Origin of the sequence: Micromonospora sp. ATCC 39149, assembly GCF_000158815.1 — a bacterium.
Taxonomy (GTDB): Bacteria; Actinomycetota; Actinomycetes; order Mycobacteriales; family Micromonosporaceae; genus Micromonospora.
Window position 1 is genome coordinate 4,464,785 of record NZ_GG657738.1, and the last position, 111,675, is coordinate 4,576,459.

The 111,675-nt window shown below is 73.4% G+C and carries 105 protein-coding genes, 2 tRNA genes and 3 pseudogenes (1 of these 110 running past the window's edge); 65 read left to right on the plus strand and 45 right to left on the minus strand.

The window, feature by feature from the left end:
- Positions 1-109 precede the first annotated feature (109 nt).
- The 9 genes from MCAG_RS35000 (at position 110) to MCAG_RS19355 (ending at position 8,169) form a co-directional block, all read left to right on the plus strand.
- Positions 110-787: a hypothetical protein gene (locus MCAG_RS35000; RefSeq protein WP_007074668.1), complete on the plus strand. Its 678-nt coding sequence runs from the start codon at positions 110-112 to the stop codon at positions 785-787.
- 218 nt (positions 788-1,005) lie between these two features.
- A complete protein-coding gene (locus MCAG_RS19320) occupies positions 1,006-1,692 on the plus strand; it encodes a dienelactone hydrolase family protein (RefSeq protein WP_007074669.1) in 687 nt (228 codons plus the stop codon).
- 19 nt (positions 1,693-1,711) lie between these two features.
- A complete protein-coding gene (locus tag MCAG_RS19325) occupies positions 1,712-2,425 on the plus strand; it encodes a uracil-DNA glycosylase (RefSeq protein ID WP_036374279.1) in 714 nt (237 codons plus the stop codon).
- 19 nt (positions 2,426-2,444) lie between these two features.
- Positions 2,445-3,182 carry a DUF4129 domain-containing protein gene (locus MCAG_RS19330; protein ID WP_036374282.1) on the plus strand — a complete coding sequence of 246 codons (738 nt, stop codon included), beginning with the start codon at positions 2,445-2,447 and terminating at the stop codon, positions 3,180-3,182.
- Positions 3,179-3,760 (plus strand): hypothetical protein, encoded by a 582-nt coding sequence (locus tag MCAG_RS19335; RefSeq protein WP_007074672.1) that lies wholly within the window; start codon positions 3,179-3,181, stop codon positions 3,758-3,760. The genes MCAG_RS19330 and MCAG_RS19335 overlap by 4 nt, the downstream gene beginning before the upstream one ends.
- Complete coding sequence (locus tag MCAG_RS19340) at positions 3,760-4,767, plus strand: MoxR family ATPase (protein WP_036374285.1); 1,008 nt, start codon at positions 3,760-3,762, stop codon at positions 4,765-4,767. The genes MCAG_RS19335 and MCAG_RS19340 overlap by 1 nt, the downstream gene beginning before the upstream one ends.
- Positions 4,764-6,137 (plus strand): DUF58 domain-containing protein, encoded by a 1,374-nt coding sequence (locus MCAG_RS19345; RefSeq protein WP_007074674.1) that lies wholly within the window; start codon positions 4,764-4,766, stop codon positions 6,135-6,137. Before MCAG_RS19340 ends, MCAG_RS19345 begins: the two co-directional genes overlap by 4 nt.
- 40 nt (positions 6,138-6,177) lie before the next feature.
- Positions 6,178-6,747, plus strand: coding sequence for a hypothetical protein (locus MCAG_RS19350; protein ID WP_007074675.1), 570 nt, complete (start codon positions 6,178-6,180; stop codon positions 6,745-6,747).
- Positions 6,748-6,849: 102 nt separating this feature from the next.
- On the plus strand, positions 6,850-8,169 hold the full coding sequence (locus MCAG_RS19355; RefSeq protein WP_036374291.1) for an NAD(P)/FAD-dependent oxidoreductase: 1,320 nt from the start codon (positions 6,850-6,852) through the stop codon (positions 8,167-8,169).
- A gap of 246 nt (positions 8,170-8,415) precedes the next feature.
- On the opposite strand, the gene MCAG_RS19360 is transcribed toward MCAG_RS19355, so the two are convergent.
- Entirely contained in the window at positions 8,416-10,332 is a 1,917-nt protein-coding gene (locus MCAG_RS19360; RefSeq protein WP_007074677.1) for a hypothetical protein, read from the minus strand.
- A 101-nt stretch (positions 10,333-10,433) separates the two neighbouring features.
- Between MCAG_RS19360 and MCAG_RS19365 the strand changes: the two genes are divergently transcribed.
- From MCAG_RS19365 to MCAG_RS19375, 3 genes are all read left to right on the plus strand, one after another.
- Positions 10,434-10,514: transfer RNA gene (locus tag MCAG_RS19365), tRNA-Leu, on the plus strand.
- Between the two features lie 120 nt (positions 10,515-10,634).
- Positions 10,635-11,450 (plus strand): Bax inhibitor-1/YccA family protein, encoded by an 816-nt coding sequence (locus MCAG_RS19370; RefSeq protein WP_036374294.1) that lies wholly within the window; start codon positions 10,635-10,637, stop codon positions 11,448-11,450.
- Between the two features lie 154 nt (positions 11,451-11,604).
- The gene (locus tag MCAG_RS19375) at positions 11,605-11,925 is read left to right on the plus strand and encodes a hypothetical protein (protein ID WP_007074679.1); all 321 of its coding nucleotides are present in this window, start codon (positions 11,605-11,607) and stop codon (positions 11,923-11,925) included.
- A gap of 92 nt (positions 11,926-12,017) precedes the next feature.
- Here MCAG_RS19375 and MCAG_RS19380 read toward each other — a convergent pair whose 3' ends face one another.
- The 3 genes from MCAG_RS19380 to MCAG_RS19390 form a co-directional block, all read right to left on the minus strand.
- Positions 12,018-13,280 carry an acetyl-CoA C-acetyltransferase gene (locus MCAG_RS19380; protein ID WP_007074680.1) on the minus strand — a complete coding sequence of 421 codons (1,263 nt, stop codon included), beginning with the start codon at positions 13,278-13,280 and terminating at the stop codon, positions 12,018-12,020.
- A gap of 103 nt (positions 13,281-13,383) precedes the next feature.
- On the minus strand, positions 13,384-14,130 hold the full coding sequence (locus MCAG_RS32715) for an SGNH/GDSL hydrolase family protein (RefSeq protein WP_050778209.1): 747 nt from the start codon (positions 14,128-14,130) through the stop codon (positions 13,384-13,386).
- An 80-nt stretch (positions 14,131-14,210) separates the two neighbouring features.
- The gene (locus MCAG_RS19390) at positions 14,211-15,299 is read right to left on the minus strand and encodes an SGNH/GDSL hydrolase family protein (protein WP_007074682.1); all 1,089 of its coding nucleotides are present in this window, start codon (positions 15,297-15,299) and stop codon (positions 14,211-14,213) included.
- A gap of 129 nt (positions 15,300-15,428) precedes the next feature.
- Between MCAG_RS19390 and MCAG_RS19395 the strand changes: the two genes are divergently transcribed.
- Complete coding sequence (locus MCAG_RS19395; protein WP_007074683.1) at positions 15,429-15,785, plus strand: YkvA family protein; 357 nt, start codon at positions 15,429-15,431, stop codon at positions 15,783-15,785.
- 75 nt (positions 15,786-15,860) lie between these two features.
- Positions 15,861-17,231, plus strand: coding sequence for a cystathionine beta-synthase (locus MCAG_RS19400; protein ID WP_007074684.1), 1,371 nt, complete (start codon positions 15,861-15,863; stop codon positions 17,229-17,231).
- A gap of 28 nt (positions 17,232-17,259) precedes the next feature.
- Here the strand turns inward: MCAG_RS19400 and MCAG_RS19405 are convergent, their stop codons facing one another.
- From MCAG_RS19405 to MCAG_RS19425, 5 genes are all read right to left on the minus strand, one after another.
- Complete coding sequence (locus MCAG_RS19405; protein ID WP_007074685.1) at positions 17,260-17,772, minus strand: GNAT family N-acetyltransferase; 513 nt, start codon at positions 17,770-17,772, stop codon at positions 17,260-17,262.
- Entirely contained in the window at positions 17,769-18,701 is a 933-nt protein-coding gene (locus MCAG_RS19410; RefSeq protein WP_036374297.1) for a ribonuclease Z, read from the minus strand. The genes MCAG_RS19405 and MCAG_RS19410 overlap by 4 nt, the downstream gene beginning before the upstream one ends.
- Positions 18,702-19,058: 357 nt before the next feature.
- Positions 19,059-20,246, minus strand: coding sequence for an osmoprotectant NAGGN system M42 family peptidase (locus MCAG_RS19415; RefSeq protein ID WP_007074687.1), 1,188 nt, complete (start codon positions 20,244-20,246; stop codon positions 19,059-19,061).
- Positions 20,243-22,084 (minus strand): N-acetylglutaminylglutamine synthetase, encoded by a 1,842-nt coding sequence (ngg, locus tag MCAG_RS19420; protein WP_036374301.1) that lies wholly within the window; start codon positions 22,082-22,084, stop codon positions 20,243-20,245. The genes MCAG_RS19415 and ngg overlap by 4 nt, the downstream gene beginning before the upstream one ends.
- Positions 22,085-22,086: 2 nt before the next feature.
- A complete protein-coding gene (locus tag MCAG_RS19425; RefSeq protein WP_007074689.1) occupies positions 22,087-23,871 on the minus strand; it encodes an N-acetylglutaminylglutamine amidotransferase in 1,785 nt (594 codons plus the stop codon).
- A 320-nt stretch (positions 23,872-24,191) separates the two neighbouring features.
- Here MCAG_RS19425 and MCAG_RS19430 point away from each other — a divergent pair, with 320 nt between their 5' ends.
- Entirely contained in the window at positions 24,192-25,859 is a 1,668-nt protein-coding gene (locus MCAG_RS19430) for a PKD domain-containing protein (protein ID WP_232290224.1), read from the plus strand.
- Between the two features lie 45 nt (positions 25,860-25,904).
- On the opposite strand, the gene msrA is transcribed toward MCAG_RS19430, so the two are convergent.
- Both msrA and MCAG_RS19440 read right to left on the minus strand, forming a co-directional pair.
- Complete coding sequence (gene msrA, locus MCAG_RS19435) at positions 25,905-26,564, minus strand: peptide-methionine (S)-S-oxide reductase MsrA (protein WP_007074691.1); 660 nt, start codon at positions 26,562-26,564, stop codon at positions 25,905-25,907.
- A gap of 99 nt (positions 26,565-26,663) precedes the next feature.
- Positions 26,664-27,077 (minus strand): HIT family protein, encoded by a 414-nt coding sequence (locus tag MCAG_RS19440; protein ID WP_007074692.1) that lies wholly within the window; start codon positions 27,075-27,077, stop codon positions 26,664-26,666.
- A gap of 33 nt (positions 27,078-27,110) precedes the next feature.
- Between MCAG_RS19440 and MCAG_RS19445 the strand changes: the two genes are divergently transcribed.
- From MCAG_RS19445 to ilvA, 3 genes and pseudogenes are all read left to right on the plus strand, one after another.
- Entirely contained in the window at positions 27,111-28,253 is a 1,143-nt protein-coding gene (locus MCAG_RS19445) for a cystathionine gamma-synthase (protein ID WP_007074693.1), read from the plus strand.
- A 16-nt stretch (positions 28,254-28,269) separates the two neighbouring features.
- Positions 28,270-29,680: pseudogene (locus MCAG_RS19450) on the plus strand (amidase).
- A gap of 89 nt (positions 29,681-29,769) precedes the next feature.
- Positions 29,770-30,990, plus strand: coding sequence for a threonine ammonia-lyase (ilvA, locus tag MCAG_RS19455; protein ID WP_007074695.1), 1,221 nt, complete (start codon positions 29,770-29,772; stop codon positions 30,988-30,990).
- A gap of 79 nt (positions 30,991-31,069) precedes the next feature.
- Here the strand turns inward: ilvA and greA are convergent, their stop codons facing one another.
- Together greA and MCAG_RS19465 are read right to left on the minus strand one after the other, a co-directional pair.
- On the minus strand, positions 31,070-31,570 hold the full coding sequence (greA, locus tag MCAG_RS19460; protein WP_007074696.1) for a transcription elongation factor GreA: 501 nt from the start codon (positions 31,568-31,570) through the stop codon (positions 31,070-31,072).
- 140 nt (positions 31,571-31,710) lie between these two features.
- Positions 31,711-32,145: a DUF4307 domain-containing protein gene (locus tag MCAG_RS19465; protein WP_007074697.1), complete on the minus strand. Its 435-nt coding sequence runs from the start codon at positions 32,143-32,145 to the stop codon at positions 31,711-31,713.
- Between the two features lie 180 nt (positions 32,146-32,325).
- On the opposite strand from MCAG_RS19465, the gene mca reads away from it, so the two are divergent.
- From mca to MCAG_RS19480, 3 genes are all read left to right on the plus strand, one after another.
- Positions 32,326-33,207: a mycothiol conjugate amidase Mca gene (gene mca / locus MCAG_RS19470; RefSeq protein ID WP_007074698.1), complete on the plus strand. Its 882-nt coding sequence runs from the start codon at positions 32,326-32,328 to the stop codon at positions 33,205-33,207.
- 66 nt (positions 33,208-33,273) lie between these two features.
- On the plus strand, positions 33,274-33,591 hold the full coding sequence (locus MCAG_RS19475) for a hypothetical protein (protein ID WP_007074699.1): 318 nt from the start codon (positions 33,274-33,276) through the stop codon (positions 33,589-33,591).
- A gap of 249 nt (positions 33,592-33,840) precedes the next feature.
- Positions 33,841-36,303, plus strand: coding sequence for a putative bifunctional diguanylate cyclase/phosphodiesterase (locus MCAG_RS19480; RefSeq protein WP_369751373.1), 2,463 nt, complete (start codon positions 33,841-33,843; stop codon positions 36,301-36,303).
- Positions 36,304-36,354: 51 nt separating this feature from the next.
- Here the strand turns inward: MCAG_RS19480 and MCAG_RS19485 are convergent, their stop codons facing one another.
- Entirely contained in the window at positions 36,355-37,386 is a 1,032-nt protein-coding gene (locus MCAG_RS19485; RefSeq protein ID WP_036374306.1) for a phosphatidylinositol-specific phospholipase C domain-containing protein, read from the minus strand.
- Positions 37,387-37,511: 125 nt separating this feature from the next.
- Here MCAG_RS19485 and MCAG_RS19490 point away from each other — a divergent pair, with 125 nt between their 5' ends.
- The 3 genes from MCAG_RS19490 (at position 37,512) to purE (ending at position 41,456) form a co-directional block, all read left to right on the plus strand.
- Positions 37,512-39,623 carry a thioredoxin domain-containing protein gene (locus MCAG_RS19490; protein WP_007074702.1) on the plus strand — a complete coding sequence of 704 codons (2,112 nt, stop codon included), beginning with the start codon at positions 37,512-37,514 and terminating at the stop codon, positions 39,621-39,623.
- Positions 39,624-39,804: 181 nt separating this feature from the next.
- Entirely contained in the window at positions 39,805-40,968 is a 1,164-nt protein-coding gene (locus MCAG_RS19495; RefSeq protein WP_036374309.1) for a 5-(carboxyamino)imidazole ribonucleotide synthase, read from the plus strand.
- On the plus strand, positions 40,965-41,456 hold the full coding sequence (gene purE, locus MCAG_RS19500) for a 5-(carboxyamino)imidazole ribonucleotide mutase (RefSeq protein ID WP_007074704.1): 492 nt from the start codon (positions 40,965-40,967) through the stop codon (positions 41,454-41,456). Before MCAG_RS19495 ends, purE begins: the two co-directional genes overlap by 4 nt.
- Positions 41,457-41,459: 3 nt before the next feature.
- On the opposite strand, the pseudogene MCAG_RS19505 reads toward purE, so the two are convergent.
- Together MCAG_RS19505 and MCAG_RS19510 are read right to left on the minus strand one after the other, a co-directional pair.
- Positions 41,460-46,493, minus strand: a pseudogene (locus MCAG_RS19505) (SCO7613 C-terminal domain-containing membrane protein).
- A gap of 164 nt (positions 46,494-46,657) precedes the next feature.
- Positions 46,658-48,085: a UDP-glucose/GDP-mannose dehydrogenase family protein gene (locus MCAG_RS19510; protein ID WP_036374312.1), complete on the minus strand. Its 1,428-nt coding sequence runs from the start codon at positions 48,083-48,085 to the stop codon at positions 46,658-46,660.
- 268 nt (positions 48,086-48,353) lie between these two features.
- On the opposite strand from MCAG_RS19510, the gene MCAG_RS19515 reads away from it, so the two are divergent.
- Complete coding sequence (locus tag MCAG_RS19515; protein ID WP_007074708.1) at positions 48,354-49,517, plus strand: acyl-CoA dehydrogenase family protein; 1,164 nt, start codon at positions 48,354-48,356, stop codon at positions 49,515-49,517.
- A gap of 106 nt (positions 49,518-49,623) precedes the next feature.
- Here MCAG_RS19515 and MCAG_RS19520 read toward each other — a convergent pair whose 3' ends face one another.
- Entirely contained in the window at positions 49,624-50,274 is a 651-nt protein-coding gene (locus MCAG_RS19520; protein WP_036374315.1) for a hypothetical protein, read from the minus strand.
- A 23-nt stretch (positions 50,275-50,297) separates the two neighbouring features.
- Here MCAG_RS19520 and MCAG_RS19525 point away from each other — a divergent pair, with 23 nt between their 5' ends.
- Both MCAG_RS19525 and MCAG_RS19530 read left to right on the plus strand, forming a co-directional pair.
- Complete coding sequence (locus MCAG_RS19525; protein WP_036374318.1) at positions 50,298-50,816, plus strand: acyl-CoA thioesterase; 519 nt, start codon at positions 50,298-50,300, stop codon at positions 50,814-50,816.
- 288 nt (positions 50,817-51,104) lie between these two features.
- A complete protein-coding gene (locus MCAG_RS19530) occupies positions 51,105-53,093 on the plus strand; it encodes an acetoacetate--CoA ligase (protein WP_007074711.1) in 1,989 nt (662 codons plus the stop codon).
- 6 nt (positions 53,094-53,099) lie between these two features.
- On the opposite strand, the gene MCAG_RS19535 is transcribed toward MCAG_RS19530, so the two are convergent.
- Entirely contained in the window at positions 53,100-53,789 is a 690-nt protein-coding gene (locus tag MCAG_RS19535; protein ID WP_007074712.1) for a TIGR03089 family protein, read from the minus strand.
- 151 nt (positions 53,790-53,940) lie between these two features.
- Between MCAG_RS19535 and MCAG_RS19540 the strand changes: the two genes are divergently transcribed.
- Positions 53,941-55,086 carry a glycosyltransferase family 1 protein gene (locus tag MCAG_RS19540; RefSeq protein ID WP_007074713.1) on the plus strand — a complete coding sequence of 382 codons (1,146 nt, stop codon included), beginning with the start codon at positions 53,941-53,943 and terminating at the stop codon, positions 55,084-55,086.
- 55 nt (positions 55,087-55,141) lie between these two features.
- Positions 55,142-56,233 carry a mannose-1-phosphate guanylyltransferase gene (locus tag MCAG_RS19545; RefSeq protein ID WP_036377550.1) on the plus strand — a complete coding sequence of 364 codons (1,092 nt, stop codon included), beginning with the start codon at positions 55,142-55,144 and terminating at the stop codon, positions 56,231-56,233.
- A 90-nt stretch (positions 56,234-56,323) separates the two neighbouring features.
- On the opposite strand, the gene MCAG_RS19550 is transcribed toward MCAG_RS19545, so the two are convergent.
- Positions 56,324-56,929: an NUDIX hydrolase gene (locus tag MCAG_RS19550; protein WP_007074715.1), complete on the minus strand. Its 606-nt coding sequence runs from the start codon at positions 56,927-56,929 to the stop codon at positions 56,324-56,326.
- Between the two features lie 42 nt (positions 56,930-56,971).
- Here MCAG_RS19550 and MCAG_RS19555 point away from each other — a divergent pair, with 42 nt between their 5' ends.
- Both MCAG_RS19555 and MCAG_RS19560 read left to right on the plus strand, forming a co-directional pair.
- Positions 56,972-58,006 (plus strand): hypothetical protein, encoded by a 1,035-nt coding sequence (locus MCAG_RS19555; protein ID WP_036377552.1) that lies wholly within the window; start codon positions 56,972-56,974, stop codon positions 58,004-58,006.
- 278 nt (positions 58,007-58,284) lie between these two features.
- On the plus strand, positions 58,285-59,289 hold the full coding sequence (locus tag MCAG_RS19560; protein ID WP_007074717.1) for a helix-turn-helix transcriptional regulator: 1,005 nt from the start codon (positions 58,285-58,287) through the stop codon (positions 59,287-59,289).
- A gap of 50 nt (positions 59,290-59,339) precedes the next feature.
- Here MCAG_RS19560 and MCAG_RS19565 read toward each other — a convergent pair whose 3' ends face one another.
- A complete protein-coding gene (locus tag MCAG_RS19565; RefSeq protein ID WP_036374321.1) occupies positions 59,340-60,428 on the minus strand; it encodes a coenzyme F420-0:L-glutamate ligase in 1,089 nt (362 codons plus the stop codon).
- On the minus strand, positions 60,425-61,378 hold the full coding sequence (gene cofD, locus MCAG_RS19570; RefSeq protein ID WP_036374323.1) for a 2-phospho-L-lactate transferase: 954 nt from the start codon (positions 61,376-61,378) through the stop codon (positions 60,425-60,427). Before cofD ends, MCAG_RS19565 begins: the two co-directional genes overlap by 4 nt.
- 100 nt (positions 61,379-61,478) lie before the next feature.
- Here cofD and MCAG_RS19575 point away from each other — a divergent pair.
- The 6 genes and pseudogenes from MCAG_RS19575 to MCAG_RS19600 all read left to right on the plus strand — a co-directional run bounded on the left by MCAG_RS19575 (position 61,479) and on the right by MCAG_RS19600 (position 68,310).
- Positions 61,479-62,497: pseudogene (locus MCAG_RS19575) on the plus strand (hypothetical protein).
- Positions 62,498-62,681: 184 nt separating this feature from the next.
- Entirely contained in the window at positions 62,682-65,288 is a 2,607-nt protein-coding gene (locus tag MCAG_RS19580; RefSeq protein WP_007074721.1) for a bifunctional FO biosynthesis protein CofGH, read from the plus strand.
- Positions 65,289-65,443: 155 nt separating this feature from the next.
- A complete protein-coding gene (locus MCAG_RS19585) occupies positions 65,444-65,719 on the plus strand; it encodes a hypothetical protein (RefSeq protein WP_007074722.1) in 276 nt (91 codons plus the stop codon).
- A gap of 95 nt (positions 65,720-65,814) precedes the next feature.
- The gene (locus tag MCAG_RS19590) at positions 65,815-67,209 is read left to right on the plus strand and encodes a DUF4331 domain-containing protein (RefSeq protein ID WP_007074723.1); all 1,395 of its coding nucleotides are present in this window, start codon (positions 65,815-65,817) and stop codon (positions 67,207-67,209) included.
- 18 nt (positions 67,210-67,227) lie between these two features.
- The gene (locus MCAG_RS19595; RefSeq protein WP_007074724.1) at positions 67,228-67,581 is read left to right on the plus strand and encodes a hypothetical protein; all 354 of its coding nucleotides are present in this window, start codon (positions 67,228-67,230) and stop codon (positions 67,579-67,581) included.
- A 471-nt stretch (positions 67,582-68,052) separates the two neighbouring features.
- Positions 68,053-68,310: a WhiB family transcriptional regulator gene (locus tag MCAG_RS19600; RefSeq protein ID WP_007074725.1), complete on the plus strand. Its 258-nt coding sequence runs from the start codon at positions 68,053-68,055 to the stop codon at positions 68,308-68,310.
- A 130-nt stretch (positions 68,311-68,440) separates the two neighbouring features.
- Here the strand turns inward: MCAG_RS19600 and MCAG_RS19605 are convergent, their stop codons facing one another.
- A complete protein-coding gene (locus MCAG_RS19605) occupies positions 68,441-68,890 on the minus strand; it encodes a metallopeptidase family protein (RefSeq protein ID WP_007074726.1) in 450 nt (149 codons plus the stop codon).
- Between the two features lie 177 nt (positions 68,891-69,067).
- Here MCAG_RS19605 and MCAG_RS19610 point away from each other — a divergent pair, with 177 nt between their 5' ends.
- Positions 69,068-69,445, plus strand: coding sequence for a DUF3499 domain-containing protein (locus MCAG_RS19610; protein ID WP_007074727.1), 378 nt, complete (start codon positions 69,068-69,070; stop codon positions 69,443-69,445).
- Between the two features lie 31 nt (positions 69,446-69,476).
- Here MCAG_RS19610 and MCAG_RS19615 read toward each other — a convergent pair whose 3' ends face one another.
- From MCAG_RS19615 to MCAG_RS19625, 3 genes are all read right to left on the minus strand, one after another.
- On the minus strand, positions 69,477-70,853 hold the full coding sequence (locus MCAG_RS19615) for an FAD-binding oxidoreductase (protein WP_007074728.1): 1,377 nt from the start codon (positions 70,851-70,853) through the stop codon (positions 69,477-69,479).
- 29 nt (positions 70,854-70,882) lie between these two features.
- Positions 70,883-72,229, minus strand: coding sequence for an aspartate aminotransferase family protein (locus tag MCAG_RS19620; protein WP_007074729.1), 1,347 nt, complete (start codon positions 72,227-72,229; stop codon positions 70,883-70,885).
- 659 nt (positions 72,230-72,888) lie between these two features.
- The gene (locus MCAG_RS19625; protein ID WP_036377554.1) at positions 72,889-73,401 is read right to left on the minus strand and encodes an Lrp/AsnC family transcriptional regulator; all 513 of its coding nucleotides are present in this window, start codon (positions 73,399-73,401) and stop codon (positions 72,889-72,891) included.
- Positions 73,402-73,611: 210 nt separating this feature from the next.
- Here MCAG_RS19625 and MCAG_RS19630 point away from each other — a divergent pair, with 210 nt between their 5' ends.
- From MCAG_RS19630 to MCAG_RS19670, 9 genes are all read left to right on the plus strand, one after another.
- Entirely contained in the window at positions 73,612-74,796 is a 1,185-nt protein-coding gene (locus tag MCAG_RS19630; RefSeq protein WP_007074731.1) for a spermidine/putrescine ABC transporter substrate-binding protein, read from the plus strand.
- Positions 74,797-74,800: 4 nt separating this feature from the next.
- On the plus strand, positions 74,801-75,967 hold the full coding sequence (locus MCAG_RS19635) for an ABC transporter ATP-binding protein (protein ID WP_007074732.1): 1,167 nt from the start codon (positions 74,801-74,803) through the stop codon (positions 75,965-75,967).
- Positions 75,964-76,878: an ABC transporter permease gene (locus MCAG_RS19640; RefSeq protein ID WP_007074733.1), complete on the plus strand. Its 915-nt coding sequence runs from the start codon at positions 75,964-75,966 to the stop codon at positions 76,876-76,878. Before MCAG_RS19635 ends, MCAG_RS19640 begins: the two co-directional genes overlap by 4 nt.
- Positions 76,875-77,717 (plus strand): ABC transporter permease, encoded by an 843-nt coding sequence (locus MCAG_RS19645; protein WP_036374326.1) that lies wholly within the window; start codon positions 76,875-76,877, stop codon positions 77,715-77,717. Before MCAG_RS19640 ends, MCAG_RS19645 begins: the two co-directional genes overlap by 4 nt.
- Entirely contained in the window at positions 77,714-79,135 is a 1,422-nt protein-coding gene (locus MCAG_RS19650; protein WP_007074735.1) for an FAD-binding oxidoreductase, read from the plus strand. Before MCAG_RS19645 ends, MCAG_RS19650 begins: the two co-directional genes overlap by 4 nt.
- Entirely contained in the window at positions 79,135-80,337 is a 1,203-nt protein-coding gene (locus MCAG_RS19655; protein WP_036374328.1) for a saccharopine dehydrogenase family protein, read from the plus strand. Before MCAG_RS19650 ends, MCAG_RS19655 begins: the two co-directional genes overlap by 1 nt.
- A gap of 55 nt (positions 80,338-80,392) precedes the next feature.
- Positions 80,393-81,412: an agmatinase gene (gene speB, locus MCAG_RS19660; protein WP_007074737.1), complete on the plus strand. Its 1,020-nt coding sequence runs from the start codon at positions 80,393-80,395 to the stop codon at positions 81,410-81,412.
- A 376-nt stretch (positions 81,413-81,788) separates the two neighbouring features.
- Positions 81,789-82,532, plus strand: coding sequence for a G5 domain-containing protein (locus MCAG_RS35940; protein WP_304412195.1), 744 nt, complete (start codon positions 81,789-81,791; stop codon positions 82,530-82,532).
- A 421-nt stretch (positions 82,533-82,953) separates the two neighbouring features.
- Complete coding sequence (locus MCAG_RS19670) at positions 82,954-83,649, plus strand: DUF559 domain-containing protein (RefSeq protein ID WP_232290225.1); 696 nt, start codon at positions 82,954-82,956, stop codon at positions 83,647-83,649.
- Between the two features lie 438 nt (positions 83,650-84,087).
- Here the strand turns inward: MCAG_RS19670 and gabT are convergent, their stop codons facing one another.
- Both gabT and MCAG_RS19680 read right to left on the minus strand, forming a co-directional pair.
- Positions 84,088-85,419, minus strand: coding sequence for a 4-aminobutyrate--2-oxoglutarate transaminase (gene gabT / locus MCAG_RS19675; RefSeq protein ID WP_007074740.1), 1,332 nt, complete (start codon positions 85,417-85,419; stop codon positions 84,088-84,090).
- Positions 85,420-85,422: 3 nt separating this feature from the next.
- Positions 85,423-86,859 (minus strand): gamma-aminobutyraldehyde dehydrogenase, encoded by a 1,437-nt coding sequence (locus MCAG_RS19680; RefSeq protein WP_007074741.1) that lies wholly within the window; start codon positions 86,857-86,859, stop codon positions 85,423-85,425.
- A gap of 143 nt (positions 86,860-87,002) precedes the next feature.
- Here MCAG_RS19680 and MCAG_RS19685 point away from each other — a divergent pair, with 143 nt between their 5' ends.
- The gene (locus MCAG_RS19685; protein ID WP_007074742.1) at positions 87,003-88,442 is read left to right on the plus strand and encodes an aldehyde dehydrogenase family protein; all 1,440 of its coding nucleotides are present in this window, start codon (positions 87,003-87,005) and stop codon (positions 88,440-88,442) included.
- Between the two features lie 16 nt (positions 88,443-88,458).
- Here the strand turns inward: MCAG_RS19685 and MCAG_RS19690 are convergent, their stop codons facing one another.
- Positions 88,459-89,688, minus strand: a complete 1,230-nt coding sequence (locus tag MCAG_RS19690) for an SUKH-3 domain-containing protein (RefSeq protein WP_036374333.1) — start codon at positions 89,686-89,688, stop codon at positions 88,459-88,461.
- Between the two features lie 79 nt (positions 89,689-89,767).
- On the opposite strand from MCAG_RS19690, the gene MCAG_RS19695 reads away from it, so the two are divergent.
- From MCAG_RS19695 to MCAG_RS19710, 5 genes are all read left to right on the plus strand, one after another.
- Entirely contained in the window at positions 89,768-90,190 is a 423-nt protein-coding gene (locus MCAG_RS19695; RefSeq protein WP_036377556.1) for a YbaB/EbfC family nucleoid-associated protein, read from the plus strand.
- On the plus strand, positions 90,187-90,531 hold the full coding sequence (locus MCAG_RS19700) for a hypothetical protein (protein ID WP_036374335.1): 345 nt from the start codon (positions 90,187-90,189) through the stop codon (positions 90,529-90,531). The genes MCAG_RS19695 and MCAG_RS19700 overlap by 4 nt, the downstream gene beginning before the upstream one ends.
- Positions 90,532-90,548: 17 nt before the next feature.
- Positions 90,549-93,692, plus strand: a complete 3,144-nt coding sequence (locus tag MCAG_RS19705; RefSeq protein WP_083802313.1) for a toxin glutamine deamidase domain-containing protein — start codon at positions 90,549-90,551, stop codon at positions 93,690-93,692.
- 105 nt (positions 93,693-93,797) lie between these two features.
- A complete protein-coding gene (locus MCAG_RS32720) occupies positions 93,798-94,088 on the plus strand; it encodes a hypothetical protein (protein ID WP_007074746.1) in 291 nt (96 codons plus the stop codon).
- 174 nt (positions 94,089-94,262) lie between these two features.
- Positions 94,263-94,331 (plus strand) — tRNA-Pro (locus tag MCAG_RS19710).
- Between the two features lie 82 nt (positions 94,332-94,413).
- Here MCAG_RS19710 and MCAG_RS19715 read toward each other — a convergent pair.
- The 3 genes from MCAG_RS19715 to MCAG_RS19725 form a co-directional block, all read right to left on the minus strand.
- Positions 94,414-94,839: a hypothetical protein gene (locus tag MCAG_RS19715; protein ID WP_157548137.1), complete on the minus strand. Its 426-nt coding sequence runs from the start codon at positions 94,837-94,839 to the stop codon at positions 94,414-94,416.
- Positions 94,840-95,205: 366 nt separating this feature from the next.
- On the minus strand, positions 95,206-95,616 hold the full coding sequence (locus MCAG_RS19720; RefSeq protein WP_050778014.1) for a winged helix-turn-helix domain-containing protein: 411 nt from the start codon (positions 95,614-95,616) through the stop codon (positions 95,206-95,208).
- A 66-nt stretch (positions 95,617-95,682) separates the two neighbouring features.
- Entirely contained in the window at positions 95,683-95,901 is a 219-nt protein-coding gene (locus MCAG_RS19725; protein ID WP_036374337.1) for a GntR family transcriptional regulator, read from the minus strand.
- 208 nt (positions 95,902-96,109) lie between these two features.
- On the opposite strand from MCAG_RS19725, the gene MCAG_RS19730 reads away from it, so the two are divergent.
- From MCAG_RS19730 to MCAG_RS19735, 3 genes are read left to right on the plus strand one after another with little or no spacing between them, the layout of a single operon-like run.
- Positions 96,110-96,316: a hypothetical protein gene (locus MCAG_RS19730; protein ID WP_007074750.1), complete on the plus strand. Its 207-nt coding sequence runs from the start codon at positions 96,110-96,112 to the stop codon at positions 96,314-96,316.
- Entirely contained in the window at positions 96,313-96,483 is a 171-nt protein-coding gene (locus MCAG_RS33775) for a hypothetical protein (protein WP_198141590.1), read from the plus strand. Before MCAG_RS19730 ends, MCAG_RS33775 begins: the two co-directional genes overlap by 4 nt.
- Positions 96,484-96,502: 19 nt before the next feature.
- Positions 96,503-96,997, plus strand: a complete 495-nt coding sequence (locus MCAG_RS19735; RefSeq protein WP_007074751.1) for a hypothetical protein — start codon at positions 96,503-96,505, stop codon at positions 96,995-96,997.
- Between the two features lie 55 nt (positions 96,998-97,052).
- Here MCAG_RS19735 and MCAG_RS19740 read toward each other — a convergent pair whose 3' ends face one another.
- Together MCAG_RS19740 and MCAG_RS19745 are read right to left on the minus strand one after the other, a co-directional pair.
- On the minus strand, positions 97,053-97,814 hold the full coding sequence (locus MCAG_RS19740; RefSeq protein WP_007074752.1) for a GntR family transcriptional regulator: 762 nt from the start codon (positions 97,812-97,814) through the stop codon (positions 97,053-97,055).
- A 4-nt stretch (positions 97,815-97,818) separates the two neighbouring features.
- Positions 97,819-98,361, minus strand: coding sequence for a GntR family transcriptional regulator (locus MCAG_RS19745; protein ID WP_007074753.1), 543 nt, complete (start codon positions 98,359-98,361; stop codon positions 97,819-97,821).
- Between the two features lie 117 nt (positions 98,362-98,478).
- On the opposite strand from MCAG_RS19745, the gene MCAG_RS29780 reads away from it, so the two are divergent.
- From MCAG_RS29780 to MCAG_RS19775, 6 genes are all read left to right on the plus strand, one after another.
- A complete protein-coding gene (locus MCAG_RS29780; RefSeq protein ID WP_007074754.1) occupies positions 98,479-99,657 on the plus strand; it encodes a hypothetical protein in 1,179 nt (392 codons plus the stop codon).
- A gap of 15 nt (positions 99,658-99,672) precedes the next feature.
- Positions 99,673-100,116, plus strand: a complete 444-nt coding sequence (locus tag MCAG_RS19755; RefSeq protein WP_007074755.1) for a hypothetical protein — start codon at positions 99,673-99,675, stop codon at positions 100,114-100,116.
- Positions 100,117-100,189: 73 nt separating this feature from the next.
- Positions 100,190-100,534, plus strand: a complete 345-nt coding sequence (locus MCAG_RS19760; RefSeq protein WP_036374340.1) for a hypothetical protein — start codon at positions 100,190-100,192, stop codon at positions 100,532-100,534.
- A complete protein-coding gene (locus tag MCAG_RS19765; protein ID WP_007074757.1) occupies positions 100,534-100,770 on the plus strand; it encodes a hypothetical protein in 237 nt (78 codons plus the stop codon). Before MCAG_RS19760 ends, MCAG_RS19765 begins: the two co-directional genes overlap by 1 nt.
- Positions 100,770-101,300, plus strand: a complete 531-nt coding sequence (locus MCAG_RS19770) for a hypothetical protein (protein ID WP_036374342.1) — start codon at positions 100,770-100,772, stop codon at positions 101,298-101,300. Before MCAG_RS19765 ends, MCAG_RS19770 begins: the two co-directional genes overlap by 1 nt.
- On the plus strand, positions 101,300-101,815 hold the full coding sequence (locus MCAG_RS19775) for a PqqD family protein (RefSeq protein ID WP_036374345.1): 516 nt from the start codon (positions 101,300-101,302) through the stop codon (positions 101,813-101,815). The genes MCAG_RS19770 and MCAG_RS19775 overlap by 1 nt, the downstream gene beginning before the upstream one ends.
- A 69-nt stretch (positions 101,816-101,884) precedes the next feature.
- Here MCAG_RS19775 and MCAG_RS19780 read toward each other — a convergent pair whose 3' ends face one another.
- Positions 101,885-102,082, minus strand: coding sequence for a hypothetical protein (locus MCAG_RS19780; RefSeq protein ID WP_036377570.1), 198 nt, complete (start codon positions 102,080-102,082; stop codon positions 101,885-101,887).
- A gap of 119 nt (positions 102,083-102,201) precedes the next feature.
- On the opposite strand from MCAG_RS19780, the gene MCAG_RS32725 reads away from it, so the two are divergent.
- Both MCAG_RS32725 and MCAG_RS19785 read left to right on the plus strand, forming a co-directional pair.
- The gene (locus MCAG_RS32725) at positions 102,202-102,354 is read left to right on the plus strand and encodes a hypothetical protein (protein ID WP_157548139.1); all 153 of its coding nucleotides are present in this window, start codon (positions 102,202-102,204) and stop codon (positions 102,352-102,354) included.
- Positions 102,355-102,470: 116 nt separating this feature from the next.
- Complete coding sequence (locus MCAG_RS19785; protein ID WP_007074762.1) at positions 102,471-102,707, plus strand: hypothetical protein; 237 nt, start codon at positions 102,471-102,473, stop codon at positions 102,705-102,707.
- A gap of 101 nt (positions 102,708-102,808) precedes the next feature.
- On the opposite strand, the gene MCAG_RS19790 is transcribed toward MCAG_RS19785, so the two are convergent.
- The 6 genes from MCAG_RS19790 to MCAG_RS19815 form a co-directional block, all read right to left on the minus strand.
- A complete protein-coding gene (locus tag MCAG_RS19790) occupies positions 102,809-103,171 on the minus strand; it encodes a hypothetical protein (RefSeq protein WP_036374347.1) in 363 nt (120 codons plus the stop codon).
- Between the two features lie 67 nt (positions 103,172-103,238).
- The gene (locus MCAG_RS19795; protein WP_007074764.1) at positions 103,239-103,529 is read right to left on the minus strand and encodes a hypothetical protein; all 291 of its coding nucleotides are present in this window, start codon (positions 103,527-103,529) and stop codon (positions 103,239-103,241) included.
- Positions 103,526-104,464 carry a hypothetical protein gene (locus tag MCAG_RS19800; RefSeq protein ID WP_036374349.1) on the minus strand — a complete coding sequence of 313 codons (939 nt, stop codon included), beginning with the start codon at positions 104,462-104,464 and terminating at the stop codon, positions 103,526-103,528. The genes MCAG_RS19795 and MCAG_RS19800 overlap by 4 nt, the downstream gene beginning before the upstream one ends.
- Complete coding sequence (locus MCAG_RS31855; RefSeq protein ID WP_050778015.1) at positions 104,461-105,021, minus strand: hypothetical protein; 561 nt, start codon at positions 105,019-105,021, stop codon at positions 104,461-104,463. The genes MCAG_RS19800 and MCAG_RS31855 overlap by 4 nt, the downstream gene beginning before the upstream one ends.
- 9 nt (positions 105,022-105,030) lie before the next feature.
- A complete protein-coding gene (locus MCAG_RS19810; protein ID WP_007074766.1) occupies positions 105,031-106,950 on the minus strand; it encodes a hypothetical protein in 1,920 nt (639 codons plus the stop codon).
- Positions 106,951-106,958: 8 nt separating this feature from the next.
- Positions 106,959-108,998, minus strand: a complete 2,040-nt coding sequence (locus MCAG_RS19815; protein ID WP_036374351.1) for a phage tail tape measure protein — start codon at positions 108,996-108,998, stop codon at positions 106,959-106,961.
- Positions 108,999-109,118: 120 nt separating this feature from the next.
- Here MCAG_RS19815 and MCAG_RS19820 point away from each other — a divergent pair, with 120 nt between their 5' ends.
- Complete coding sequence (locus MCAG_RS19820) at positions 109,119-109,511, plus strand: hypothetical protein (protein ID WP_157548141.1); 393 nt, start codon at positions 109,119-109,121, stop codon at positions 109,509-109,511.
- Here MCAG_RS19820 and MCAG_RS19825 read toward each other — a convergent pair.
- The 5 genes in view from MCAG_RS19825 to MCAG_RS19845 are tightly spaced (at most 18 nt apart) and all read right to left on the minus strand, a layout consistent with a single transcriptional unit that may run on beyond the window.
- Complete coding sequence (locus tag MCAG_RS19825; protein ID WP_036377576.1) at positions 109,505-109,708, minus strand: hypothetical protein; 204 nt, start codon at positions 109,706-109,708, stop codon at positions 109,505-109,507. The two genes, MCAG_RS19820 and MCAG_RS19825, sit on opposite strands and share 7 nt — an antisense overlap.
- Positions 109,702-110,253, minus strand: a complete 552-nt coding sequence (locus MCAG_RS36315) for a hypothetical protein (RefSeq protein WP_007074770.1) — start codon at positions 110,251-110,253, stop codon at positions 109,702-109,704. The genes MCAG_RS19825 and MCAG_RS36315 overlap by 7 nt, the downstream gene beginning before the upstream one ends.
- Positions 110,253-110,729 (minus strand): phage tail tube protein, encoded by a 477-nt coding sequence (locus MCAG_RS19835; RefSeq protein WP_007074771.1) that lies wholly within the window; start codon positions 110,727-110,729, stop codon positions 110,253-110,255. The genes MCAG_RS36315 and MCAG_RS19835 overlap by 1 nt, the downstream gene beginning before the upstream one ends.
- 18 nt (positions 110,730-110,747) lie before the next feature.
- Positions 110,748-111,251: a hypothetical protein gene (locus tag MCAG_RS19840; protein WP_157548143.1), complete on the minus strand. Its 504-nt coding sequence runs from the start codon at positions 111,249-111,251 to the stop codon at positions 110,748-110,750.
- Positions 111,252-111,268: 17 nt separating this feature from the next.
- Positions 111,269-111,675: the 3' portion of a minor capsid protein gene (locus MCAG_RS19845; protein WP_007074773.1), read on the minus strand. It continues 43 nt past the right edge of the window; only the last 407 of its 450 coding nucleotides appear in the window; its start codon lies off the right edge, out of view; the stop codon is at positions 111,269-111,271.

Sequence of the window (111,675 nt, forward strand, 5' to 3'; positions counted from 1 at the left end):
AGGGGCCCCTCCTTACAAATAGCTGAACGGACGAGTCGTGCGGGGCAGCGTTCCTCGATCTTGGTCGCTACGGTGTCGTCTGCTCGTCCATCCCTCGGAAGGAACCCCCGTGTCAGAGCCGGTCGCCCCGCACCCCGCCGCGCCGCCCGAGGACGCGCCGCGCCCCGTCGACCCGCCCGCCGACCGGGAGGCCGGGCAGCCTGCGGGGCCGCCGCCGCAGCGACCGGCGACGGAGCCGGCAGCGCAGCCAGCGACGGAGCCGGCAGCGGCGCAGGGCACGGGTGACGCCGGAGGGCCCGAGAAGGAGCAGCCCGAGGAGCAGCCGGAGAAGGAGCCGAGCGACGCGGAGCAGCCCGAGAAGGAGCAGAGCGACGCGGAGCAGCCGGAGGCGAAGCGGTCCGCCGCCCGCAGGGTGCTCGGCGTGGTCGCCGCCCTGCTCGCCATCGGGGTGGTGGCGGCGCTGAAGTTCGGCCTCGGCGGTGCTGTGGCCGCCGCGTTCGACTCCGACGGGACGGCGAAGGCGAAGGCCGGCGACTGCCTCGCCGAGCTGCCGGACGTGGCCGAGGGGGAGCGCAAGGACGTCCGTGGCGCGCAGGTGGTGGCCTGCACGTCGACCGAGGCGGTGTACACGGTGGTCGGTCGCCTCGACGGCCAGACCGAGGGGCAGGCGCGCACGGGCGAGGCGTGCGAGCCGTTCCTCCAGCCCGGGCAGGCCGGCTACTTCTTCTACAACATCAAGCCGGGCAGCACCGGCTACCTGCTCTGCCTCACCAGGAAGGCAGCCTGACCGGGCCGGCACGGCGGGCCCGGCCAGGACCCGAACGGGCCCGGCACCACCGGTGGTCGGACAGCAGTCGGCATACGAGGAGTCACCAGCAGCCGAACAGGAGGTGAATGCCACTGTCTCGGCGTCTTCCAACAGCGGGACAGGGCGTGGCAGGCTACCGGCACGTAGGAACACCCTGCGACCAGCCAACGATGACTGACCGCGAGGAGGACGGGCCGATGGGCGAGATGGTGAGCTTCGCCAGCAACGGGGGGACGAGCGAGGGGTATCTCGCGATACCCTCCGGCGGTGCGGCCAACCCGGCGGTCATCGTCATCCAGGAGTGGTGGGGGCTCGTACCCCACATCCGGTCGGTGGCGGACCGCTTCGCCGAGGCCGGCTTCGTGGCGCTCGCCCCGGACTTCTACCACGGCGAGTCGACCGGTGAGCCGGACGAGGCCCGGCGGCTGCTGATGGGCCTGCGGATGGACGAGGCGGCGAAGGACATCGCCGGCGCGGCGGAATACCTGGCGGCGCGGCCCGAGGTGGCGGGCAAGGTCGGCTGCGTCGGCTTCTGCGCCGGAGGCAGCCTGGCCCTGTGGTCGGCGACGCTGTCCGAGCGGATCGTCGCCACCGCCGGCTTCTACCCGATGCTGCCATGGGAGAAGATGCGCCCCGAGTGGGCCGACTACGCGGGCAAGTCGGCGATCATCCACTGCTCCGAAGAGGACGGCACCTCGGCCGCGCCGGGCGTGCGAACCGCCCGGTCCGCGATCGAGGCGGCCGGCGGTAGCTGCATCCTCTACGACTACCCGGGCAGCCGGCACGCGTTCTTCAACGACGACCGGCCGGAGGCGTTCGACCAGCGCGCCTCGGCCAGCGCCTGGGCTCGCACCCTCGAACTGTTCCGGGCGAAGCTTGGCTGAGGCCCGTATCCCCGACGAGGTGGTCGCCCGCGCCGCGCGGGCGACCGACCTGGTCGACCTCGACGGCGCGGTCAGCGACTGCTTCGCCTGCCCACGCCTGGTCGCCTGGCGGGAGGAGGTTGCCCGGACGAAGCGGGCCGCCTTCCGCGACCAGGCGTACTGGGGGCGGCCGGTGCCCGGCTTCGGCACCTCCGACGCCCGGATCGGCATTCTCGGCCTCGCCCCGGCCGCGCACGGCGGCAACCGCACCGGGCGCATCTTCACCGGCGACCGCTCCGGCGACGTGCTCTTCGCCGCCCTGCACCGCGCCGGCCTGGCCAACCAGCCGACGAGCGTCGCCGCCGACGACGGCCTGGCGCTGCGCGCCCTGCGGATCTTCGCCGCCGTGCGCTGCGCGCCGCCGGACAACAAGCCCACCCCGGCCGAGCGGGACACCTGCGCCCCGTGGCTGCACCGCGAGGTCGCGCTGATCCGGCCCACCCTGCGCGTCGTGGTCGCGCTGGGCGCGTTCGCGTGGGCCGCGTGGTGGCCGGCGCTCCGCGAGGTGTACGGCGTGCGCCCGCCCAGCCCGCGACCGGCGTTCGGCCATGGGGCACACTGGTCCGGCACGGCCGCACCGGCGCTGCTGGGGTGTTACCACGTCAGTCAGCAGAACACCTTCACCGGGCGGCTGACACCGGGAATGCTGGACGACGTGTTCGCCCGGGCGAAGCAGCTGGCCGGAGTGGACTGACGGGCGTGGGGCGGTGGCGATGGACCTCAGCGTGCTGCGCAGGTGGTGGCCGGTCGTCGCGGTGATGGCCCTGCTCGCCGCCGCCGCGCTGGCCGCCGGCCACTCGTCGCTCGGCGCGAGCCGCATCCCGCCCGCCGTCGACAACATCCCGTACGTGCCGGAGTACCCCTCGGCCCAGCCGCCGCCGTCGATTCCGGTCGAGCCGCGCGACGCCGGGGAGGCCACCCGCGCGCACATCCCAGAGTGGCTGGGCACCGTCGTGGTGGCCCTGCTCGGCCTGGCGATCGCCGTGGCCCTCGGCTACCTGGCCTGGACGCTGATCCGGGGGGCGGCCCGCCGTACCACCCGGGCGCTGCCGGTCGACCGGGCCCGGCGTACCGCCGAGGGCACCGCCCGCGAGGTGGTGGCCGCGCTCGACGCCGGCCTGGTCGAGCTGGACGACGCCGACGTGGACCCGCGCACCGCCGTGATCGCCTGCTGGGTGCGCCTGGAGGAGGCCGCCGACGCGGCCGGGGTGGCGCGGCTGACCGGCGACACCCCCACCGACCTGGTCACCCGCCTGCTGCGCGGCGACCCGGACGCGGGGGTGCCGGCGATCGTCAGCGCCGACGTGCTGGCCGAGTTCGCCCACGTCTACCGGGAGGCCCGGTACGCCACCCGGCCGGTCGACGAGCGCACCCGCGACCAGGCCCGGGCCGCGCTGCGCCGGCTGCGCGGCGAGCTGACGGCCGTCGCGGCCGGCGGGGGGCCGGAATGAGCACCAGCATCGACGACCTGCTCGGCTTCGAGGAGGAGCAGCCGGCGCAGGAGCGGGGCGCCCGGGGCGGCCGGGTCGGCGGCGCGCTGAGGACCCTCGCGGTGGCCGGGGCGCTGACCGCCGTGGTGGTGGCCGGGCTGCGTACGGTCGGGCTCCAGCTCTCGCTGTGGGTGGTCGTCGCCGGGGTCCTCGCCCTGCTCGCCGTCCGCCGGGTCACCGCCGCGCTCGCCCCGCCGCCCCCGCCCCGGTCCGGTGCCCGGATCGCCGCCGGCGAGGAGGACGGCCACTACCACTGGGCCGCCCGGGACGCGCTGCGCGCCGCGATCAACGGCTGGGAACGGCCGCTGGACTGGTCGGCGGGCAACCCGCAGCGGTTCGCCGAGCGGATCCTGCCCCGACTCGGCGAGCTGGCCGACGAGCGGCTGCGCCAGCGGCACGGCCTGACCCGCGAGTCCGATCCGGCCCGCGCCCGGGCTCTGATGGGCGACCGGCTCTCGGCGTTCCTCGACACCCCGCCCCGCCGCACCCCGTCGCCGCGCGACCTCGCGGCGATCGTCGCCGAACTGGAGAAGATCTGATGAAGGACGTGGACCGGACCGTGCCCGTCGCCGAGGTCGGCCGCTTGGCCCGGGCGGTGCTGGACGCGGTCGGCTCGGTCGTGGTCGGCAAGCGGGACGCCCTGGAGCTGGTCCTCGCCGGCATCCTGGCCGGCGGCCACGTGCTGCTGGAGGATCTGCCCGGCCTGGGCAAGACGCTGACCGCCCGCTCCTTCGCTCAGGCCCTCGGGCTGGACTTCCGCCGTCTCCAGTTCACCCCCGACCTGCTTCCCGCCGACGTCACCGGCTCCTTCCTGTACGACCAGCGCACCGGCGACTTCTCCTTCCGCGCCGGCCCGGTCTTCACCAATCTGCTGCTCGCCGACGAGATCAACCGGACGCCGCCGAAGACCCAGTCGGCACTGCTGGAGGCGATGCAGGAGAAGCAGGTCTCGGTGGAGGGCGTCACGTACCGGCTGGACGAGCCGTTCCACGTCCTGGCCACCGCCAACCCGATCGAGTACGAGGGGACCTACCCGCTGCCGGAGGCGCAGCTCGACCGGTTCCTGCTGCGGGTGTCGTTCGGCTACCCGGAGCGGGAGGAGGAGTGGGAGGTACTGCGCCGGCGGATGGGCCGCCGCCGCGAGGAGGCCGACATCGCCCCGGTCGTCGACGCCGCCACCCTGCGGGCCATGCAGGCCGCGCTGGAGGACGTGGTGGTGGAGGACTCCATCGGCCGGTACATCGTGGCGCTCACCGCGGCCACCCGGGAGCACCCGTCGGTGCTGGTCGGGGCTTCGCCGCGCGGCTCGCTGGCGCTGCTGCTGCTGGCCCGCGCCCGGGCGGTCTTCGCCGGCCGGGACTACGTGGTGCCCGAGGACGTAAAGGAGGTGGCCGCGCCGGCCCTGGCGCACCGGATCACGCTGCGCCCGGAGATGTGGCTGCGCCGCGTCGACCCGTCCTTCGTGGTCGGTGAGGTGCTCGACCAGACCCCGGCCCCGGCCAGCGGCGCGCTCCCGAGCTACGCCGCCGGCCGGCCGGGGCGCTGACGGCCGTGCCCACCCCCGAGGGGCAGCAGGTGGCGGGCTGGGTGCCCACCTGGGCGCTGGGCCGGGCGGTGCTGCTCGCCGGCCTGCTGCTGATCGCCGGGGTGCTGCTCGGCCGGGTCGACCTGGTCGTGCTGGCCGTGCCGTTCGCGCTCGGCACCGCGTACGCGCTACGCCGCCGGCCCACGGCGGGCCCGCAGCTGTGGATCACCGCCGACGAGGGGCACCTCGTCGAGGGCGGGGAGTTCGGCGGCACGGTCACCGTCGGCAACCCGGACACGGTCGGCTACGACGTGGCGGTGGTCCGCACCCGCGTCTCGCCGTGGCTGCTGGTGGAGCGGGCCGGCGTCGGCGGGGCCCGGGTGGACCTGTCCCGCAGCGGCGTGGACCGGCCCTTCGTCACCGTCGTCGACACCGGCACGGCGGTCGACCTGGAGCTGGCCGGGAAGGCCCGGCGCTGGGGCCGGCACCCGATCGGCCCGGCCGGCGCGCGGGTCGCCGCCGCCGGGGGCCTGCTGGTTTCCCGGGCGGCGATCACCGAGCCGGTCCGGTTCCGGGTGTACCCGAGGACGGAGCCGTTCGAGGCGGTGGAGGCGATGCCCCGGGCCGCCGGCCTGGTCGGCGCGCACCACTCCCGCCGCCCCGGCGAGGGCGGCGAGCTGGCCGGGGTGCGGGTCTTCGGCCCCGGCGACCGGCTGCGCCGCGTCGACTGGCGGGTGTCGCTGCGGGCCCGGCAGCTACACGTGGCCGCCACGCTGTCGGACCGGGACGCCGAGGTGGTCGTCCTGCTCGACGTGCTCGCCGAGGCCGGCCGCTCCGGTGGCGTCGGCGGGCCCGCGTCGGTGCTGGACACCACTGTCCGGGCCGCCGCCGCGATCGGCGAGCACTACCTGCACCGGGGCGACCGGGTGGCGATGCTGGAGTACGGGCCGGCGGCCCGCCGGCTGCGCCCCGCCACCGGCCGCCGGCAGTACCTGACGCTCTTGGAGTGGCTGCTCGACGTGCGCGCCGAGTCGTCACCGCACGAGCCGTACGACCAGGTCTTCGGCCCGCAGATCCTCTCCTCGGACGCGCTGGTGGTGGTGCTCACCCCGCTGCTGGACGAGCGGTCCGCCCAGATGCTGGCCCGGATGGCCCGGTCCGGGCGGTTCGTGGTGGCGGTGGACACGCTCCCGGCCGACCTGCCGCCGCCGGGCCGGCATGGCTGGTCCGAGGTGGCCTTCCGGCTGTGGCGGCTGGACCGGGACACCATGATCGGCCAGCTCCGCGAGCACGGCGTGCCGGTGGTCGGCTGGGCCGGGGCGGGCAGCCTCGACCAGGTCCTGCGCGACGTGGCCCGGCTCGCCACCGCCCCGAGGGTGGGCGGCCGGTGAGCGGGGGAGCACGGCCGACGAGCGAACAGGGGCGGAACCGGTGAACCCGGTCGAGGCGGTGACCGAGCGTGCCCGGGCGGTGCGCTCGGTGGTGAAGCGGGTCAGCGCGGCCCCGCTGCTGGTACGCGCCGGGGTCTTCGGCACGGCACTGGCGGGCCTGCTGCTGGCGTACCCGGTGCAGGTCCTCACCGGCCGCCCGCTGGCCGGCCTCGCGCTGGTGGCGCTGCTGCCGGCGGTCGGGCCGCGCCGGATCTGGCCGACGTTCGCCGCCCTGGTCACCGCAGGCGGCTGGCTGCTGGCCACCGAGGGGTACGGCCGCCCGGTCGCGCTCTGGCGGCTGCTCGCCGTGGCGGCGGCCCTGTACCTGGCCCACTCGCTCGCCGCGCTCGCGGCGCTGCTGCCGTACGACGCGGTGGTGGACCCGGAGCTGATCGTGCGCTGGCTCACCCGGGCTGGCGGGGTGCTGCTCGGCTCGGCGGTGCTGGGGGTGCTCCTCGTCCAGGTCGCCGACGTCGCCCCGGACCGGGGCCACCTCGCCGTGACGGTCGCCGGGTTGCTGGTGGCGGTCGTGTTGAGCGCGTTGCTGGGGTGGCTGCTGCGGCGCAGATGACGGAGCGCGGGTGCACGTTGTGCAGGTCACAGGTGTTGTGCTCCGTCACAAAGGGGGGTCTCGAAAGGGGTTAGCCGAGCCGGCGGGGGAAAGATGGTAGGCGTGAATCCGAAGCGGATCCTTGTCGTCGGTGCCGGGCACGTCGGTCTCTATGCCGCCCTTCGCCTGTCGAAGAAGCTCTCCTCGCGTGAGGCGGAGGTCGTCGTCGTCGACCCGCAGCCGCACATGACGTACCAGCCGTTCCTTCCGGAGGCGGCGGCCGGCAACATCTCTCCCCGGCACTCCGTGGTGCCGCTGCGGCGGGAGTTGCGGCGGTGCAAGGTGGTGGCCGGCACGGTCATCCGGATCGAGCACGACCGCAAGGTGGCCACGGTGCAGCCGATCAGTGGCCCGACCCGGGAGATCCCCTACGACCACGTGGTGGTGGCCCCCGGTTCGGTCTCCCGGACACTGCCGATCCCCGGCCTGCACGAGCACGGCATCGGGTTCAAGACCATCGGCGAGGCCATCTACCTGCGGAACCACGTGCTGGACCGGCTCGACGTGGCGGCGGCCACGCCGGATCCGGAAGTGCGCCGCAGCGCCCTGACGTTCACCTTCGTCGGCGGCGGGTACGCGGGCATCGAGGCGCTGGCCGAGATGGAGGACATGGCCCGCGACGCGCTGCGGTACTACCCGGAGCTCGAGCCGGAGGACATGCGCTGGGTGCTGGTGGAGGCGACCCAGCGGGTGCTGCCCGAGGTCGACCGGGACATGGGCGCCTACACGGTGCAGCAGCTACTCAAGCGGAACATGGACATCCGGCTGGACACGCGCCTGGAGTCCTGCCTCGACGGGGTGGTGAAGCTCTCCGACGGCGACAGCTTCCGCTCCGACACGATCGTTTGGACGGCCGGCGTCAAGCCGTCGCCGATGCTGGACGCCACCGACTTCCCGCGCGACGAGCGTCGCCGCGTCACCTGCCTGCCGACCCTCCAGGTCGTCGACGGCGACCGGCTGGTCGAGGGCGCGTGGAGCGCCGGTGACTGCGCGGCGGTGCCGGACCTGACCAAGGAGGCGGGCAATTTCTGCTCGCCGAGCGCTCAGCACGCGGTGCGCCAGGCCGCCCGGATGGCCGACAACATCGCGAACGTGATCCGCGGTCGGCAGCCGGTCGACTACAAGCACAAGCACGTGGGCAGCGTCGCCAGCCTCGGCCTGCACAAGGGCGTCGCCCAGGTGTACGGCATCAAGATGACCGGCTGGCCGGCGTGGTTCATGCACCGGACGTACCACATGTCCCGGATTCCGTCGTTCAACCGTAAGGTCCGGGTCGTAGTGGACTGGTCGCTGGCGTTCTTCCTCAAGCGCGAGGTGGTCGCGCTCGGTCAGCTCCACGACCCGCGGGAGGAGTTCGCCGAGGCGTCCCAACCCCGCACCTGAGGTGTAAGGAAGGACACGTCGTCCTGCCGCACGTCACCGCGAAGAAGGTGCGGGTCCTGCTGTCGGCACGAACTCGGCATCGGCAGCTCACACGAACCCGTCGAACCCAGCGTGGATTCGTTGATCGCGGCTCTCACCGTCGCCCTGCACCCGGACGCCGCCGCCCAAGCCCGGGCACTGGCCGCCGCCGTACGCCAGTTCCGGCACGGAAAGCAGGCCGGGCGCGGTGGATGGGCGGGGCAGGCGTCAGGTGCGCCAGATCCAGGCGTCGGCGATCCGCTCGCCCGGGCCGTAGAGCTGGTCCAGGGTGGCGCGCAGGTCGTCCTCGTGGCGGGTGCCGGCGGCCAGCGCGAAGCAGGACGCGCCCCAGCGGGCGGCGTCCCGGGCGGCCTGCCGCCGTTCGGCTTCGCCGACGACCGGCCGTCCGCCCCGCTTCGCCACGTCGGTGAGCAGGGCCGACGTGGGGCGCTTCCAGGTGCCCATGGCGGCGGTGCCGTCCTTGCCGTACGGGCCGATGAAGAAGCCCTCGGGCAGGCCGAACTCCGCATCGGCCGCCGTGGCCCACCGCATCGGCCATGGCTCCTTCGGTGTGGGCAGCGGCACCGGCACCAGCACCCCGCCGGGGCCGACGCACTCCCGCCAGTGGCCGGCGGTGACGAACTCCGGCAGCGTCGGCCGCTCGGCGGTGGGCAGCGGGACCGGCAGGATCGGCAGCAGCGCGACCCCGACCGCCGCCGGGACCAGCCGGCGGGCCCGCCCGGTGCCGCGCAGCGCCCGGTCCACGGCCAGCACCAGCATCGTGGCGGCCAGTGGCAGCACCGCCAGGGCGAACCGCATCGGCAGCGCCCCGTCCACCACGGGCAGGCCATCGAGCAGGGCGTACGGGCCGGGGACGCTGGTCCGGTCGCCGGCGACGACCACGTCCGGGCCGAGCGACAACGCGCCCATGACCAGTGCCCCGGCCGCGCAGGCGAGCACCAGCGGGCGGCGGCCCAGCCAGACCGCGCAGCCGGCGGCGACCACGAGCAGGGGCCAGCCGAGGAAGGTGTTGTACTCGGCGGGGCCGGTGGTCAGCCGGGCCGCGTCGTCGCCGCCGGCCACCGACAGCGGGGAGAGGGTCCACCAGCTGCTCAGGTCGGCCGAGAAGTAGTGCGGGCTGAACATCCCGTCGGCGACGCCCTGCGGGCCGGCGAACTGGAACCACAGCGGGTACCCCAGCACGAGCAGGGCCAGTCCGGCGGCGACCAGGATCCCACCGGCGAAGCCGGGCAGCGCCCGCCGCAGCAGCGCCCGGTCGGCCAGCGCGTATGTGACGGCCATCACCAGCAGCGTCAGCGCGCAGAGGAAGAGCACCTCCTCGCCGACGAAGACCTGGATGCTGACCACGGCGGCGAGGCCGACGGCGGAGGTGAGCATGCGGCGCCGGTCCGGCCCGACCCGCCCGGATCCGGCGTCGCCGGTGCCTTCGCCGCGGCGGTCCTCGCCGCGGCGTGACTGGAGACGGCCGGCGTCGGAAGAGCCGCCGCGGCCCAGCGGGTCGGCCGCCCGCAACAGCCGGACCACCAGCCAGACGATCACCGGGACCAGCCACTGGGCGGTCATGTGCAGGTGGCTGTTGGTCTGCGAGACCATCCCCGGCCCGAAGCCGCACAGCCCGGCGCCGAGCGCGGCGGCCAGCCGGCGGGCCCCCAGGACGCGGGTGAAGAGCAGGTGCCAGGCGAGGGCGGTGCCGGCCAGATTGAGGCCGGCGAGCACGGCGAAGGTGACCGGAGCGCCGAACAGCAGGGTGACCGGGGCGAAGAGCACCCCGAGCGCGATGACCGTGGTGTTGGCCATCAGGTTCACCCCGTCCGGGGCGTTGAGCCGGTCGGTGAGCAGACCGAAGTCGCCGAGCAGGGCGCGCGAGTCGACGGCCAGGAACCACTCGTAGAGGGCCTGGTCCTCCGGGTTGAGCGCCAGAACCCGGCCAGACGGGTCCGGCCAGAGCCCGTGGGTGAGCCAGCCCGCGAGGGCCGTGAACAGCAGCCCGACCAACAGGTCGCCGCGGTGTCGGGCGGCGGCGCCCCGGAACCGGACCCAACGGCCTGCGGCCGGTGCCGGGACGTCGGGGCGGAGTGCCTGGGCGGGGGCGGCGTCGGGGGCCGTTCGGGCTGCGCTGCTCACGGGTCGACCCTAGTGCGGGAGCGCCGGCGGGGTGCGCCGGGTCGTCGCGGACCAGCTACGGTGACACTGCACCGGCGCGTGGCGACGCGCGGGGCCGCCCTGCCCGGGTGGTGGAACGGCAGACACGGCCGCCTTAAAAGCGGCTGCCGCAAGGCGTGCGGGTTCGACCCCCGCCCCGGGCACCGTGTCTCTCAGCTTCTTCACAGCTCCTCCGTCGCTCGCTGATCTCCACGGCGTCGAGCGGTGCGTCTACCCTGGAAGGGCACGTTCACGTGCGACGACCCCCTGAGGGAGGCCTGACAGTGAAGACTTCGAACCCGGTGCTCGCCCGACTCGGCCAGGCGGCCGAGCGGGAACGGGCCGCCGGGTACGCCCCGACCGGGCCCTACGGGCAGCCCGGCTATCCGCAGCAGTACCCGGGCGCGACCGGCTACCCGGCCGCGCCGCCCACCGTGACGCCGATGTCGATCGACGACGTGGTGGTCAAGACCGTCATGTTGCTGGGCATCCTCGGCGCGTCCGCCGCAGCGGCCTGGGTGCTCGTCCCGGACGCGCTGCTCGGCGTCGCCTGGATCGGCGCGGCGGTCGTGGGCCTGGTCCTCGGCCTGATCATCTCGTTCTCCCGGATGGCGAACCCGGCGCTGGTCATCGCGTACGCCGTCGTCGAGGGCGTCTTCGTCGGCATGGTGAGCAAGGCGTTCAACTCGCTCTACGACGGCATCGTGCTCCAGGCCGTGGTGGCCAGCTTCGGCGTGTTCTTCCTGATGGCCATGCTCTACAAGGCGCGGGTCATCCGGGCGACCCCGAAGTTCGTCCGCGGCATGGTCGCGGCGATGGTCGGCCTGTTCGCGGTGATGATGATCAACCTCGTGCTGGCGCTCTTCGGCGTCAACACCGGCCTGCGCGACGGCAGCCCGCTGGCGATCGGCTTCAGCCTCGTCTGCATCGTGGTCGCGTCGCTGAGCTTCGTACTCAGCTTCGCGGAGGTCGAGCAGGGCGTCCGGATGGGCCTGCCCCAGCGCTACTCCTGGACGGCCGCGTTCGGCATCCTGGTCAGCCTGGTCTGGCTCTACATCGAGATCCTGCGCCTGCTGAGCTACTTCCAGGGCGACGACTGACCGTCGTCCCCGACGGTGCCCGCCCCGCGATCTCCGCGGCGGCGGGCGCCGTCGTCTCCGGGCCGGGCAACCCGCCGACTACCTGCGCCGCTGACGTTGGCCGGCACGAGCCGGTGCCGGGGGCGGCCCGGGCGGCGTCCGTAGACTCGGCGCGGTGAGCGCAGTGGAACTGGGCCGGGCGGTGGAGCTGCTGGTCCGTCAGGTCGGGCACTGGCAGCAGCCGCGCTGGGCGGCGAGCGCCGGGGGCGGCAACGTGTCCCGGGCCGATCTGGTGCACCGGCTGGTGCAGGAGATCGCGAACCTTGCCGCCGACGCCGAGGGGCAGCCCCGCCGGGCGGTGCCCCGGCTCGACAACGACCTCGTCCTGCCCGACCAGCTCCGGGTGGTCGCCGCCGACCTGCTGGCGGCGGCCCCGCCCGCCGGGGCGCTGGCCCGGGCCGCCGCCGCGGTGACGGCGACCCGATCCGTGCTCTGACCGCCGTGCTCTGACCGCCGCGCTCTGCGGCGTGGCCGGCCTGCCGGCACCGGCCGGGGTGCCGGGTGTACGGCGCCCCGGCCGGGCCGGCCTCAGCTCAGGCGTTCCAGGACCATGGCCATGCCCTGGCCGCCGCCGACGCACATGGTCTCCAGGCCGATGCTTTTGTCGTGCCATTGCAGGGCGTTGAGCAGGGTGCCGGTGATCCGGGCGCCGGTCATGCCGAACGGATGGCCGACGGCGATCGCCCCGCCCATCACGTTCAGCTTCTCCTCGCCGACGCCGAGCTGCCGGTAGGAGGGGATCACCTGGGCGGCGAACGCCTCGTTGATCTCGACCAGGTCGACGTCGTCGATGGTCATCCCGGCCCGGCGGAGGGCCTGCTTCGACGCCTCGACCGGCCCGAGGCCCATGATCTCGGGGGAGAGGGCGGTCACACCGGTGGAGACGATCCGGGCCAGCGGGGTGAGGCCGAGGTCGCGTGCCCGCTGGGCGCTCATGATCACCACAGCCGCCGCGCCGTCGTTGAGCGGGCAGCAGTTGCCGGCGGTGATCCGGCCGTCCGGGCGGAACACGGGCTTGAGCTCGGCCACGCCCTCCAGGGTCACCCCGGGGCGGGGGCCGTCGTCGGTGCTGACCACGGTGCCGTCGGGCGTGGTGACCGGGGTGATCTCCCGGGCCCAGAAGCCGTCGACGATCGCTTTCTCGGCCAGGTTCTGGCTGCGTACGCCGAAGGCGTCCATGTCCGCGCGACTCACGTCGTACGCCTGGGCCAGGTTCTCCGCGGTCTGCCCCATGGTCAGGTAGATGTCGGGCAGTTCCCCGGCGGCGCGGGGGTCGGTCCAGACCTCCGCGCCGCCCTGGGCCCGCCGCGTCGAGCGGTCCCGCGCGGCGGCGAAGCGCGGGTTCTGCCAGTCGCCGCCGACCAGTGCCTGGGCCTCCGGCGGCAGCGCGTCGGAGTTACCGCGCGCGTACCGGGAGACGGTCTCCACGCCGGCGGAGACGAACACGTCGCCCTCGCCGGCCCGGATCGCGTGCATCGCCATCCGGGTGGTCTGGAGCGAGGAGGCGCAGTAGCGGGTGAGGGTGGCGCCGGGCAGGCCGTCGAGGCCCATCAGGGTGGCGACCACCCGGGCCATGTTGAAGCCCTGCTCGCCGCCGGGCAGGCCGCACCCGAGGTACAGATCGTCGATCTCGGTGGGATCGAGCTGGGGGATCTTGTCCAGGGCGGCCTGGACGATGGTGGCGGCGAGGTCGTCGGGGCGGACGTCGCGCAGGGAACCCTTGTGCGCCCGACCGATGGGGGAGCGGGCGGTGGCGACGATGACGGCGTCGCGGGACGACTCAGTCGGCATGAGGCAACGTTAACTCGCCGGTAACTTGGCGGGAAGTGGAGCGCCCGGCGGGGAATGTCACCCCGGCCTCGAGTAGGCCGCGCCCAGGGCCGGTGGGCGACGTTCAGTGGCGGGAGGCGACGTTCGCGGCGGCGGCGACGGCCGGGAGCAGGGCGTGCGCCCAGATCCGGTACCCGTCGGCGGACGGGTGGAAGCCGTCGTGGCAGAACGTGCCGGCGTCGGCCCGGAACACGGGGCCGGTCTCGGTGCCCAGGTCGACCACCGTGCCGCCCGTGTCGAGCACGGCGGTGGTCTGCGCGCGGGCGATCCGCCGGCCGGACCAGCCGACCACCTGCCGCAGCGGTGGCGCGATCGCGCGGGCCGCGCCGAGATCCGGGCAGGTGCCGACGACCACCTCGACGTTCGCCTCACGCAGCCGCCGCACGGCCGAGCCGAGGTATGCCCCGGCCTCGGCCGGACTGCGCAGCGCGGTGGCGTCGTTGGTGCCGATCAGGATCACCGCCACGTCGGGGCGCGGGCCGAGCAGGGCCCGGGCCACCTGGGTGGCGAGGTCGGTGGAGCGGGAGCCGGAGACCCCGACGCTGGACAGGTGCACCCGGCGACCGGAAGGCCCCTCGGCGAGCAGGTCCGCCAGCTGCCCGCCGACGGTGTCGCCGAGCCGGGCCACCCCCACCCCGAGCGCGGACGAGTCGCCGAGCAGGACCAGCCGCAGCGGCGGTGCCCCGGCCCGGCCGATCGTGGCGCGCAGGGCCAGGCCCAACTCCGGCTGGGCGTACGGGCGGTTACGGGCCAGGAACGCCTCACCGGCCAGGACGGCCGCGCCGCCGATCGTCCCGGCGATCAGGGACATCGCCGCCGCTCTGCCCAGCCGGACGGCGATCTCCGCGCCGAGGCCCCGGTCGCCACCGCCGCGCCTGCCGCTGTGCTCGGTCATGGCCGTTCCTCCAGTGTGGGTGAGTCGGCGGCCGGGCCGATCTGCGGCACCGCGCCGACACCGAAGAACGCCCGCCGACGCAGTTGCGCCCACCGCCCGCCCGGCCCGCGGTCGCGGCCCCGCACCTGGGTGGCACTGACCTCCGTCCCGGCGTGCCGGGCCGCCTCCTGGGCGGCCTCCGGCAGCGACCGTACGCCCTCGCCACGGGCGAGGCCAGCGGGGCGCTCCTGCACCCCGCCCAGCGCGGAGAGCACCGTTGGCAGCAGCGCGGCGGCGGCCATCGCGTACCCCTCTGCGGAGGGGTGGAACCTGTCCCAGGCGAACATCCGGGTCGGCTCGGCGACGAACCGGGGGCCCAGCAGGTCGCCGAGGGAGACCGTCCAGCCGCCCGCCTCGACCACCGCCACCGTCTGGGCGGCGGCGAGCTGCCGGCTCCACCGCCGGGCCAGCCAGCGCAGCGGCGGCTGGATGGGTTGGATGGCCCCGAGGTCGGGGCAGGTGCCGACCACCACCTCGCAGCCGGCCCCGCGCAGCGCGCGGACCGCGTCGACCAAATAGCGCACCGCCAGGGCCGGCGGGGTGCGGTTGGTGACGTCGTTGCCGCCGATCAGGATCACCGCGACGTCCGGCGTAACCTCCAGCGCGGCCTCCACCTGCGGCTTCAGCCCCGACGAGATGGCACCCACCACGGCGAACCGGCGCAACCGGACCGGCCGGTGCAGCCGGCGGGACAGCCCGGTGGCCAGCAGCGAGCCGGGCGTCTCCCGGCGGCGGTGCACGCCGTACCCGGCGGCGGAGGAGTCGCCGAGGACGACCATGGTCAGCGGCCGACCGGGGAGCTTGGCGCCGTAGACGCCGTCGCAGCGGGGCGGGGGCGCCTCGGCCATCGGAATGGTGCGCCGGGCCTGCCGGGCCTGGCCGAGCAGGACGCCCGTGGTCGCCGCGACGGCCGCGGCGGTGGCACCCGTGCCGATCGCCGCGAGGCGGGCGACCCGTCCCGCGTGCTGCCAGCGCGGACCGGGCTGCCGGCGCGGCGCGGGCTGCTCGCGCGGACCGGCCGGTGCGACGGAACCAGCGACCCCCATACGTCGACATTATCGCGCCGGTACGACACGCCGCTGTCGTCGTACTGCCCGGTTCGTGGCTGGGATCCGACGGTTGCGGGTACCACTTGCGTCGACACCGCACGCTGTCAGTCGGAGAGGGGCGTGGAGATGGGAAAGACACTGAAGCGCGGCACGGCGTTCGCGGCGCTGGCCCGGGCGCTGACCGCCGGGGCACGGGGCGGCCCGTCGCTGGGGGCCCGGCTGGCGGCCCTGCCCCGGATGATCCGGGCCACGGCCCGGGGCGAGTACGACGGCGGCCTCCGGCTGGCCCTGATGACTGCGGCGACGGCGTACATCGTCTCGCCGATCGATTTGCTTCCGGAGATCCCGCTGGCGGTCTTCGGCCTGGCCGACGACGCGGTGATGGTGACCTGGCTGGCCGGGGCGGTGCTCTCGGAGACCGAGCGGTTCCTGGAATGGGAGGTCCGTCGCGCCTCCGTCATCCCAGGCCATGTGGTGCCCTGACGGGACGTACCCTGGGCGTCGAATCAACATCTGCCCGGCCGCCGACGCCGGTGCCGCAACGAAGGGCACAACGAGGTGCAGTACTACGACAACGTCGTCGAGATGATTGGCAACACCCCGCTGGTGCGGCTGCGCAAAGTGACCGAGGGCATCCGGGCCACCGTGCTGGCGAAGGTGGAGTACCTCAACCCGGGCGGCTCGGTGAAGGACCGCATCGCGCTGCGCATGGTCGAGGACGCCGAGGCAGCCGGCATCCTGCGGCCGGGTGGCACCATCGTCGAGCCGACCAGCGGCAACACCGGTGTCGGCCTGGCCCTGGTGGCCCAGCTCAAGGGCTACCGGTGCGTGTTCGTCTGCCCGGACAAGGTCAGCCAGGACAAGCAGGACGTGCTGCGGGCGTACGGGGCCGAGGTGGTGGTCTGCCCGACCGCCGTCGCGCCGGAGGACCCCCGCTCCTACTACAACGTCTCCGACCGGCTGGCCCGGGAGATCCCCGGCGCGTGGAAGCCCGACCAGTACAGCAACCCGGCGAACCCGCGCTCGCACTACGAGACCACCGGCCCGGAGCTGTGGAAGCAGACCGGCGGCGAGCTGACCCACTTCGTGGCCGGGGTGGGCACCGGCGGCACCATCTCCGGCATCGGGCGGTACCTCAAGGAGGCCTCCGGCGGGCGGGTGAAGGTCGTCGGGGCGGATCCGGAGGGCTCGGTCTACTCCGGCGGCACCGGCCGGCCGTACCTGGTAGAGGGGGTCGGCGAAGACTTCTGGCCCACCACCTACGACCGGGGCATCGCCGACCAGATCGTGGAGGTCTCCGACAAGGCGTCGTTCGAGATGACCCGGCGGCTGGCCCGCGAGGAGGGGCTGCTGGTCGGCGGCTCATGCGGGATGGCCGTGGTCGCCGCCCTGGAGGTGGCCCGCGCCGCCGGCCCGGACGACGTGGTCGTGGTGCTGCTGCCGGACAGCGGCAAGGGGTACCTGTCGAAGATCTTCAACGACGCGTGGATGGCCCGGTACGGCTTCCTCGACAACTCCGGCACCGAGCCGACCGTGGCCGACGCGCTGACGGGCAAGCCCGGCGGGCTGCCCGAGCTGGTGCACGTGCACCCGACCGAGACGGTCCGCGACGCCATCGACTACATGCGCGAGTACGGCGTCTCGCAGCTTCCGGTGCTCAAGGCCGAGCCGCCCGTGGTCACCGGCGAGGTGGCCGGCTCGGTCGCCGAGAAGGACCTGCTCGACGCCCTGTTCACCGGCCAGGCACACCTGCACGACACGATTGAGCGGCACACCGCGGACCCGCTGCCGATGATCGGCGGCGGCCAGCCGGTGAGCGAGGCGGTCGCCCTGCTGGAGAAGTCCGACGCGGCGCTGGTGCTGGTCGACGGCAAGCCCAAGGGCGTGCTCACCCGGCAGGACCTGCTCGCCCACCTCGGCGCCCGCTGACGCCTGGAGCGGCTACTGGGGCCCCTCCTTACAACACCGAACAGGTGTAGCGGAGCTGGGGGGTGGGGGTTGCGCCGATCCGCTCCTCCCGGCGCTCGCCGGTGGGCAGCCAGCCGCCTCGCTCGTAGAACCGCCGGGCCGCGACGTTGTGCTCCAGCACCCACAGCACCCCCCGGGCCCAGCCCCGGCCCCGCATGGTGGCCAGCGCGTCGCGCATCAGCGCCCGGCCGGTGCCCCGGCCCCGCTCGCCGGGGTCGAGGTGGATGGCGTTGAGCAGTCCGGTCGCCGGGTCGCCCGCGTCGTCCGGGCCGACGTAGCTGAAGCCGACCAGCTGGCCGTCCCGCTCGGCGACGGTCATCAGGTGGTCGTCGCGCTCCCAGGTCCACCGCTCGACCCAGTACCACCCCATCGCCTCCGGCGTCGGGTCGGCGAGGGCCTCCGCCGGCAGGAACGAGAAGTACGCCGCCACCCGGGACCGCTGGTGCAGCGCCCCCACCGGGCGCAGGTCGTCGACGGTGGCGTGGCGCAGGATGACCGTCACCTGGCCGAGGGTACCCGCCGGGGCGGGACCGGCACGGTGGTCAGGTCCTCGGCGACGACCAGCTCACCGGCGAAGTGCTCCCGGGCCTCGTCGGCGAAGCGCCCGGCGTCGCCGTAGCGCTGGGAGAAGTGGGTGAGCACCAACGTGCGTACCCCCGACTCGGTCGCCACCCGCGCGGCCTGGCCGGCCGTGAGATGCCCGACCTCGGCGGCGAGCGCCGCCTCGGACGCCAGGAACGTCGACTCGATGACCAGCAGATCGGCGTGCTCGGCGAGGGCGTACACGTTGTCGCAGAGCCCGGTGTCCATCACGAACGCGAACCGCTGCCCGGGACGGGTCACGCTCACCTCGTCGCGGGTGACGCGACGCCCGCCGACGTCGAGGTGGCCGGCGCGCAGCAGCTCACCGACGGCCGGCCCGGCGATCCTGTGCGCGGCCAGCCGCTCCGGCAGCATCCGGCAGCCGTCCGGCTCGACCAGCCGGTAGCCGTACGTCTCGATCGGGTGCCGCAGCCGGCGGGCCTCCAGCGTGCCGCCGCCGCGCAGGGTGACCCGCTGCCCGTCGACGGTGATCGGCCCGACGGCCAGCTCGGCGGTCTCGTGGAAGGAGCTGGCGTGCCGCAGCCGGGCGAAGTAGTCGGCCCCGCCGGCCGGGAAGTGCACCGCCACCGGGTGCGGGACCCGGTCCAGGGAGAGCCGCTGAACGATGCCGGGCAGCCCAAGGCAGTGGTCGCCGTGGAAGTGGGTGACGCAGATTCGGGTCAGGTCGGTGGCGGTGACGCCGGTGTGCAGGAGCTGCCGCTGGCTGCCCTCGCCCGGGTCGAAGAGGATCACCTCGTCGTCCCAGCGCAGCACGTACCCGTTGTGGTTGCGCGCCCGGGTCGGGGCCTGGCTGGCCGTCCCGAGCACCATCAGCTCACGCATGGACACGGCATTTCTCCGGCGGGTATGAAGCGACCCCCGGGGCTTCCGTGCTCGCGCACGGGCCGGCTGGACTTGGCCGGCACCCCGGGGGTCGGGTGGCTGTCGTGGTTTCGCCGCACCGCTGCCACACGGTCTCGACGATCGTGCACCCGCCTCGCGGCGGGCAGGTTTCTCACTGTCGAGGACAGCGGCTAGCGGACAGCCACCTCACGAGTCCGATTGCTATACAAGTCTGGACCACCTCCTTTCCCGTGTACCGCTACGCTATCCACTTCCCCGGGGCGTCGGCAACGAATTTTGGCCAACGGCTCAGCAGCCCTCAGCCGGCGCTGCCGGAGCGATCAGCCAGCGCTGCCGAGGCAGTCAGTCGGCGATGCCGATCGGGCCCTCGCGCGGGCCCTCCTCGCTGGCCGGCTGCACCGCCAGCGACGGGAAGTCGGCCAGGTCGCCCTCCGGCTCGGCGTCCCACTCGGGGAACACCAGGTCGCTCTGGAGGTAGAGGCAGAGCAGTTGGGTGAGGTGGCCCAGCCCGTCGAGGTGGGTGCGCTCGTGGCCGTGGGTGGCGTCCACCCCGAAGCCGAGCAGCGCCACCCGGGCGTGCGCGCCCGCCTCCACCGCCGCCGCCACGTCCGAGCGGTAGTAGTCGAAGACGTCCCGGACCAGGTCCACCCCGTGCTCTCGGGCGATCGAGGCGAGGTTGCGGGTGAGGTGGTAGTCGAACGGGCCCACCCCGTCGCCCATCGCCAGGGTGGCCGCGTGCTCCCGGGACTGCTGCCCGGGGGCGACCACCGCGGCGTCCACGGAGACGATCTCGGCGACGTCCGGGTCGAGGCCGTGACTCGCCCCGTGCCCGATCTCCTCGGTGACGGTGACCAGCAGGTGGGCCGTCACCGCCGGAGTGACCCCCGCGTCGACCATCGCCTTGAACGCGGTGAGCACGGCCGCCACCCCGGCCTTGTCGTCCAGGTGCCGCGACTTGACGTACCCGCTGGGGGTGACCGTGGGGTTGGGCAGGAACGCCACGAAGTCCCCGGCGTCGATGCCGAGCGCCCGCAGACCGGCCTCGTCGTCGACGGGCTCGTCGACCCGGACCTCGACCTGCTCCCAGCCGACCCCCTGGAGGTCGACGTCCTCGTTGTAGCGGTGCCCGCTGGCCTTGAGCGGTAGGACCTGGCCGGTGATCACCCGATCCAGGTCGTCGGTGAAGATCCGCACGTGCGCGCCCTCGGCGAACCGGGCGCTGTGCGTGCCGATCTGCTTCAGCTCCAGCCGGCCGTTCTCCTTGAGCCGCTTCACCATGCCGCCGATGGTGTCGGTGTGCACCACGATCGCCCGGTCCGCCCCGGTTTCCCGGGGCCCCGGCAGGCAGGCGCTGAGCGCGCCGCGCCGGGTCAGTGTCGAGGAGATCCCGAGTGCGGAGAGGCGCTCGCCCACGTACTGCTGCACGTGGTCGGTGCGCCCGGACGGGCTCGGGATCTCCACCAGCTCCACCAGCACCTGGCGCAGATAGTCCAGGTCGATCTTCAGCGGGACGGGTTTGCGTGCGGTCATGCCTGAGAGCTTGCCGCACCCGCCGGGGACCAGAGGCGTTGCGGTGCCCGCGTGCCGGGAAAGAGGAGGTCGACGAAGCGCTCGGCGGTCGGCTGCGGCTCGTGGTTGGCCAGGCCGGGCCGCTCGTTCGCCTCGATGAACACGTGCTCCGGCCGGCTCGGGGCGCCGACCAGCAGGTCCAGCCCGGTGACCGGAATGTCCAGCGCCCGGCTGGCCGCCACGCACGCCTCGGCGATCTCCGGGTGCAGCTCGCCGGTCACGTCGTGGATCGTCCCGCCGGTGTGCAGGTTCGCGGTCCGGCGCACGGCCAGCACCGTCCCCTCGGGCAGCACGTCGCGCAGCCCGTACCCGGCCTCGGCGAGCACGTCCCGGGTCATGTCGTCGACCGGGATCCGGGACTCGCCCCCGGTGGCGGCGGCCCGGCGGCGGCTCTGCCGCTCGATCAGCTCGGCGATGTCGTGCACCCCGTCGCCGGTGATCTGGGCGGGCCGGCGGACGGCGGCGGCGACCACCTCGTGGTCGATGACGATCACCCGCAGGTCCTCGCCGTCGCGCATCTGTTCGATCAGCACGTCCGGGCAGAAGCCCCGGGCCAGCGCGACCGCGGCCGTCAGCGCCTGCGGCGTGCGTACCCCGACGGTGATGCCGTTGCCCTGCTCGCCGCGCGCCGGCTTCACCACCACCCGGCCCACCTCGGCCAGGAACGCGGCGTCGGCGTCGTCGGAGGTCGCGGTCCGGCCGGCCGGCACCGACAGGCCCGCCTCGGTGAGGATGCGCCGGGTGACCCGCTTGTCGTCGCACCGGCTCATTGCCACCGCCGAGGTCAGCTCGGACAGCGACTCCCGGGTGACGATCGTCCGGCCGCCGTTGCTCAGCCGCAGCTCGCCCCACTCCGGGTCGGTTACCTCCACCCGGATGCCCCGGCGCATCGCCTCGTCAGCGACGATCTTCGCGTACGGGTTGAGCCGGTGGTACCCCTTCGGGGCGGCCGGCAGGAACAGCCGCTGGTTGATCGGGTTCTTCCGCTTCACGCAGAGCGTGGCGGTGCGGTAGAAGCCGAGTCGCTCGTACAGCCGGATCGCCCCGGTGTTCTCGGCCAGCACCGACAGGTCGACGAACGCCCGGCCGCGTGCGGTGAGCCGGGCGGCCAGGTCGGTGAGCAGGGCCTGGCCGGTGCCCGGCGGAGCGGTGTTGGAATCCACGGTGAGACACCACAGGCTGGCCCCGTTGTCCGGGTCGGCGAAGACCGCGACGTGGTCAACGCCGGTGATCGTGCCGACCACGTCCCCGGTGGCGTCCTCGGCGACCAGGTGCAGGAACCGGTCGGTGCGGGCGTTGTCGACCAGCACGTCGACCGGGGCGGTGACCATGCCGTTGCGGGCATAGATCCGGTTCACCGCGTCCGCGTCGTCGGCGTCGCGCAGCGTCCGGATCCGCAGCCCGGGCGGCCCGTCGCGCTCCCCGCCGGCCCGCGGCGCGGGCAGCCGCAGCCGGTACGTCAGCGACGGGTCGATGAACAGCTCGTCGGGCAGCCGGGACACCAGCACGTGCGGGTCCCGCAGGTAGATGCAGATGTCCCGGGCACCGGCCGCCTCCGAGCGCAGCACCGCCGCCACGGCGGCCTGCTCGGTGAACGTCTGGCCGAAGACCAGCCGCCCCCAGCCGCAGTCGAGCACCATGCCGTCGCCCGGTGCCGGCCGTTCCCGCTCGCTCTCCGCGTCCGTTGGGGCCGGGGCGGGCACCATCGGGTCACCGCCCGGCCCCACCCGCTCGCGGCGGCGGCCCAGCACCCGTTCCCGGTCGGTGCGCGCCGTACCGGTCGCCAGGGTGTCGCTCACGGTCAGTCGATTCCGTGGCTCTGGAGCCACATTTCCAGGAGTCCCAACTGCCACAGCTTGTTTCCGTTCAACGGGGTGAGTTCGGCGTTCGGGTCGGCCAACAGCGCGTCGACGTACTCGGTGCGGAACAGGTTGCGGCGGCGGGCCGCCGGCGCGTGCAGCGCGTCGCGTACCCGGTCGAGGAGCTTGCCCTCGAGGTGGGTGAGGCCCGGCACGGGGAAGTAGCCCTTCGGCCGGTCGATGACCTGGTGCGGCAGGACCCGGCGGCCGATCTCCTTCAGCACGCCCTTGCCGCCCTGGGCCAGTTTCAGCTCCGGCGGGCAGGTCGCGGCGAGCTCCACGAACTCGTGGTCGAGGAACGGCACCCGGGCCTCCAGCCCGTGCGCCATGGTCATGTTGTCGACCCGCTTCACCGGGTCGTCGGTCAGCATGATCTGGGTGTCGATGCGCAGGCCGGCGTCGACGGCGGTCTGCGCGCCGGGCAGGGCCAGGTGGGCGGCCACGAACTCCCGCGCCGGGTCGCCGTCGGCCAGCCACGCCGGGTCGAGGACCCGGGCCAGGCCGGCCGCGTCCCGGTCGAGGAAGGCCCTCGCGTACGTCTCGACGGCCCGTTCCCGGTCGACGCCGGCCAGCGGCGGGTACCAGTGGTAGCCGCCCAGGATCTCGTCCGCGCCCTGGCCGGACTGGACCACCTTGACGTGCTTCGACACCTCCTGGCTGAGCAGCCAGAACGCCACGCAGTCGTGGCTGACCATCGGCTCGCTCATCGCCGCCACCGCCGCCTCCAGCGGGGGCAGCAGGTCCCGGGCGGCCACCCGGATCTGGTGGTGGTCGGTGTCGAACGTCTTCGCCACCAGGTCGGAGTAGACGAACTCGTCGCCGGACCGGCCGCCGACGGCGTCGAAGCCGATGGAGAACGTGGACAGGCCGCGCTGCCCCTGCTCGGCGAGCAGGGCGACGACCAGGCTGGAGTCCAGCCCGCCGGAGAGCAGCACGCCGACCGGGACGTCGGCGACCATCCGGCGGCGCACCGCCGTGGTCAGCGACTCCAGCAGGGCGTCCTCCCAGTCGCGGGCGGACCAGCCGGACCGCTCCTCGCGCCGGGTGAACGCCGGGTCCCAGTAGACCCGCTCGCGGCAGGTGCCGTCCGCCTCGTACACCCGGACGGTGGCCGGCGGGAGCTTGGCGACCCCGCGCAGGATGGTGCGCGGCGGCGGCACGATGCTGTGGAAGCTCAGGTAGTGGGCCAGCGCCACGGGGTCGATGGCGGTGTCGATCCCGCCGCCGGCCAGCAGCGCCGGCAGCGTGCTGGCGAAGCGCACCACCCCCGGCGCCTCGGCCACGTACAGCGGCTTGATGCCGAGCCGGTCGCGGGCCAGCACGAGGCGGCCGGTGTCCCGCTCGCTGATCGCCACGGCGAACATCCCGACCAGGTGGTCGACGAAGTCGAGCCCCCACTCGGCGTACGCCTTGACGACCACCTCGCTGTCGCCGGAGGAGAAGAAGCGGTGCCCCCGGGCCTGAAGCTCCTCGCGCAGCTCCCGGTAGTTGTAGACGCAGCCGTTGAAGACGCCGGTCAGCCCTGACGCCGGGTCGACCAACGGCTGCCCGCTGGCCGCCGACAGGTCGATGATCTTCAGCCGGCGGTGGCCGAGCGCGGTCGCCCCCTGGGACCACACGCCGCCGTCGTCCGGGCCCCGGTCGCTCATCGTGGCCGCCATGCGTTCCACCGCCGCGACATCGGCCCGCGAGCCGTCACGGCGGAACTCCCCAGCCAGTCCGCACATGCCAGGCATGCTGCCAGAGGTGGTCGCGGTTCGCCTGCTGAGACGATGTCGCCCGGGTTACGTGCTTGCTAAGATGCGCGCCTGTCCGCCCCGGGCGCGCCGCCGCCGTGGGCGTTTCCGCCCGGACCCGGCAGGCTGCCCGCCTTGCCCGTTCGGCCGGGTGTGAGAAAGCCCGCACCGGTGCGGTGCTGCCACCCACCGTCGACCGTACCTGGCCGGACGGCCTCGTCCCTCCCGCCGCTGGCCACCCCGACTCCCCCGGACGGCGCATTCAGCGCCGAACACCCCCGTGCCAGGGTGAGGGCGGCCACGAGGAGGCGATGACCATGCGCGCGACACGACGACGGGGCGTGTGGACGGGACGAGGCGGGCGGACGCTGGGCCGGCTGGTGCTGGCGGCGGCGCTCGCGGCGGCCGGGGTGCTGGCCGAGGTCTCCCCGGCGCGGGCGGTCGCCACCCGGACCGTGGCCTTCTGGAGCATGGACGAGCCGGCCGGCGCCACCATGCTCACCGACAGCAGCGGCAACGGCCGGCACGGCAGTGTCGGCGCCGAGGTGGCGACCGGGACGCGCTACGACGGTGCCACCGCCCACCGCTTCGCCTACCACAACCCCGTCGACAGGGAGTACGTGCCGGGGCACGTGAACCTGGTGCCGGCGAGCAACGACTTCAACCCCGAGGCCGGGGACTTCTCGTTCTCGATCCGTTACCGGACCACGCGCTCCTTCGGCAACATCATGCAGAAGGGGCAGGGCGGCACGGCCGGCGGCTACTGGAAGTTCGAGGCGCCCGAGGGCAAGCCCCGGTGCATGTTCCGCGGCGGCGACGGGTCGACGCGCACCGGCTACACGGGCACGTCGATCGCCGACGGGCGGTGGCACACGGTGACCTGCAACCGCACCGCCACCTACGTCGAGATGTACGTCGACGGCGTCCGCACCAGCCGGCTCACCGGCCCCACCGGGACGATCGCCAACAACTGGCAGTTCTCCGTCGGCGGCAAGAGCTCCTGCGACGGGGTGAACGTCACCTGCGACTACTTCGCCGGGGACATCGACTGGATCAGGCTGGTCAAGGGCACCGGCGGCGCGGCCAACACCCCGCCGACGGCCGACCTCGCCGCGTCCTGCTCCGGGCTGGTGTGCACGTTCTCGGCCGCCGGCTCCACCGACGCCGACGGCGCGGTCCAGGACCACGCCTGGGACTTCGGCGACAGCGCGGGCGCCGGCACCGCCAGCGTGCCGACCACGACCCACACGTACGCGCAGGCCGGCACCTACCGGGTCGCGGTCACCGTCACCGACGACCGGGGCGCCACCGGCACCGCCACCCGGGACGTCACCGTCGCGCCGCTGCCGGAGCTGATCTCGTACGTCGGGCAGGCCACCGCCAACGCGAACGTCACCACCCACTCCGTCGCCGTGCCCGCCGGCGTCCAGCCGGGAGACACCCTGCTGCTGTTCCTCAGCCAGAACACCCACGCCGCCACCGGCGAGCCCACCGGCGTGACCGGCTGGACGCGGCTGGACCGCCTCGACGGGGGCTACGCCACCACCACGGCCTGGTGGAAGGTCGCCGCCGACGGCGATGCCGGGACGACCCTACGGGTCACCCTCGGCGCGCAGTCGAAGGGGAACCTCGTCGTCGCCGCGTACCGGGGCACGGATCCGGTCGCCCCGGTGGCCGCCCGCGCCACCGACCCGGCCAGCTCCGCCGTCCGGGTCACCCCGAGCGCCCCGGTCACCGCCGAGCGCGGCTGGGGCGTGTCGTACTGGCTGCACGGCGACGCGACGTCGACCGCGCTGACCCCGCCGCCCGGGGTGCAGGTGCGCAGCAACAGCTCGCAGTCCGGCGGCGGCCGGGTCACCGGGCTGCTCGCCGACTCGGGCGGCTCGGTGCCGACCGGCGCGTACGGCGGATTGAGCGCGACCGCTGCGGCGGCCAGCACCACCACGACCACCTGGACGGTCGTGCTCCGCCCGCGCTGACGCCGTGCGGGCCGGCGGCAGGTGCCGCCGGCCCCGGTGTCGCGGTCAGGCGGTGCGGGCCACGCCGACCGGGCAGCTCAGCCCGTTCGGCCCGTGGTTGCAGTACCCGTTCGGGTTCTTCGTCGGGGCGAGGTACTGCTGGTGGTAGTCCTCGGCGAAGTAGTAGTCGCCGAGCCGGTCGATCTCCGTGGTGATCTCACCCTTGCCGGCCCGCGCCACGATCGGCGCGAACGCGTCCCGGGACGCGGTGGCGGTGGCGAGCTGCTCGTCGGTGCTGGCGTAGATCGCCGACCGGTACTGGGTGCCCACGTCGTTGCCCTGGCGCATGCCCTGGGTCGGGTCGTGGTTCTCCCAGAAGACCTTCAGCAGGTCCTCGTAGCTGATCACCGTGGGGTCGTAGACGACCTGGACCACCTCGGTGTGCCCGGTCATGCCCGAGCAGACCTCCTCGTACGTCGGGTTCGGGGTGATCCCGCCCGCGTAGCCGACGGAGGTGGTGAGCACGCCGGGCAGGGTCCAGAACAGCCGCTCGGCACCCCAGAAACAGCCCATCCCGAAGACGGCGACCTGCGCGCCTGCCGGGAACGGCCCCTTCAGCGAGGAGCCGAGAACCTCGTGGCGGTCGCCGATCGGCATCGCGATCGGGCGGCCGGGCAGGGCCCGGTCGGGGGTGGGCAGCTCGGCGGACATGCGGCGAAGGAACACGGTGGAACTCCTCTCATACCTCTCCCCGCGTGCAACGCCGCCGGGCCCCGGTTCCTTACCCGCCCCGGCGTCGGTTACCCGGGTCGGGCCCGAAGGGCGTCAGGCCAGCGCCGCCGCCACCCGTTCGGCGTACGACCGGGCCTCGGCGTCGTCGGCGTAGCGGGTGCGGGGCCAGAAGAACCCGCGCAGGCCGTCGCCCTTCGTCCTCGGCACCACGTGGGTGTGCAGGTGCGGCACCGACTGGGACACCTTGTTGTTCACCGCCACGAACGTGCCGCCGGCCCCCAGGCCCGTCTCGACGGCCACGGAGAGCCGCTGGACCAGCCCGAAGTAGCCGGGCAGGTCGTCCGCCGGCAGGTCGGCCAGGGCGACCAGGTGGGCGCGCGGCACCACCAGCACGTGGCCCCGGAACACCGGCCGGGTGTCGAGGAACGCCACCCCCTGCGGGGTGTCGGCGACCCGGAACGCCGGAACGTCGCCGGCCACGATCGCGCAGAACACACACCCACCCATCCGTCGCAGGGTAGTCCCGCTAACGTCTCGGTAATGAACCACGGCTTCGAGACGCTCGCGATCCACGCCGGCCAGGACCCGGAGGCCCGCACCGGCGCGGTGATCCCACCGATCTACCAGACCAGCACCTACGCCCAGGACGCCGTCGGCGCTCCCCGGCAGGGCTACGAGTACAGCCGATCCGGCAACCCCACCCGCGACGCGCTCCAGGAGTGCCTCGCCGCGCTGGAGGGTGGCCCCGTCGGGCTGGCCTTCGCCAGCGGGCTGGCCGCCGAGGACACCCTGCTGCGTGCCGTCTGCAAGCCGGGTGACCATGTGGTGATCCCGGACGACGCGTACGGCGGCACGTACCGGCTGTTCGCGAAGGTCGCGCAGCGGTGGGGGCTGACGTACACGCCGGCGAAGGTCTCCGACGCCGACGCCGTGCACGCCGCGATCCGCCCCGGTGTCACGCGGATCGTGTGGCTGGAGACGCCGACGAACCCGCTGCTCGGCATCGCCGACATCGCCGCCCTGGCCGCCGTGGCCCACGACGCCGGCGCGCTGCTGGTGGTGGACAACACCTTCGCCTCGCCGTACCTGCAACAGCCGATCGCGCACGGCGCGGACGTGGTGGTGCACTCCACCACCAAGTACGTCGGCGGGCACTCCGACGTCGTCGGCGGTGCGCTGGTCGCCGCCGACCGGAGCCTCGGCGAGGAACTGCGCTACCACCAGAACGCGATGGGGGCGGTCAACGGCCCGTTCGACGCCTGGCTGACCCTGCGCGGCATCAAGACCCTCGGCGTACGGATGGACCGGCACTGCGACAACGCCGAGCGGATCGCCGCGTACCTGGACGGGCACCCCAGGGTCGGCCAGGTGATCTACCCGGGCCTGCCGTCGCACCCCGGACACGAGGTCGCCGCCAAGCAGATGCGCCGCTTCGGGGGCATGATCTCCTTCCGGGCTGCCGGCGGGGAGGAGCACGCCGTGCAGATCTGCAACCGGGCCAAGCTGTTCGTGCTCGCCGAGTCCCTCGGCGGGGTGGAATCCCTGATCGAGCACCCGGGCCGGATGACACACGCAAGTGCCGCCGGCTCGCCGCTTGAAGTTCCCGGCGATCTCGTGCGACTGTCTGTCGGCATCGAGACGGTCGACGACCTGCTCGCCGATCTGGAGCAGGCGCTGGGCTGACCGCTGGCGGGGGAGGGTGGCCGTGCAGGACATCATGCCGACCTGGGTGGGGGCGACCGCGAAACAGATCGCTCGCGGCGTACGCCGGGGTGACGTCTCCGCCACCCAGGTCGTGGCCGATCACCTCGACCACATCGCCCGGGCCGACGCCGATCTCGCCGCGTTCCGCACGGTGCGCGGCGGGGAGGCGATCACCGAGGCGGAGAAGGTCGACGAGCAGGAGGACCTGGCCAACCTGCCGCTGGCCGGGGTGCCGGTCGCGGTCAAGGAGAACACGGCCGTCGCCGGCCTGCCCACCTGGAACGGCTCGGCGGCGGTGCGCAGCGCCGTCGCCGAGGCCGACCACGAGGTGGTCCGGCGGCTGCGCGGCGCGGGTGCCGTGATCCTCGGGGTGACCCGGATGCCCGAGCTGGGCCTGTGGGCGCTCACCGACGACGCGAGCGCGGTCACCCGCAACCCGTGGGACCCCCGGCGCACCCCCGGCGGCTCGTCCGGCGGCGCGGCGGCGGCGGTGGCCGCCGGGCTGGTGCCGATGGCGCACGGCAACGACGGCCTCGGCTCGATCCGCATCCCGGCGGCGTGCTGCGGGCTGGTCGGGCTCAAGCCGGGCCGGGGTGTGGTGCCGCGCCAGCTCGGCGCCGACGACTGGTTCGGCCTCACCGAGCACGGCATGCTGACGTCCACGGTCGCCGACGCGGCCGTCGGCTTCCAGGTGCTCGCCGGCCGCCCGCAGGAGAAGCTGGTCCCGCCGCAGCGGCTGCGGGTCGGTGTCTCGCTGCGTTCCCCGGTGCGCGGCGTCGCGCCGGACGCGCCGAACCGGGACGCGGTCGCCGCCGCCGGCCGGCTGCTCGCCCGCCGCCGGTCACGACACCGTCCGCGCCGACCCGGTCTACCCGACCCGCCTCGGCCTGGCCGGCCTCGCCACCTGGTTCGCCGCTGCCGCCGCCGACGTGCGGGCCGCCGGGCTCGACCCGCGCGGCCTCCAGCGGCGCAGCCGCCGACACGTCGCGCTGGGCGAGTGGGCACAGCGCCGGGGGTACGTGCGCGAGTCCGACCGGGCCGCCTGGCGCGAGCGGTCCATCGGCTACTTCGCCGACCACTCGGTCGACCTGCTGCTCACCCCGGCCCTGGCCGGGCCGCCACCGGAGGCCGCCGGCTGGTCCGACCGGTCCTGGTCGGCGAACATGAGGGCCAGCATCCGGTACGCCCCGTACGCCGCCCCGTGGAACATCGCCGGCCTGCCCGCGATCGTGGTGCCCGTGGGTCGCCGCCCCGACGGGCTGCCGGTGGCGGTGCAACTCGTCGGCCCGCCCGGCTCGGAGCTGCTGCTGCTCGGTGTCGCCGGCCAGTTCGAGATGCAGGCCCCGTGGGCCCGGCACGCCCCCGGCTACCCCCAGGTCGGCACGGGGTCACCGGCCTCCGCCTGACCAACCAGCGCGGCGTTGTCAACCCGTAGCCGCAGGTAGCGGCCAGTGTCGCCGCCGGTGGCGGGACCGGTGGGTGGCACGATCGGGGTATGACGGAACTGGTCGGCCTCGCCGAGGTACGCGCCGCGCGGGAACTGCTCGCCGGAGTCACCCGCACCACCCCGCTGGAGCCCTCCCGCCCGCTGAGCGCCGCGCTCGGCGGGCCGGTCTGGCTCAAGTGCGAGAACGTGCAGCGCGCCGGCTCGTACAAGGTGCGCGGGGCGTACGTGCGGATCTCCCGGCTGTCGGCGGCGGAGCGCGACCGGGGGGTGGTGGCCGCGAGCGCCGGCAACCACGCCCAGGGGGTGGCGCTGGCGGCCGGGCTGGTCGGCACGCACGCCACCGTGTTCATGCCGGTGAACGCGCCGCTGCCGAAGGTCGCCGCCACCAAGGGGTACGGCGCGCAGGTCGAGTTGGCTGGCAGCACCGTCGACGAGTCGCTGGTGGCGGCGCAGTCCTTCGCCGAGCGGACCGGGGCGGTCCTCATCCACCCGTTCGACCATCCGGACGTGATCGCCGGGCAGGGCACCGTGGCGCTGGAGATCCTGGAACAGTGCCCGGACGTGAAGACGATCGTCGCCGGGGTCGGCGGGGGCGGCCTGATCTCCGGCATAGCGGTGGCGGCGAAGGCGCTGCGGCCCGACGTGCGGCTGGTCGGGGTGCAGGCGGCGGGCGCGGCGGCGTACCCGCCCTCGCTGGCGGCCGGCGAGCCGGTGCGGCTGTCGGCGTTCAGCACCATCGCCGACGGCATCGCGGTGGGCCGCCCGGGGGAGATCACCTTCAGCCACGTCCGCAAGCTCGTCGACGAGATCGTCACGGTCACCGAGGAGGACATCTCCCGGGCGCTGCTGATGCTGCTGGAGCGGGGCAAGCAGGTGGTCGAGCCGGCTGGCGCGGTGGGGGTGGCGGCGCTGCTGGCCGGTGCGGTGCGGGTCGAGACGCCGGTGGTGGCGGTGCTCTCCGGCGGCAACATCGACCCGCTGCTGATGCTGCGGGTGATCGAGCACGGGCTCGCGGCGGCCGGGCGCTACCTGCGGGTGACCGTGCGCTGCTCGGACCGCCCGGGTCAGCTCGCCTCGCTGCTCAGCGAGATCGCCGAGCACCGGGCGAACGTGGTCGACGTGGAGCACCAGCGGGCCAATCCGCACCTTCGGCTCGGCGAGGTGGAGGTGGCGCTGTCGGTGGAGACCCGCGGCGTCGAGCACTCCGACACGCTGATCAGCGCCCTGCGCGCCAGCGGCTACCAGGTGGTCTTCGCCGCCGACCGCTGAGGTGTGAGGAAGGGCCCCTTGTCAACGCGTTCCGTCGTACAGGGGGCCCTTGCTGACACGTTGGGGTCGGGCCGGTGGGTCAGCCGGTGAACGGCTCGAACCTGACCACCGTCACCTTGATGTCCGCGCCGCTCGGCGCGGTGTAGGTCACGGTCTGCCCGGGCCGGGTGCCCAGGATCGACTTGCCCAGCGCCGACTCGGGGCTGTAGACGGTCAGCTCCGTGGTGGAGGAGATCTCCCGCGAACCGAGCAGGAAGGTTTCGGTGTCGTCGGTGTCGTCGTCGAAGTAGATCGTGACGACCATGCCGGGGGAGACCGTGTCGGCGCTCGGTGCCTCGCCGACCTGGGCGGTGCGGAGCAGCTCCTTCAAGTAGAGGATCCGCCCCTCCTGCTTGCCCTGCTCCTCGCGGGCGGCGTGGTAGCCACCGTTCTCCCTGAGGTCGCCCTCCTCGCGCCGCGCGTTGATCTCGGCCGCGATAGCCGGCCGGTTGGCGATCAGCTCGTCGAGCTCAGCCTGGAGGCGGTCGTGAGCGTCCTGGGACAGCCAGGTGGCGGGCGCCTCGTTTCCGTTGTTGGACACAGGCGATCTCCTCGGTTGTGCGGACTGGCTGACGGGTGAACCACCAAGTTACCAGTGTGGTGCCCGTCCGGGTGCGTACGATCACCGCAGGTGCTGGCGACGGAACCTGCGGTGCGCGTGACGGATGCTGTTTCAGCAGCTCAGCCGGCTGGGCGGCAGCGCACCACCTCACCGATGAAAGGTCGGGCGGTGGTGGCCAGCCGGTGCCGGGCGGCGGCCTGGGACCCGCCCGGCCGGGCGGTCACGGTCACCTCCTCGCGGGCCACCTCGGCCCCGTCGTGCGAGCGGGCCCGCAGCACACAGGTCGCCGAGCCGCCCGCCGGCACCGTCACCCGGAAGTCGATCACCACCTGGGAGTCGGTGATGTCCGTGTACGTGATCACCTGGGCGTCGTAGTCGGGGTCGCCGTATTTGCCGTACATGCTGAACGCGGCCAGCCCGAGCGCCACCACCAGAGCGGCGGCGAGCAGCGCGACCAGTGCCGGCCGGCGCCGCGCCGGCTCGCGACGCCGGCCGTAGCGGCCCGGCGGGAACGCGGGCGCGCCGGAGGTGAGTGTGGCGTGCGTCTCGGTCACCGGCGGCTTTCTCCTGGCATTGTTGTCGGCCCCATCGGCAAGAATGGCAGAGTCCAATCTTCCCAGCCCGGCGTTGGCTTGTGGACAAGTCCCTCAGTCACCTTCGCTGAGGTAAGGATGACAGGTCGGCGGGCGACGCCGGCAGGCAGCGCCGGTGGGCACAGACGAGGAGCGCCGCAAGTGGCAGAGCAGCTGCGTCTCATGGCCGTCCACGCGCACCCCGACGACGAGTCGAGCAAGGGTGCCGCGACCATGGCCAAGTACGTCGCCGAGGGAGTCGACGTGCTGGTCGTGACATGTACTGGCGGTGAGCGCGGCAGCGTGCTCAACCCGAAGATGGACCGCCCGGACGTGTGGGCCAACATCGCCGAGATCCGCCGCGCGGAGATGGACGCCGCCCGCGCCATTCTCGGCGTCGAGCAGGCATGGCTGGGCTTCGTCGACTCCGGGCTGCCCGAGGGCGACCCGCTGCCGCCACTGCCCGAGGGGTGTTTCGCCCTCCAGGACGTCGAGGTCGCCGCCGGCCCGCTGGTCCGGTTGATCCGGCAGTTCCGCCCGCACGTGATCACCACGTACGACGAGGAGGGCGGCTACCCGCACCCCGACCACATCATGACCCACAAGATCAGCGTCGCCGCGTTCGACGCTGCCGGTGACCCGGAGCGGTACCCCGACCTCGGCGAGCCCTGGCAGCCGCTCAAGCTCTACTACGACGTGGGCTTCTCCAAGGGCAAGATCCTGGCGTTGCACGAGGGCATGCTCGCCGCGGGCCTCGCCTCGCCGTACGAGGAGTGGCTCAAGCGCTGGGACGACCGTCCCGACAAGGGCCCCCGGATCACCACCCGCGTCGAGTGCGCGGACTACTTCCCGGTCCGGGACGACGCGCTGCGCGCCCACGCCACCCAGATCGACCCGGACGGCTTCTGGTTCCATGTGCCGATGGAGCTCCAGCGGCAGGCCTGGCCGACGGAGGACTTCCAGCTCGCCCGCTCGGTGGTGGACAGCCCGCTGCCCGAGTCCGACCTCTTCGCCGGGGTCCGCGAGACGGCCCGTGCCTGCTGATCCGGCCGTGCCCGCTGGTCCGACGCCGGGCTACCCTGGGGTCCTGCCACGATCCGGAGGAACGCCATGCTGACCGCTGCCCAGGTGCTCGCGCAGAACAACTTCGGTGACACCCGCACGGGTGGCCTGGCCGGTCCGATGGGCCTCTTCCTCATCGTGCTGCTGGCCACCGCCACCGTGCTCCTCATTCGCAACATGAACTCCCGGCTGCGCCGGCTCCCCGACCACTTCCCCGCGCCCGGCGAGCGCGCCGTTCCGGGCGGGGCGGGGGTAGCCGACGCGGGCCGGGCGGAGGCCACAGTCGTCGATCCGACAGACGGGACCCTGGGGCAGGACTCACGATCGACCACGCCCAAGGGCCCTGAGCAGCACGGGAACGGGTAATCGGGGCGTGATTCACGCTGAAGCCGGTCGTCGCCCCCTGTTGCGCTCCCCGGCTTTGGCTTAGCCTTCCGCCGGGGGGGCCAAAAGTCCCCAGGCCGCGCGCGGGAGGGGGGCACCGATGACCGGGTCAGCGACGGCTGCCCGTTGTGCGGTGCGGCGACCAGCGGACGGGGGAGGTCGGTGACCTCCGTCGAGGCCGGCGATCCGCTCGATCGGTCGGCGTCGCGTGGCACTCCGCACCGGGTCCTCGTGCTGACCGTCGCCGTGGCGCTGACCGCGCTCGTGGCCGCCGTGATCGGCCTCACCCTCCCCACCCACCTGCCGCCCGACGACCCGCTCCCGGCGCTCGCCCGGTTCGGCATCGGCGTCGCCGTCGTCGCGGTCGCCCAGCTGGCCCGGCTGCGGTTCCGCACCGCCTCCGGAATGGTCAGCACCACCTGGGGCGAGGCGGCCCTAGTCGTCTGCCTGCACCTGGTCCCCGCCGGGTGGCTTCCGGCCGCCACGCTGGTCGGCGCCGGGGCGGCCTGGGCGCTGCTCTCCCTGGCCGCCGACCGCCAGCCGCCGCTGGAGACCGTCCGCATCGCGGCCTCGCTGAGCGCCGCCACCGCCCTCGCCGTCGCGGTCACCACCGCGCTCGGCGCCCCGCTGCTCGCGACCCCCACTCCGGAGCTGGCGCTGGCGCTGGCCGCCGGCTCGGTGACGTACCTGCTCGCCACCGCCTGGCTGGGTGGGATCGCCGTCGCGCTGCGGCACGGCGTGCCGATGCGCCCGCCGCTGCTCGCCGCGCTCCGCGGGAAGCTGCTCATGTTCGTCGGGAACGTGGCCGTCGGCCTGTCCGCCGTGGCGCTGCTGGAACTCGACGCCCGCTGGCTGTTGGCGCTCCCGCCCGTGCTCTGGCTGCTCCAGCAGACCTACCGGCACCGGCTCCAGGCCGATCAGGAGCGGCGCACCTGGCGGGCCTTCGCCGAGGCCACCGCCGCGCTCAACCAGCTCGACGAGCGGGGCGTCGCCACCGCGGCGGTCACCGGCGCGCTGAGCCTCTTCGGCGCCGAGGCGGTCGACGTGGACGTGGCGCGGGGCGACGGCCGGTGGCGGCGCTACCGGGGCGACAGCGGTGGCCAGGTGATCGACCGGGAGACCGACCCGCCCACCGGTTCCGCCGCCGGCCCGCACGAGCTGGTCCGGCCGCTGGCCGTCGGGTCCACCCGGGTCGGGGAGCTGCGCGTCCGTTTCCCCCGCTCGGCACCACCCAACGCCCGCGAGCAGGACGCCGTGGCCGCGTTCTCCGACGCCCTCGCCGCCGCCCTGCACGACGCCGCCACCCACCGCGAGCTGCGCCTGGTCACCGCCCGTTCCTCGTACGAGGCGGTGCACGACCCGCTGACCGGCCTGCTCAACCGGGCCGCCATGCTCGGCAAGGGCGACCAGGCGCTGCGGCAACGCGCGCACGACCACCCCGTCGCCCTGCTGCTGCTCGACATCGACCAGTTCAAGGAGGTCAACGATACCCTCGGCCACGCCGCCGGCGACCAGCTACTGCGGCTGACCGCCAACCGGCTCGGCGCGCTGACCCGCTCCGGGGACCTGCTCGGCCGCCTCGGCGGCGACGAGTTCGCCCTGCTGCTGACGTCGGTCCCGGTGATCGGTGGCCGGACCGCCCCCATGGCGTACGCGCTGCGTCAGGCCCGGGAGATCGCCGAGCGGCTCGCCGCGCCCACCGAGGTCGCCGGGGTACGGATGTCCGTCGAGGTCTCCGTCGGGGTGGTGGTGGCCGACGCCGGCACCGCCGACCTGACGGAGCTGCTGCGCCGGGCCGACATCGCGATGTACCAGGCGAAGGAGGGCGGCGGCAACGTCGCCGCGTACGACAGCTCCAAGGACGCCGCGAGCACCGATCAGCTCGCGCTGCTCGCGGAGCTGCGGGAGGCCCTCGCCGCCGACGACCAGCTGGTGCTGGCCCTCCAGCCGGCGGTGGACCTCGCCACCGGTGCGCCGACCGGGGTGGAGGCGCTGATCCGCTGGCGGCACCCGCGCCGGGGCTGGCTCGGCCCCGGCGACTTCATCCGCCCGGTGGAGAACAGCGAACAGCTCGGCACCTTCACCCGGTACGTGCTGGACAAGGCGCTCACCGTGGCCGCCGAGTGGGCCCGTGCGGGCCTGGACGTGCCGATCTCGGTGAACCTCTCCGCCCGCAGCCTGCTCGACCCCCGGCTGCCGGCCGAGATCGGCGAGGCGCTGCGCCGCCACCAGGTGCCCCCGCACCGGCTGGTGCTGGAGATCACCGAGACGGTGGTGATGAGCGAGCTGGAGGTCATCGACGAGGTGCTGGCCACCCTGCGGTCGATGGGCGTGCAACTCGCCGTGGACGACTTCGGCACCGGTTTCTCGTCGCTGGCGTTCGTCACCCGGATCGCCGTGGACGAACTGAAGGTCGACCGGTCGTTCGTGATCCGGATGGCGGACTCGCCGGAGGCGGCGGCGATCGTCCGGGCGACCGTCGGGCTCGCCCACGAGTTGGGCCTGCGGGTGGTCGCCGAGGGCGTGGAGACCGCCGAGCAACGGCTCGCCCTGGCGGAGCTGGGCTGCACGTCCGCCCAGGGATACCACTTCTTCAAGCCGATGCCGGCCGACAAGATCGGCGCGGTGCTCGGGTCGCTGCTGGACACGTCCAAGGCCAACGTCGTACCGCTGCGCGCCGACGGCGCTTCCTGACCAGGGCAGCGACCAGCCCCGGGCTCAGCGGGCGCGGGGCTGGTCGGCCGGTCAGCCGCGCGGGAGGACGTCGTCCACGACGCCCGGCAGCGCCGCCCAGTCCGCCGAGGCGATGCTTGCGTGCCTACGCGCCAGCTCCGCCACCCGGGCCGCCGCCGCGTCGGGGTCGGTGTCGCCCACCGCCGGGGGGACGTTCTGCGCGCCGGTCATCACCAGCAGGTAGTGGTTGGTGTCGTACCAGGCGGTGTCGATGCCGCCGGTGACGTACGTCGACGCGTCGCCGTCGAAGACCACGAACCACGGGCGCAGGGCGGCGTCGGCGTACCGGGTGCGGGGGTCGCCGGCCTGGGCGCGGTGTACGGCCGGGAACGCCTGCGCCGAGCCCAGCGTGCCGGCGGCGGCGAGCGCGGCGAGGTGCTGGGCGTACTCGATGTCGGTCCACAGCTTGTCGGTGGGGTTGCCCTCCTCGACGGTGCCGGGGATCAGGTGCACGATCACCTGGCCGGTGAGCTGCTGGCGGGTGGGCCAGTTGTCGGCGCGGGCGGCGGCGTCCAATGTGGCGTACCCGCCCTTGAGGTCGGCGGGGCGGAACACGGCCGACCCGAGCCGGGCGGCGAGCAGCGCGTCGAGCTGCGCCGGCCCCTGCCCGGTGCGGGCGCTGAAGCCGGTCTTCAGCTCCAGCTTCAGGTGCAGCGGGCCGGCGTCGGGGTGGGCGGCCAGCCAGAGCCGGATGTCGTCGAGGCAGTGTTCGAGGTTCTTGTTGCGGGTGCCGGTGTAGAGCTGGCTGGCGCTGGTCGCGGCGACGCAGTTGTTGTTGTTGCCGAGTGGGTTGGAGTGGCTGACCCGCCACTGGTTGGCGACGACGTCGGGCCAGACGTCCAGCTCGATCATCCCGGGCCGGGCGTCGAGGGCCTGGGCCAGGTAGGTGTACGTCTCCTTGTCGTACGCGTTGTGGGTGCCGACGGCGGTGGTCGCCGAGACGCGGGCCGCCGGGTCGACGGCGGCTCCGGCGGGGCCGGCGGCGGCCAGCGCCGCGACCACCGCGACGCAGGTGAGCGCGGACAGGGGACGGGATCGGCGCATGCGTGCCTCCTCGGCGGGCCGGCGACCGTCGCCGGGCATGCACCGATATAAATACGTGAACGTGAATGGCGGAAGACCTGCGGGCAGCCGGCGCGGGACCCCTGCGCGGTGGATATGGTCGACGGGTGAACCGACTCGCGAGCGCCACCAGCCCGTACCTGCTCCAGCACGCCGACAACCCGGTGGACTGGTGGCCGTGGTGCGACGAGGCGTTCGCCGAGGCCAGGCGGCGCGACGTGCCGGTGCTCGTCTCCGTCGGCTACGCGGCCTGCCACTGGTGTCACGTCATGGCGCACGAGTCGTTCGAGGACGCGGGCGTCGGGAAGCTGCTCAACGACGGCTTCGTGGCAATCAAGGTGGACCGCGAGGAGCGGCCCGACGTCGACGCCGTCTACATGACCGCCACCCAGGCGATGACCGGGCAGGGCGGCTGGCCGATGACGGTCTTCGCCACCCCGGACGGCACCCCGTTCTTCTGCGGGACCTACTTCCCGAAGCCGAACTTCGTCCGGCTGCTGGAGTCCGTCGGCACCGCCTGGCGGGAGCAGCGCGAGGCCGTGCTGCGGCAGGGCTCCGCCGTGGTCGAGGCGATCGGCGGCGCGCAGGCCGTCGGTGGCCCGACCGCCCCGTTCACCGCCGAGTTGCTCGACGCCGCCGCCGCCCGGCTCGCCCGCGAGTACGACCGCGACAACGGGGGCTTCGGCGGGGCCCCGAAGTTCCCGCCGCACCTGAACCTGCTCTTCCTGCTGCGTCACCACCAGCGCACCGGCTCCGCCGAGAGCCTGGAGATCGCCCGGCACACCGCCGAGGCGATGGCCCGGGGCGGCATCCACGACCAGCTCGCCGGCGGCTTCGCCCGGTACTCGGTGGACGCGCACTGGACCGTGCCGCACTTCGAGAAGATGCTCTACGACAACGCCCTGCTGCTGCGGGTCTACACCCACCTGTGGCGGCTCACCGGCGACCCGCTCGCCCGGCGCGTCGCCCGCGACACCGCCCGCTTCCTCGCCGACGAGCTGCACCGGCCGGGCGAGGGCTTCGCCTCCGCGCTGGACGCCGACACCGAGGGCGTCGAGGGGCTCACCTACGCCTGGACCCCGGCCCAACTCGTCGAGGTGCTGGGGGAGTCCGACGGCCGCTGGGCCGCCGACCTGTTCGCGGTCACCCCATCAGGCACCTTCGCCCCTCATTCCGCCTCCGCGCCGCAAGGCGGCACTCCGGACCGAAGGAAGGGCGTCGAGCACGGCACGAGCGTGCTGCGGCTGGCCCGGGACGTCGACGACGCCGACCCGGCGATCCGGGGGCGCTGGCGGGACGTCGTCGGGCGGCTCCTCGCGGCCCGGGACACCCGCCCCCAACCGGCCCGCGACGACAAGGTGGTGGCCGCCTGGAACGGCCTGGCGATCACCGCGCTCGCCGAGTTCGTCCGCCTGGTCGAGGCGGTCGGGACCGGCGACGAGCAGGCCGACGCCAACCTGCTGGAGGGCGTCACGATCGTCGCCGACGGCGCGCTGCGGGACGCCGCCGAACACCTGGCCGCCGTGCACCTCGTCGACGGCCGGCTGCGTCGGGTCTCCCGCGACCGTGTGGTCGGCGAGCCGGCCGGCGTGCTGGAGGACTACGGCTGCGTGGCCGAGGCGTTCTGCGCCATGCACCAGCTCACCGGCGAGGGGCGCTGGCTGGAGCTGGCCGGCGACCTGCTGGACACCGCCCTGGCCAGGTTCGCCGCCCCCGGCGGCGGGTTCTACGACACCGCCGACGACGCCGAGCGGCTCGTCACCCGGCCGGCCGACCCGACCGACAACGCCACCCCGTCGGGCCGGTCCGCGATCGTCGCCGCCCTGGTGACGTACGCGGCGCTGAGCGGCCAGCCCCGGTACCGGGAGGTTGCCGAGGCCGCCCTCGCCACCGTCGCGCCGATCGTCGCCCGGCACGCCCGGTTCACCGGGTACGCGGCGACCGCCGGCGAGGCGCTGCTCTCCGGCCCGTACGAGATCGCCGTGGTGACCGACGATCCGGCCGGCGACCCGCTCGTCGCCGCCGCGTACCGGCACGCCCCGCCCGGCGCGGTGCTGGTCGCGGGCCGCCCCGACCAGCCGGGCGTGCCGCTGCTCGCCGACCGGCCGATGCTCGACGGCCGACCCACCGCGTACGTCTGCCGGGGGTTCGTCTGCCAGCGCCCGGTCACCACCGTCGAAGACCTCCTCGCCCAGCTGGAAGGAAGGGCCCCCTGTTGACGCATTCGGTATAGCGGGGTACCCCTTTTACCCACACCCGCGCCCCGCGCGGTCCCGGCCGCCGCGCGCTGACGGCCCGCCGTGCTCCGTCGGCGCGGGTCCGCAGCCGACCACCCGGCCGGTGGGCGGTGCCGACCTCCGGGCGGGGCGAGGTCGGGCCGCCGCTAGGCTGGCCCGCGAGATGGATACCCGAACCGGTCTGCCTGTTGTCGGCATGGTGGGGGGCGGCCAACTGGCCCGGATGACCCACCAGGCCGCGATCGCCCTCGGTCAGTCGCTACGCGTGCTCGCGCAGGCCCCGGACGACGGCGCGGCCCTGGTCGCCGCCGACGTCCAGTACGGCGACCACACCGACCTCGCCGCGCTGCGCGCCTTCGCGAAGGGGTGTGACGTGGTCACCTTTGACCACGAGCACGTGCCGACGGCGCACGTTCGCGCCCTCGCCGCCGAGGGGGTGAAGATCTTCCCGCCCGCCGACGCCCTGCTGCATGCCCAGGACAAGCGGGTCATGCGGGAGCGGCTCGGCGAGCTGGGCGCGCCCAACCCGGCGTGGCGGCCGGTCGCCGAGCCGGCCGACCTGGTCGCCTTCGGCGACGCGCAGGGCTGGCCGGTGGTGCTGAAGGCCGCCCGGGGCGGATACGACGGCCGGGGTGTCTGGCCGGTCGACGACGCCGCGCAGGCCGCCGAGCTGGCCGCCACCCTGCTCGCCGGCGGCACCCGGCTGATCGTCGAGGAGCGGGTCGCGCTGCGTCGCGAGCTCGCGGTGCAGGTGGCCCGCTCGCCGTTCGGGCAGGTCGCCGCGTACCCGGTGGTGGAGACGGTGCAGGTCGGCGGGATCTGCGTCGAGGTGCTCGCCCCCGTCCCCGGCCTGCCCGAGGCGCTGGCCGTCGCAGCCCAGCAGCTCGCCATCGACCTGGCCACCGCGCTCGGCGTGGTCGGTCTGCTCGCCGTGGAGCTGTTCGAGACGCCGGCCGGGCTGGTGGTCAACGAGCTGGCCATGCGTCCGCACAACTCCGGACACTGGACGATCGAGGGGGCCCGCACGTCGCAGTTCGAGCAGCACCTGCGCGCCGTGCTCGACTACCCGATGGGGGACACCTCGCTCACCGCCCCGGCCGTGGTGATGGCGAACGTGCTCGGCGGGGAACCGGGCGGGATCTCCATCGACGAGCGGCTGCACCACCTCTTCGCCGCCGAGCCCGGCGCGAAGGTCCACCTCTACGGCAAGCAGGTGCGCCCCGGCCGCAAGATCGGGCACGTCACGGTGCTCGGCGACGACCTGGCCGACGTACGGGCGCGGGCCGCGCGGGCCGCACACTGGCTGACGAAAGGCGCACCGGCATGACCACCGTCGGGTTGATCATGGGCAGTGACTCGGACTGGCCGACCATGAAGGCCGCCGGCGAGGCCCTCGCGGAGTTCGGGATCGGCTACGAGGTGGGCGTCGTCTCCGCCCACCGCACCCCCGGCAAGATGATCGAGTACGGTCGCACCGCCGCCGACCGGGGTCTCAAGGTGATCATCGCCGGGGCCGGCGGGGCGGCCCACCTGCCCGGCATGGTCGCCTCGGTCACCCCGTTGCCGGTGATCGGCGTGCCGGTGCCGCTGAAGCACCTCGACGGGATGGACTCCCTGCTGTCCATCGTGCAGATGCCGGCCGGCGTCCCGGTGGCCACCGTGTCCATCGGCAACGCCCGCAACGCCGGGCTGCTCGCCGTCCGCATCCTCGCCGCCGCCGACGAGGACCTGCGGGCGCGCATGGTGGCGTACCAGGAGGGCCTGGAGAAGCTGGTCGCCGAGAAGGAAGCCGCCCTCCACGCCACCCTGACCTGACCGTCACCGCATTCCGCGCAGGGCGGTCTGGAGGCGGTCCTGCGCGCGGCGGCGGCGCTCGTTGCTCGCACCCAGGACCAGCAGCACCAGCCCCACCGGGATCAGCACCAACCAGGGGCCCAGGCTGAACAGCGCGTGCACCGCCGCGATCGCGGTGACCGCCGCCCCGACGATCACCGGGGCCTGCTGCTGGCTGGTGGTGCCGAAGATCAGCACCGCCACCGCGCCGAGCAGCAGCAGCACCTGCCGCAGCATGCTGGAGTCGGTGGCCAGCACGATCGCCAGGGTCGGCACGAACGCGGCCACCAGCGCCGGCCCGTACGCCACCCAGCTCGACATGTCTGGCCGGTGCCGCAGCTCCAGCACCCCGACCAGCAGGGCCAGCACGGCGAACGGCAGCGTGTACGCCTCCGGCAGCGCCACGTCGGCGACCCGCATCAGGATCCACCAGGCGACGATCTCGCAGAACACCACCGCCCAGAACAGGATCCGCCGCTCGACCGGGCGGCGGTTCGGGCGGGCCGCCGCCACCCCGAGCACGGCGCCCCAGGCGGCCAGCAGCGCGGCGATGTGCCGGGGCGAGTCGAAGGCCAGCGCCAGGGCGATCAGGGCGGCGGCGTATCCGCTCCACTCCACCGTGGCCGCCTCGCGCTGCGCCTCCGGCCGGCGCAGCCGGGGCAGCGTCGCGGCGAACACCTGTAGGGCCGCCCCGACGGCCAGCACCCCGAACGCGGACCAGACCGCGGCCAGGCCCGCCACCAGCCCGACGACCAGCACGAACAACTGCGCCATCAGCGAGGCGAACAGCCAGCCCAGGATGCGGGCCCGCTGAGTGGTGCCGTACAGGGCGGCGACGATGCCCACGCCGACCGCCCCGCCCAGGGTGAACAGGGTCAACCCCCGGGTGGCCAGGCTGCCCAGCAGCCCGGCGCCGCCCCCGGCCAGGCCGATCACGAAGACCAGCACCCGGGCGGTGCGCAGCGACCGGGCCCGCTCCGCCGCCGGCGGGGGCGGGCTGAGCGCCAGCCCCAGCATCGAGATGGTGAACACCGACAGCGCGGCCAGCACGCTCACCGGCCAGCCGTGGCCCAGGGCGGTCGGCGCGATCAGCAGGGTCACCGCCGCGCCGGGCAGCACCACCGGCACGGCCCGGGACCGCTGTCCGCCGCTGAACCCGACGGCGGCCAGCGCGGCGGTCAGCGTCAGCAGCAGCGCGGTCAGCACGTGCGTCGGGTCGACCGCGCCCGCCGGCGGCGTGAGCAGCTCGGGCGGCGGCCCCTGCCACACCCGCCCCAACGCCCGGTACGGCTCGACCAGCGCCACCTCCAGCGCGGGCGCGAGTGAGGCGACGGCCAGCGCGACGGGCAGTGCCGCGGCGGCCAGCGCCCCGGCCGCCGGACTGACCCGCCAGCGCACCGCCGTCCCGTCGTCGTCGGGGGCCCGGCGCAGCGCGCCGTCGAGCAGCACCGTCCAGCGCCGGACCGGCTGCGCCGAGCCGGCCGGCGGCACGGTGGCGGCGCGGACCAGCTCGGCGAGCACCCCGAGCAGCGCGCCGGCCGCCGCGTACACGCCGGAGGGGAGGCCGGCCACGATGGCGGCGACCGCGCTGATCGTCGCGCCGCCGACGATGGCCGCGCTGGCGTACGGGAGGAACTGCGGGACCTGCCGGCGGACCGTGGCGACGGCGGCCAGGCCCAGGCTCGACGCGGCCAGCGCGGCCATCAGCACCACCTCGGGCGACCGGCCGAACTCGGCGGCCAGGGCGGCCACCGCGCCGGGGAGCGCGAGCAGCGCGGCCCCCGTCGCAACCCCACCGACCTGCACCAGGTGCGGCGGCATCCCGTCGGTCTCGACGTCGTCCACCAGCGGGGCGGCGAACACCCGGGACAGGACCGCCACGACGACGCCGATGAGCGCGATTCCGCCCAGCGCCAGCGCGGTCGTCCACGGCCGGACCAACCCGGCACCGGCGGCGTGCAGGGCGACCGCCCCGGCCACGGTCACCCGGGACACCCCGGCGCGCGGGTCGAGCGAGGCGGCGGCGGCCGCCCCGAAGACCGTGGCGACCGCGAGGCCGACCAGCACCGGGGACCACCAGGGCAGGTCGAGGGCGGCCGGAATGCCGATGGTGGCCAGGACGGCGGCGGCGCCCGAGACGTCGTACTTCCAGGGGGTCGGCAGCAGCACCCCGGCGGCGACGCCGAGCAGGACCAGGGCGACCGGGGCCTGCCAGGTGGCCCCGCCGGTCGGCGCGGCCGGCCAGCCGGACAGGTCGCCCGCCCAGATCGGGCCGGGGGTGGCCAGCACGCCCCAGCCGCCGCGCAGCGCGCTCCAGCCGGCGATCAGCCCGATCAGGGTGCCGCCGATGGCGAGGCCGAGGATCGGCCCGCGCCGCCACTGCTCGGGCATCGCCCGTGCCGCCGCCGCGATCACCGCCACCAGCGCGGCGGCCACCACGAGCTGGCCGCCCGGCGTGAGCACCGCCGCGACCCGGACCAGGGTCGCGATCAGCGCCGTGGTGACCGCGGCCGCGGCCAGGTCGGAGCCGTCCAGCGCCAGGTCCGCACGCCGCCCCGCGTCGATCGACGGGGCGAGGAAGACCAGCACGCCCGCCACGAGCAGCAGCGCACCGACCCAGGCGTCGGCGGCGGTGGCCCCCGGCGCGCCGAACGCGGCGGCCGTCACCGCCAGCGCCCCGAGCCCGGTGCCCACCGCCAGCGGCATGGGGATGCGCCGCTCGGAGACCTGCACGAGGGCGGCGTGGCCGAGGGTGACGCAGACCGCGAGGAAGCTCGCCGCCAACACCGGCACGGTGGCCTCGCGCAGGCTCGCCGGGGTCGGCGTCGGGTCGGTCGGTACGGTCGCGGCGACGAAAGCGGCGACCGTGCCCGGCAGCGCGAACGCCGCCCCACCGGCGGCCCACGTGGTGACGACGTCCGCGGCGGCGGGGATCATCCGGAGCCGGGGCACCACCGCGACCAGCGCACCGGCCACGAAGAGGACGAGCAGCACGGCGGCGGTCAGCGCGGGCCGCGCCAGCCCGGCGCCCGCGCCGAGCAGACCGACCACGGCGGCGGCGACCGCGTGCACCGTGGCGGCCCGGGTCGTCGTGGCGGTGAGGCCGACCACGCCGATGCCGATCGCCGCGAGCACCATCGGCCACGGCGCCGCCGTCCAGCCCAGGCCGAACGACGCGGGGACGGCGAGCGCGGTCAGCGCCGCCCCGACCACCGCGAACTCGCGGCGGATCTGCGGGGGCAGCGCCAGCACCGCGGCGACGGTGAGCAGGAAGGCGCTGGCGGCGAGCTGCCAGGCCGCCGGCCCGACGGAGGCGGCCAGCTCGGCGGCGTACCGGTCGAGGTCCGCCGCCCAGGTCGGGGTGGCCGCCCGGGCCGGGGCCAGCCCGGCGCGCAGTGCGCCGCCGGCGACCACCAGGCCGCTGACGGTGAGCGCCGCCGCCGAGGCGAGCTGCGGCCCGCGCCGCGCGGCCTCCGGTACGGCCCGCACCGCCAGCCCGGTGAGCGTGATGACGGCGGCGATGAGCAGCAGGGCCCGGCCGGGGAAGGCCACCGAGGCGACCCGGCCCAGCGCGCCGATCACCGCGAGGGTGAGGACGGCGGCGGCCACGTCCGGCAGCGGCGGCCGGCGCAGCACCAGCGCGCCGCCCAGCCCCACCAGCGCGGCCAGCAGCAGCACCACGCCCGCCCCGGCCGCCGTCGGCACCGTGCCGGCGCGCAGCAGCGCGGTCACCGCGTACGCCAGCGCCAGCGCCACCGCCGCGCCGTGCATCAGCCAGGTCAGCTCGCGCAACGCCGGCACCGGGCGGGTCGTCGTGGCGGCCGGCGTGCCGCCGGTCGCGTCCAGCACCTCGCCGGACTCCTCCGGGTCGCCCTCCGGCCGTCCCTCCCCACCGCCTCGCCGGCTCCCGGCGAGCCGGCCGCCCTGGGCGGATCGCCCGCCCCCGGGCAGGTCGCCCTCGGCGGGCAGGTCGCCCTCGGCGGGCAGACCGTCATCGGTAGGCCGGCCGTCCTCGGTGGGCCGGCGGGGCGGCGGGGCGGACGGGGGGAACGTTCCGCCCGGTAGGTCCTGTCGGGCCGGCCGTTCCACCGTGACCGGTGAGCGGGCCAGCCAGAGGTCGATCACCGCGACCACGGTCAGCACCACCGCCCAGCCTGCCGGCCCGGACACCCGGTCGTACGCCAGCAGCGGCAACACCGGCTGCGCGGCCAGCACGGTGGCGAAGCGGGGCGCGCGCAGCCCCGTGAGGAGGGCGTAGCCGAACCCGACGGCGGCGGTGACCGCGAAGATCACCCCGGCGAAGAGCGCCCCGGACGCGCCCCCGCCGCCGATCAGGTTCACCGTCCACAGCGCGTATCCGGCGAGGGGCACCAGCAGCAGGCCGACGGCGGAGATCGTCTCGGCCGTCGAGGTGAGCCCGCGCCGGGCGAGCACCGGCGGGGCGAGCAGCAGCAACACCGTGGCGACGAGCAGGATGCCCAGCCGGGACAGGGCGTCCATCGAGCTGGTGGCCACCGCGGCGAAGACCACCGCGGCCACGGCGAGCAGCAGCGCGCCGAGCCCGAGGGGGATGTTCTGCACCTCCCGGGACGAGGCCTCCGGCGGGTGCTCGGGGTTGTCGGCGTCCAGCCAGCGGGCCGCCGACGGAGGTGGCGGCCTATCCTCCGGCCCGGGAGGCGCGGCACCCTGCCGGGGCACCCGGGGCGGCGCCCCGGTGGTCGCTTCTCTGCGGTCGGCGGCCGGGCCGGCGGCGCAACACCCGCCGGGGGCGGGTGGCCTGCTTGAGCCGTTCCTCGCCGGCGTGCGCCAGGATGTCCCGCGGGAAGACGCGGCCTGCATCTTGGCGGCGATCTGCCGCTGCTCAGCGGCGATGGCCGCCTCGCGGGCCTTCATCTCCGCGATCGAGCGCTCGACCTCCGCCAGGTGCCCCGCCCACTGGGGCTGGTGCGCGCCGCAGTGCGGGCACTGGGCGGCCGGCTTGATCTCCCGGCTGCACGAGGAGCACTGAAAGGTCTGCACGACACCCCTCCACCCGGCTGGCCCGCACTGTGGACTACCACTGTCGCAGCATGCCCTGAGCCGGCGCGGATTTCGACACCTGTCGGCGGTTCGGCGGTGACGAAAAGCGCACAGCCGGCCACGGACGAGGTCCGCGGCCGGCCGTCACCGGTGTCGGGTCGGGGTCAGGGGCGGCCCATGCCCCGGTACTCCCAGCCCGCCTGGCTCCACAGTGTCGCGTCGAGGCAGTTGCGGCCGTCGACCACGCGGCGGCCGGCGACCAGCTCGCCGAGGGCCACCGGGTCGGCGTTGCGGAAGTCGGCCCACTCGGTGAGGACGCAGACCAGGTCCGCCCCGGTCACCGCGTCGGCCATGGTGGACTCGTACGTCAGCTCGGGGGCCACCCGGCGGGCGTTGTCGGTGCCCTGCGGGTCGTACACGTGCACGTCTGCCCCGGCCTTGCCCAGCAGCCCGGCGACCGCGAGCGCCGGGGCGTCGCGTACGTCGTCGGTGTTGGGTTTGAACGTGGCCCCGAGCACGGCGATCCGGGTGCCGGACAGGTCCGGCCCGGCGGGCCCGGAACGGCGGCCGAGCAGCTCGGCGGCGAGCGCGATCACCCGGGTCCGGCGGCGCAGGTTGATCAGGTCGACCTCGTGCAGGAAGCGCAGCGCCTCGCCGGCACCGAGTTCCTGGGCGCGGGCCTGGAAGGCGCGGATGTCCTTGGGCAGGCAGGCGCCGCCGAAACCGAGACCGGCCTGGAGGAACCGGTTGCCGATCCGGGGGTCGTACCCGATCGCCTTGGCCAGCTGGGTGACGTCGCCGCCGGCGACCTCGCACACCTCGGCCATCGCGTTGATGAACGAGATCTTGGTGGCAAGGAAGGCGTTCGCGGCGACCTTGACCAGCTCGGCGGTGGCGAAGTCGGTGACCACCAGCGGGACCTCGCGGTCCTCGGTGGCAGCCAGGTCGAAGACCCCCTTGTGGGCGGCGTAGAGCATGCCGTTGGCCCAGTCGCTCTTCACGCCGACCACGATCCGGTTGGGACGCAGCACGTCGTCGACGGCGAAGCCCTCCTGGAGGAACTCCGGGCTCCACGCCACCTCGACACCCAGGTCGTTCGGGGTGTGCTTGCCGACGAGCTGCTCCACCCACTCGGCGGTGCCCACCGGGACGGTGGACTTGCCGACGATCAGCGCCTTGCGGGTCAGGTGCTGGGCGAGGCTGGTGACGGAGGCCTCGACGTACGACAGGTCGGCGCCCATCCCGTCGGCCCGCTGCGGGGTCCCCACGCAGATGAAGTGCACGTCGCCGAAGTCGGCGGTCTCGGCGATGTCGGTGCTGAACCGCAGCCGGCCGGCGGCCAGGTTGCGCCGCAGCAGCTCGTCGAGGCCGGGCTCGTGGATCGGCACCTCGCCCGCGTTCAGCTTGGCGATCTTGTCGGCGTCGACGTCGAAGCCGAGCACGTCGTAACCCAGCTCGGCGTAGCAGATGGCGTACGTCGCACCGAGGTAGCCGGTGCCGAGGAAGGTGACCCGGGGCCGGGCCGCGCCGGAGGGTGGCGTCACCGCGGCGATGGCCGGCATCGGTTGGGTGTTCGGGTACGGAATCGTCACGCCTGTCTTCTCCGCTCGCGCTGGCGGCGCTTCCTCGCGTCGCATTCGGCTGCGGCGCCTGGCCGGCACCGAAGGGGAATTGTGTCGTTTTCTGCTCGCCGTGCCGCGTCGACCTCTGCCCGCCGTGCCGCAGCGACGCCTCGGTCAGGCCCGAGCCTACGCGGCGGTAAGGATCAACCGAGCGCTGGCCGCTATCCTCAGTCTGCGCCGTCGGCGGTTCCGCGACGCTACAGACTGCGCATGATAGCCGTGAAGGGGAGGGGCCGACATGGCCGCAGAGCAGTCGTTCGACGTCTACCGGTTGCCCGAGGAGCACGAGGCGGTCCGGGAGGCGGTGCGTGAGGTCTGTGCGGCGAAGGTGGCACCGCACGCCGCCGAGGCGGACGAGACCGGCGAGTTCCCCAAGGCGTCCTACGACGCGCTGCGCTCCGCCGACTTCCACGCCCCGCACATTCCCGTCGAGTACGGCGGCGCCGGGGCGGACGCCCTGGCCACCGCCATCGTGATCGAGGAGGTCGCCCGGGCCTGCGCCTCGTCCTCGCTGATCCCCGCGGTGAACAAGCTGGGCACCATGCCGCTGATCCTGGCCGGCGGCGAGGAGCTCAAGCGCACCTACCTGACCCCGGTCGCCGCCGGGGAGGCGATGTTCTCGTACTGCCTCTCCGAGCCGGAGGCCGGCAGCGACGCCGCGTCGATGACCACCAGGGCGGTCCGCGACGGCGACCACTGGGTGCTCAACGGCGTGAAGCGCTGGATCACCAACGCCGGGGTCTCGGAGTTCTACACCGTCTTCGCCGTGACGGATCCCACAGCCCGGTCCAAGGGCATCTCGGCGTTCGTGGTCGAGAAGTCCGACCCGGGCGTCAGCTTCGGCGCCCCCGAGAAGAAGCTCGGCATCAAGGGCTCGCCGACCCGCGAGGTCTACCTCGACAGCGTCCGGATCCCCGCCGACCGAATGATCGGCGCGGAGGGGACCGGCTTCGCCACCGCCATGAAGACCCTCGACCACACCCGGGTCACCATCGCCGCGCAGGCCGTCGGCATCGCGCAGGGCGCGCTCGACTACGCCAAGGGGTACGTCCAAGAGCGCAGGCAGTTCGGGAAGGCGGTCGCCGAGTTCCAGGGCATCCAGTTCATGCTCGCCGACATGGGCATGAAGCTGGAGGCGGCCCGCCAGTTGACGTACGCCGCCGCCGGCAAGTCCGAGCGGGGCGACGCCGACCTGACGTACTTCGGCGCGGCGGCCAAGTGCTTCGCCTCGGACGCCGCCATGGAGATCACCACCGACGCCGTGCAACTGCTCGGCGGGTACGGCTACACCCGCGACTACCCGGTCGAGCGGATGATGCGGGACGCCAAGATCACCCAGATCTACGAGGGCACCAACCAGGTCCAGCGCATCGTGATGGCCCGCCAGCTACTGCGCGGCTGACCCCGCCCACGGCTTGGTGGCCGCCCCGAGACGTCGGTCACGCAGGTGCGGTGCGTGACGCGGCAGGGGCCCCACCCCCGCGCCCGCGTGACCGACGGCGGGCTCGTCAGCGCAGCTCGGTGGTGGTGTCCTCGGGCCGGCGCGGCGGGGCCGACCAGGGGGACTCCCCGGCCGTGCGGCGGGGCAGCGGCTCGGGCGGCGTCTGGTCCGGGTAGCCCAGGCTGAGCGGGGCGGTGTCCCGCTCAGCGGCGCTCCCCGGCGCAGGCCAGTCGGTCAGCGTGAAGGCGTTGCCGTCCTCCGGCCGCTGCGCCGGCGCGGGCTCGGCCGCCGGCCGGGGCCAACGCCGCCACCGCTGCCCGCTGAACGTGGCCATCAGCAGCAGGACGCCGATCAGGAAGAGCGTCCCGTTGCGCACGGGCAGGAACAGCGGCAGCGGGTCGCCCAGCACCGTCCAGTCCTCCGGGACGCGGTCACGCACCTCGAACGGCGCGACGAACACCCCGACGTACGGGGTGATCAGCAGCAGCCCGGCCACCAGCGGGCCGAGCGGCGAGAAACGCAGGGTGCCGAGCAGGCCGAGCAGGACGCCGGCGACGGCCAGGTAGACGCCCGGCTCGATCAGGTTGGCCGTGTTGAACGTGCCGATCTCCACCCACCGGGTGATCGTGCGGGCCGACCCGTCCTGCCCGAGCGTGAGCAGCAGCCAGGTGACCGGCGCCACCACCAGCCCGGCGAGGAAGCTCCAGAGATGTCGCATTGGCGCACCGTACCGTTTCCGGCATGACAGATCATCCCTCCGCCTTGCCGCAGGGCAAGCCCACGTCGTACTCCCGCGTCACCCTCAGCCGGATCATGACCGCGGTCGACGTCAATCTGTACGGGACCGTGCATGGAGGGGTGTTGATGAAGTTCGTCGACGACGTGGCGGGCGCGGCGGCGGCCCGGCACAGCGGCGGCACGGCGGTGACCGCCGCGATCGACGAGATCGTGTTCTCCGAGGCCGTTCGGGTGGGTGACCTGGTGCACGCGCACGCCCAGGTGAACTGGACCGGGCAGACCTCGATGGAGGTGGGCGTGCGGGTGGTCGCCGAGCGCTGGGACTCGGCCGAGGACGAGCCGGTCCCGGTCGCCACGGCGTACCTGGTCTTCGTGGGGGTGGACGTGGGCGGCGCGCCCCGCCCGGTCCGACCGGTGCTGCCGGAGACCCCGCAGGACGAACGGCGCTACCGGGAGGCGGAGATCCGCCGCGCCCACCGCCTGGCCCGCCGTCGCGCCATCCAGGCCCACCGCGAGGGCTGACTGTGCGCCGCCGGGCTGACCCCGCTCGCTGGACGGGCGCTGCCCCGCGCCGCCGATGGGGTGAGAAGGGTGCCCTTCTCTACCGAAGGCGTTAACAAGGGGCCCCTCCTTGCCCGCTCCTTGCCCGCTCCTTGCACCTCGCCCACACGACGTGGGCGCGCGGGGTGTGGGACGGGCACGCCCCGGCGGCGGGACCCGGGGCGGACAATGGCGCTGCGACATGGGGCAAGATGGCCGTCACGGCCCATGTCGGAGGGCGGTGCGGGGGGCCTGGAGGAGGGTGGAGCTGTGGGTGACGTGCTGTGGACGCCACCGGCGGACGTGCGTGAGCGGTCCCGCATCGGTGCCTACCTGCGCTGGCTGGCAGAGCACCGGGGGCTGGAGTTCGCCGACTACGCCGCGCTGTGGCAGTGGTCGGTCACCGACCTCGACGGGTTCTGGCGCTCGGTCTGGGACCACTTCGGCGTCGTCGCGCACACCGAGCCGACGGCCACGCTGGTCGACCCGGCGATGCCGGGCGCCCGCTGGTTTCCCGGGGCCACACTCAACTACGCCGAGAACGTGCTGCGCATGCCGGGGCTGGGCGACGACGATCCGGTGGTGATCGCGCACGGGCAGACCCGCGCGCCGGAAACCCTGACGGCGGCCGAGCTGCGCGAGCGGGTCCGCCGGGTGGCGGCCGGGCTGCGCCGCCTCGGCGTCGGCCCCGGTGACCGGGTCGCCGCGTACGCGCCGAACATCCCCGAGACGTACGTGCTGCTGCTGGCCACCGCCAGCCTCGGCGCGATCTTCTCGTCCTGCGCGCCTGAGTTCGGCACCCGCAGCGTCACCGACCGGTGGCGGCAGATCGAGCCGAAGGTCCTCGTCGCCGTCGACGGCTACCGGTACGGCGACAAGCCCGTCGACCGGCGCGGCGAGGTGGCCGCCATCCGGGCCGCCCTGCCGTCGCTGCGGCACACCGTCGCCATCGCGTACCTCGACCCGGCCGCCGCCCCGGAAGGCGGGGCGATCCCCTGGGCGGAGCTGGCCGCGCCGACCGACGATCCGCTGACCTTCGTCCCGGTGCCGTTCGACCACCCGCTGTACGTGCTCTACTCCTCCGGCACCACCGGGCTGCCCAAGCCGATCGTGCACGGCCACGGGGGCATCCTGCTGGAGCATCTGAAGATGCTCGCCCTGCACCACGACCTGGGCCCGGGCGATCGGTTCTTCTGGTTCACCACCACCGGCTGGATGATGTGGAACTTCCTGGTTTCCGGGCCGGCGGTCGGCGCGGCGATCGTGCTGTTCGACGGCAACCCGGGCCACCCCGACCTGGGCGGGCTGTGGCGGCTGGCCGCCGAGACCGGCACCACGTACTTCGGCACCTCCGCGCCGTTCCTGCTGGCCTGCCGCAAGGCCGCTCTGGTGCCGCGCGAGATCGCCGACCTGTCCGCGCTGCGCGGGGTCGGCTCGACCGGCGCGCCGCTGCCCGCCGAGGGCTTCACCTGGGTGTACGAGGCGGTCGGCGGCGAACTCCAGCTCCAGTCGCTCTCCGGCGGCACGGACGTGTGCACCGGCTTCGTCGGCGGGGTGCCGCTGCTGCCGGTGCACGCCGGGGAGATCACCTGCCGGGCGCTCGGCGCGCGGGTGGAGGCACGCTCGGCCGACGGCACCCCGGTCCTCGGCGAGTTGGGCGAACTGGTGATCACCGCCCCGATGCCGAGCATGCCGGTCGGGTTCTGGAACGACCCGGACGGCGCCCGCTACCGGGAGGCGTACTTCGAGCTCTACCCGGGCGTGTGGCGGCACGGCGACTGGATCACGATCAACGACCGGGGCGGCTGCGTGATCACCGGCCGCTCCGACGCCACCCTCAACCGGGGCGGCGTGCGGCTCGGCACCGCCGAGTTCTACTCGGTGGTCGAGGGCCTCGACGAGGTCGTCGACTCGGTGGTGGTGCACCTGGAGGACGACGAGGGCGGCGCGGGGGAACTGCTGCTGTTCGTGGTCCTCGCCGAGGGCCTGGAGCTGGGCGACGAACTGCGGCGCAGGATCTGCCGCGAGCTGCGGACCGCCCTGTCGCCGCGGCACGTCCCCGACGAGATCCACCAGGTCCGGGCCGTCCCGCGCACCCTGAGCGCCAAGAAGCTGGAGGTGCCGGTGAAGAAGATCCTCACCGGCACGCCGGTGGACAGCGCGGCGGCGAAGGGCGCCCTGGCCAACCCGGAGTCCCTGGCGGCCTTCGCCGCCTTCGCCCAGCACCGGCCCGCCCCTGACGCCCCGGCCCGCCCCTGACGTCTGTCAGGTCAGGGCGCGGGTGACCCGCTCCGTCTCGGCGCGACCGGGCAGGCGGGCCGGGTCGGGGTTGGCGCACAGCACTGTAGACGCGCCGGCCACCAGCGGCGCGAGCAGCCAATCGACCGGGTCCGGGTGGGCGGTCACGTCCAGCATGACCCGGTCGCCCCGGGCGAGCCCCAGCTCCGTCGCGCGGGCCGTCGCGCGGGCCAGCAGCTCCGCGTCGGCCGGCCCAACCTGGGCGTACGGGGTGAAGTGGTCGCCGTGCACGCGCACGGCGACCACGTAGTCGGCGAAGCCGGCGGGCACCTCGCGCAGCGGCAGAGCGAACGGGGCGAGTGCGAACGCGTACCGCTCGCCGGCCGGCCAGGCGTCGGCCTCGGCGACCCGGTCGGCGGCGGCGAAGAGCACCTCCACCGGGCCCGGTGTGTCGGCCACCACCAGTCCGGCCGACCAGCAGCCGAGCAGCACGGCGGCGGTCTGCCAGTGCGGCGGGAGCAGCACCCCGGCCGACTCGCCCGGGCCGGCGGCTGCCTCGTCGGCCAGCAGGTTGGCCGTCTTGGCCACCCAGTTCGCCAGCGTCGCGCCGGACAGCTCAGTGCGCTCGCCGGTGGCGTCGTCGTACCAGGTCAGCAGGGGGCGGGCGGGGTCGGGCGCGATCGCGGCGGCGAACACCCGGGCAATGTTGTCGGCCATCGGCGCGAACGATACGCCGCTGCGGACCGTATCCAATGGCAGTGACAAGTCGGCGATCGGTCGGGTCGCAGTCAGCGACCGGGCCCGGCTCCGGCGTAGGCTTGCCCGGAGTGTTGTTCCCCACAGATTCGCCACTGCAAGGAGTTGCCCAGTGACCGCCGGTCGCCCGCCCCGCGTACTCATCGACGCCACGAGTGTCCCCGCCGACCGCGGCGGCGTCGGTCGATACGTCGACGGCCTGCTCGGTGCCCTCGGGAAGGTGTGCGGCCAAGGGGTCGACCTGGCCGTGGTCGGCCTGCGCACTGACCTGGAGCGCTATTCCCGGATGCTGCCCGGGGCGGAGATCGTCGCCGCTCCCGCCGCGGTTGCCCACCGCCCGGCCCGGCTCGCCTGGGAGCAGACCGGCCTGCCCCTGCTGGCCCAGCAGGTCGGCGCGCAGGTGCTGCACTCGCCCTTCTACACCTGCCCGTTGCGGGCGGGTTGTCCGGTCACGGTGACCGTGCACGACGCGACATTTTTCACCGAGCCGGAGCACTACGACAAGTCCCGCCGCACGTTCTTCCGCAGCGCGATCAAGACGTCGCTGCGCCGGGCCGACCGGGTGATCGTGCCCAGCAAGGCCACCCGGGACGAGCTGATCCGGCTGCTCGACGCCGACCCGACCCGGATCGACGTCGCGTACCACGGAGTCGACCACGCGGCCTTCCACGCGCCCGGCGAGGAGGAGAAGGCCCGGGTCCGGGCGCGGCTGGGGCTGGGCGACAGCAGCTACGTCGCCTTCCTCGGCGCGAAGGAGCCGCGCAAGAACGTCCCGAACCTGATCCGGGGCTGGGCGCTCGCGGTCGCCGAGCGGAAGGACCCGCCCGCCCTGGTGATCGCCGGCGGCCAGGGGCACGACGACGACATCGACCGGGCCGTCGCCGAGGTGCCGTCGCACCTTCGGCTGCTGCGCCCCGGTTACCTGCGCTACGCCGACCTTCCCGGCTTCCTCGGCGGTGCGCTGGTCGCCGCGTACCCGTCGTACGGCGAGGGGTTCGGCCTGCCGATCCTGGAGGCGATGGCGTGCGCCGCCCCGGTGCTGACCACGCCGCGGCTGTCGCTGCCGGAGGTCGGTGGCGACGCGGTGGCGTACACCAGCGAGGCCCCGGAGCAGATCGCCGCCGACCTGGCCGCCCTGCTCGACGACGAGCAGCGCCGGCTGTCGCTGGCCAAGGCCGGCTTCGACCGGGCGAAGGAGTTCACCTGGGAGTCCAGCGCCGAGGTGCACATCGCGGCGTGGAGCCGGGCCCGCGCCTGACGCCGCGCGGGGTGACGATGCGTCCGTACCATGCTGGTTCGGGCATGATGTGTTGATGCTTTACGCCGTCATCCCGGCGGGCGGCAGCGGCACAAGGTTGTGGCCGTTGTCCCGTGCGGGCCATCCCAAGTTCCTCCACCCGCTCACCGGCACTCCCGCCTCCCTGCTCCAGGCGACAGTGGACCGGTTGGCGCCGCTGATCACGCCGGAGCGCACCCTGGTGGTCACCGGAGCCGCGCACGTCGCGGCGGTGGCGCGGCAACTGGCCGGCCTGCCCGAGGAGAACATCCTCGTCGAGCCTTCGCCCCGGGACTCCTGCGCGGCCATCGCCCTCGCTGCGGCGGTGATCGCGCAGCGCGAGCCCGGCGCGGTGATGGGCTCGTTCGCCGCCGACCACCTGATTCGCGACGCCGAGACCTGGCGGGCCACGGTCCGTCAGGCGGTGGCCGGCGCGGAGCGGGGGCTGCTGATGACAGTGGGCATCACCCCGACCAGGGCCGAGACCGGGTACGGCTACCTGCACACCGGCGACCCGACCTCCGACGACCCGCTGCGGCCGGTGCTGGAGTTCAAGGAGAAGCCGGCGGCCGAGGTCGCCGAGGCGTACCTGCGCTCGGGGCACCACCTCTGGAACGCCAGCATGTTCGTCTGGCGGGTCGACGTGTTCCTGGCGGAGCTGGCCCGCCAGCAGCCGGCGCTGCACGCCGGGATCACCGCGATCGCCGCCGCCTGGGGCACCGCCGAGCAGGACGACGTCCTCGGCACGGTCTGGCCGACCCTGCCGAAGATCTCTGTCGACTACGCGGTGATGGAGGGCGCGGCGACCGCCGGGCGGGTGGCCACGGTCCCCGGTGACTTCGGCTGGAACGACGTCGGTGACTTCCACACCCTGGGCGACGTGCTGCCGGCCGACGCGGCCGGCAACGTGGTGCTCGGCGCCGACGCCAAGCCGGGCGTGCTGCTGCGTGACTCCAGCGGGCTGGTCGTGGTGCCGCAGTCCGGCCGGCTGGTGGCCGCCCTCGGCGTACACGACCTGATCGTGGTCGACACCCCGGACGCCGTGCTGGTCTGCCCCCGCGACCGCGCCCAGGACGTGAAGGCCCTGGTCGACGAGCTGAAGGAACGCGGCGAGGAGAACCTGGTCTGACTGCGGCGGGCGGCAGCGCCGGGTCCGCCGCCCGCCCGCACCGGGTCGGCCGGCGGCCGTGGACGCCGCCCGGCGCGGGATTCCGCCGGGTCAGCCGGCCCGGCGACGCAGGGCGGCCAGGGCCGGGGCGACGAGTTGGGCGGTGCCGCCGGCCAGCGGTTCCGGCAGCCGGTCCGGCGGGAACCAGCCGAGCGCCTCGGACTCGTCGCTGACCCGCTCCGTCGCGCCGGCCGGTGCGAAGACGGCGAACCGGACGTCGTAGTGCAGCGAGCCGCCCTGGCAGCCGACCGGATGGATGTCCACGTCGATCGGGACCGGGTCGACGAGCAGGCCGGCGATGCCCGACTCCTCGCTCGCCTCGCGCAGCGCGGCACCGGCCAGGGTCCGGTCGCCGGGCTCGCAGTGCCCGCCGAGTTGCACCCACTTGCGGAACTTGCCATGTAGGCAGAGCAGGACCCGCGCACCGGTCGGGTCGAGGACCAGCGCGCTGGCGGTTACGTGACCCGCCCGGTGTTCCCGGGCCAGGGCCGCCGGCCCGGCGGCCAGCAGCTCCAGGGTGCGGTCCCGGGCCCGGCCGGCCACCGCGCCGGTCGGCGTCCAGCCTTCGAGTACGGCGGTCGCGTCGCCGTGCAGCGCCGCGTAGCTGGGGACGGGGGCGTTAAGCGGGGGCCCCTGCTCTACCGAATGCGTTAACAGGGGGCCCTTCCTTGCATCTGGCACGGGTGCCACCCTATGCGGGTGACCATGCGACTTGTCGAGTTCGTCGTCGCCGGCAACGAGGCCAGCGACCTGCTGCCGGTGCGCTCGCCGACCCTGCTCGCCGCCCACGGGGCCCGGCGCGGCTTCTGGACCGTCCTCGACGAGGGCCCGGTCGAGGCGTGCCTCGCCCTGTTGCTCGAACACGACGACGGCGGGTGGACCGCGCACCACGTCGACGCCGACGCGGGCGCCGAGAACGGCCGCACCGAGGACGGCGAGGCACTTGCCCACCACGACGGCTGGGTGTACGTCTTCGGCTCCCACTTCGGGTCGAAGGGCGGCCCGCTGCGTCCCCGCCGGGCGTTCGTGGCCCGGTTCCGCGAGAACGACGCCGTTGGCGGCCGACTGCCGGTGCGGGTGGTACGCAACCAGTTCCGGCTGCACCGGGCGGTCAACGACGCGCTGGCCGGTGCCGAGCTGGCCACGCTGCCGCCGGGGCAGCGGGTGCGGGAGCGGTTCATCGTCGAGACGGTGGCCCGGGGCACCGCCCGGGCGAAGGGCTGGGTGAGTCGGCTCGCCGAGGACGACCTGCCGCTCAACGTGGAGGCGGCGGCGTTCACCCCGCACGGGACCGTACTGCTCGGCCTGCGTTTCCCGGTCACCACCGATGGGGAGCCGATCCTCGTCGAGGTGGCGGGGGTGCCCGAGATGTTCGACGGTGGGGCCTGGCCGCAGGCCCTGGGCGCGTACGCGCTGACCGGCGTGACCCCGCCGGGCGCGCTCACCGGCTTCCGCGCGGTCGCGCCGCTGCCCGACGGCGGCTACGCGGCGATCGTCGGCTCGATCGACGCGCTGGGCAAGGGCTCGGTGCTGCTGGACGACCACCCGCAGGGCGGTGACGTGACCTCGCGGCACGTCCGGTTCCGGCTGGAGAAGGCGGCCGGGCACCTGGTCCCGGCCGAGCTCGTGGCCGACCTGGCGCCGTTCCACCACGTCGAGGGGCTGGCCGAGGCCGATGGCCGCTGCTGGTACGTCACGGACGAAAACCATCGGGTCGCGCTCTGGATCGGCTGACCGCCCTCGCGGGATGGGCGGACGGGGACACCTCTGCGGAGCAAGGGCCGCAGACCCTCGTGGTGCCGCCCGTCCGCCGGATCCTCCCCGGCCTCGACGCCTCGGGCCGGCACCGACGACCGGCCGGCCCGTTGCGGGGCAATCCAGAGCATGCCGAAAACCCCCGGGGACGTCGAGGTTTTTCAGCCCACGCTTAAAGGTGGAGATAACTGCCACGCAGGTACAGTGCGAACGGTCGGCGGGGCACTCCCTCTGCCCGTCGGCACGGGAGTGCTTCAATGTTGAAGATCTATTTCTCGCCCGACGACGTCCTCCGGACCCGGGTGGCCCCGGGCGCGGATCCGCTCTGGGAGCTGATCCTCAGCGTGCACATGCTCCAGGTCCGCAGCGCCGACCCGCTCACCTCCGGCTGGCGTCGGGGCGTCTCCCGGGAACTGCGCCGGCTGGTCGGCGGGGAGCCGATGCGGCTGCTGTTCGCGCTGAATCCGGTGCGGGGCTACTTTCCCGACTTCCTCACCCCGCACGAGGGCCTTCAGGGGCTGGCTGCGGGGCTGGAGGCGGTACGGAACACGCCCGTGCACCTGCTGCATCGGGACCTCACCCGGTTGGCCGGGGAACACTCCCTGCCCTCCTCGGCGTCGGCGCTGGCCCGGGGCGAACCCGAGGTGCTGCGCCACCTGACCGACTCGATGGAGCGGTACCGCGAGCTGGCGCTGACCCCGTACTGGGCGCACATCCAGGCGGCCATCGAGTCGGATCGGATGCGGCGCGCCCGGGCCCTGCTCGACGGGGGTGTCGAGGGGCTGCTCACCAGCCTCCGCCCGCTCGCCCGCTGGGAGTCGGGGGTGCTGGAGGTTCACGGCTACCCGGAGACCCGGGAGCTGCACCTGGACGGGCGGGGCCTGTTGCTGGTGCCGTCGTTCTTCTGCGCCGCCACCCCCGTGGCGCTGGCCGACCCGGCCCTGCCGCCGGTGCTCGTCTATCCGGTGGACCGGCTGGGCGGGCTGGTCCCGGCGGCCGGCGACGGCGGCGCGCCGGCCCAGGCCGGCACCGGACGGGAGGCGCTGGCCGCGCTGCTCGGCCGGACCAGGGCGGCGGTGCTGGAGGTCACCGACGACGGCTGCACCACCGGCGAGGTGGCCCGCCGCCTGGGCATCTCCCCGGCGGCGGCGAGCCAGCACGCGACCGTGCTGCGCAACGCCGGCCTGCTGGTCAGCCACCGCGACCGCAACACAGTCCTGCACACCCTCACCCCGCTGGGCCGCGCCATCCTCGACGCCTGACCCCGGCGGGAGCGCGGGTTCGAGAACCCGGTCAACCGGCGGGAGTGACCTCAGAGCGCCAGGCAGGCGCCGGCCGTGCTGCCCGGCGGGGGCGGCAGCAGTGCCGACGGGATCCCCTCGGCCGCCAGGGCGGTGCGCAGGCGTTGCAGGTCCGCGCCGAGGCGCACCAGGCCGGCCGGGTCGACGGGGGTCGGCGGGTGACCCAGCACCAGGGCGGTGGCCCGCTCCGGCCAGCCGGGCACGGCGGCGCTCAGCGCGGCGCGTACCTCGTCGTCGGTGACGGGGGTGAACACCGTGCCGGGGGCGACCACGCCGGCCACCACGGCGATGGCCCGCCGCACCGCCGCCGGGTCGGCGGGGGCGTCGCCCGGGGCGTCGGGCAGCGTCGCGGCGGCGGCCAGCCCGGCCGCCCGCGCCTCGGCCGTGCCGAGCGAGAACAGGTCCAGCTCCGCATCCCGGAGCAGCGCCCGCGCGCCGACGCCGTCGTCCGGGACGGTCGCGGTGAGGTACCCGCGCACCACGGCGACGGGGACCTGGTCGCACTTGCCCTTGATCAGCTCGCCCGCGCCCGCCAGCTCGTCCACTATTGCTATCTGGGTGAGCTGGAGCTCGTTGCCGTACGGGTCGACCTCGCCCCGGTGGTCGCGGATCGCCGGCATCCCGGCCACCCCGAGCGCCACGTCGGTGAGGCCGTTGCGCCAGGGCCGGCCCATCGTGTCGGTGACGATCACCGCGACGTCCAGGCGGTAGCGCTCGCGCAGCGCGGTCCGTAGGGCCCGCGCCGAGGCGTCCGGGTCCTGCGGGAGCAGCACCAGCCGGGTCTTGTCCACGTTCGAGGCGTCGATGCCGGCGGAGGCCATCACGAAGCCGTGGTGGGTCTGCACGATCTGGGTCGCACCCCGGGTGGCCACCACCCGGGCGGTCTCGGCGGCCAGCACCTCGTCCCGGGCGGCCAGCCGCTCCGGCCCGTCGGCCGGCACGTCCACGAGCCGCCCCTCCGCCTTGGAGACGATCTTGCTGGTCACCACCAGCACGTCGCCGTCGCGCAGCCACGGCGCGGCGGTCGCGATCAACGCCGCCAGGTCGTCGCCCTCGGTCACGTCGCCGATGCCCAGCACCGGCAGGATCTCCAGCCTCATGCCAGCTCCACCGCCGCCCGGACCATCGCCGCCGTCGCCGCCTCGTCGGTCATCAGCAGCGGGACCGCCCGGACCGGCACGCCCGGCACCACCGCGCCGGCGTCCTCGGGGGCCACCAGCCAGCCGTCCAGCAGCCCGCCGGAGGACCGGCCGCCGTACAGGGCGCCCACCCCGGCGGCGCTGCACTCGACGCCGAGCACGGCCAGGCAACGGTCGGCCATCCCGCGCACCGCCGAGCCGCCGATGATCGGGGACACCCCGACCACCGGGGCCGACCCGTCGGCGAGCGCCTCACGCAGCCCCGGCACGGCCAGCACCGGGGCGATGCTCACCACCGGGTTGCTCGGCGCGACCAGCACCACGTCGGCGGCGGCGATCGCGTCGAGCACGCCGGGGGCGGGCTTCGCCGTCTCCGCGCCGACGAAGACGAACCGGTGGGTGGGCAGGCCGGCGCGGTGCCGGATCCACCACTCCTGGAAGTGGATCGCCCGCTGGCCGCCGCCGTCGGGGTCGCTCACCACCACGTGCGTCTCCAGCCGGTCGTCGGTCGCCGGCAGCATCCGTACGCCGGGCTGCCAGCGCGTCGCCAGCGCCTCGGTGACCGCCGACAGCGGGTACCCGCCGTTGAGCATCGTGGTGCGCACCAGGTGGGTGGCGACGTCCCGGTCGCCGAGCCCGAACCAGGTCGGCTCCGCGCCGTACGCGGCCAGCTCCGACTTCACCGTCCACGTCTCGTCGACCCGGCCCCAGCCCCGCTCCGGGTCCGCGCCGCCGCCGAGGGTGTACATGACGCTGTCCAGGTCGGGGCAGACCTTGAGGCCGTGCAGGTAGAGGTCGTCGCCGACGTTGACCACAGCGGTCACCTCGGCCCCCATCTCACGGGCGTACGCCCGGACACCGAGCAGGAACCGGGCGCCCCCGATGCCGCCGGTCAGTACGACGATGCGCATGCCGCCCATCCTCCCGCACGCCCCGCGCCCGGGTCGCCGGTGCCCGGGGAGACTAGGCTCACGTCGGCAACCGCCCGTTACCGACCAATAGGGGGAGCTCGTGACCAGCCCCGCCGAGCCCGCGTCCGGTGACGCGGCGCCCGCGCCCCACCCCGCCACCCCGGCCCGCCGACTTACCGACCCGCTCCGCGAACTGATCGCGCTCGCGCTGCTCGGCGCGAACGCCGTGTTCCTGTTCGTCGGCCTGATCCGGCTGCTCGCCCCGGCCGAGTACAGCACCTTCTACGGCCGGGCGGGCAGCGGCTTCTTCTCGTTCGCCGGGCTGGAGGCGGCCGTGCTGCCGGTGCTGGCCGTGCTGCTCGCCACGCACGTCGCCCCCGTGGCGCAGCGGGCGAAGCTGATCACCCAGGTGGCGCTGGGCGAGTACGCCTTCGGCGCCCTCCTCGCCGCGCTCACCCTGCTGATCTGGACGGTCGACCGGCTGGCCAAGGTCGAGGTGCTCGACGCGTTCCTCGGCCTGCTGATCCGGGCCGCCTGGCTGGCGATCTTCGTGTCCGGCGCGTTCGTCGTCTTCCGGATCTGGCGCACCCTCTACTTCATCCCGAAGCCCAAGCCGGCCCCCGGGATGTACGGCCAGCCGCAGCCTGGCTGGCCGCAGCAGCCCGCTCACCCGGGCCAGCCCGGCCCGCAGGGCTGGGGCCCGGGGCAGCAGGGCGGCTGGCCGTCGGCCGGCCCGCAGGCCGGTTACCCCACCGCTGGCCAGCCCGGCCCGTACGCCGGCCAGCCCGGCCCGTACGCCGGCCAGCCCGGCCCGTACGCCGGCCAGCCCGGCCCGTACGGGTCAGCCGGCCCCGCCGTTCGCTCCGGCCTCCGCGCCGCCGGCCTCCGCGCCCCCGTACCCGGCCCCGCCGCAGTCCGGGCCCGCCGTTCACGCCGCCCCAGACGGCTCCGCAGCCGGCCTCGCCGTTCCCCCCGCCGCAGTCCGCGCCGCCGTTCGGGCAGCCGCCGTCGGCAGACCCGACCCAGGCCATCCCGCGCCAGCCCGGCGAGTCGGGCGGGCCCGCCGGTGAGCGGGACGCCGACGCCGACCGCACCCAGCGCTTTCCGCGCGAGGACTGAACCGCCGCCCACCGGGCGGGCCCCCGTCGCCCCGGCGGCGGGCCCGCCCGGTGGGCATCCGCCCGCCGGCGGGCGCCGCGCCCGCCCGGTGCGGCTCTGCCCAGGCACGGGCGCCCCGTTCGTCGAGCGTGTGCCGGTTTGACTGGGGTATTGGGGTCGGTGGCGCGACGCATAGGCTGGGCGAATGGTTGATCGCACTGAGCCCGGCCCCACCGCGGCCAGCATCGAGCGGGCTTTGCGCCGGGCCGCCTCCGGGCTCGCGCTGGACGTCGACGAGGCCGCAGCCCTGCTCGCCGCCCGGGGTGCCGCCCTCGACGAGCTGCTCCGCGTCGCCGGCGACATCCGCGACGCCGGTCTGCGTGACGCCGGTCGCCCCGGCGTGGTGACGTTCTCCAAGAAGGTCTTCGTCCCACTGACTCGGCTCTGCCGGGACCGCTGCCACTACTGCACCTTCGCCACGGTTCCGCACCGGCTGCCGGCCGCCTTCCTCGACCGCGACGAGGTGCTGGCCATCGCCCGGGCCGGCGCGGCCCAGGGCTGCAAGGAGGCGCTGTTCACCCTCGGTGACCGGCCCGAGCAGCGCTGGTCGGCCGCCCGGGAGTGGCTGGACGCGCGCGGCTACGACTCCACCCTCGACTACCTGCGCGCCTGCGCGGTGGCGGTGCTCGAGGAAACCGGCCTGCTGCCCCACCTCAACCCCGGGGTGCTCTCCTGGTCGGAGCTCCAGCGGCTCAAGCCCGTCGCCCCCAGCATGGGCATGATGCTGGAGACCACCGCGACGCGGCTGTGGTCGGAGCCGGGCGGCCCGCACCACGGCTCGCCGGACAAGGAGCCGGCGGTGCGGCTGCGAGTGCTCGACGACGCCGGCCGGGTCGGGGTGCCGTTCACCACCGGCATCCTGATCGGCATCGGTGAGACCCGGGCCGAGCGGGTCGACGCGATCTTCGCGATCCGGCGCGCCCAGCGCGCGTACGGCCACCTCCAGGAGGTGATCGTGCAGAACTTCCGCGCCAAGCCGGACACGGCGATGCGCGGCATGCCCGACGCGGAGCTGCACGACTTGGCCGCCACCGTGGCGGTGGCCCGGGTGCTGCTCGGGCCCGGGGCCCGCATCCAGGCCCCGCCGAACCTGATCGCCGGCGAGTACGACCTGCTGCTGCGCGCCGGCATCGACGATTGGGGCGGCGTCTCGCCGGTGACCCCGGACCACGTCAACCCGGAGCGCCCCTGGCCGCAGCTCGACGAGTTGGCCCGGCTTACGGCGGAGGCCGGCTTCACGCTGCGCGAGCGGCTGACGATCTACCCCGAGTACGTCCGCGCCGGCGACCCGTGGCTGGACCCGCGCCTGCTGCCGCACGTGTCCGCGCTGGCCGACCCGGCGACCGGGCTCGCGGTCGAGGCGGCCCGCCCGGTGGGCCGCCCCTGGCAGGAGCCGGAGGAGGTGTTCGGCGGTGGGCGGACGGATCTGCACGCCACCATCGACACCGCCGGCCGCACCGCCGACCGGCGCGGCGACTTCGACAGCGTCTACGGCGACTGGTCCGAGGTGGCCGCGCAGGCCGACGCGAGCCTCGCGGGAGCGGCGCAGCCCGACAGGGGGCGGCCGGGCGGAACCGGCACCGGGGCCGAGATCGGGATCGGGGCCACGACCGGGGCCACAGCGGCGACCGCCGGCTCCGGCGACGCGGACCTGCGTGCCGGGCTGCGGCTGGCCGCCGACGACCCGGCGGCGCTGGTCGACCCCCGGCACACCGCCGCCGCGCTCGCCCTGTTCGCCGCCGACGGCCCGGCGCTGGACGTGCTGTGCCGGATCGCCGACGACGTGCGCCGGGACACCGTCGGCGACGACATCACCTACGTGGTCAACCGCAACATCAACTTCAGCAACGTCTGCTACGTGGGCTGCCGGTTCTGCGCGTTCGCCCAGCGCGAGCGCGACGCCGACGCGTACCGGCTCTCCGTCGACCAGGTGGCCGACCGGGCCGAGGAGGCATGGGCGGCCGGCGCGACCGAGGTCTGCCTCCAGGGCGGCATCGATCCGAAGCTGCCGGTGACCGGGTACGCGGACCTGATCCGGGCGATCAAGGCGCGGGTGCCGGGGATGCACGTGCACGCGTTCTCGCCGATGGAGATCGTCACGGCGGCGGCGAAGGCCGGGGTGCCGGTGAAGGAGTGGCTGATCGGGCTGCGTGACGCCGGCCTGGACACCATCCCGGGCACCGCCGCCGAGATCCTCGACGACGAGGTGCGCTGGGTGCTCACCAAGGGCAAGCTGCCGGCCGCCGCCTGGGTCGAGGTGGTCTCGACGGCCCACGAGCTGGGCATCCGGTCCAGCTCCACCATGATGTACGGTCACGTCGACCACCCGGGGCAGTGGCTGGCCCACTTCCGGGTGCTGGTCGGGGTGCAGGACCGCACCGGCGGGTTCACCGAGTTCGTGGCGCTGCCGTTCGTGCACACCAACGCCCCGATCTACCTGGCCGGCATCGCCCGGCCCGGCCCGACGTGGCGGGAGAACCGGGCGGTGCACGCGATGGCCCGGCTGCTGCTGCACGGCCGGATCGACAACATCCAGTGTTCCTGGGTGAAGCTCGGCGACGCCGGGACGGCGGCGATGCTGAACGGGGGCTGCAACGACCTGGGCGGCACCCTGATGGAGGAGACGATCTCCCGGATGGCCGGCTCGGGCAACGGCTCGGCGCGTACCGAGGAGCAGTTGCGGGCCATCGCGGCGCGGGCCGGGCGACCGGCGCGCAAGAGGACGACGGCCTACGGTCACGTTCGGCCGTAGCGTCGAACCTTTCCGGCATCGGAGCCGTACCACTGCATGCCGGCGGCGGTTGAGGCCAGAACCGCGGCCGGCGGCCCCCGCGGGCCCGGCGGTCGGCCGGCCCCGCCCCCCGTCACCGCGGGCGCGGCACGCGCCACGCGCCGGAAAGGTTGCCCATGTCCAGTGATCAGCGGAAGCGGCGATGGCCGCGACTGACCCGCCGGCAGACGTTGACCGCCGCGGCGAGCGCCACTCTCGGGGCCGCCGCGCTCACCGTCCCCGGGCTGTCCGCGGCGCAGAACTCCCCGTCGTCCGGCGGGAAGAAGGACGAGCCCATCGTCGTGCACCTGCGTGGTGGCGAGACGCTGGACGTCTTCGTCGGCACGTCCCGGATCGAGGTACGCGACCGCGGCCTGGCGGACCGGCTGCGGCGCGCTGCCGGCAAGCGCTGACCCGGCCCGGTCCCGTTCTCCGGCGCCGGCCCTCGGCGCGCCGGCCCCCTCCACTCTTCCCCTGATCGCTTGCTGCCCAGTGAGGTTGGTCCGCCATGTCTTCCCACCGCGAGGCTCCGGAGATCGCGAAAGATCCGGTTGCCGACAGCTCCGACCTGTACGCGTTCGTGAGCCCCGACCGGCCCGACACGGTCACGCTGATCGCCAACTACGTGCCGTTGCAGCTCCCCTCCGGCGGCCCGAACTTCTTCGAGTTCGGCGACGACGTGCGGTACGAGATCCATATCGACAACGACGGTGACGGCAAGCCGGACGTCACCTACCGGTTCGAATTCACCACCGAGATCACGAATCCGAACAGCTTTCTCTACAACACCGGCCCGATCGAGTCGCTGGACAGCAAGAACTGGAACCGCAAGCAGTTCTACTCGCTGACCCGCATCGCCGACGGCAAGGAGCACCGGCTGGCCAACAAGCTGGCCTGCCCGCCGTGCAACGTCGGGCCGCTGTCCACCCCCAACTACGCGGCGCTGGCCCGGCAGGCCACGTTCAGCCTGTCGACCGGGGAGAAGGTGTTCGCCGGCCAGCGGGCCGACGGCTTCTTCGTCGACCTGGGGGCGATTTTCGACCTGGGCACCCTGCGGCCCTTCCAGCAGTTGCACGTGGCCGGCAAGAAGCTGTTCAAGGCCGAGGGGGAGCCGGTCAACGCCACCGACCGGATGAACGTGCACAGCCTCGCCGTGCAGGTCCCGCTGAGCCGGGTGCGCCGCAAGGCCAACCGGTACGGCACGCACGACCGGGCCTCGGTCATCGGCGTGTGGACCTCGGCTTCGCGCCAGCAGGCGCGCGTGCTCGGCAACGGCTCGGCAAAGGACACCGCGACCGGCCCGTTCGTGCAGGTGTCGCGGCTCGGCAACCCGTTGTTCAACGAGGTCATCGTGCCGATGTCCAAGAAGGACGAGTGGAACACGTTGCCGCCCACGGAGGACAAGCGGTTCGCGAAGTTCGTCGAGCAGCCGGAGCTGGCCGCCCTGCTCCCGGTGCTCTACCCGGGCGTCTTCCCCAAGCTGGACGCGCTGAACAAGACCAAGAAGGCCCGGGCGGACCTGCTGGCGATCCTGCTCACCGGCATCCCGGCCGGGCTGATCCAGGGCTTCTCCAACAACACCGGCGACGTCCAGGCGGACATGCTGCGGCTGAACACGGCGATCCGGCCGAGCGGCAAGCCCGACCGGTTCGGCGTGCTCGGCGGCGACCTGGCCGGGTTCCCGAACGGGCGGCGGGTCGCCGACGACGTGGTCAGCATCGCGCTGCGCGCCATCGCCGGGGTCACCGTGCCGTTGGTGGACAAGGGGTTCACCCCGGACGCGGCGGCCGGCGCGGTCACCCCGGGGCTGAGCGCCGCCGACGTGACCGCCCCGTTCCTGCGGAACTTTCCCTTCCTCGGTACGCCATACGACGGGTTCAACAACCCGCCGGCGTCATCCTGACCCGGACGGAGTGAGCCGATGCACGAGCACCCTCATCACCACCACGCGTACGGGCCGACGGAAACCGGCACCGTCGTCCTCGACCTGGGCGGCGACTCAGGCGCCCTGATCATCTACACGGGACGGGAACTGCACGGCCGGGAGATCGAGATCAGTCGGGCCGACCGGGAGGGCGCCGCGCGCACCCACGTCGCGGTCCGCGAGCGCATCGTTCAGGACGGCACCTTCCACAGTGCCGTCTACCCCGATCTTTCGGCAGGGCTCTATACCGTCTGGTGGGACGATGACACACCCGCCGGTACGGTGGCCGTGACCGGGGGAGTGGTCGCGGAGTTCACCTGGCCCACCAGCGCGCCTCCAGTAGGGAACTGACCCACGGCTCAGATCTGACCGCTGCGCCCCGTCCATTATGTGGACGGGGCGCTGTCGGCGTTTCGGGCAGGATGGGCAGTCTCGCCCCAGTCGCGTTAACCTGTGCCCCACCAAGATCAGCATCGCGGTGGGTTCCACCGCCGGGGGTGCTCCGTCGGGTTCGGGGAGCCGGTCGGTGGCCCGCCGCGGCAGAAAACTCGCGCAACTCGCCGGGGAGGGCGTTACTCGTCCGGGGTCTGAATCGATAGGGCAGGTTGCGAGGTCGGACGGCCACAGTGGTCGTCTGCGGCGTGTCGGGAGGGCGACTCCATTATCAAGTTCGGCTTGACGGCGCACGCATTACACGCGTGTAATTTGAATGGGGTTGTTCGCACGGAACGCAACAAATGGGGACCGGGCGGACAGGCACGCCTTTCGCGTGGGGGGTTGCAGCGGCGATGACGCCGGTGCGCGACAAGGAGGCATCTTTAGATGGACGGCCAGCTTGAGGTGGCCGACCTGCTCGGAAACGCGCCGGAGTGGCAGGAGCAGGCACTCTGCTCCCAGACCGATCCGGAGGCGTTCTTCCCCGAGAAGGGCGGCTCGACCCGCGAGGCGAAGCGGATCTGCTCGCGGTGCGAGGTCAAGACCGAATGCCTGGAATACGCTCTCGGCCACGACGAGCGGTTCGGGATCTGGGGTGGGCTCTCGGAACGGGAGCGGCGCAAGCTCAAGCGGCGGGCCGCCTGAGCGTTGCCGGGCCGGGGCGGTGGGGGCCGCCCGGCTCGGGCGTCCGGGGCGGGCGGAGGGCCGTGCGGGGGGTGCGCGGCGGCGATACCCGAGGGCAGCGCGGCGGCCCTGCCCCGGGGCGCGGCGAGGACTATGCCAGCTCGTCCGGGTCGACGCCGAGCAGGTTCGCCACCTGCTCGATGATCACGTCGTGCACCAGGTCGGCCAGGTCCTCCCGGTCCATGGCCCGGAACTCCAGCGGCCGGCGGTAGAGCACGATGCGCGGCGGGACCTCCTGCCGGCCGGGGCGCCCCGGCAACAGCCGGGCGAGCGGCACCTCACCGTCCTCCAGCACGTCGGAGTCGTACACGTTCAGGTCCGGCGGGACGTCTTCCACCGCGAACTCGACGCCCGCCAGTTCCTTGGCGAACCGCCGTTCGAGGGTCTCCACCGTGTCGAGCACGAGATCGTCGAAGACCTCGGCCTTCGTCCGGGCCAACGGCACGGTCGCCGGCACCAGCCGCCCGCGCAGGCCCCGCCCGTGCCGGTCACGGTGGGCACGCCGGCCGGAGCCGGGGCGGCGGCGTTCCGGACTGGTCATGACGCAAAGAGTAGCCCGCCGGGCCGCCCGGTCCGTGGCTGTGCCGCTCCTGCGGCGCGCCGACCCATGGCCGGTCACCGCCCGCTGCGTCGGATGTTGCGAATTGTGATCTCGATGACGGGCGTGTCGCAACGCGAACCAGTGCGCCGGACCCGGTAATGGGGATACCCTCCCGCCGTGAGGTCAACACGGCGCTGCTCCCGGAACGGCTGCCCCCGGCAAGCGGTCGCCACATTGACCTATGTCTACAACGAGTCGACAGCCGTGGTCGGGCCGCTCGCGGCCTTCGCCGAACCCCACACGTACGACCTCTGCGAGCCGCACGCGCGCAGCCTCACCGCCCCCCGGGGCTGGAACGTGGTCCGCCACGAGGGCGAGTTCGAGCCCCCGCCGCCCACCACCGACGACCTGGTCGCCCTCGCCGAGGCGGTTCGCGAGGCCGCCCGCCCCGCGCCGCCCCGCCCTCCGGGCGACGAGCAGAGCGGCGGCCCGCAGCACCAGAACCCGCAGACCGGCCGCCGTGGCCACCTCCGGGTGATCCCCCCGAACCACTGACCGCCGGGGGCCCACCGATCACCGCAGGCGGTCACTGGCCCAGGAAGCGGTCAAACAGCGCGGCCCGCCGGGCCGGCCGGCCCGTGCGCAGCTCGGCCCGGTCGGCGGAGAGCATGACCCGCAGACCCGCGTTGACGGCCAGCCAGCGCAGCGGCTCCGGCTCCCAGCGCGGCGAGCGGTGCCCCACCCACGGCAGGTCGGTCAGGTCGCTGTCCGCGCCCCGGATCAGGTCGGCGAGCGTACGCCCGGCGAGGTTCGTGGTCGCGACCCCGTCGCCGACGTACCCGCCGGCCCAGGCCAGCCCGGTCGCCCGGTCCAGCCCGACCGAGGCCGACCAGTCGCGGGCCACCCCCAGCGGGCCGCCCCAGGTGTGCGTCACCGCGACCTGTGGCCCGAGCACCGGGAACAGCTCGCCCAGCGCCCGGCGCAGCGCGGCGAAGACCCGTGGCTCCCGGTCGAAGTCGGGGCGGACCCGGGACCCGAAGTGGTACGGCGCGCCCCGCCCGCCGAACGCCAGCCGCCCGTCGGCCGTGCGCTGCCCGTAGACGATCACATGGCGGTGATCGGAGAACGTCTCCCGCTCGGCCAGCCCGATCCGCGCCCAGGTCTGCTCCGGCAGCGGCTCGGTGGCCACCATCAGTGAGTAGACCGGCGCGACCGTGCGCCGCTGGCCGGGCAGCGCCGGCGTGTACCCCTCGGTCGCCCGCACGACCACCGGCGCGCGGACCGTCCCGGCCGGGGTCACGGCCGCCCCGGCCCGGATCGCGGTCACCGGGGTCCGCTCGTGGATGGTCACCCCCCGGCGCTCGACCGCCCGGGCCAGCCCGCGCACCAGCCGGGCCGGGTGCACCACGGCGCAGTGCGGGGTGTACGTGCCGCCGCGTACCCCTTCGGCGGCGCAGCGCGCGGCGGCCTCGGCCGCGTCGAGCAGCACCAGGTCGTCGGCGGTCAGGCCGTGCGTGCGGGCCTCGGCGACCTCCGCGCGGGCCCGGCCGAGTTGGGCCTCGCTGCGGGCCAGCATCACCGTCCCGCCGAGTCGCCAGTCGCAGTCGATCCCCTCGGCGGCGATCACCCGTCCCACCTCGCGGACGGTGGCCTGCATGGCCCGCTGCATCCGCAGCGCCGCGTCCCGGCCGTGCCGGCGGGCCAGCGCCGGCAGCGAGGTGGGGAACAGCGCCGAGCACCAGCCGCCGTTGCGCCCCGACGCGCCGAACCCGGCGACCTCGGCCTCCAGCACCGTGATCCGCAGCGTGGGGTCGGCGAGCGCGAGGTAGTACGCCGTCCACAGCCCGGTGTACCCGGCCCCGACGATCGCGACGTCGACGTCGGCGTCCCCGCCCAGGGGCGGGCGGGGCGCCAACGACTCGCCCACCGTGGACAGCCAGTACGACAGCTCCTGGTAGCGCATGCGACGGCCCGGGTTCGCGTCGGCTCGGCCTACAGCCGCGCCCACGCCTCGGTGAGCACCGCGCGCAGGATCTGCTCCATCTCGTCGAACTGCTTCTGCTCGGCGATCAGCGGCGGGGCGAGCTGCACGACGGGGTCGCCCCGGTCGTCGGCCCGGCAGTACAGCCCGGCGGAGAACAGCGCGGTGGAGAGGAACCCGCGCAGCAGCCGCTCCGACTCGGCCTCGTCGAACGTCGCCCGGGTCGCCTTGTCCTTCACCAGCTCGATGCCGTAGAAGTACCCGTCGCCGCGCACGTCGCCGACGATCGGCAGGTCGTGCAGCTTCTCCAGGGTGGCGCGGAAGGCGTCCTCGTTGGCCCGGACGTGCCCGACCAGGTCCTCCCGGGCGAACACCTCCAGGTTGGCCAGCGCCACGGCGCAGGAGACCGGGTGACCGCCGAAGGTCACCCCATGGGCGAACATGCCGGTCTCGGTGAGGAACGGCTCCATCAGCCGGTCGCTGGCGATCATCGCGCCGAGCGGGGCGTACCCGGAGGTGATGCCCTTCGCGGTGGTGATGATGTCCGGGCGGTAGCCGTACCGGACCGCGCCGAAGTACTCGCCGAGCCGGCCCCACGAGCAGATCACCTCGTCGGAGACGAGCAGCACGTCGTACGCGTCGCAGATCTCGCGGACCCGCTCGAAGTACCCGGGCGGCGGCGGGAAGCAGCCGCCGGAGTTCTGCACCGGCTCCAGGAAGACCGCCGCGACGGTGTCCGGCCCCTCCCGCTCGATCGCCCGTCGGATCTCCTCGGCAGCCCAATGGCCGAACGCCTCGGGCGAGTCGCCGTGCTCCGCGGCCCGGTAGAAGTTGGTGTTCGGCACCTTCACCGCGCCGGGCACCAGCGGCTCGAAGTCGGTCTTGATGCCGGGCAGCCCGGTGATCGACAGCGCGCCCATCGACGTGCCGTGGTACGCGAGGTACCGGCTGACGACCTTGTACTTGTTGGGCTTGCCGGTCCGCTTGAAGTACGCCCGGGCCAGCTTCCACGCCGCCTCGACGGCCTCGGAGCCGCCGGTGGTGAAGAAGACCCGGTTCAGGTCGGCGGGGGTCAACGAGGCGATCTTCTCGGCCAGCTCCACGGCCTTCGGGTGGGCGTACGACCACAGCGGGAAGTAGGCCAGCTCGCCGGCCTGCTTCGCGGCGGCCTCGGCCAGCTCGGTGCGCCCGTGGCCCGCGTTGACGACGAAGAGCCCGGCCAGCCCGTCCAGGTAGCGCCGGCCCTGCGAGTCCCACACGTACGCGCCCTCGCCGCGCACGATCGTCGGCACCTCGCCGGCCGAGTAGCTGGCCATCCGGGTGAAGTGCATCCAGAGGTGGTCGGTGGCGTTGGCCATGTCAGCCCCATCGGTTCTCGGGCCGGTCAGGGGTGACACCGGCCGCTCTGCCCACGGTTATCCCACAGCCGAAGGTCCAAGGGCAAGTGGTATCGGTGGCTCTATGCTCCAGGCGCAACGGAATCAGCGAGGCTGTGCGGGAACTCGCAACGGAATCCGCATTGCGAGAAGCGGTCGGGGTTGGCCTCCCGTGGCCCGCTCGGGCAAGTCCCGCGCAGGAGGCAAGGTCGAGTGACGCCCCTTTGGAGCTGCCCCGTTCGTGCTACCGGGCAGGTGCTCGCGCGGGGCGCGTAGCACCGGCAGGCTCGGCCGTGTCCACCCCGCCCGGGTGCGGTCCTGCTGGTTCGCTGAGGGCGCGGTGCCGCCGGCCCGCTACGGGGTGCGTGCGGTCCTGCTGGTTCGCTGAGGACGCGGTGCCGCCGGCCCGCACGGGGGTGTGCGCGGTCCTGCTGGTTCGCTGAGGACGCGGTGCCGTCGGCCCGCACGGGGGTGTGCGGTCCTGTGGGTTCGTCCGGTGGCGGTGGCTGAGCGTCCGTCTGACGGTGGTGCCGCGGGTTCGTCCGGTTGCGGTAGCTCAAACGGGGCAGCTCCAAAGGGCGCCCAACGGATCCTTCCGTCCGGCCCGGTGGCGCGCGTTCGGGCCGGATGCGCGGGCAGGCTCAGGCCGTGCCCCAGCTATAGGTCTGCTTGCGCAGCTTGAGGTAGACGAACGCCTCGGTGGCGAGCACCCCGTCGACGGCGCGCAGTCGTTGCAGGATCTCCAGCAGGTGGGCGTCGTTGCGGCACACCACCTCGGCGAGCAGGTCGAACGACCCGGCGGTGATCACCACGTAGTCGACCTCCTCGAACTCGGCGAGCCGGTCGGCCACCGTCTCCAGGTCGCCGTCGGTGCGCAGGCCGATCATGGCCTGCCGGGGGAAGCCGAGCTGGAGCGGGTCGGTGACCGCGACGATCTGCATGACCCCGGCGTCGAGCAGCCGCTGCACCCGCTGGCGCACCGCCGCCTCGGACAGCCCGACCGCCTTGCCGATCGTCGCGTACGGCCGGCGGCCGTCCTCCTGGAGCTGCTCGATGATCTGCTTGGCGACGTCGTCCAGCAGAACGTGACTGGCTCCTTCGCGCACGGCGACGCGTCGACCCCCGCTGCCGCTCTCCTGCTGCCGGATGGCCATCGTCAGCTCCCCCATGTCCGGTTCTTCTCCGGGATCGTAATGCCCTGGCGCAGTCTGGCGTAATTCGTGGTGCATTGCTATGCCGGCAACGGAATCCCTTGTGAGGCAGGTCAGCGCATGTCAGGATCAGTCGTCCATCGCCTGAAGACCCTCCCGACGTCGGGCCTCCCCCGTCCCGCCCGCCGACGATGACCCTCTAGGAGTCGTCACATGCGAACTCCCCTCCGGCCCCTCACCCGGCGTGGTCTGCTCACCGGCACCCTCGGCTCGGCCGCGATGCTCGCCACGGCAGGCGCGCTCGCCGGCTGCGGCACCAAGGGCGCCGTGCAGACCGAGGCTGGCTGCGTCAGCGAAGACCTCTCCGGCACGGAGAAGAAGCTGGCGTTCTCGAACTGGCCGCAGTACATGGACGTCGACGAGTCCGACGAATCGAAGCGTCCCAGCCTGGATGCGTTCGTCGCCTCCAGCGGCATCCAGGTCACCTACACCGAGGACATCAACGACAACAACGAGTTCTTCGGCAAGGTGCAGAACCAGCTCGCCGCCTGTCAGGGCACCGGGCGGGACATCATCGTGCTCACCGACTGGATGGCCGCCCGGATGATCCGGCTCGGCTGGATCCAGAAGCTCGACCCGGCGAAGATCCCCAACGTGAGGTCGAACCTGCTGCCGTCGCTGCTCAACCGCTCGTTCGACCCGGACAACCGGATCGCCGTCCCGTGGCAGTCCGGTTTGGCCGGCCTCGCCTACAACGGGTCGGTCGCCAAGGAGATCCGCACCGTCGACGAGCTGCTGACCCGGCCCGACCTCAAGGGCAAGGTCACCGCGTTGTCCGAGATGCGCGACACGATGGGCCTGCTGATGCAGTCCAACGGGCACGACCCGGCGAACTTCACCGCCGCCCAGTTCGACGACGCGCTCAACAAGCTCAAGAGGGCCGTCGACTCCGGGCAGATCCGCAGGTTCACCGGCAACGACTACGCCCCCGACCTCGCCAAGGGCGACATCGCGGCGTGCGTCGGCTGGTCCGGCGACGTCATCCAGCTCTCCGGGGAGAACGACAAGATCAAGTTCGTCGCGCCCGACTCCGGCGTGATGCTCTTCAGCGACAACATGATGGTGCCCAACAAGGCCACCCACAAGGCGAACGCCGAAGAGTTGATCAACTACTACTACCAGCCGGCCGTCGCCGCGAAGCTCGCCGCGTACGTCAACTACATCTGCCCCGTCCAGGGCGCGAAGGCCGAGATGGAGAAGATCGACCCAAAGTTGGCCGCCAACCCGCTGATCTTCCCCGACGAGGCCCTGCTGTCGAAGTCCAAGGTGTTCATGGCCCTGGACGAGAAACAGGAGAAGGAGTACGAGGGCAAGTTCCAGCAGGTCATCGGGGCGTGACGGGATGAGCGCGAAGACGACGGGACACGACACCCCGGCCGGCGACCTGCGGCTGGTCAACCTGACCAAGAGGTTCGGCATCTTCACCGCGGTCGACGACCTCGGCCTCACCATTCCGCAGGGCTCCTTCTTCGCCCTGCTCGGCGCGTCCGGGTGCGGCAAGACCACCACCCTGCGCATGATCGCCGGCCTGGAGCAGCCGACGAGCGGGCAGGTGCTCCTCGGCGACCGGGACATCGCCCGGCTGCGCCCGTACAAGCGGCCGGTCAACACCGTGTTCCAGAGCTACGCGCTCTTTCCGCACCTCAACATCTTCGACAACGTCGCGTTCGGGCTGCGCCGGCGCGGCATCCGCTCGGTCGACGACGAGGTCATGCGGATGCTCGCCCTGGTGCAGCTCGACGACTTCGGCCACCGCCGCCCCGCCCAGCTCTCCGGCGGGCAGCAGCAGCGGGTCGCCCTCGCGCGGGCGCTGATCAACCGGCCGCAGGTGTTGCTGCTCGACGAGCCGCTCGGGGCGCTCGACCTGAAGCTGCGCCGGCAGATGCAGATCGAACTCAAGCGCATCCAGACCGAGGTCGGCATCACCTTCGTGCACGTCACCCACGACCAGGAGGAGGCCATGACCATGGCCGACACGGTCGCGGTGATGAACGCCGGGAAGATCGAGCAGCTCGGCGCACCCGCCGACATCTACGAGTACCCGGCCACCGCTTTCGTGGCGAACTTCCTCGGCCAGTCCAACCTGCTCGCCGCCGAGGCCGCCGGACCCGCCGGGTCCGACGTGCCGGTCACCGCCCATGGCGCGCGCTACTCCGTGCCCGCCGTCCGCGCCCGCGTCGCCACCGGCCCGGTCTACCTCGGGGTACGCCCCGAGAAGCTGCACCTGGTCGACGCCGCCGACCGGGTGCCCGCCGGCCACCAGTACGTGACCGGCGCGGTCACCGACGCCTCGTACGTGGGGGTCAGCACCCAGTACCTCGTGCGCACCGAATGGGGCAGCGAACTGTCCGCGTTCGCGGCCAACAGCGGCCTCGGCGGCCGGGTACCCGTCGGCGCATCCGTGGTGGCGCACTGGGACCCCCGGCACGCGTTCCTGCTACCCCGCCAGCCCGGCGCGGACGACAGCACCGCCGGCCTGCTCGACGAGCCGGTGGGTGCGTCCTCGTGACCGCGCTGGCCCACGTGCCCACGCCGACGGGGCAACCGGCGGCGCCCCCGCCGCTGCCCCGGGGCGGGCGGCGCCGGCTGCTGCCGTACCTGCTGCTCCTGCCCGGCGCGGCCTGGCTGCTGCTGTTCTTCGCCGTGCCGCTGTTCCAGCTCGCCGCCGCGAGCCTCTACGACCCCAGCGGCTCGCTCTCCACCGGGTACGCGCTGACCTGGGCCTTCGGCAACTACCCCGACGCGTTGCAGGCGTACTGGCCGCAGTTCGGTCGGTCGTTCCTCTACGCCGGGATCGCCCTGGTGCTGGCCGTGCTGATGGGTTACCCGCTGGCGTACGCGATCGCGCAGAAGGCCGGCCGGTGGAAGAGCCTGCTGCTGGTCTGCGTCGTCGCCCCGATGTTCACCAGTTTCCTGGTGCGCACCCTGGCCTGGAAGACGATCCTGTCCGACAACGGCTGGTTGGTCGGGCTGCTGCGCGACGTGCACCTGCTCGGCCCCGACGGCCGGCTGCTCGCCACCCCCGTCGCGGTGGTCCTCGGGCTGACGTACAACTTCCTGCCCTTCCTGGTGCTGCCGCTGTACGCGAGCCTGGAGCGGCTCGACTACCGCCTGCTGGAGGCGGCCGGCGACCTGTACGCGAGCCCGGTGCAGACGTTCCGCCGGGTCACCCTGCCGCTGTCGATGCCCGGCCTGATCGCCGGCACGCTGCTGTTCTTCATCCCGGCCACCGGCGACTACATCAACGCCGAACTGCTCGGCACCCCGAACGAGTACATGGTCGGCAACGTCATCGACTCGGCGTTCCTGGTCCGGCTGGACTACCCGCAGGGGGCGGCCCTGTCGTTCCTGCTGATGGCGGCGATCCTCGCGGTGGTCTTCGTCTACCTGCGCCGGGCCGGCACGGAGGAGGTGCTGTGAGACTTACCCGCTGGCTCGCCGACCACTGGGTGATGGGCGTCGCCCTGCTCGTCCTCGGCTACCTGACGCTGCCCATCGCCGTGGTCGCCGCGCTGTCGTTCAACCGCCCGTCGAGCCGCCTGTCGTACGACTTCAACGAGTTCACCCTCGACAACTGGCAGCGGCCCTGCGCCACCTCCGACATGTGCGACGCGGTGGTCCGCAGCGTGCAGATCGGCTTCATCGCCACCGTCGTCGCCACCGTGCTCGGCACGCTGATGGCGTTCGCGCTGGTCCGGCACCGGTTCACCGGCCGGTCCGGGATCAACCTGCTGATCTTCCTGCCGATGGCCACCCCCGAGCTGGTCATGGGCACCTCGCTGCTGGCCCTGTTCGTCTCCGCCGGGGTGCCGCAGGGCTTCTGGACCGTCGTCATCGCGCACGTCATGTTCTGCGTGTCGTTCGTGGTGGTCACGGTCAAGGCCCGGCTCGCCGGGATGGACCGCCGGCTGGAGGAGGCCGCCGCCGACCTGTACGCCAGTCCGTGGCAGGCGTTCCGCCTGGTCACCCTGCCGCTGGTGCTCCCCGGCATCGTGGCCGCCGCGCTGCTGGCGTTCTCGCTGAGCTTCGACGACTTCATCATCACCAACTTCAACGCCGGCACTACCATCACGTTCCCGATGTACGTCTGGGGCGCCGCCCAGCGGGGCATCCCGCCGCAGGTCAACGTCATCGGCACGGCGATGTTCGCCATCGCGCTGCTGCTCGTCGGCCTCAGCTCGCTGCGCGGCCGGCGGACCCGCCGCGTCGGCCTCCCGGCCGCCCCGGCGACCGGCCGACGGGCGAAGAGCCCGTCATGATCCTCCCGCATACCGGCCGGGCACTCGCCGACGCGGCGCCCGTACCGTACTGGCTCGACCGGCCCGAACGCCCCGACCCGCTGCCCCCGCTGACCGGCGCGCACAGCGCCGACCTGCTGGTCGTCGGCGGCGGGTACGGCGGGCTCTGGGCCGCCCTGCTGGCCAAGCAGGCCGACCCGAGCGCGGACGTGCTGCTCGTCGACGCCGGCACCTGCGGCTGGGCGGCTTCGGGGCGCAACGGCGGGTTCTGCTCCGCCTCGCTCACCCACGGCCTGGCCAACGGCGTCGCCCGGTTCCCCGGCGAGGTCGCCGAGCTGGAACGCCTCGGCCGGGAGAACCTGGCCGCCATCGCCGCCACCGTCGACGCGTACGGCATCGACTGCGACTTCGAGCGCACCGGCGAGCTGGCCGTGGCCGTGCGCCCGTACCAGCTCGCCGGGCTCGCCAAGGACACGGAGCTGGCTCGCCGGTACGGCCACGACGTGCGGCTGCTCGACCGCGACGAGGTGCGCGCCGAGGTCGACTCGCCGACGTACCTCGGCGGAATGTGGGACCGTGACCGGGTGGCCATGCTCGACCCGGCGAAGCTCGCCTGGGGCCTGCGCCGCGCCTGCCTCGACCTGGGCGTCCGCGTCCACGAGCACACCCGGGTCACCGGCCTGCGCGGCGACTCCGCCGCCCTGGCCGCCACCACGGCCGGCGGCGTCGAGCGGGCCCCCGGCGTCGTCCGCGCCCGACGGGTCGCCCTGGCCACCAACGCGTTCCCGCCGCTACTGCGCCGGCTGCGCGCCTGGATCGTGCCCGTCTACGACTACGCGCTGATGACCGAGCCGCTGACCGGGGCCCAGCGGAACGCGATCGGCTGGCGCAACCGGCAGGGCCTCGCCGACACCGGCAACCAGTTCCACTACTACCGGATCACCGGCGACGGGCGGATCCTGTTCGGCGGCTACGACGCCGTCTACCACCACGGCAACCGGGTCGCCCCCGAGCTGGAGCAGCGACCGGCAACGTTCACCGCTCTCGCCGAGCACTTCGTCGCCACCTTCCCGCAGCTCGCCGACGTCCGGTTCAGCCACCGCTGGGGCGGCGTCATCGACACCTGCACCCGGTTCTGCCCGTTCTTCGGCACCGCCTACGACGGCCGGCTCGCCTACGCCGCCGGGTACACCGGCCTCGGCGTCGGGGCCACCCGGTTCGGCGCGCGGGTGATGCTCGACCTGCTGGCCGGCGCAGACACCCCGCTGACCCGGCTCGACCTCGTCCGGGGCCGGCCGCTGCCGTTCCCGCCGGAGCCCGTCCGGGCCGCCGGCATCCACCTCACCCGCTGGTCGCTGGCCCGCGCCGACGCGCGCGACGGCCGGCGCGGCCTGTGGCTCCGTACGCTCGATCGTCTTGGTTTGGGGTTCGATTCCTGATGCGTATCCTGCTGGTCGGCGCCGGTGGGGTCGGCTCCGCCGCCGTCGCCATCGCCGCCCGACGAACATTCTTCGACACCATGGTCGTCGCCGACGCCGACGCCGCCCGCGCCGCGCGGGCCGTCGCCGGGCGCGACGACCGGTTCGTCGCCGCGACCGTCGACGCCTCCTGCGCCGACGCCGTCGCCGCGCTGTGCCGCGAGCACCGGATCACCCACGTGCTCAACGCCGTCGACCCGCGCTTCGTCATGCCGATCTTCGACGGCGCGTACGCGGCCGGCACCGACTACCTCGACATGGCCATGTCCCTGTCCCACCCGCACCCGTTGCGCCCCTACGCCGAGACCGGCGTGAAGCTCGGCGACGAGCAGTTCGCCGTCGCCGAGCGGTGGGCGTCCGCCGGCCGGCTCGCCCTGTGCGGCATCGGCGTCGAACCCGGCCTGTCCGACGTCTTCGCCCGCTACGCCGCCGACGAGCTGTTCGCCGAGATCGACGAGATCGGGGTACGCGACGGCGCGAACCTGACCGTCGAGGGCTACGACTTCGCCCCGTCGTTCTCCATCTGGACCACCATCGAGGAGTGCCTCAACCCGCCCGTGATCTGGGAACGGGACCGGGGCTGGTTCACCACCGAACCGTTCAGCGAGCCAGAGGTGTTCCACTTCCCGGAGGGCATCGGCCCCGTCGAGTGCGTCAACGTCGAGCACGAGGAGGTGCTGCTCATCCCGCGCTGGATCGACGCGCGGCGGGTCACCTTCAAGTACGGCCTCGGCGAGGAGTTCATCGACGTCCTGCGTACCCTGCACAAGCTCGGCCTGGACTCCACCGAGCCGGTCACCGTGCGCGGCGTGCGGATGTCCCCGCGCGACGTGGTCGCCGCCGCCCTGCCCGACCCGGCCACCCTCGGCGACCGGATGCGGGGCAAGACCTGTGCCGGCACCTGGGTCAAGGGCGTGGCGAAGTCCGGCGGGCCCCGCGAGGTCTACCTGTACCACATCGTCGACAACGCGTGGTCCATGGCCGAGTACGGCCACCAGGCCGTCGTCTGGCAGACCGCCGTCAACCCGATCGTCGCCCTGGAACTGCTCGCCAGCGGAGCGTGGTCCGGTACCGGCGTGATCGGCCCCGAGGCGCTGCCCCCGCGCCCGTTCCTCGACCTGCTCACCGGCTACGGCTCGCCGTGGGGCATGGAGGAACGGTGACCGGCGTCGGCGGACGGACGCAGCGGGTGGCCGGCCTTGCCCGATCGGCGCGGCGGTGACCCGCTACGGGCCGATGTTCGGCCCCGACGTCACCTTCCTCGGCGTCGACCGCTGCGCGCTGGACGACCCGGCCTCGTACGCCGACGCGGACGTCGTCATCGTCGGCGCCCCGTTCGACGGCGGCACCTCGCACCGGCCGGGCACCCGGTTCGGCCCGTCCGCCATCCGGCAGGCCTGCTACCTGCCCCACGACGGCTCCCGCCCGTCCCTGGCCCTGCGCGTCGACGCGCTGCGCGACCTGCGGGTGTACGACGCGGGCGACGTCGAGATGTTCTCCGGCGACATCGAACGCTCCCTGTCGTCGCTGGAGGCAGCCGTGCACGCCGTCGCGCGGTCCGGGGCGATCCCCGTCGTCCTCGGCGGCGACCACTCCATCGCGCTGCCCGACGCCACCGGGGTCGCCCGCCACCACGGGCTCGGCCGGGTGTCCCTGGTGCACTTCGACGCCCACGCCGACACCGGGGACGTCGAGTTCGGCTCCCTGCACGGCCACGGCCAGCCGATGCGCCGGCTCATCGAGTCCGGGGCGGTGCGCGGCGACCGGTTCCTGCAGATCGGCCTGCGCGGCTACTGGCCCGGCCCCGACGTGCTGCAGTGGATGGCCGCGCAGCGGATGCGCTCGTACGAGATGACGGAGCTGGTCGCCCGCGGCCTGGACACCTGCCTGTCCGAGGCGTTCGACATCGCCGTCGACGAGTGCGAGGGCGTCTTCCTCTCCGTCGACGTGGACGTCGTCGACCCCGGCATGGCCCCCGGCACCGGCACCCCCGAACCCGGCGGGTTGACCTCCCGGCAACTCCTCGACGCCGTCCGCCGCTGCTGCTACGAGCTGCCCGTCGTCGGCGTGGACGTGGTCGAGGTCGCCCCGCCGTACGACCACGCCGACATCACCGCGTACCTGGGCAACCGGGTGGTGCTGGAGGCGCTGTCGGCGATTGCCCGCCGCCGTCGCGACGCCCAAGGCGGCCCGCCCTGGGAACCCACGCAGCCGTTGCTGGACATCCGCCTGCCCTGAGTCGCCGCCGCCCGTTGGAGCCGCCGCGCACCTGTGCCGACGATCGTCGTGATTCCGCCGGTGCCGCCGTCATTCTGCCGGTGCCGCTGTGACTCCGCCGATGCCGCCGTCGTGCAGGTTGGCCGGGCGTAGCCTCCGGCGGATGGTCGCGGGCGCGCCCGGACGGGCATCCGGCACCGGCCCGCACGGCAACCCCACCGGCCCGCAGGTATCCCGGGAAAGCCCGCAGGGGTCCCGGATCCGTCCGCTCGGAACCAGCGGCGGACTGCCCGGTTTCCGCCCCGGGCTGTCCGTATCGAGCGGTTTCGCCGATCGGCGTCGGCGAGGACCGCTGTGCCCGTTACCCAGCCGCTTCTCTCCGGTGACACTCGGTGTCGTGACTCATCAACCGCCATACCGCCAGCAGCCCGCCAACCCCGCCGTGCCGTCCGCCGTCCGGCCGGGGTGGTTCCGCCGGCTCCAGCCCGGCCAGCGGGTCGGCGTGCTCCTCGGCGGCATTCTGCTGTCGACGGTGCTGCTCTGCTGCGGGGGCGCTGCCGTCGTCGGCGCGCTCGCCGACGAACCGTGGCGGGAGCCCACCGCCGTGGCCGCCAAGGCCAGTCCGCCTGTGGCCGCCCCCGAGCCGACCGTGTCCGATCCTGCCCCGTCCACCGCCGCGCCGGCACCCACCGCCTCCGCGCCGTCGCCGTCGCCGTCCACAGCGTCCGCCCCGACCGTGCAGACCCGCACGGAGACGGAGACGCAGACGACCCGGTACGCCGAGCGGACCGTGAACGACTCGTCCCTAGCCGAGGGCAAGCGGGTCGTCCGCACCCGGGGAGTCAACGGTGTGCGTATGCTGACATACCAGGTCACCCTGACCGACGGGGTGCCCACCGGCCGGAAGCTGCTCCGATCGGTCGTCACGAAGCAGCCGGTGACCCAGGTCGTCGCGGTGGGCACGAAGCAGGAACGCCGGTGCGATCCCAACTACAGCGGCTGCGTGCCGATCGCCAGCGACGTCGACTGTGCCGGTGGCGGCGGCAACGGCCCCGCGTACGTCACGGGCCCGGTAAAGGTCATCGGCGACGACATCTACGACCTCGACCGCGACAACGACGGCTACGGCTGCGACGACTAACCCACCCCACCCACCCTTCGGCTCCTCCCCCTCCTCGGCTCGGCGATCTTGCACTTTGGGCCCCGGCGAAAACGGCATAGTGGACAATTTTGGGGCCGCAACTGCAAGATCGCCGAGGTGAGGGGGTGGGATGGGGAGGCGGGGCGAGGTGAGGGAGGTGGTGGGTAGCACAGTTGTGGGCTGGGTGGGGGTTGTCCACAGGGGTGGGGGTTGTCCACAGATGACGTGACCGGTGGAGCGCTGGGTGCGGGTGCTCGGGCAGCCTGCCGGCATGGAAACCCAGTTCTGGCGTACGGCGTCGGTGCTCAGGTCGACCACCCGGAAGCGGCTTCGGACGCGTCTGGCGAACGGCCGGGTTGTACGGGCGCGGCGAGGCGTCTACGCGGATCGTCCCGTCAAGGATCTCGATGCGCTACGAGCGTTGTTGCTGTGCCTGCCGGCCGAGGCGATGCTGTCCCGGCAGACCGCGGCTCGCCTGCACGGCTTCGGTGTCCTCGCCGAGGACGCCGTACACGTGCAGTTGCCCCCGAACGTCGCCAAACCCCGGCTTCCGGGTCTGGTGGTCCATCACTCGGCGCTGCCGGTGGAGCCGGTCCTGGTGAGAGGGTTGCCCTGCGCGCCGGCCGCGCGCTGCGTGGTGGATCTGGCCCGCACGATACGGCGGCTGGACGCGCTACCGGTGCTCGATGCCGTGCTCAGAACGGGTTCGGTGTGCCGGGACGAGCTTGCCGAGGAGGCATCGGCCCACCGGGGACTGCCTGGTGTGCGCCAGGCCCGATCTCTGGTGCCGCTGGCGGACGGGCGCTCCGAGTGCCGGCAGGAGAGCCAGTTGCGCCTGGTGCTGATCGACGGCGGCCTTCCGGCACCCGAGCCGCAGGTCTGGGTGCTCGACGGGGAGGGTGTCGGGCGCTACCGGCTGGATCTGGGGTATCGCGAACGGCGGGTCGGCATCGAGTACGACGGTCTGTCCCACCTGGATCGCGATCGGCTTCGGTACGACCGGGACCGCGCCAACTGGCTGGCCTCCGAGGGCTGGACGATGCGCCACTTCACCGACCGTGACCTCTACCGCCGCCCCGCCCACATAGTCACAACGATCCGAGCACTCCTCCCCTGACGGCGAGCACGCCCGCCGCCCCCGCGGCCCCCGCCGCGATCTTGCAGTTTAGGCCCGGACAAAAACCGCCGATCGGGCATCCTGGGGGCCGCAAGTGCAAGATCGCGGGGGCGGGGGCGGGGGCGGGGGGCGGGGGTGAGGGGTGAGGGTGGGTGGAACGGGGAACCTTCCTGACGGAAGGCTGAAGCCGGCAGCGCTCCCAACGGTCGTGCGGTGATGGTGGTGGCGTCGGGGCCGTCGGGGAGCTGTGTGCTGCTCAACGCGGCGGCGATGGAGTTGGTGCGGGAGCCGGGCAAGAACGTCGTGCGGCGCGACGTGGTCGAGGTGGTGCGAGGCTGAGCTGGCGCGACGTGGTCGGGGCGCTGCGCTGAGACCGGGTGGCGGGGCGGCCGGCGACCGGTCGCCGGCCGCCCCGCGGGCAGGCGAGCCGCACAGGGCTCAGTCGAAGACGGCGTCGAGGATGTCCAGGCCCCGGGCCAGCTCCGCGTCGGAGATGACCAGCGGGGGCAGGAAGCGCAGCACGTTGCCGTACGTGCCGCAGGTCAGGGTGAGCAGGCCGGCGGCGTGGCAGGCCGCCGACACCGCCGCCGCGGCGGCCGGGTCCGGGGTCAGGGAACCCGGCTGCACCAGCTCCACGGCGAGCATCGCGCCCCGGCCGCGTACCTCGGCGACCCGGGGGTCGCGGGCGGCGATCGCGTGTAGCCGGTCGGTCATCGTCGCGCCGATCCGGCGGGCGGCGGCGGCCAGTTCCAGCTCGTGCATGGTCTCGATCGCGGCGAGCGCCGCCGCGCAGGCGATCGGGTTGCCGCCGTACGTGCCACCGAGGCCGCCCACGTGCACCGCGTCCATCAGCTCGGCCCGGCCCGTCACGGCCGCCAGCGGCAGGCCGCCCGCGATCCCCTTGGCCAGGGTCACCAGGTCCGGGACGACGACCTCGTGCTCGCAGGCGAACCAGTCCCCGGTGCGGCAGAACCCCGTCTGGATCTCGTCGGCGACGAAGACCACCCCGGCCGCCGTCGCCCACTCGCGCAGCGCCGGCAGGAACCCCTGCGCCGGTACGACGAAACCGCCCTCGCCCTGGATCGGCTCGATCAGCAGCGCGGCCACGTTGTCCGCACCGACCTGCTTCTCCACCATCTCGATCGCCCGCGCCGCCGCCTCGGCCCCGGACAGGCCCCCGTCACGCAGCGGGTACGACATCGGCACCCGGTACACCTCGCCGGCGAACGGCCCGAACCGGTGCTTGTACGGCATGTTCTTCGCCGTCAGCGCCATCGTGAGGTTGGTCCGCCCGTGGTACGCGTGGTCGAACGCCACCACCGCCGGCCGCCCCGTGGCGTGCCGGGCGATCTTCACGGCGTTCTCCACCGCTTCCGCGCCCGAGTTGAACAGCGCCGAGCGCTTCTCGAAGCCGCCCGGGGTCAGCGCGTTGAGCTGCTCGCACACCGCCACGTACGACTCGTACGGCGTGACCATGAAGCAGGTGTGGGTGAACCGCTCGACCTGCGCCCGTACCGCCTCCACCACACGCGGGGCGGAGTTGCCGACGTTGGTGACCGCGATGCCGGCGGCGAAGTCGATCCACTCCCGCCCGTCGACGTCGGTGATGGTGCCGCCGCCCGCCCGGTCCACGTACGCGCCGATGACGCTGCCGACGCCCCGGGCCACGGCGACGCCCCGCCGCTTGTGCAGCTCCGCCGAACCCGGCACCGCGCCGCTGTTCGTTCGCGGCTGCGGGGCTCGCAGGACCGGCTCACTTTTCGCGCTCACTGATCAGCCCTCGAAGTTGTGCATGACGTGCTTGATCCGGGTGTAGTCCTCCAGGCTGTAGACCGAGAGGTCCTTGCCGTGCCCGGAGTGCTTGAAGCCGCCGTGCGGCATCTCCGAGACGAACGGGATGTGGGTGTTCACCCAGACGCAGCCGAAGTCCAGCCGGCGGGTCATCCGCATCGCCCGGCCGTGGTCGCGCGTCCAGACCGACGCCGACAGGCCGTAGTCGACGCCGTTGGCCCAGCGCACCGCCTCGTCCTCGTCGGAGAAGCGCTGCACGGTGATGACCGGCCCGAACACCTCCTGCTGGATGACCTCGTCGGCCTGGCGCACTCCGCTGACGACCGTGGGGGCGTAGAAGTAGCCTCGCGTCCCCTGTCGGGATCCCCCGGTCAGCACGCTCGCGTGGTCGGGCAGCCGGTCGACGAAGCCGCTGACCCGGGCGAGCTGGTTGGCGTTGTTCAGCGGCCCGTACAGCACGTCGGCGTCGTCCGGCGCGCCGGTCCGCGTGTTGCGGGCCTGCTCGGCCAGCGCCGCCACGAAGTCGTCGTGGATGCCCGGACCCGCCAGCACCCGGGTTGCCGCGGTGCAGTCCTGGCCGGCGTTGAAGTAGCCGCCCATCGCGATCGCCTCGGCCGCCGCCGCCACGTCCGCGTCGTCGAAGATCACCACCGGGGCCTTGCCGCCCAGCTCCAGGTGGGTCCGCTTCAGGTCCGGCGCGGCGGCGGAGGCGACCTCCATGCCCGCGCGGGTCGAGCCCGTGATCGACACGAGCTGCGGGGTCGGGTGCGACACGAGGGTACGACCGGTGTCCCGGTCGCCGCAGACCACGTTGAACACCCCCGGCGGGAAGAACTCGGCGGCGATCTCGGCCAGCAGCAGCGTCGACACCGGTGTGGTGTCCGACGGCTTCAGCACCACGGTGTTGCCCGCCGCGAGTGCGGGGGCGATCTTCCACACCGCCATCATCAGCGGGTAGTTCCACGGGGTGACCTGGGCGCACACGCCGATCGGCTCCCGCCGTACGTACGAGGTGTGGCCCGCCAGGTACTCCCCGGCCGACCGGCCCTCCAGCAGCCGGGCCGCCCCCGCGAAGAAGCGGAACTGGTCCACCGCCGGCGGCAGCTCCTCCTCGGCGGTGAGCTGGCGCGGCTTGCCCGTGTTGCGCACCTCGGCGTCGACCAGCTCGGCCGCCCGCGCCTCCACCGCGTCGGCGAGCTTCAGCAGCGCCCGCTGCCGCTCGCCCGGGGTGGTGTCCCGCCACGTCTCGAACGCGGCGGAGGCCGCCCGCATGGCCGCGTCCACGTCCGCCGCGCCGGAGGCCGGCGCCTGGGCGAAGACCTCACCGGTGCACGGGTCGACCAGGTCGGTGTACCCGCCGTCGGAAGGATCGACGTACTCGCCGTTGACGAAGTTGCGCAGCTGCTGCTGGTCGCTCATCAGGTGTCTCCGAGGGATGGCCGGGGATGCGGACAGCGGAGGTTATCGGAATCTGACTGCCATCTTCGCTACTGAATTCGCGGCAGACAAGGGCTTGAGCGACTGTTTCCGTGCGGGCTGCGGGTCGGCTACGCTGCGGAGGTGTGGAGCCGAGAGCCTTCTTCGTCGCCGGCCGCCCCGCACACGGCGAGGGCGAGCTGACCGTCACCCACCCGTACGACGGTCGGGCGGTGGGGCGTACCACGTTCGCCACGCCCGACCAGGTCGAGGCCGCCGTCGCCGCGGCGGCCCGGGTGGCCGCGCACGCCGCGGCCCTGCCCGCGCACGCCCGCGCGGCGGCCCTGGACCACGTCTCCCGGCGGCTCGCCGAGCGCGCGGCGGAGGTGGCCGACCTGGTCACCGCCGAGAACGGCAAGCCGGTCAAGTGGGCGAAGGCTGAGGTCGGGCGGGCGGTGTCGACGTTCCGCTGGGCGGCCGAGGAGGCCCGGCGCTTCTCCGGCGAGCTGCAACGCCTCGACACCGATCCGGCCGCCACCGGGCGGATCGCGCTGGTCCGCCGGGCGCCGAAGGGGCCCGTGCTGGGGATCGCGCCGTTCAACTTCCCGCTCAACCTGGTCGCGCACAAGGTCGCCCCGGCCGTCGCCGTCGGCGCGCCGATCATCGTGAAGCCGGCCCCCGCCACCCCGCTGTCGGCGCTGCTGCTCGGCGAGATCCTCGCCGAGACCGAGTTGCCCGAAGGCATGTTCTCGGTGCTGCCGCTGCCCAACGAGCGCGCCGCCGAACTGGTCGCCGACCCCCGGCTGCCGGTGGTGTCGTTTACCGGCTCCGGGCCGGTCGGCGCGGCCATCCGCCGGTCCGTGCCCGACAAGCACGTCACGCTGGAACTGGGCGGCAACGCGGCGGCGGTGATCTGCGAGGACTGGAACACCGACGAGGACCTCACCTTCGCCGCGCACCGGATCGCCACCTTCGCCAACTACCAGGCCGGGCAGTCGTGCATCGCCGTGCAGCGTGTGTACGTGCACGAATGGCTCTACGACGCCTTCCTGCCGAGGCTGGTCGCCGCCGTGAAGGCGCTGCGCACCGGCGACCCGGCGGACCCGCTGACCGACGTCGGCCCCCTGGTGTCGGTCGAGGCCGCGCAGCGGGTCGAGGCGTGGGTCGACGAGGCGGTGGTGGCCGGGGCGACCATCGAGGTGGGCGGGCGGCGCGACGGCGCCACCTACCCGCCGACCGTGCTGTCCGGCGTGCCCGCCGACGCCAAGGTGTACGCCGAGGAGGTGTTCGGGCCGGTGCTCGTGGTCGCCCGGGTCGAGAGCGACCCCGCCGCGTTCGCCGCCGTCAACGACTCCGCGTACGGGTTGCAGGCCGGCGTCTTCACCCACCGGCTCGACGTCGCCTTCGCCGCCCACCGGGCCCTCGACGTCGGCGGGGTGATCGTCGGCGACGTGCCGTCGTACCGGGCCGACCAGATGCCGTACGGGGGCGTGAAGGGCAGCGGAGTGGGGCGGGAGGGCCTGCGCAGCGCCATGGACGACTACACCGACCAGAGGGTCCTGGTCCTCACCGGCGTGCGACTGTAGCGAGTCGAGGGCGGCGTCACCAGGTGCCGTCGTCGCGCACGCGGGCCGGGGCCCGGCCGAGCAGCAGGGTGGTCAGCGCGGCGTCGATGTCGTCGCCGAGGAACCACTCGCCGGCCTGGTCCAGCGCGAAGACCCGACCCCGCTCGTCCACGGCGAGGATGCTCTCCTGGTTCTCCGTCCCGATCGGGAACAGCCGTACGCCGAGCACGGCGGCGAAGTCCGCGAGCGTGTCGGCGTTGTGGGCCACCAGGTGCGGGGTGATGTCGAACCGCGAGATCCACACCTGCTCGCCCGGGCCGCGCCGGGCTCCGATCAGGCCGGGGAACCGGGTGATCGCCTCCACCGCCGCGGGGAACGCGACGTGGGAGTGACTGGCCCCGACGACGGCCGTGACGTCCCGGACGGCGGCGGCTGCCATGATCTCGTCCCCGATGTGTGGTGCCCAGCCTGCGGCGACGAGGGCGTGCGCCACCTCGTCGGGGAAGCGGCCCGGTTCGGGTGCCGGAACCGCCTCCGGCACCCGGGGCTGCCGGAAGCCCAGGTCGGACCAGGGGAGCACGTTCATGTGCACCAGGAACCTGATGCACGAGTCACACGGCCGGTCGGCCGGCCCGCCCGCCGGGTCGCCCGACTCGCGTACCCAGTACAGCTCGAACAGGCTGCCCGCGAACCAGGCCCGCGCCTCGTCGAGGGTCGCCGGGGCCCGCCCCTCGGCGGCGCGCTGGTGGTCGTGTTCGTGCAGGACGTCCGACACGACGATCAGCTCGGCGTGCCGGTCCACCCCTCGGACCAGGTGACCGGGCGGCTGGGTGTCCAGGTATTCCCGGACGAGTCGGTGGTGCCGCAGCACCGCCTCCCCCTTGGCACCCCACGCGCGGTGCATCCTGCCGGCCACGGTCAGGTGCGCGGCCGTGCCGGGGGTCGGCAGGCGGCGGATCTCGCGGAGCAGTTGGCTCGCCGGATCGACGGTGCGCGGCGCGGGCTGGGCCGGCCGGCTGCGCCGGTACATCTCCTGCACGGCCGGGAACGGCAGGCGCGGCCAGGTCGACACCTCGCCGGTCTCCTTGTCCACCACCGTGGTCGGCAGGTCGCCCGGGGGAACCGTGGCCGCCGGGGTCACCGTCGAGGTGATCAGGTAGCCGAGGTCGAACTCCTCGACCAGCGGGGCGCACTCGTGCCCGAGGCGCTGGGAGTCCCGGTGGGCCCAGACGGTGGCGAGCTGTTCGGCCTGCTGACGGTCGATCACCCACCCGAAGTTACCTGACCCCACGAAATCCGTCGCGCCCGGTATGGTCTGCCGTACCGAGGGTGACGGGGAGGTCGCGTTGGCCGAGAGCGTGGACCGGGAGGCCAACCGGGCGCTGCGAGCCCGGTTCGACGAGGTTTACGGGCAGTACCGCCAGCTCCGCTCCGGGTTGGACGAGCTGCGGTCCCGCCTCGCGGAGCTGCGGGTCACCGAACGCTCCGACGACGGCCAGGTGACCGTGGTGGCCGGCGCCCGGGGCGACATCGTCTCGGTGGACCTGGCCCCCTCCGCCCTTCAGGGCCGCGACGCCAGGGCCCTGAGCCACAAGATCACCTTGACGGTGCACCGGGCCGCCGCCGCCTCGGTCGCCGCCACCCAGGAGCTGGTCGCGGGATACCTCCCGGCCGGGTCGGGGTCGGTGGAGTTCCTCCGCACCGGTGACTTCGACACCCTGCTGGGCCGGGCCGACGCCGCCATGCGGGGCGGGGAGGGGTCGGCATGACCGACCACCAGCTCTGGCTGGACCCGGCGCGGGCCCGGCGCGGTGGGGCCGACCTGGCCTCGGCCGGCGAGGCGGTCACCGCTCGGCGGACCGAGGTGGGCGGCCAACTCGCGGCGGCCAGCGCTGCCCGGCCCTGGGGGCGCGACGACATCGGCGCGGCGTTCGAGAAGCAGTACCGAGGGTTCGAGGAGACGCTGTTGCGGGCCTGGACGGGCCTCGGGCGAGCTCTCGAAGACCTGGGCGAGGACGTCGTGCGGTCGGTGGACAACTCCGTACGGACGGACGCGCAGGGCGCCGGACGACTCGACCGGATCTCCGACCAGCGGCCCGCCGGGCGCTGACGACTCCGAGGATCGCCGTGACCCTGCTGCCGAGCCCGATCCCGCATCCGCTGGACTACGCGCCCTGGGAGCTGCCCGGCTGGGTCTACGAGGCGCTCGACTGGGTGATCGGGGTGGAGTGGCCGGAAGGCGACGAGCGAGCCGTCTGGGACCTCGCCGACCAGTGGTACGGCGTGGCCGAGGCCCTGGCCGGCCCCCGCGCGGACGCGATCGCCGCCGCCGGGGAGGTCCGCAGCGGGTACGGCGGGATCGGGGCGGTCGCGGAGGCGTTCGACGCGGCCTGGCGTCGGGTGGCAGAGGGCGACGAGGCCCCGCTGCCGGTGCTGTTGGCGGTGAGCGGTGACCTCGGCCGGCTCGTCGAGGAGTGCGGATGCGACATCGAGGGCGCCAAGCTGGAGGTCTGGATCGAGCTGGGCATCCTCGTCGTCGAGCTGCTCTCCCTCGCCGTGGCGGCGGTGCTCACCGCCGGTGCCGCCTCGCCCGCCGCCGGTGCCGCGATCGCCGCCAGCCGGTTCGTCGTGCAGCAGATCTTCAAGAGGCTGATGGCCCAGCTCGCCCGCAAGGCCCTCAAGCAGGGCCTGAAGGAGGCCAGCGAGCGCGCGGCCAAGCGGGTGGCCGAGGGCGGCATGCGTGGCCTCGCCCGGAAGGCGGCGCGCGGCGGGATGGAGGAGGCGGCCGAGGAGTCCGGGATCACGCTCGCCACGCAGGCGTACCAGAACTCGACCGGCCGCCGCGACGGCCTGGACCTGACCGACGCGGGCATGTCCGCGCTCGGTGGCCTGGCGGGTGGGGCGGTGGCACCGCTGGCCGGCCTCGGCAGGCACGCAACCGGGCGGGCGGCGCGGATCGGCGAGCACTTCGGCCGGGAGATGACCGGTGAGGTCATCGCCGACCAGGCGGCCAACCTCGCCACCGGGCAGGGCCTGGTATCGCTGGAGGACGCGGCGCGGGCCGCCGCGTCGGGTGCGACCGGGTCGGCCACCGGGCAGACGGACGTCGCGTTGCAGCATCGCCTCGACGGCCGGATGGCCGCCCTCGCGGGGGCGTCCTCGGCCCCGACGGACCTCGGTGCGCTCGCGCCGGGCCCGACCGACGCCGCCCTCGGCTCCGGCGGGGAGCGTCCCACCGTTCCGGTCCCCCGCGACGGGGCGGGCCCCACCGCCGTTGCTGCGTTCGGGGCGGGCGGGTCGGAGCCGGGCCCGTCCGCCTCGGCCAGGGGCGAGCTGGGCGGCGACGCGCCGGGGCCGCAGAACCCGCTGTCCTCGGCAGCGCCACGCGAGGCAGCGTTCGTCGTCGCCGTCGATGCCCACGTCGACCAGGTGCCGACCGCGTTGGCCGAGGCGTCCACGCAGCCCGCGCCGCAGGCACCGGCCACGTCCGGCGCGGCCGACGGGTCGGCGCCCGCCCGCGCGGCGGTCAGCCCGACGCTGTCGTCGGTCGCTGCGGTCGAGCTCGCGCAGCCCGACACGCGGGTAGCCGGGCCGGCGCCGCCGTCCGTGGGCGCTGCCGCCGTCGCCGATGGCGTCGCGCCCCACGCGGTGGGCGCGTCGGGAGCCCCGGCGGCACCCCACCTGCCGGCCTCGGCGAGCGGCGTCCTCGCGCCGTCCCCGGTGGTCTCGCCGGCCGCCGGCACGGGCACCGCGGCCACGGGCATGGGCATGGGCACGGTGGGTACGGCCAGGCCGGCTGGTCCCGGCCACGACGGCCCGCTTCCGCCCCCTCCGCCCCGTTTTTCCCGCATGGAGTCGCTGGACCCACGGTGGCACCACGCACAGCCCGCGGAGCATCCCGTCGTGCCGCCGCCGAGATCGCCCGAGTGGCAGGCCAGGCAGCGGGCCGAGCGCGAGGCGTACGACCGGCGCCGCTATCAGGATCGCTTCCAGCAACAACGCGCGCTGCACGAGGACAACCGGCGATACGACGACTCTCAGGAGCTGCGCTCCCGTTGCGAGTTCTTCCAACGGCGGGCCAGCGAGTACGCCGCCTACGCGCTGAGTCTGCAACACCAGGGCCAGGGCTACCTCGCGACCTCGTGGCACAGGATGGCGATGGCGGACGAGCAGGCGGCCTACGAGTCGCGGGAGCTGGCCGAGGCGGTGCTCGCCGGCACGGTCGCGCCGCAGTTCGTCGAGGTCAGCGATCCCCTCGACTTCTACTCGATCAACACCGACGATCCGTCGCTCGTCGTCGGGGCGGTGCAGACCGACGGCCCCTCGGCGCTGACCGGGGACGACCACCCACCGCCGATCGACCGGTCCCGCCGATACGGGCAGTGGGGCGGCCTCCGGCCCCCGCTGGCGCTGCACCAGTCGGACCTCGAACGGGCGATGCCCCGCGGCCCCGGTGGGCGGGTCCTGCGCACCGCCGATCCCCGCCGGGGCAACTGGTTCAGGCTCGCCAACGACGGCGGGCCGGCTGCCGACCCGACCCGGGGCATCAACTGCCTGGACTGCACCCTCTCGCTGTACGAGACGTGGATGCACGGCCGTCCCCGGGTCTCCGCGCCGCGCACGTTCGACGCGTACGCCGCCGGTGACATCAGCCGGCCGCTCGGCGGCGAGATGGGCGGCCCGGGGCGGGTCGAGGACGCCACCGGCGGACGCTTCCAGCAACTCGTCGACCCCGACGATCGCACTCCCGCCGACGAGAGATGGGGTGTGGTCAACCGGGGGTTCGGCAACCTTGAGCGGCAGTTGCGAGCCGGTGGTCACGGTAGTTACGCGTTCCTCATCACCACGTACGAGGGCGGAGGGTCGCACGCCTGGGTGGCACTGAACCAGAACGGCAGCGTGCTCTACCTGGACCCGCAGAGCGGGGCCGTGTCCGATATGCCGATCTACACGCACAGCGGGTTGCCGGCCCCGCACAACGTGACCGGCATCGACGCCCTGGTCCTCGGTGCGAATGGTGACCCCATGCCGATGGCGGGTCGCGGGCCGGGGAAGTTCAGCCAGCGGGCCGGGGTGGTGGATGAGCAGCAGGCGGAGGATCGGTCGCGGGAGTGGCAGCCCGGCCCCGACGACCCCACGGACGACGAGCTGTACGTCAACCGAATGCACCTGCTCGAAGGCCCCAGAACGGACTTGGCGGGCACCGGAGGCACTCAGCCTCCGGAAGCTGATAGATCTTCGAGATCGCGAGTTTCGCATCAAGAGATTTGAATCCCTTGAGCGAAAGTTTCTGGGCGAGGCGGGCCGCCGGCCTTGGCCTCACTGTGGACGACTTTCCTGCCTTCTGGCATTTGAGTAACCGTCTGGAGCAGCAAGATGCAGACATACTACGCGATCTACAAGAATGAAATTGAGGGTGATCCGGTAGGAATGTTCATCCTGGATCCGAGCAAGGGTCGTGCGCTGATCTGGAACCATCGCATCAAGGCGTGGTCTTATGAACCCGGGTTGGATTTTCGATCTCTTGAAGATTGTCGGAATGTCGATCGTTACCGAGAGATCGACGAGTCTGAGGCTCGGCAGGTGGCACTCGCGGTGACAGGTGGTGACTTGCCGGGGGAAGGTCAGGTGGTGGCGCGGTTCCGAGGGCGTGAACCAGTCGAGTGACCCGGGCCTGTGCGATGACCCGGGCGGCGGCAGGCGCCCCGGGCATCGCTGCCCCCGTAGGGCCAGGGCCACGCTCGCTGACGGACGTGTTGGCCGACGCAGCATGATCAACTCTAGGGGAGGGGTAGGGGAATCCACTGCACGCCGCCCGGCCCCGCCGGAGCGGAGCGCATGGTGGCTGTAGCTCAGTTGGCAGAGCACCGGGCCAGGGCCCCGGTACGGGTTCAATTCCCATCAGTCACCCGGCAAGTGGATCTACTCCACAGCAGATCAGGCCCCCTCCGAAGAGGGGGCCTGATGCGTCATAGGGGACAGGTAGGGGAACTCAACCCCCGGCTCCTTGCTCGCGTCGGGTCATGCCGTCCGCGTACCCCTCCGCGTACCTGGCCCTCTCCCGTTCCTCGATCTCGGCGGCGAGCTGATCGCGCAGGTGCGCCTCCATCGCCTGCCGGCGTTCGGCCGTCTCGCTCGAGGCCAGGACCCCGGCGCCACTCCGACCGCCCCGCCGGGCGGGCATGGCGGATCCGCGCCAGGCGGCGAACGCCTCCGTCACGGCCTCCAGCCGCACCCGCTCCAGCTCCGTCTGGTGCCGCCGCTCGTCCGCCTCGATGTCGGCGGCCATCGACTCGATGACGTCCTGGTAGTGCTCCCGCTCGTGCTGCCACTCGTCGCGCTCGGCGCGGCGCAGCGCCTGGCACGTGCAAGCGACGGCGACGCCGACGACAGCGGCGAGGGTGCAACGATCGATCATCGTGCTCATCATGGGTCCGTCTCCGATCAGCGACCCCGGCGGGCGGCGTCGAGCGGAGGGGTGATCGTTTCGAGATGGATGTACACCGGCGTACTCCTCACGTTGGAGACTCGCCTCGATCAGACACCCGTTCGACTGGTGACCGAAAGCCCTGCTCGGGGACACTCCACGCACCACCGGACGACTGGTGGTGCGTGGAACTTCCACGTGGTAAGGGTTACTCAGAGTGATGTTTCATAGGGTGGGCGCCGGTCGACAATGACGTAGAGTGGCCTTACCATGCACTTCCGTCGATATTGAGCTGTGCGTTACCGGTGCGTAACCTGGACGGCAATTCCAGATTGCGGGCGAACACGCGAACCCGGATCAGGCGCGCGGAATGCGCACGCCTACCTCATCCGCCGGATATACATCCATCAGCCCGTCCGGATTGCGCACCACCAACACCGGCACACCCTCGGGGATGTTCATCTCCGCTCGCTCCTCCGGCGTGGGCATCCGGGCCATGACGAACTGGTCCGGCTCGCCCACCAGCTCGTCGAGTTCGACCGGCCCCCGCACCCGCGTGCCTCGCCCCGAGGCGGCGTCGACGAGTCCCTCAGCGCGCAGCTCGGCGACCGCCCGTCGCACGGTGCCCCTGCCCACCCCGTACTCCTGGCTCAGCCGAGTCTCGCTGGGCAGCAGCCCGCCCGCAGCGTACGTGCCGTCCTGGATGCGGGCGCGCAGCAGCGCGGCCAGCTGGAGGGCGGCGGGCACACCGGAGTGCGGGCTGATCACAGGCCGGACGGTAGGGATGCCGGGGCGGACGTTCGCCCGGCGCAACGTTCGAACGTTCGGTGCGCTCTATGCCTCGGCCACGTATACCCCTGCTCCGGCGCGGCCCACGGTAAGCCCGCGGTCCCGGGTGAGCTCCAGGGCGCGCTGGATGGTCGACACGCTGACCGAGTACAGATCGGCCAGCTCTCGCAGCGACGGGAGCTTCGACCCGGGCGGGTACTCGCTGCTGCGGATGCGGGCGGTCAGGTCGTCGGCGATCTGGCGCGACGACATGGGGATGGGCATGGCGGATCTCCCTGGTTGGCCCGCCGATGACATCACGCCCGCCACGCTGCCTCAAGCAGTGATTGACCAGTAGTCACACAGTGACCTAGGTTGGCCGATGGGTACCCCGTCCCTGGTTGGCGCCGGGCGTGATGCCCTCGTCCGGGCGGGGCCGGACCCCCGTGCCAGCCCCGCCCGGCCCCACCCCGCCCCGCGACGGAGGCTCCCGATGGTCGAGCGCCCGCACGACGCCCCCTGCCCCGGCGCGCACTCGGTGGCGCACGGCCGGCCCCCGCTGCCGGACGGCCACGTCGTCCCGCACCTGCCCCGGCCCGCACCGCCGCCAGGCCTCACCCGCCGGCAGTACGCAGCCGGCTGGGTCTGCGCCGGCTTGGTCCTGGTGCTCCTCGCCGCCGGCATCCTCGGGACGCTGTGACCGTCGCCGCGACGACCGTGCGGCTGTGGTGGCGGCTGATAGTGGCGCACCGACCCCTCGACGGCGTCTGCCCCATCTGCCGGGTCCGCCGATGCCGGGAACGGGCCTACGCCCGGAGCGCGCTCATCGTCACCGGGGTGTGGCACCTCGGGCCGCCCGAGATGTGACCGGAGAGAGGATGCACCCATGACCACGCTGACCGGTGAGCGGCTTATCCACCACGTTGCCGCCCTGGCCGTCCGCGCGCACGCCGGCGAGCCAGTGGCCGCCGAGCTGGCCGAGGCGGCCCGGATGCTCCGCCAGGTCTACGACAACCCGCCGGGTCTGCCGTACCGTCACCCGTGGCCGAGGCGGCGGTACCCGACGATCGATCCGCAGGTTGCCCTCCGTGACCGGGTCGACTGGGACGGCGGCGGCTGCCTGGCCCTGCCGGCCGGGGAGGTGCGTCGCGCCCGCCGCTACGTCACGCCGCCGGACCTGGCCGGCTGGCTCAACTACCTCAACCTGGCGACCCTGCCGGTCGAGCCGGTCGACGATGACGCCCTGGTCGTCGTCTACGACGTGACGAGCCCGGTCGCCCCGCTCCTCCTCGCGGTAGCCCGGGGCCAGGACACCGGCCCGGCGGTGGAGCACCTGGTGGGCCGAGTGGTCCACTCCCGCCGGCATCCCTGGGAGTGGTGACCCCGGATACGCGACCGCCCCCGACCAGCACGGTCGGGAGCGGTCGCGTCAGGGGTCAGGACGGCCAGCGATAGCGCAGCTCATGCAGGTGCCCGGCTTTGATCAGCACCATGCACTCCACCGGCTTGCCCGCCGCCGTGGTGCACACCCGGAACGTGCGCAGGATCGGCACCTCGGTCGGCAGCTCCAGCGCCACGAACTCCTCGCTAGTCGGCGGCCGGGTTGAGATTACGTCTTCGAACGCCACCGGCTCCACGCCGAGGTCGGTCAGCACTACAGGCGACCCGCCGCGGATCTTTCGCCGCTCTACCAGCGCCGTCCCCCGAGCCAGTTCGACCGGGTAGAAGGCGTGCACCAGCTCGGCCGGGCTGCCGTCCAGGGATAGCACCTGCGCGCGGCGTACCACCGGCTGTCCCGGGTCGAGGCCGAGGGCGGCGGCTACCTGTACGGGCGCTGGGACCTCGCCGACGTCGAGCAGCCGGGACGCACCCCGCTGCCCCCGGTCGGTGGCCGCGGTGATCCAGGCGTATGGCTGGCCGGGGGCTGCGGGGACCGCGTAGTCGGCGGGGGTGATGGTTTGCTGCTGGGTGGGGCGGACGTACACGCCCTTGCCGACGCGGCCCTCGACGTAGCCCTCCGCCTTCAGGATCGCGATTGCGTTCTGGATGGTCGCTCCAGGCGCGTCGTACTTCGCGCCGAGCTCGGCGGTGGAGGGCAGCTTCGCGCCGGCGGCCAGGTCGCCGGCCATGATGTTGGCGCGTAGGTCGGCGGCGATCTGCTGGCTGCGGGGACGCGGGTCGCGGGGAGGGGTGGGCACCGGGTCAGCCTGCCGATCGGACGTAGTGGATGTGTCGGCCGGCGCGCATGACGTTGACGTCGAGCTGGTAGGGCCGGCCCTCGTGGTCGAGCAGGGTGCGGGTCAGCGACAGCGCGGGGTCGGCGGTGGCGACGCCGAGCGCGGCCTGTTCGTCGGGGGTCAGGAAGGCGCGGGCGGGGCCCGCGGTGATGTCCTCGCGGACCTCGGCCGGGGTGTAGCCCAGCTCGCTGAGGAACCGGGCGGCACCGCCGGGGATCTTGGCGGGGTCTGCCAGCACGGTGAGCGAGGCGAGGTTGCCGGGCCAGTACGAGGTGGCGATCTCGACGGGCTGGTCGTCGGCGAGGATGAGCCGCTGGCGGATGACGATCGGCGCGTCGGAGTCCAGCCCCAGGTGGTGGGCGATGTTGACCGGCGCGGGGATGGTCTCGGCGACGAGGATGCGCTGGCTGCCGCGCTGCCCGGTGGCGGCGGCCTCGATCCTCCAGGCGTCACCGGCTGTCTCGGTGAGGTACAGGTCGGAGGTGGTGGTCCACCTCGGCTCTCCCATGATCCGGCGCTCCTCTGCTTGTCCTGCGGCTGACCTTACTGCCTGATTGCTCAACTCTCAGAGACTTGACTGTACTCGTCCTTGCTGCCTAACACATATAGCTGTACGGTTGCCGGCATGACCGCACGAGACTGGTTCCGGGCCGATGCCGCCGTCTGGGGTGAGCGCATCGCCCTCGGCACCGCCGTCGCGCTGACCGCCAAGAGCGAGTACGACCTGGCCGTCATGTCGCACTTCGCCAAGCAGATTGCCTGGCTCTACCCGGTGATGCTCGACGTCTACGTCGTCACGGCGTTTCACAAGCGGCGCAAGGTCGACATGTTCGTTGCACTCGCGCTCATGCTGTTCAGCCAGATCGCCGTGCACCTCGTCCCCGTGTTCATCACCGGCGGCGAGCAGATCCCGTGGGGCCTTGTCATGGCGGTCGCCTGCGTCGCCCCGATCGTCGTCGTCCGCGTGAAGATGCTCACCGGAAAGACGGCGGCCGAGCGGGAGGCGGAAGAGCACGACCGCGCCCGGGCGGAAGAGGTCGTCCGGCTCCGCGCCGAGGTCGCCGACGCCAACCGGAAGGCGGCGGAAGAGGCCGCCGCGCGGCGGGCGGAAGAGGTCGCCCGGAAGAGCGCCGAGGAGCGCGCCCAGGCGGAACGCACTGCACGCGAGGTAGCGGAAGCGGAAGCCGCCCGGGACGCGGAAGAGCGGGCGGAAGAGAACCGGAAGAGCCAGGCGGAAATCGCTCGCCTCACCCGGCACGCCGAGGAGGTCCAGGCATCCGCCCGCGACGCCCGCGCCCAGGCCGCCGCCGCATCCGAAGAGGCCGCCCGCACGATCGGTCAGCTCACCGAGGCGCGGGACGCCGCCGACCGCGCTGCCGCAGGTCGCGCCGCCGCCGAGCAGCACGCCGCCGCTGTGGAGATGGCCCGCGAGTCGGTCGTCGAGGAGCTGAACCGGGTGCGCGCCGCGCACGACCGGCTCGCCCGGAAGGCGGCGGAAGAGGGTACGCGGAAGGTGACCCGGAAGAACGGGCGGAAGAGCGTCGGCTCTTCCGGGTCCGCAACCCGGAAGGAACTGGCCGCCGAGCCGGCCGCTCTTCCGGTCCTGGATGCGGAAGAGGTGCCCGCTGTTCCGGGTGTCTCTGCCGCCCTGACCGCCCGCGTCCTGGCCGCGATGGAGGCCGAGCCGGACGCCGCCCAGGCCCGGATCGCCGAGCTGGCGCGGACCACCGACCGGACCGTGCGAACGGTCATGCGGCACCTGACCACCGTCACCGAAGAGACCACCGACCGCGCTGCGGTCTGACCGGAAGGAATCGTCGTGGACCAGTTGACCCAGGCAATCACCGACGTGCGCACCGAGCTGGGCCGCGTCGACGCCAAGGCGTTCGGGCTCCTCGCCCTCGCCGGGACCGCCCTGTCCGCCGGCCTCGCCGTCATCGCCAGCGGCCAGCTCCACGGCCCCGCCCGCGCCACCGGCACCGTCGCCGGCGTGCTGGTCGTGGCCAGCGTCGCCGCGCTCGCCGACGCGATCCGGCCCCGCCTCGCCGGCCGGTACGGGTTCATGGCCTGGGCGCAGGCAAGGAGCGCCGCCGACGTCCTCACCTACTTCGGTGCCGGCGACCACGAGCGCCAGGCGTACGAGCTGCGCGCCCTGTCCCGCAGCGTCCGCAGCAAGTACCGGCGCATCCAGCTCGGCCTGGCGCTGCTCGGCGGCGGCGTGGTCGCCGCGATCGTCACCGCCTACCTGCACGCCCAGTCCTGATCACGCGGGGCCCGGCCCACGCCTGGACAGCCCGGCCGGGCCCCGCACCCCCCCACAAAGGAGGAACACCATCATGACCGCCCTGTACCGGGTCGCCGGCACGCTGCCGCCCGACTCGCCGCTGCGCCGGCTCGCCGGACGCACCATCACCCTGCCCGCCCGCACCCAGGACGACGCCGACCGACGCGCCGATGAGCTGCGCCAGGCCGGGGCGGTGCCGGTCGTCTGGTCCCTGCGGCCCGTGCCGTGGACGCCGATCGCGCTCGGTCTCGCCGCCGTGGTCCTCGGCGCGCTGGCCGCCGCGATCACCGCGATCCTCAACGGCCACGAGCTGCTCGCCGGGGTCTCGGCCGCCGCAATGCTCGTCGCCGGCCTGGCCCTGTTCCCCGCCCTGGCGCACCTGGAGATGGACCGCTGATGCCCGCCCAGACCTACCGGCTCCGCGTCTACGACGGCGCGTACGAGGTCCTGCACAAGCGGCGCTACGTCGTCACCCTCGACCTGGAGTACCCCGGCCTCGACGGCGTCCTCAGCCAGCACCTCCAACAGCTCACCCGCGAGGCGCTCGCCGCCAACGAGCCGATGGACTCGCCGCGCCTCGAGGTGTGCGACCCGCGCACCGGGACGGTGCTGCTCGACTGGTCGGGGGCCTGATGCTGACCACGACCCACACCATGTCCCCGACCGGGGTGGTCATCGTGCTGCTTCTGGCCGTCATCGTCGACTACATGTCCATCGGGCCGAACTCGTTGCGGGACAGGCTCGCGTTCCTGCTGGCCGTCCCGGCGATCCGGGAAGGCTTCGACGGCTCGCCCTTGGACCAGGCCACCGTCGGCGCCCTGCGAGACGTCATCCAGGCGCTGCTCGACTCGGCCGGCGACGCCTACATCGCCGGCGCGAGCATCAACGCCGTCATCGGGTTCCTCATCGCCCTGCTCTGGATCTTCGCGATCGGGTGCCTGCTGCCAGTGAAGTCCAGCAAGAAGCTCGGCAGGTTCGCCACGCTGAGCTGGCCGCAGTCCCCCCTCTACCGGCTCAACGCCAAGATGTGGCTGGTCGCCATCCCCCTCGGGCTGATGTCCGACCTCCCCGAGGGGCTGATCGGCGACATCACCCGCATGCTCCTCGACGTCACCACGAAGCTCATCGTCCCGCTGCCCGCCCTCCTGTTCGGAGCTGCCTGATGCTGACCACCATCACGCTCGCCGCCGCCGACGAGCCCACCCGGGGTTGGGGCGGCCCCATCGCCCTGGCCATCGTCGCTGCTGCCTACATCGCCGGGGCGACCCTGCACGACTGGTGGCGGCGCACCCGGCAGGACCCCTCCCCCACCGGGGATGGTGACACCGAATCTGGTGTCAAACCGCAGGTCACGCAGGTGTCTGACACCTCTGACACCGACCGTGACACCGGATGGTGGGGGCGGATCGTGGAGGTCGGCGGGCGCCGCGTCCGTACGGCCGACGGGCCCGAGCCGACCCGGGACACGGACGTGGACCTCGACCTGGACGGCGACGACGCCGAGGACGAGGAAGACGAGGCGGAGAGCATTGAGGACGTGATCGGCAAGATGCTCGACCGCGGCCACCCGTACGCCGAGATCGTGCGTTCGATCATGGAGGAGTTCGAGGTGTCCGAGGCGACCGCCAAGAGACGGATCCGGGACGTCCGAGCGGAGCGGATCGCTGCGGCGAGCTGACCCCCTGGACGCACGAAAGCGCCCCGCCGGCCGGAGCCGCGCGGGGCGCGTCGCTGTGCGGGGGAGGGGCTACTCGGCGGTCAGGCCGGCGGCGCGGCAGATCCGGCGCACCTGCTCACGGGTGTACCCGGAGGCCCGGACGATGTCGGTCTGCCGGGTGCCGGCGCTGGCGGCCTCCACGATGGCGTCGGCCAGCTCGGTGCGGGCGGCTGCGAGCGCGTCCTTGGCCTGCTGGTGGGCGTGGGCGGCGGTGTCGAGTCTGGTCACCCGGCGATCGTGCCACACGCGGCGAGGCCATACAAGGTGGCCAATCCGTGTTGCATCACGCCACATCGGTATGCCACACTAGGTGGCATAGGGAGCGACACCACCCCGAGGGAGCAGAGATGACCGCCACCGAGATCCGCACCGCCGCCCGCCAGATGGTCCTCCAGGGCCACGCCCCCAACCTCGCCACCGCCCACGCCCGCATCGTCGCTGCCGAGGCCACCGCTGCCGCCGACGCCTGGCGGGCCGGCCTCCCCGCCGAGGACCGCTGACCCCAGACGCACGACGGCCCCGACCTCCACCAGGGAGGCCGGGGCCGCAGTCGTCGCCATCGACTGGCCGCACCCTCTGTCCGCCGCGCTAACGCCCGCGCCGGCATCCTGGCGCGATGACCAACGCAGAGACGATCGCCTACGGCGTAGCCCTCCTGACCCTCGCCCACCGTCGCGACATCGATCGGCTCCGCGCCCTCGCCGCCCAGCGGAACCCCGACGCCGTGATCGACGCCCTCACAGCCGCCGGGGTCGGCCTGGCCGAGCTGGCCGCGGACGCCCGAGGTGAGTCGGTGGGCGGGGTGCTTGGGCTGCTCGGCATGGCAGCCCTGGCCGAAAACGACCGGGGCTGACCCCGGACACGACGAAGCGCCCCGCCTCCCACCAGGGCGAGCGGGGCGCTGTCGTAGCTGGACGATGCCGGCACGGGGGAGCCGGCACCGCGACGGGGAGCCTACCGGGCTGGTACGACCGGATCCTTGCTGGTGACGCCGTTGCCGGACATCGCCGGGGCCACGGCCACCCCCGCCGCCGTCAGGCCGGCCAGGACCAGCACGATCCACTCCCCGGCGTCCAGACCACCCAGCACCGCCGTGGCGAGCGCCTGGAGCACCGCGAGGACCACCGCCACGGCGGTCTTCGCCCACCGGTACTGCGGGGCCAGCGGGACGAGGTACACGCCGATGGCGGTCGCCGCGGCGATGCCGATCTGCACGACCTCCTCCGGCTCGATGCGGCTGTCGCCGCCGAGGGCGGCGTACGCGGCGACGAGGATCGCGCCCAGGACCGCCGCGAGTGCCTTGCCGTACTGCTGCATGGATGCCTCCGTGGGCATGACGAGCCCGGACCACCCTGGCCCGAGACTAGGAAGGTGCTTTCCCGCGTCAGGGGGTCAGCTTGGGCAGTAGCCCGACCGCGAGCGCGGCCAGGGCCACGAGCAGGGACGCGGCGGGCAGCGGCCACCGCGCCGATTCCAGGGCACGCAGCCGCGACTCGTGGTCGATGACCTGCGCGGGCACCGGCGTGAGCAGTCGCAGCTGCTCGTCGTGCCCGTCGACGGTCCGTTCGATGTCGGCGTGCTGGTCGGTCAGCCGCTCCACGGCGGTGCCGACGCGGACGACCGCGTCGTAGATCTCCCGCGCGCCGATCTGCACGGGGCCGAGCGGGTCCGTCACGGCGCACTGCCCCCGGCGGCGAGCCGCGCGGTCAGCTCGTCGACGACCTGCCGAGCCATGTCCGGCGGCACCGCCGCAGCGATCGCCTCCGGGGTGAGGCCGGCCGCCGTCAGCGCCTCAGCGAGCCGCTGCGGGGACAGCCCGGCAAGCACCCCGGCGACGATGGCCGGCTCGTCCGTCCAGTCCATCCCCGCGAGGGTGGTGACACCGGCGGACACGCTGTCCAACCGGGCCATGACGTAGTCGAGCTTCGCCACCAGGCTGTTGCCGACCTTCGCCGCACCAGACCCATCGGGGTCGACGGCGCGGCCCATGCTAGGGCCGCCATAGAAGGTGCCCAGGTAGACCTGGTGGATCTCGTTCTCGGCCTTTTCGCTCATGTCGTCCTCCGGTGTCGAGGGGCTGATCAGCCCGATCTCGCTCAGGTAGCGACGGAACAGCGGGGTCTGGTCCCGGCCCGCCTTGGTCGAGTCGCGGAAGAAGCTGAAGTGCGTGTGCCACAGGTGGGAGCTGTCGCCGCTGCTGCGCTTGCCGAGCCGGTCCCACCGCTTGACCGTCTTCCCGTCGGGGGAATAGATGATCTCCCTGATATCCCGCGTGTCAGCCGCGCCGGCGACGCACTGCTGCACGCACCAGACGGAAAACGTCCGCAGGTCATGCGTACGGCCGTCCACCCGGACGCTGAAGCTGCCGACGTCCAGGCCGGACGCGTCGAGGGTCAGCCCGGCCCGGTCACGCGAGGACTCCACCACCGAGTAGTCACCGGCCACCACCCGGTCAGAGCCGCAGTGGTAGCCGCCCCAATGGTCGGCGTCGCCCACGATGCCGACCTCCGCCGACTCCAGGTCCTGTGAGCGCGAGGTCTTGGGGTCGATGTCCAGGTGGGTCAGCAGTAGCCGGCGCACGTCCTGGAGGTTCTGCGGCGCCCGGGTCATGGCACCAACCTCATCCAGGTGACCGACATCGACGCCGCGGCCGAACCCGTCACCGTGTTCAGGGCCCCACCGGACGTCTGAAACGCGCCCAGCTCCACGTAGTCCCCCTCCGCCAGGGAGACGGTGATCTGCCGGGCGGGCACCCGGGTCGACGTCGACGCCGTGGTGACGGCCTGGAGCATCACGTCGGAGCCGTCGATCACGGCACCGTTGAGCAGCCACGCCACGCCCCGCACCCCAGTCGCGGAGACCGCGAACCCGCACCCGCCGCCGAGCAGGTATATGCCGGGATATCTGACGGTGTAGCGGGAGGTGTTGCTGCTGGTCGAGTGGCCACCCACGCCATCCGGGTCGTCGTCGAACACCTCGGAGCCGAACGTCACCGGGGTGAAGCTCCCGCCGGTGGGGATGGACTGCGCCGCGGTCTGCCTCAGCATGGCCGCCGGACGGTCCATCAGGAACCGGATCGGGTCCCGCAGGTAGGCGTTGAGGTTGGTGCTGTCCAGCGCGTCGACGTTGTTGGTCCAGGCCGACTTGGTTTCCGGCACGGCCGGCATGAGCAGCTCCTAGTAGGCGATGATGGCGGAGGCGGAGACGAGGTCGCCGACCATGGGGCACGCCGGTGGGTCGCCGACGGCCGGCCCCAGCAGCGGTGACGTGTTGAACTGGATCACCCGGCGGGCACCCGGCCCGATGGTGTGCTGAATGCCCTGCACGATCAGGTGCCCGACATCGTCCGGGCTGCCCGCCGGCAGGTCGGTGATTTCGATCCGGTCTCCGACGTGCAACCCCAGCAGCGCCTGCCGCTCCGCCGTGGTGCGGCGCAGCATGCTGATGCGGATACTCGGGCACCTCGTCCGCGGCTGGCCATGCGCGGCCAGTGCCCACGCGGCCAGATTGGCCGGGTCGGCGTCGACGGCGGTGTCCAGCTCGTGCGACTGGGCGGTGACCCCGTAGCGCTGCGCCAGGTCCCGATCGGCGCGGCGGACACTACCGGCACGCGTGCGGGTCACCGTGACCTCGGTGGCCGGCTTGTCGGGCCGGTACCGCAACCCCCGGTAGCCGACCCAGGCGAACGGGATCTCCATCGCGACGGCCTGGTTGTACCGCTGCGCCCGGGGCACCGCCGTGATCAGCCCAGGCCCGTCGGTGACCAGCAGGTCCTGGCCGGTGGTGGCAGCGGCACGCAGAGCCTGCGCCGGCGTGACCCCAGCCAGGCGGGCCGCCTGCATCGGTGTGGAGCACGCGGCGGAGACGTCAACCTCCGCCGCCGGCACGCCCGCGTACCCGGCGAGGGTCACGATCCGCTCAGCCACAGTCTGCCGGTGCAGGCCCCGGTAGCCATGCTCGTACTGCTCCAGGTGCATGTCATAGGTCATCGCGTCCGGTCCCACCCGGATCTGGAGCTGCCCCATGGCGCCCTGGTAGATGCTGCCGATCGTCAGCCGGCTCATCGTCCACGCACCCGGGGCGACCGGGGCAGTGGCCGAGCCAGTCACGTCCGCCCCAGACCACAGCTCCACCAGGCCCGTCGAGCTGTGAACACGCATGGTGATCAGCCGCCACGCGTCCCGCTCCAGCCGGTGGCCGGTGACCACGGCGGTGTCGACGCCGGCCCGCCACGTCAACTGGAGGGACCCCGCCACGGTGTCGTCGCCAAGGATGATGCCACCGCCGGAGGCGTCGAGGATGCTCAGCACGGCGTAGCTGCCCGGGTAGCCATTAGGGTCAGCCTCGGCGCGCACCCACATGGACACGGCGACCACGTCGGTGGCGCCCACAGGCACGTCGATGGTCGCCGACAGCCGGGCGCGGGCGAGGAACGCGGCGCCGTCGGTGATGCCCTGCCAGCGGGCATAGGACTGGTCATCGCCCGGCGGCCCGTCCTGCCCACCAGCGGCAATCAGGTCCTCCGGATCGGCCGCCACCGTAACGTCGAACCCTACGACGGACCTGGCCGTGACCGCTGTCGTGATCGCCGACGCGTACGGGTACGTGTCCGACAGGGGGAAATGCTCCACCAGGTCGCCGGTGGAACGCACCTGCTCGACGAGGGTGCCCTCGTAGACGGGTGCCGAGTCGAGGCGGCCCATCCGGTCGATGGCCGACACGGTCACCGGCTGGGAGCCGCGCGGATCGACGATCGGCATGTCCGGGATCTCTAGAAACCCGGTGCCGAGCGGGAACTCGGCACCGGCGACGGTTTCGGTGACGTCGACCCGACGGCCCTGCTCCCAGCGCCCCGCATACGGAGAGTCGGAGTTGCCCGGTGTGAACAGGCCGTCAGGGTTGCGGAGAGCCCAGCTCATCTCGGTCGGCTGGATCTCTGCTGACTCGTTCTGCCGCCCGACGGAGATGGTCACGGCCTGGCCGCCCTCGCCGTAGTGGACCCGGTCGGTGATGTCCGTCCACACCGGTACGGGGTCGTCCGGGTCGCTGTCGAGGGCGACCCGGACACGGATGTCGGGGTCCCGGATGTCGGCCATGGAGCTCCTTACGTGGGGGTGATGCCGAGGTACGCGCCGACGGACCGGCCGCGCAGGGTCGCGGCGTCAACGATCTGGTCGCGGATGACCCGGCCGTCGGGCCACTGGAGGATGACCCGCAGGGTGCCGGAGACGCCGCCGCCTTGGGCGCCGCCAGTGAGGGGTTGGACGGTCGCGCCACGGCCGAGGTGCACCAGCTCCGGGCCACGCTCGCCGACCACAGCCATGCCCGCGTCGAGGATGTGCCCACCCTTCGCCAGGTACGGGATGTTCGGGGTGGCCAGGGTGACGCTCGGGATGTCCATGCCGAGCACCGACCCGCCGCCGAGGGTCAGCGAGAAACTATTCCATTTGCCGATCATCCAGTTGATTGCCGACCGGAATGCGTCCTTGAGGCCGTCGAACATCCCGCGCGCCTTGGCCCGAATGCGGGCCGGCAGGCCACCGATGTAGTCGACGAATTCGGAAACCTTGGCGGTCACCCATTTCCACGCGTCAGCGATACCACCGAAGACGGCCGACCAGAACCCAGTGAACAGCCTCCACCAGCCCTGGAACAGGCCGACAAAGAAGTCGCCGATTGCGCCCCAGAAGCCGCTGAACAGCTCCCACCAGCCCACAGCCAAGGCAACGACAGTCTCGAAGAGCCACGTCCAGCCGCCCACGATCCAGTCCACCGCCCACTGGAAGGCGGTGACGATTCCTTCCCAAACGGCTTTCCAGAAATTGCGGAATCCCTCGAATTTGAGCCACAACCCGACGATGATCGCGATCAGGCCGATGACGGCAAGGATGATCAATCCGACCGGGTTCAGCATCATCGCCACGTTGAGGGCGATCTGCGCCGCGGCCCACAGCTTGGTGCCCAGCACGATCAGGCCGATAATGCCGGCAAGCAGGCCGAGCCCGGTCGCGAGCGGGCCCACCCAGCCCGAGTTGCGGCTGAGCCAGCCGAAGGTGGCCTCGATCATGGGGATGGCCTCGGCGAGCTTGTCCACCAGGGCGGCCTGCGCCTGCCGCTTGAACGCCTCCAGCTTCTGCGACGCGCTTTTCTCCAGCGCCTCGCCGGCCTTGTCGCTGGCCCCCGCTACGCCACCGAGCCCGTCGCCTGCGGCCTTCATGTTCCGCAGAAATTCGGGGATGTCGGAGACGTTGAGGTCTTCCAGTGGGGTGCCGAACAGGGCAATGGCGGTGTTGGCCTGCTTCGTCGGGTCCTTGATGGACAGCAGGCCGGAGATGATCTGCTGGAAGGCCCCCTGGGCAGTCTTTCCGCCTTTGAGGATCTTGTTGGACATTGCCTCGGCGTCCAAGCCGATCGCCTTGTACGCCGCTACCGAGCCGGACGACATGTCGGTGGCCCGGATGGTGAACTCCTTCAGGGCGTCGCCGGCCTTGTCGATCCCGTACTGGCCCTTCTCGCTCGCCTCGACCAGCAGCGCGAACGCCTGCTCACCGTTGAAGCCCAGCGACCGGAAGAACTGGCCGTACTCGTTGCCGGCCTCCAGCACGTCTTCCCGAAGTGCGGCCGGCACCCGGGCCGACGCCGCGGCGATCAGGTCCATAGCGTGGTCGGCGTTCTTCGCCAGCCCTGACCCGATGAGGGTGGAGGCGTACTGGGCGGCCGTGGCGACGTCGGTGCCCCACGCGGTCGCGTAGGCATGCACCTTGACGGTCATCCGCTCGATCGCGCCGGCGTCGTCCACCTTCGCCAGGTGGGATGAGACGACCGCCTGCGCGGCCTCCATCGCCTGCCCGGCGGAGTCCCCGAAGCCGCGGGCGTACACCCTGCCGGCGGCCTCGCCGATCGTCTGCGCCAGCACCGGATCACCGACTTGCGCGGCCAACTTGGCCCGCGCCTTGTCCAGCTCCAAGCCTTGGAGCAGGCCAGCCCCGATGCCGGCGGCCAGCGCGGCGCCAACCACCGGCCCGTACTCGCGGGCGCGCTGGCCGGCCTGCTCCAGCTTGCCCCGGGCGGCTCTGATCGTTCGGTCGAGGGCGGTGTCGTCGGCCTTCAGGTAGGCGACCAGTTCGCCAAGCTTCAGCGCCACGGATGCCCCCTGTCGGATGTTGGATTGCGGACCGTCGGGGCCCTGGATAGGTCGATACCGTGCCCCGGTCATCCCCCGTTTCAGGAGGCACGAGTGAAGGCACGGCAAGCAGCAGTGGCGATGGCAGTGATCGCGCTGGCGGGCTGCGGCAGCAGCGGGGAGTCGCCGGAGGCAGCTCCGACGACGCCAGGGGGTCTCAGTTCCGAGGCGATCGAGAAGGCCGAGAAGGCAGCCGGCATCCCGCCGAAGCCGGATCAGAAGACGGCGGACGCCTATCTCGCCGCGCTACGGAAAATCGACCCTGAGATTGTGGGCGACAAGGACCCCGACCGGATCATCGATCGAGGCCGTGACCAGTGCACCACCATCAGGGAGTGGCCAGACGACGAGGCGAAGGTGATCAAGTTCGTCAACACGCGGTTTACCAGCCCGGACCATCCGGACGGCTTCGGCACCGCGAAGGCAAAGAAGATCAACGAGGTGGTGCACCGGCACCTCTGTCCCACCTACTGACGCGGCATCCCTGGGATGCCGGGCATCTCCGGCTCGGGTGCGAGCGCCCGGTGTAGCCGGGTGTCCGCCGACAGGAGCCCGGTGATCCGGACCTCCAGCCACCGCCAGGACCGGGCCCGCATCAGGGCTCGGTCTTCCACGTCCACCCCGTACACGTCGTGCAGGTCGGCCTCGACCAGGGCCCAGCGGGTCAGGATCTCCGCCCACGAGACCCGCGTCCCCCGCCGCTCCTCGCGGACCTCGGGCGGGAACTCGTACCACTCGTAGAGGCCGGTGACGGGGTCGCGGTCGCCTCGGCCGTACTGGTCTTCCTCTGGGCGGCCCGGCGGTCCGCTCGGTTCGCCGGGCCCGCCGCTTCCGGGCGGCCCCCAGACCGCCACCACCGGGCGGCGGCGTCCTCACCAGCCACGATCCACAAGTAGGCCGTCACCCCGCAGTACTCGACGTAGGGGTCCGGCACCTGGTCGGCCACCATCTGGCCGTACACGTCGCCCAGCACCCGCTGCGCCAGGGTCAGCTCACTGCCACCAGGCAGCTCAGGCAGCGCCTCGATCCGGTCGGCGGCGGCCCGGATCTCCTCCTCCGTACTCGCGGCGTGAACCTGCCCGGTGACCTGGGCCACCAGCCGGCACCACAGTCCGAGCTCGGCTGTGGCGAGGGGGACGGCGTACTCCCGTCCCCGCACGGTGAGCGTCAGCCCGGGCGCGAAGTACTCGGTGAGGTCGTCGAGGCGGGTGGACACTACGCGCCCGGGTTGGTGATGCTGGTGCGGGCGCCCTGGCCGTGCAGCACCACGGCGACCACGTCCCTGGCGCCCGGGTTGCCGCCTTCCGGGGACCAGTCGACCAGGGCGTATCCCTCGTAGTTCGCCCCGTCGAGGCCGTTGCGGTCGTACCAGCGGATGTGGACCTCGCCGTCCTGGGTGTCGTTGGCCTCCGCCGCAGCGCGTAGCGCCTCCTGGACGGGATTCCAGGTGATCCCGTCGGAGCCCGTCCGGTGGATGATCTTGAGTTCGATGCCCCAGCTGTAGCCGGTGACGGCCCGGCGCATCGCGCCCTCGTCCTCGTAGGTCTCGTCATCCTCACGCCGGGCCGAGTAGGTCGGCTTGAACTCCTCGACCCCGATGAGGGTGTCCCAGTCGGGGCTGCCCGGGGTGGCCATGTTGAGCTGGAGCCGGTAGCGGCGGGCCAGTGCGGTGACGTCGTCGGTAGCTGCCATGGTGTCGTCTCCCGCAGATCAGGCGCTGGCGCCGATGATGACGATGTCGTAGGTCACGCTGGAGCCGGCACCGGAGTTGGTGACGGTCAGCAGGTCGCCGGTCCCGGCGGTCACCGCGACCCCCGTCGCGTCCGTCGCCGCCCAGGCGAACGCACCACCTGGGCGAACCGGCACGCCGTCGCCGGCCGCCAGGAACAGCGGGACACCGTTGGTGCCCTCCCGGATCACGTTGACGTTGTTCGTGTTCCCAGCCGCGGCAGCAACCACGACGGCCTTGATGCGGGCGAAGGTGAGTGTCGCCCCGAAGGCGTCGGTGAGCACTCCGGCCAGGTCGAGGTTCTCGGTGCCGGATGCGGCGAGGGTGCGTGTGTCCTGCCAGATCAGATCGGCCTGGTTGGCGCCGGTTCCGTTCGTGAGCCGGATGGTCTTGGCGAGCGAGGCGGTCGAGGTCTTCGAGCCGAGGTCGATGCTGCCCGTCAGGGTGGCCGCGACCGAGACGGCAATCTTGCTGGAGAGGCTCATCGGTTGCCCTCCCGGGGCTAGTCGGTGTTGTTGCTGGTCGGACGCATGGTGTCGAAGTAGTAGTTCTCGGACCTGCTCCACCTGCCGTTGGAGTCGTCGCCGAGCGACGTGTAGCTCTGTCGCCAGATCTGCACCACGGCGATGCCGTCGAGGGTCAGCCGCGTGGCCCCGTCGAGCAGCTCGTACACGGCGTCGGCCAGGTCGTCGCAGTCGCGCGGGTCCGTGCCGGCGCGTACCCGGATCTGCACGCCGAGCTGGTGATCGGCTACGCCCGGGCTGGCTGAGCCGACCGGGTATGCGGCGAGGGTGATCAGCCGGTCTGGGGTCTGCGGCACGGCCCGGATGACGATGCCGGTGTCGCCTGGGCCGTACGTGCCGCTGGGCGACCAGTCGCCGATGCCGGCGGCGGCGAGGTGCTCGGCCA

What these genes read in the sequence shown, in the direction of transcription:
- MCAG_RS19765 (WP_007074757.1), top strand. Translation starts at nt 100,534, where the DNA reads ATGCCCGCCCAGACCTACCGGCTCCGCGTCTACGACGGCGCGTACGAG.
- MCAG_RS19800 (WP_036374349.1), bottom strand. Translation starts at nt 104,464, where the DNA reads ATGACCCGGGCGCCGCAGAACCTCCAGGACGTGCGCCGGCTACTGCTG.
- MCAG_RS19585 (WP_007074722.1), top strand. Translation starts at nt 65,444, where the DNA reads ATGTCCAGTGATCAGCGGAAGCGGCGATGGCCGCGACTGACCCGCCGG.
- MCAG_RS19840 (WP_157548143.1), bottom strand. Translation starts at nt 111,251, where the DNA reads ATGAGCCTCTCCAGCAAGATTGCCGTCTCGGTCGCGGCCACCCTGACG.
- MCAG_RS19580 (WP_007074721.1), top strand. Translation starts at nt 62,682, where the DNA reads ATGGTTGATCGCACTGAGCCCGGCCCCACCGCGGCCAGCATCGAGCGG.
- cofD (WP_036374323.1), bottom strand. Translation starts at nt 61,378, where the DNA reads ATGCGCATCGTCGTACTGACCGGCGGCATCGGGGGCGCCCGGTTCCTG.
- MCAG_RS19320 (WP_007074669.1), top strand. Translation starts at nt 1,006, where the DNA reads ATGGGCGAGATGGTGAGCTTCGCCAGCAACGGGGGGACGAGCGAGGGG.
- MCAG_RS19390 (WP_007074682.1), bottom strand. Translation starts at nt 15,299, where the DNA reads ATGGGGGTCGCTGGTTCCGTCGCACCGGCCGGTCCGCGCGAGCAGCCC.
- MCAG_RS19625 (WP_036377554.1), bottom strand. Translation starts at nt 73,401, where the DNA reads ATGGCCATCCGGCAGCAGGAGAGCGGCAGCGGGGGTCGACGCGTCGCC.
- purE (WP_007074704.1), top strand. Translation starts at nt 40,965, where the DNA reads ATGACCACCGTCGGGTTGATCATGGGCAGTGACTCGGACTGGCCGACC.
- MCAG_RS19565 (WP_036374321.1), bottom strand. Translation starts at nt 60,428, where the DNA reads ATGAGGCTGGAGATCCTGCCGGTGCTGGGCATCGGCGACGTGACCGAG.
- MCAG_RS19835 (WP_007074771.1), bottom strand. Translation starts at nt 110,729, where the DNA reads ATGGCAGCTACCGACGACGTCACCGCACTGGCCCGCCGCTACCGGCTC.
- MCAG_RS19775 (WP_036374345.1), top strand. Translation starts at nt 101,300, where the DNA reads ATGCTGACCACCATCACGCTCGCCGCCGCCGACGAGCCCACCCGGGGT.
- MCAG_RS19340 (WP_036374285.1), top strand. Translation starts at nt 3,760, where the DNA reads ATGAAGGACGTGGACCGGACCGTGCCCGTCGCCGAGGTCGGCCGCTTG.
- MCAG_RS31855 (WP_050778015.1), bottom strand. Translation starts at nt 105,021, where the DNA reads ATGCCGGCCGTGCCGGAAACCAAGTCGGCCTGGACCAACAACGTCGAC.
- MCAG_RS19820 (WP_157548141.1), top strand. Translation starts at nt 109,119, where the DNA reads ATGGCAGTGATCGCGCTGGCGGGCTGCGGCAGCAGCGGGGAGTCGCCG.
- MCAG_RS19535 (WP_007074712.1), bottom strand. Translation starts at nt 53,789, where the DNA reads ATGGCCGACAACATTGCCCGGGTGTTCGCCGCCGCGATCGCGCCCGAC.
- MCAG_RS19715 (WP_157548137.1), bottom strand. Translation starts at nt 94,839, where the DNA reads ATGATCGATCGTTGCACCCTCGCCGCTGTCGTCGGCGTCGCCGTCGCT.
- MCAG_RS19725 (WP_036374337.1), bottom strand. Translation starts at nt 95,901, where the DNA reads ATGCCCATCCCCATGTCGTCGCGCCAGATCGCCGACGACCTGACCGCC.
- MCAG_RS19395 (WP_007074683.1), top strand. Translation starts at nt 15,429, where the DNA reads ATGGGAAAGACACTGAAGCGCGGCACGGCGTTCGCGGCGCTGGCCCGG.
- MCAG_RS19605 (WP_007074726.1), bottom strand. Translation starts at nt 68,890, where the DNA reads ATGACCAGTCCGGAACGCCGCCGCCCCGGCTCCGGCCGGCGTGCCCAC.
- MCAG_RS19335 (WP_007074672.1), top strand. Translation starts at nt 3,179, where the DNA reads ATGAGCACCAGCATCGACGACCTGCTCGGCTTCGAGGAGGAGCAGCCG.
- MCAG_RS19430 (WP_232290224.1), top strand. Translation starts at nt 24,192, where the DNA reads ATGACCATGCGCGCGACACGACGACGGGGCGTGTGGACGGGACGAGGC.
- MCAG_RS19560 (WP_007074717.1), top strand. Translation starts at nt 58,285, where the DNA reads ATGTTGAAGATCTATTTCTCGCCCGACGACGTCCTCCGGACCCGGGTG.
- MCAG_RS19475 (WP_007074699.1), top strand. Translation starts at nt 33,274, where the DNA reads ATGCTGACCGCTGCCCAGGTGCTCGCGCAGAACAACTTCGGTGACACC.
- MCAG_RS32725 (WP_157548139.1), top strand. Translation starts at nt 102,202, where the DNA reads ATGACCGCCACCGAGATCCGCACCGCCGCCCGCCAGATGGTCCTCCAG.
- MCAG_RS19445 (WP_007074693.1), top strand. Translation starts at nt 27,111, where the DNA reads ATGAACCACGGCTTCGAGACGCTCGCGATCCACGCCGGCCAGGACCCG.
- MCAG_RS19680 (WP_007074741.1), bottom strand. Translation starts at nt 86,859, where the DNA reads ATGAGCGACCAGCAGCAGCTGCGCAACTTCGTCAACGGCGAGTACGTC.
- MCAG_RS19620 (WP_007074729.1), bottom strand. Translation starts at nt 72,229, where the DNA reads ATGGCCAACGCCACCGACCACCTCTGGATGCACTTCACCCGGATGGCC.
- MCAG_RS32720 (WP_007074746.1), top strand. Translation starts at nt 93,798, where the DNA reads ATGCAGACATACTACGCGATCTACAAGAATGAAATTGAGGGTGATCCG.
- MCAG_RS19630 (WP_007074731.1), top strand. Translation starts at nt 73,612, where the DNA reads ATGCGAACTCCCCTCCGGCCCCTCACCCGGCGTGGTCTGCTCACCGGC.
- ilvA (WP_007074695.1), top strand. Translation starts at nt 29,770, where the DNA reads ATGACGGAACTGGTCGGCCTCGCCGAGGTACGCGCCGCGCGGGAACTG.
- MCAG_RS29780 (WP_007074754.1), top strand. Translation starts at nt 98,479, where the DNA reads ATGACCGCACGAGACTGGTTCCGGGCCGATGCCGCCGTCTGGGGTGAG.
- MCAG_RS19790 (WP_036374347.1), bottom strand. Translation starts at nt 103,171, where the DNA reads ATGCAGCAGTACGGCAAGGCACTCGCGGCGGTCCTGGGCGCGATCCTC.
- MCAG_RS19785 (WP_007074762.1), top strand. Translation starts at nt 102,471, where the DNA reads ATGACCAACGCAGAGACGATCGCCTACGGCGTAGCCCTCCTGACCCTC.
- MCAG_RS19600 (WP_007074725.1), top strand. Translation starts at nt 68,053, where the DNA reads ATGGACGGCCAGCTTGAGGTGGCCGACCTGCTCGGAAACGCGCCGGAG.
- MCAG_RS19590 (WP_007074723.1), top strand. Translation starts at nt 65,815, where the DNA reads ATGTCTTCCCACCGCGAGGCTCCGGAGATCGCGAAAGATCCGGTTGCC.
- MCAG_RS19650 (WP_007074735.1), top strand. Translation starts at nt 77,714, where the DNA reads ATGATCCTCCCGCATACCGGCCGGGCACTCGCCGACGCGGCGCCCGTA.
- MCAG_RS19380 (WP_007074680.1), bottom strand. Translation starts at nt 13,280, where the DNA reads ATGCCGACTGAGTCGTCCCGCGACGCCGTCATCGTCGCCACCGCCCGC.
- MCAG_RS19595 (WP_007074724.1), top strand. Translation starts at nt 67,228, where the DNA reads ATGCACGAGCACCCTCATCACCACCACGCGTACGGGCCGACGGAAACC.
- MCAG_RS19760 (WP_036374340.1), top strand. Translation starts at nt 100,190, where the DNA reads ATGACCGCCCTGTACCGGGTCGCCGGCACGCTGCCGCCCGACTCGCCG.
- MCAG_RS19545 (WP_036377550.1), top strand. Translation starts at nt 55,142, where the DNA reads ATGCTTTACGCCGTCATCCCGGCGGGCGGCAGCGGCACAAGGTTGTGG.
- MCAG_RS19730 (WP_007074750.1), top strand. Translation starts at nt 96,110, where the DNA reads ATGGTCGAGCGCCCGCACGACGCCCCCTGCCCCGGCGCGCACTCGGTG.
- MCAG_RS19415 (WP_007074687.1), bottom strand. Translation starts at nt 20,246, where the DNA reads ATGACCGCACGCAAACCCGTCCCGCTGAAGATCGACCTGGACTATCTG.
- MCAG_RS19700 (WP_036374335.1), top strand. Translation starts at nt 90,187, where the DNA reads ATGACCGACCACCAGCTCTGGCTGGACCCGGCGCGGGCCCGGCGCGGT.
- MCAG_RS32715 (WP_050778209.1), bottom strand. Translation starts at nt 14,130, where the DNA reads ATGTCCCTGATCGCCGGGACGATCGGCGGCGCGGCCGTCCTGGCCGGT.
- MCAG_RS19615 (WP_007074728.1), bottom strand. Translation starts at nt 70,853, where the DNA reads ATGCGCTACCAGGAGCTGTCGTACTGGCTGTCCACGGTGGGCGAGTCG.
- MCAG_RS19770 (WP_036374342.1), top strand. Translation starts at nt 100,770, where the DNA reads ATGCTGACCACGACCCACACCATGTCCCCGACCGGGGTGGTCATCGTG.
- MCAG_RS19635 (WP_007074732.1), top strand. Translation starts at nt 74,801, where the DNA reads ATGAGCGCGAAGACGACGGGACACGACACCCCGGCCGGCGACCTGCGG.
- MCAG_RS19440 (WP_007074692.1), bottom strand. Translation starts at nt 27,077, where the DNA reads ATGGGTGGGTGTGTGTTCTGCGCGATCGTGGCCGGCGACGTTCCGGCG.
- MCAG_RS19330 (WP_036374282.1), top strand. Translation starts at nt 2,445, where the DNA reads ATGGACCTCAGCGTGCTGCGCAGGTGGTGGCCGGTCGTCGCGGTGATG.
- MCAG_RS19520 (WP_036374315.1), bottom strand. Translation starts at nt 50,274, where the DNA reads ATGCGACATCTCTGGAGCTTCCTCGCCGGGCTGGTGGTGGCGCCGGTC.
- MCAG_RS19485 (WP_036374306.1), bottom strand. Translation starts at nt 37,386, where the DNA reads ATGCGCCGATCCCGTCCCCTGTCCGCGCTCACCTGCGTCGCGGTGGTC.
- MCAG_RS19515 (WP_007074708.1), top strand. Translation starts at nt 48,354, where the DNA reads ATGGCCGCAGAGCAGTCGTTCGACGTCTACCGGTTGCCCGAGGAGCAC.
- MCAG_RS19425 (WP_007074689.1), bottom strand. Translation starts at nt 23,871, where the DNA reads ATGTGCGGACTGGCTGGGGAGTTCCGCCGTGACGGCTCGCGGGCCGAT.
- MCAG_RS19745 (WP_007074753.1), bottom strand. Translation starts at nt 98,361, where the DNA reads ATGGGAGAGCCGAGGTGGACCACCACCTCCGACCTGTACCTCACCGAG.
- MCAG_RS19495 (WP_036374309.1), top strand. Translation starts at nt 39,805, where the DNA reads ATGGATACCCGAACCGGTCTGCCTGTTGTCGGCATGGTGGGGGGCGGC.
- MCAG_RS19810 (WP_007074766.1), bottom strand. Translation starts at nt 106,950, where the DNA reads ATGGCCGACATCCGGGACCCCGACATCCGTGTCCGGGTCGCCCTCGAC.
- MCAG_RS19525 (WP_036374318.1), top strand. Translation starts at nt 50,298, where the DNA reads ATGACAGATCATCCCTCCGCCTTGCCGCAGGGCAAGCCCACGTCGTAC.
- MCAG_RS19655 (WP_036374328.1), top strand. Translation starts at nt 79,135, where the DNA reads ATGCGTATCCTGCTGGTCGGCGCCGGTGGGGTCGGCTCCGCCGCCGTC.
- MCAG_RS19735 (WP_007074751.1), top strand. Translation starts at nt 96,503, where the DNA reads ATGACCACGCTGACCGGTGAGCGGCTTATCCACCACGTTGCCGCCCTG.